This is a genomic window from Bradyrhizobium sp. Rc2d (assembly GCF_900099855.1).
Classification (GTDB): Bacteria; Pseudomonadota; Alphaproteobacteria; order Rhizobiales; family Xanthobacteraceae; genus Bradyrhizobium.
Window position 1 is genome coordinate 1 of record NZ_FNCU01000037.1, and the last position, 81,609, is coordinate 81,609.

An 81,609-nucleotide genomic window follows, 5' to 3' on the forward strand; every position below is an offset into this window, starting at 1 on the left:
TTCTTGTTGCGCTTGACGTAGGGCTTCACATAGGCCGGCGGCATCAACCGCACCTCGTGGCCATACCGGCCGATCACGCGCGCCCAATGATGAGCGCTGCCGCAAGCCTCCATGCCCACCAGGCACGGCGGCAACTGTGCGAAAAACTTCTCGACCGAGGCTCGCTTGAGCTGGCGCCTCACCACCACAGCTCCCGACGCGTCAATCCCGTGGACTTGAAAAACGTTCTTCGCCAGATCAACCCCAATCGTGCTAATCTTCGTCATGGACGGCTCCCTTTGTCTGGTTCGACTCAACATCACCAGTCTGGCACACCGATGCCGTTCGGGGGCCGTCCATCCCATCATTGCGAGCCGACGGGTCCGCGCGAAGCGCGGCCCGATGACAGGCTCCGCGAAGGAATCCAGACTGGCTCTGCGGCGGGACTCTGGATTGCTTCGCTTCGCTCGCAATGACGAAGAATGCGGCGACAGCAGCGCATCACAACGCACCGGCGAGCGTGCGGAGACAACCCCTCACCCGAGCGAGCTTGTGTCTCCTGGCGGTGCTGCCCTCTCCCGCAAGGGGAGAGGGCACTGCAATGCGCAGTCGCTCGCTATTAATGCGTGCCCGACCATATCTGAAAGCATCCGATCGCGATCTCGATCACGATCAGCACCACAATCGCGATTTCGAGGCGGAGCGAGCGCTGGGTGTCGATGATGTCGGTCAAGGCGTTAGCGGTCTCCGACACCGCTGTGAGCTTGCGCTCGAGCGTGTCGAGGCGCTCCTTCAGCTCATACTCGTCCTCGAGACGGGCGTAGAGCCGGTCGAGCTCGGGCTTCTCCCAGAGCACGTCGGGTTTCTCGGCGACAGCAACACGGCCCGCGACACGCTGTTGGACGAGAAGCGCATTGCCGATCAGCTGCAAAATACCCTTGCGCCGGCGCGGCGTACGGCCGCGCTCGGCGAGCTCCCGCGCAAACGGCTCGATCACGTCGAAGACCGCCGCGACGCGCCGCTCGTCGCGCGCCAGCGACGTGCTCTTGGCGAGCGCATCCGCGATCAGGAGCAGCCGGTCGTCGGAGAATTTGGCGAGGCAGATCGGCCCGCCCGGCTGGATCGCCTCGAGGTTCTCGTCCTTGCAGAGCTGCGCCTGCGCGGTCTCTTCCTCATGAGGACTGAACTCGCCGATCACCCGCGGCTTCAAGCTGTCGATCAGCACCTTCTCCTCCGAGGGCAGAAGTCCGATCAGCACCACGACGCCGTAGCGGAAAATCACGACAAGTCCGGCGTGGACGCGGAAGGCAGCCGGCGTCGAGGACACCAGCGTGCCGATCTCGAGGCCGGAGGCATTGATGCGGTCGCCCAGCATCAGCGCGCGAACCCGCAGGGTCGGCGCGGCGTCCTGCTTCGGCGTTGCTGCCGTCGCGTTGACGGCGAGTTGATCGGCATTCATGCAGAGCCTCCGTCAGCACCAATCAGCACCCAAGTCAGCACCCAAGTCGCACATCGTTCCCGTTCGACGGTTGGTTGCAGCCCATCCTCTCCTTGGACGGTTGCCCTGCGCTGCGCAATATCGTCGTCGGACTCCGGGTTAATACGGACCGGACGAGCTTGTGCCGAAATATTCGACCAAAATACCATCCCGCACGCGACACATTTGGCTGCGAGTTTACCATTGCATGCCGAAGCCCCGCCGAAAAGTTGCACTCGGCAACGCCACGTGTTTATGACAACATCATGAAAAGCTACGCTTCTTCCGAAGTGCAGATATTGAAGCTTCAATCATGCTGAGCGTCATCATTCCGACCGAAGGCGTCGAGCAGACGGCAGTCGCAACGCTGGCCGCGCTCGTCCCCGGCGCCGCGGCCGGCATCATCCGGGAAGTGCTCCTGGTCGACGGCACCCGCAATGGCGTCATCGAGCGCGTCGCCGACGTCGCAGGCTGCCGCTTCATCGGCTTCGAGGGCTCTTCGCAAGGGGCCGCGCGCGCCGCCGGCGCGCTTCAGGCCCGTTCGCCGTGGCTGATGTTCCTCCCCGCCGGCGCGGTGCTGGAAACCGGCTGGATCGAGGAGACCACTCAGTTCATCCAGGCCGTCTCAAGCAGCGGCCGCGATCGAGCGGCAGTGTTTCGCTATGCGCGCTCACCCTACGCCGACACCGGGCTCGGCGACATCTTCCGCGCCGTGGCGCGCAAGCTCGTCGGTCCCCTCGGCGATCAGGGGCTTTTGATCGCGCGTGATCATTACGATCGGATCGGCGGCTACCCGCCGCAGGCCCGCCGTTCCGAGGCAAAGCTGCTCCGGCGGCTCGGCCGCTCGTCCCGGACCATGCTGCGCAGCCGGATCGTCATGGTCGGCTGAAGCCACCAAATACTTGCCAAAGTCAAGTAATTGTTTGACAATGGCAAGTATCGAGGTGACCCATGTCCTTTGAAGCTACCGACGACCACATCGCAGCGGTCCGCGCCTTCAACCGCTTCTATACCCGCAAGCTTGGTGTGCTCGACCAGCACCTTGGAAAAAGCCCGTTTTCGCTCAGCGAGGCCCGGGTCCTCTATGAACTCGCGCATCGCGACGACCTGGCAGCCAAAGAGATCGGAAACGAGCTTGGTCTCGACCCCGGCTATCTCAGCCGCATCGTGCAAAGCTTCGACGAAAAGGGGCTGATCACGCGAAGACCCCTGCCCGCAGATCGCAGGCAATACCAGCTCAGCCTCACCGCCAAGGGCCGCCAGGCCTTCGCCAAGCTGAACCTAGGCTCGCAAAACGACGTTGCCGCCATGCTCGCTCAGCTCTCGGCCAGCGATGCAACGCGGCTCACGCAGGCGATGGCGACCATCGAGGCTGTGCTGGAGCAACGTCGAAGCCCGCCCGCGGCTTTCATGCTGCGCAGCCATCGCGTCGGCGACATGGGCTGGGTCATCTCCCGACAGGGCGCCGCCTACGCCGCGGATTACAACTGGGATATCAGCTACGAGGCGCTGGTCGCCGAGATCTGTGCACAGTTCATCAGGAACTACGACGCCGCGCGCGAGCACTGCTGGATCGCGGAAGTAGGTGGCGAGCCGGTCGGCTCGATCTTTCTGGTCAAGGCCACGGATGAGATCGCCAAGCTGCGCCTCTTGCAGGTGGAGAAGAAAGCGCGGGGGCTCGGTATCGGCCGCGCGCTGGTCGAGCAATGCATCCAAGGCGCACGCGAAAGGGGCTACAGCAAGATGACGCTGTGGACGCAGAGCATCCTCGTCGCCGCGCGCGGCATCTATCAAAGTGCAGGCTTCAAGCTCGTGACGGAAGAGAAACACCACAGCTTCGGTGTCGATCTGGTCGGCGAGACCTGGGAGCGGGATCTCTGACGAGCTTGCTGCGGAAGAAATGCACGTTGCGGCGAGATGCACGTTGATGTGCCCTCTCCCCTTGCGGGAGAGGGCGGCGACGCTGGCAGACACAGACTCGCTTGGGTGAGGGGTATGTCTCCGAACTCTCCGTGCCGATAGAGACCCCTCACCCGTCTCGCCGCTACCGCGGCGATCCACCCTCTCCCGCAAGGGGAGAGGGGAAGAGGTCCGCGCCTAGCTCAGCGGAGAGAGCGTCAAAGCAACCGCAATCACACCGTCGCGCCTTGCGCCTTCGGTCTCCGCAGATGCTCATCCAGCCTTGGCATGATCTCGACGAAATTGCAGGGCCGCGTGCGGTAGTCGAGCTGGGCAGCCAAGATGCCGTCCCAGCCGTCGCGGCAGGCGCCGGGCGAACCTGGCAGGCAGAAGATGTAGGTTGCGCCCGCGACGCCCGCAGTGGCGCGGCTCTGGATCGTCGACGCGCCGATCTTGGCGTGGCTCAGCATATGGAACGCGATCGAGAAACCATCCATGCGCTTCTCGAACAGCGGCTCGATCGCCTCCGGCGTGACGTCGCGCCCGGTGAAGCCGGTGCCGCCGGTGGTGATGACGACGTCGATGCCGGCATCCGCGATCCAGCGGCGGATCACGTTGCGGATCGCCTCGACGTCGTCGGTGACGATCTCACGCGCGGCGAGCTTATGGCCGGCAGCCAGGAGACGGTCGGCCAGCGTCTGGCCCGACTTGTCGTCGGCGAGGACTCGCGTGTCTGATACGGTGAGCACCGCGATGTTGAGCGGGATGAATTGCTTTGTCTCGTCGATGGAGGCCATTGTATCGCACCTTCTATCCCGCCCAGCGCCGTCCTGAGAAGGATGGACCACGGGCTCCGCCATCCTTCGAGGCTCGCCGAAGCGGCGAGCACCTCAGGATGACGCCACTACTTCTGAATCCTCAGAAGCGCAACCGCGCAACATAATTCGTGCCGCGCTGCGTCCGGGGCACGAAGCCTTCGTTACAACGCCCCGGCGCCGAACGTGTTGCAGGCCTGCACCGAGCCCTGCTGGTAGCCGGTCATGAACCACTGCTTGCGTTGCGCCGCCGAGCCATGGGTGAAGGAATCGGGCACGACGCGGCCCGTCGCCTGGCGCTGGAGCGTATCGTCGCCGATCGCGCTCGCCGTGGTCAGCGCGGCGTCGATGTCGCCGGGCTCCAGGAAGTTCGGGCGCTTCTTGGCCTCGCGGTTGACCCAGACGCCGGACAGGCAGTCGGCCTGCAATTCCACCTTCACCTGAAGCGCATTCGCCTCGGCCTTGCTGCCGGCCTGCTGCTGCAGCCGCGTCACGCGCGGAATGATGCCGAGCAGGTTCTGGATGTGATGGCCGGCCTCATGCGCAATGATGTAGGCGGTGGTGAAGTTACAGGCGGACTTGCCGGAGCAGCCGCGGAAGCGCGTCTCAACCTCTCGGAAGAAGCCGGTGTCGAGGAAGATGGTGCGATCCGGCGGACAATAGAACGGCCCCATCGCCGATTGCGCCATGCCGCAGCGACCGCCATTGGTGGCGTTGCGGAACAGTACGATCTTCGGACCGGTATAGGACTGGCCGCTGGCCTGGAAGATCTCGCTCCAGCGATCGTCGATCTCGCCGAGAATGCCGGAGATCATGCTGCCCATCTCGTCGGTCGGTGCGCCGCGCTTACCGGAGGAGGCCTGGCGGTCGGTCTGGTAGGTCGGCGCATGGCCGCCGCCGGTGAGGATCTCGGCACCGCCGATCAGGATGCGCGGGTCGATGCCGAAGGCGTAGCCGACCAGGCCGAGGATGATGATGGTGCCGATGCCGAGCCCGCCGCCGCCCATCGGCAGCCCGAACCCGCCTCCTCCGCCGCCGCCAAACCCACCACCTTCGTCGCGACGATCCTCGATGTCGTCGCTGCGGCGGAAGTCATCGTAACGCATGGCGGCCTTTCCCCTGGGGGTCCCTGGTATCGTCGGCTTCGTCGGGCGCATGAGCGCCAAGCTCAACGCGCCACACAGGTAAAATTTCCGTTGCGTTTATCAATATCGTGGTCGGCAAAAATTGCCTAGTGCGACACCATGCCGATGCCAGCAATTTTTTCCGAGGGTCGAGCAATTTTTTCCGAGAGAAATTTGGATCTTTTCTGAAGCCTCGACTGCTCGCGTGAGGCGAAGAAGCACGAAATGCACTGTAAAACGCGGCGAATGCGCGCAACGTCCCGCACACGAGGCGCGATGCGGAGGCTGCTCACGAAAGCGGCGGGTTAAGTCGATTTTTACTTTGCCGCTTCAATGTAACGGTCAGTCGGTTGTTTGGTCCCGCGTCGCCGACAGCGTCGCCTGAGTCAGAGTTCTTGAGTCATGGTAGAGTCGCGTCGCGGGGCGTCTGCAAGGGCGCCCCGCACAAATTTTGAGTCCCCTTCGCATCGCATCATCCTCGGCGATTGCGTCGCCGAGATGTCGAAGCTTCAGGCCGGTTCGGTCGACCTCGTGTTCGCCGATCCGCCCTACAATCTTCAGCTCAAGGGCGATCTCAAGCGTCCCGACGAATCCCATGTCGATGCCGTCGACGACGAATGGGACAAGTTCGATTCGTTCTCAGCCTATGACGATTTCACCCGCGCCTGGCTGCTTGCCGCCCGCCGCGCGATGAAGCCGTCGGCGACGATCTGGGTGATCGGCTCCTATCACAACATCTTCCGCGTCGGCGCCATCATGCAGGACCTCGGCTTCTGGCTCCTGAACGACATCGTCTGGCGCAAGACCAACCCGATGCCGAATTTCCGCGGCCGCCGTTTCACCAACGCGCACGAGACCATGATCTGGGCCGCGCGCGACGAGAAGGCCAGGGGCTACACGTTCAACTACGAGGCCCTGAAAGCCGCGAACGAGGACGTGCAGGCGCGTTCCGACTGGCTGATCCCGCTCTGTACCGGCGAGGAGCGCCTCAAGGGTGCCGACGGCAAGAAAGTTCATCCGACGCAGAAGCCGGAGGGCCTGCTCGCGCGTGTGCTGCTGTCCTCATCCAAGCCCGGCGATCTCGTGATCGATCCTTTCAACGGCACCGGTACCACCGGCGCGGTCGCAAAGCGTCTCGGCCGCTCCTATATCGGCTTCGAGCGTGACAAGACCTATGCGAAGGCAGCCGAAGCCCGCATCGCGGCGGTCGAGCCGCTGCCGGAACAGAGCCTCGCCCCATTTATGACCGCGCGCGAGGCGCCGCGGGTCGCGTTCTCCGAGCTGATCGAGCGCGGCATGATCATGCCCGGCACGAAACTGTTCGACTCTAAGAAGAAGCTCGGCGCTCTCGTGCGCGCCGACGGCGCCATCATGTTCGGCGACAAGGTCGGCTCGATCCACCGCATCGGCGCCGTGGCGCAAGGCTCGGCCGCCTGCAACGGCTGGACCTTCTGGCACGTCGAGACCAAGAAAGGTCTCAAGCTGATCGACGAGCTGCGCGCGGAGATCCGCGCCGGCATGGCGGCGGAGTAATCCGATCGTGATCTCGTAGGGTGGGCAAAGCGAAGCGTGCCCACCATCTTGAATGCCGTCTAGGACCCGGTGGGCACGGCGCTTCGCGCCTTTGCCCACCCTACGGCTTCTTGAAAGCCGCCCCCGCCAGGACTAGATTCGCCCGATCAGTCTCGTCCCGACCGGTCCTCCCATGCGACGACAGTCCGAGACATTGCTGCTGGTGCCGCTGCTGCCGATCTTCCTGCTCGGCATGTTTCCGATGTTCCTGATCGCGCTCTTGGGATTTTTCGGCCTCGCCTTGTTCGGCGTGCTTGTGGTCTGCGTCGGGCTCGCCAGCAGCAACGAGGCCCACGACAATTTCAATCACGACGTCATCGTGCACGGTTACGCGCGCGGAACGGAGCGCAAGGCGCGGGCGTCCGATATGCATCTCGCCACGCGACTCGGCCTGCGCCTGGAAGCGGTCGGCGCGGCGATGATCATTACGGCGGCGATCGGTCTTTGTTACGCCGCCTGATCTGCGCTGCGCGCAGATACCGCCCGGCAAACTCGCCGGTTGCGCTTCCGAAAGGTTCGGGCAAGACAAGCGGCCTCGCTGCAATGATGCTGCGCTCGCTCTCGGCAACAACCCCCTGGGGAGATGATCGATGCTCAAGTTCTATTTCAACGGATCGCCGAACCCGACCAAGGTCGCGCTTTATCTCGAAGAGTCCGGCCTGCCCTTCGAGCCGGTCGCGGTCGACACCCGCAAGGGCGAGCAGTTCTCGTCGGAGTTCCTCAAGATCAATCCGAACGGCAAGGTGCCGGCGATCGATGACAATGGCACCATCGTGTTCGACTCGAACGCCATCCTGCTCTATCTCGCCGAGAAGACCGGAAAATTCCTGCCTGCCGCCAGCGTGCGCGGCGAGACGCTGTCGTGGCTGATGTTCATCGCGACCGGCGTCGGGCCCTATTCGGGTCAGGCCGTGCACTTCAAGCATTTTGCGCCGAAGGACCAGAACCACGACTACGCCCATAACCGCTACCAGTACGAGACCGATCGCCACTACAGGGTTCTCGACGGTCACCTCAAAGGCCGCCGCTACATGGTCGGCGACGACTATTCGATCGTCGACATGGCGCTGTGGGGCTGGGCGCGGATGGTGCCGTTCAAGCTCGGCGACGACGCCTTCGCGCGATACCCGAACGTGAAGCGACTGGTGGACGAGATCTCGGCGCGGCCCGCGGCGGCGCGCGCGATCGCCTTGAAGGACAAGTTCACCTTCAAGGCCGAGATGGATGAGGAGGCGAGAGCCAACATGTTCAAGCACATGAAAACGAAAGCGGCCTGATCGCGCCACGCCGCTCTTGGAGGCCACGCGCATGCGCGTGGCCTCTTGCTTTTAAAGCTCAGGCGGCGTGAACCGTCTCCAGGAACCTGGCGACTTCGACCTTCAAGCGGTTGCTGTCGGCTGACAGCGAGCGCGCCGCCGAGAGCACCTGCGATGAGGCCGAGCCGGTCTCGGAGGCCCCGCGCTGCACGTCGCCGATATTGGTCGAGACGCGCTGGGTCCCGTGAGCGGCCTGCTGCACGTTGCGCGAGATTTCCTGCGTGGCGGCGCCCTGCTCTTCCACGGCGGCGGCGACCGCTGAGGAAATCTCCGACAGCCGCTCGATGGTGCCGCTGATCTCCCTGATGGCGCCAACCGATTGCTCGGTGGCGGCCTGGATGTTGGCGATCTGCTGGCCGATCTCGCCGGTCGCCCTCGCCGTCTGCTCCGCGAGCGCCTTGACCTCGGAGGCGACCACGGCAAAGCCGCGGCCGGCTTCGCCCGCGCGCGCGGCCTCAATAGTGGCATTGAGCGCGAGGAGATTGGTCTGGCCGGCGATGGTGCTGATCAGCTCGACCACGTCGCCGATCCGGGCGGCCGCCTTGGAGAGTTCGCCGACGCGGTCATTGGTCCTGCTGGCCTGCCCGACGGCCTCGCCCGCAATCCGCGCGGATTCCTGCACCTGGCGGGCGATCTCGCTCACCGAGGAGGACAGCTCCTCGGTGGCCGAGGCGACCGCCTGCACGTTGGCGGTGGCTTCCTGCGACGCGGATGCCACTTCGGTCGACAGATCCTGGGCCCGCGAGGCGGTCGTGGTCAGCGTGCCGGCGGAGGCTTCCAGCTCGTTCGACGCCGACGACACGGTGTTGACGATCTCGCCGACAGCCTGCTCGAATTGGTCGGCGAGCCTGACCATGTCTTTCTTGCGGCTCTCGGCCTGCCGCGCCTCGAGCTCGGCCTGCTCGGCGCGCATGCGCTCGGTGTCGATCATGTTGTCCTTGAACACCTGGATCGCCTTGGCCATGTCGCCGGTCTCGTCGGCCTTCCCGCGCCCGGGAATCTCGATCTCTAGATCACCGCCGGCAAGCCGCCCCATCGCACGCGTCATCGAGGTCAGGGGACCGACGATGCTACGGGCGATCAGGAAGGCGACGATGCCGCCGAACAGGATGGCGAGACCGCCGGCGATCTCCTGAACGGTCGTCGTGCCGGCGATCACGGCTGCGGCATGGTTGCGCGATTCCTGATAGTCCTTCTTCAGCGTCGTTTCTGCGGCCTTGAGTTTGCCGATGCTCTCGACGATGAGGGGCGCGAGGTTCTTGTGATAGATCTCATCGGCCTGAAGCATCGCGGCCGATGTGGTCTCGAACGCGGATTTGTAGATTCCAAGTGAGGTCTTCACCGGCGCGAGCGTGGCGCGCAAGTCCGCGGCCTGCGGGCTTTTCTCGATCGCTGCGAGCCGTTGCGCAGCCCTGTCCACACTCGCCCTGAAATTCGCCGGTCCCTGCGCGTCGCGCAGGGCCAGGAAACGCCAGTTTGCGACCCGGACAAGGAGGATCCTGGATTCGAGGTCGGCGACCAGGGCCGCGGTGTCTTCATCGGCGGCGGCGCGCGCCGCATCGACCAGCTTGCCCATCTTGACGGCCAGCTCCTCCCCGCTCGGCAGCAGCGTCGCCTTGCCCGTTCTCGCCTCGTTGACGGCATCCCCGAGATTGTCACGCAGGCGTCGCATCTTGGCGATGTCGCCGATGAGGCCGTTGTAGAGCGCTCGCCGCTCCTCCGAGAGCGTGCCCTTCGCCCCGACCTGCAACAGCTCGGTCGCCGCGGTCTCCCGCTCTTGCGCCTCTTTCATCGCGGGTTCGTTGGCGTCGTAGACGTAACGCAGATTGGCGCGCTGGATCGCCTGAAGATGGGTCGATATCTCCAGCACCCGCGCCGTGCTGTCCGAGAGCGCGGATTGTCTTGCGACCTGATCCTGCACCGCCCGCAAATTCCAGACGGCGACCACCGCCATCACCAGACCGACCGCCACGAGGGCCATGAAGCCTGCGTACAGGCGTCCCCTGATCCGCAAACGAAACTTCGGCATTCCCACTGTCCACCCAGATGCATTTCACTTCGAGCGGCCGAACGATTCCGGCGATCGTCACCGGCCACCCCGGCAGCCGCGTGTCGCGTCTTTGCGACTCACGCTGCACCGCGACACAATGGGGGACACTCGTTAATTGAACCTTCCAATTGTTCGCGCAGTGCCGCGGCAGCGCCGACAAAACCTGCTGATTTTGTCGGCAGTTGCTCCCGCTCCCTACTTCCGCCGGACAGGCTTCTCCAACTCGTACGCAATCTCCGCCCGGGTCATCCCACAGTCCTGCAGCTCCCGTTCGGTCATGGCGGCGAGCTGACACCGTGCCCGAGACCGCTCGCGTCTGATCCGGATCATCTCGACCAGCGCCTGCCAGGCCCGCACGATCATCACGGGCTCTGACGGACGAGATCGGCCGACGGACGTGACGCGGCTCAAGTTCGTCAGCTCGCAGCCCCCGCGCCCGCTTGCGGAAAAGGACCGAGCGCCCTCTCGGTCAGGACCGAGTCGCAATATTCCCGGATCTCCTTGATCTTGCCGTCCTCCAGGCGAAACACGAGACAATAGTCGTTGTCGTAACGGACGCCTTCGGGCGTGACGTTGTCGCCCTTGGCTTCCACCACGACGATGTCGCCATCGGCAATGAAGCGGTGGGCGACCGTACGCGTGCGGTCACGCAGGCGGGTGCGGACATAGCCGTGCAGATCGTTGAGGATCGCCTCCTTGCCCGCAAAGGTGCGCGACCAGGAATACTGGCCGGTCACGACCCATTTGGCATCGTCGGCAAGGCTCGCGGCGAACAGCGCACGATCGCGCGCGGCGGGATCAGGGTTGGCGGCAGCGGCAAAGATATCCTGCATCAGTTTCTTGTTGGCGCTCGCGCTCATGGCGGCATCTCCGTTTGGTGGCAACACAGAGAACATCGCCGCTCAACGAGAATTCTTCAAATCGATAGCGGATATGATATCTATTCATCTCATGAATTTGAATTCGCTTGACCTCAACCTGCTGACCGCCCTCGACGCACTGCTGCGCGAGGCCAATGTCAGCCGCGCCGCACTTCGGATCGGCCTGTCGCAGCCGGCGGCGAGCCATGCGCTCCAGCGCCTGCGCGACATCTTTGGCGATCCGCTCCTGGTGCGCACCGGCGCGCGGATGGAGCTGACGCCCCGGGCCGAGGCGCTCCGCGCCCCGCTGGCCCACGCGCTCGACCAGGTGCGCGGGTTGTTCGTGCCGGAGGATTTCGACGCGGCGCGCAGCGAACGGCAATTTCGCCTGATGATGCCGGATCTGGCGGTCGAGCTGTTGATGCCGCCGTTGATGGAGAAGGTGACGCGCCTTGCGCCCAACGTCCGCATCGAAATCGTGCCGTGGCGGGGATCTGCGATCTTCCACGCCGAGTTCGCCCGCACCATCGACCTCGTGATCTCGATCGGCAACGCCTTCAAGGGCTTTCACCGCCAGCTGCTTTACACCGACAGCGACGCGCTGGCGGTGCGGCGCGGCCATCCGATGGCTGCGAAGCTGACGCGGCGCGAAACGTTCCTGGCCGCGCGCCATGTCGGCGTCATCATCCGCGGCAGCGCTGAGGACCTGATCGACACCTGGCTGCGCAGCAAGGGCATCGAGCGGCACATCTCATTGGTGGTGGCAGGCTATCTCGAAGCGCTGCACGTCGCCGCCCGCACCGACCTCGTCGCCTTCGTGCCACGCCGGCTGATCGCGGCGCTGTCGAAGCAGCTCGGCCTCGTCACTGTGACGCCGCCGCTCGACCCCGGGATCGACGAGCAGTTCATGTTCCATCCGACGCGCGCGCAGATGGACCCCGGCTCGATCTGGCTGCGGCGGCTGATGCTGGCGACGGGACGGGAGTTGGAGCAAGCCAAGCGCAAGCTCTCGTAGGGTGGGCAAAGCAAAGAGTGCCCACCGCTCTATATTGCAATCGTGGGAAGATGGTGGGCACGGCACTTCGCGCCTTTGCCCACCCTACAAGCGCTCTTACGCCTTCTGCGCGTCCATCACCTTGCGGACCGCGGGCCGATCCGACATGCGCTTGAAATGATCTGCGATCTTCGGCGTCGCATTGATGTCGACGCTGTCGCCTTCGAGCCAGGTCGAAAGCGTATAGAGATAGGGATCGCAGATCGTGAACTGCTCACCCATCACCCAGGGTCCCTTGAACATCTTCTGCTCGATCAGGGAGAAGCAGGCGCCCATTGTCTTCGGGACCATCGCCTTCATGTCGGCGAACGAGCTCTCCTGCGTCGCCCAGCGCGCGCCGCGCATCTTGTGGGCATGGTTGATGTGCACGGTCGAGCAGAGATAGGAGTTGAACGACTGCACCTGGGCGAAATCGAAGGGATCGTCGAGCGGCGCGAGCTTCGCTTTGGGAAAGGTCTGCGCGATATAAGCCAGCATCGCCGGCGTCTCGGTCAGGATCCCGCGATCGGTCACCAGGGCCGGCACGCGGCCCTTCGGGTTGATCGCGAGATAGTCCGGACTGTTCTGCTGGTTGTCCTTGAAGCTCAGCCGCTCGGCCGTGTAGTCGGCGCCAACCTCCTCCAGGGTGATGTAGGTGGCGAGCGCGCAGGTGCCGGTGGCGTAATAGAGCTTGAGCATGTCGGACCTCCTAGGAAAGCTGGAAATTAGCGGCTGTCGGCCGTCAGGTCCATAGCACGAGCCCCTCTTCGCAGTTGCCCATCGCCGCCCGCCTATGCCAAGACGCCCGCAGTCGGAGGGGTTTTGTCATGACGGTACTCATCGCCGGTGGCGGCATCGGCGGGCTGACGCTTGCGCTCAGCCTGCACGGAATCGGCGTTCCCGTAAAAGTGTTCGAGAGCGTCGCGGAATTAAAGCCGCTTGGCGTCGGCATCAACGTGCTGCCGCATGCGGTGCGCGAGCTGATCGAGCTCGGACTGATGGACAAGCTGGATGCCAGCGGCGTGCGCACCCGCGAGCTCGCCTATTTCTCCAAGCACGGCAAGCCGATCTGGAGCGAGCCGCGCGGGCTGGAGGCCGGCTACAAATGGCCGCAATTCTCGATCCATCGCGGCACGCTCCAGCAGCTCCTGCTCGACACTGCGGTCGAGCGGCTCGGCCGCGAGAACATTCTCACCAGCCATCATCTGACCGGCTGGACCGAGACGGCGGGAGGCGTGCGCGCCGATTTCATCGACAAGGCGACCGGCAGGGCTGCGGGGACGTACGACGGCGCGATCCTGATCGCCGCCGACGGCATCCATTCCGCCGCGCGCGAAAAGCTGTACCCGGGCGAAGGCGCGCCGATCTGGAACGGCCGCATCCTCTGGCGCGGCGTCACGCCTGCGAAGGCCTTCCTCAGCGGCCGCACCATGATCATGGCCGGTCACGAGATCCTGAAATTCGTCTGCTACCCGATCTCGAAAGAGCCGGATGCGGCGGGCAATCACCTCATCAATTGGGTGGCCGAGCGCCACATGCCGCCAACCTATCAATGGCGCCGCGAGGACTATAACCGCACCGCGCGGCTGGAGGAGTTTCTGCCCTGGTTCGAGAGCTGGCAGTTCGACTGGCTCGACGTGCCCGGCCTGATCAAGAACTGCCCGCACGCCTATGAATATCCGCTGGTCGACCGCGATCCGGTGTCGCAATGGACGTTTGGCCGCATCACGCTGATGGGCGATGCCGCACATCCGATGTACCCGATCGGATCGAACGGCGCCTCGCAGGCGATTCTCGATGCCCGTGTCATCACGCGCGAAATCCTGGCGCATGGACCGACGGAAGCCGCGCTGCTCGCCTATGAGGCCGAGCGGCGGCCCGCGACCACCGACCTCGTCCTGCTCAACCGCAAGAACGGCCCCGAGCAGGTGATGCAGCTGGTCGAGGAGCGCGCACCCGATGGCTTTGAGGTCGTCACCGACGTGCTGTCGCAGCAGGAGCTGGAAGACATCGCCGCCAACTACAAGCGCGTCGCGGGCTTCCAGGTGGAAGCGCTGAATGCGAAGCCAGCGATCGTGGGTAAGGATGCGAGGCGAGTGAGTTAGCCCATCATTTCGCTGCGGGCTCCTCTTCACCTCGCCCCGCTTGCGGGGAGAGGTCGGATTGCATCGAAGATGCAATCCGGGTGAGGGGGTACAGGTCTCTCGACAATCTCCCGTGTGGAGAGAAGCCCCTCACCCCAACCCTCTCCCCGTAAGAACGGGGCGAGGGAGTGAGAGAGCGGTGCACACCTCACTTCACCACCCTCGCCGCCTCCAGCAGCCGCTCGCTGGCGCTCGCCGTCGCCAGCACGGTGCCGTCCTCCGCCATCAGCTTGCCCTCGACGAACGCAATGGTCTTGCCGAGCTGCGTCACCCTGGCCTCGCCGATGATCGGGCCGGGCTTTGCGGGGCTGAGGAAATTCACGGTCATGCTGATAGTGGTGGTGTAGAGCCGGCCCTCGCTCATCACCAGCACGGCCGGGCCCATCGTGTCGTCGAGCATGGCCGAGAGCATGCCGCCCTGGATGAAGCCTGCTGGATTGCAGAACTCCGGCTTGCCCTCGAAGCCGAGCTTGATCCAGCCCTCCTGCGGGCGGGCATCGAGCAGGCGCCAGCCCAATAGCTCGGCACAGGGCGGCTTTCGAAAGTTGTCCAGCGCAGTCTTGACCATACGAACCTCCGTTGCCGTCGAAGGGGATAACGCAGGCCTGCTGCCAGCATGATGTCAGCAGGGTGGGCGCTAGAGATCCAATCCATGCGCGATCACCTTGCGCATGAGGTTGGGGAGCGCTTCGCCGGCAAGCGTGGCGATCGGCACCCAGCGCATGCCCTCGGGCGCGCGGGTGCGGACCTCCGCCTTCGCCGTGTAGACGATCAGCTCCAGCGGAAAATGCGTGAAGACGTGGGTGACGACGCCCACCTTGCGCTGCCAGCGCGTCAGCCCCTTCAGCTCCGGCGCCTGCAGCTTCGCCGCCGCATCGTCCTGGCCGGCGAGCCAATCCGAGCCGGGGACTTCGGTCATGCCGCCGAGCAGGCCCTTTTCCGGTCTTGAGCGGACGAGCAGCTCATCGCCGCGCGTGACGACGAAGGCAGCGCCGCGGCGGAGCGTTCCGCTCTTCTTCGGCGCCTTGCGCGGAAATGTTTCCTGCGTGCCCTGCGCACGCGCGATGCAATCCTCGCTCAGCGGACACAGCGAGCAGGCCGGCTTCTTCGGCGTGCAGATCGAGGCGCCGAGGTCCATCAGCGCCTGCGCGCTGTCGCCGGCCCGGGAGTCCGCCAGCAGCGTCGCGGCCAGCTGCTGGATCAGCGGCTTTGCTTGCGGCAGCTCTTCCTCGACCGCGAACAGGCGCGAGACCATCCGTTCGATATTGCCGTCGACCGGCATGGTGCGGCGGTCGAACGCGATCGCCGCAATCGCAGCCGCGGTGTACGGCCCGATGCCCGGCAGCGCGCGCAGGCCTTCCTCGGTGTCGGGAAAGAGGCCGCCATGCTCGCGCGTCACCGCGACCGCGCAGGCGTGGAGGTTGCGTGCCCGCGAGTAGTAGCCGAGCCCGGCCCACATCCGCAGCACGTCGTCGAGCGAGGCCCGGCCCAGCGCCGTGACGTCAGGCCAGCGCGCGACGAATTTTTCGAAGTAAGGCCCGACCGCCTTCACCGTCGTTTGCTGGAGCATGATCTCCGACAGCCAGACGCGGTAAGGGTCCGATGCCTCGCCGGGCGCAGCCCGCCAGGGCAGTCGGCGGCGGTGGCGGTCGTACCAGGCGAGCAGCAATGCAGGACGAACCGAGGTGTTCGCCGTCGTGCCTCGTTCCTTCTTGCGCGCGGTCGTGGAGGACATTCGCCTTTACTAAATGAGGATTCCGCGTGTGGCCAGCGCGACCGGACCGTTGCGCGCTATAACGCCTTGCGTTATACACAAGCATGATCCAGAGCTTCGCCGACTCCGAGACAGAGTTGATCTGGTCCGGGCGACGAAGCAGGAAACTGCCGCCCGACATTCAAAATGCAGCCTTGAGAAAACTGCGTTTGTTGAATCAAGCGCGGGTGTTGGCGGACCTCAGGGTTCCCCCGGGCAACCGGCTCGAAGCCCTGAAGGCCGACCGGCAAGGTCAGCATTCGATCCGGATCAATGATCAGTGGCGCATCTGCTTTGTTTGGGAGGACGGAGGACCAAGAGATGTCGAAATCGTCGACTACCACGGCTAGGAACGGGCTCCTCCGCAATCCTCATCCGGGCGAAATCCTGCTTGAGGAGTTCTTGAAACCGATGGATATCAGCCAGAACGCGTTGGCGCGCGCCGTTCATGTGCCGCCACGGCGGATCAACGAGATCGTCCTGGGCAAACGTGACATCACGGCTGACACCGACCTGCGGCTCGCCCGCTATTTTGGTTTGTCGGAGGGCTTTTTCCTGGGACTCCAGATGGATTACGATCTGATGCAGCGGCGGCGCGAGATCGACCGCGACCTCAAGGCCATCCGTCCCCGCGCGGCAGCGTAGTTCTGGCCCGATGTCCAAATTCCCTCCCAAGCCCGGTCCCATCAGCGCCAAGCCGCTGTCGCTCCTGCTCAACGACGTCTTTGCCGAGGCCTATGCCAAGCAGGGTTTTGCGGCGCGCGAGCTGGTGACGCGGTGGGCGGAGATCGCCGGGCCGGAGTTCGCGGCCCATGCCGAGCCCTTGAAGATGCAATGGCCGCGGCCGGTGGAGGGCCAGCCGCAGGAGCCGGCGACGCTGGTGCTGCGGGTCGAAGGGCCGATGGCGCTGGAGATCCAGCATTCGGCCGATGTGATCCTGGAACGGGTCAACCGCTTCTTCGGCTGGAGCGCGGTCGGCAAGCTGGCCTTCCGCCAGGCCCCCCTGTCGCGCGCCCGGCGGCGGGTGCGGCCCGGCCCGCCGGATCCCAAAGCGGTGGCCACGGTGGCGGAGAGCCTGGGCGATATCGAAGATGAACAACTCAAGACCGCGCTGGCGCGGCTCGGGGCCGCCATCAAGCGAAATTGAGCCTTATTCCGCCGCTAATCTGGACCCTGACTTGCCGCTCGCCATTGCCTCAAACGACGTTTCAAGCTAGCGACAGGCCGCCCGAGCGGGAACTCGATAGACCCCTGGGGCGACACCTTGCCAATCCGGGAGCCGACCTTGATCATCACCCGCCGCGCCTTCACCACGATGCTGTCGCTGACCGGGCTTGCCGCGCTCGCCGGGCTCTCGCCGCTGCGGTTCATCTCCGAGGCCATGATCCCTGAAGCAATGGCGCAATCCGCCGCGGATGTGGCCAAGCCGGTGTCGTTGCCCGACATGGCGCTCGGCCCGAAGGATGCCGCCGTCACCATCACCGAATACGCCTCGATGACCTGCCCGCACTGCGCGGCCTTCAACGAGCAGGTGTTCCCCAAGATCAAGAAGGAATACATCGACACCGGCAAGGTGCGTTACATCTTCCGCGAGTTCCCGCTCGACATCAAAGCCGCCGCCGGCTCGATGCTGTCGCGCTGCATCGCCAAGGACGACGCGCCGAAATATTTCGCCGTCACCGACATGCTGTTCCGCCAGCAGAGCGACTGGGTGATGAAGAACACCACCGAGACCCTGACGCGGATCGGCAAGCAGGCCGGCCTCACCCAGCAGCAGGTCGAGGCCTGCCTGAAGGACCAGTCGCTGCTCGACAAGATCGCCGCGGACCAGAAATACGCCAGCGACGTTCTGAAGGTGGATTCGACGCCGACCTTCTTCATCAACGGCGAGAAGATCAAGGGCGAGGCCTCGTTCGAGGAGTTCGCCAAGAAGATCAATCCGCTGCTGAAGAGCTGATTCGCAACGCCACAATCCTGATTCGCGCATCTAAAGCCGTATCATTCCCGGCATAAATCCCTTGGGAAAAACGGCTTTCGCCGGTTGCCCTCGCGGCGCACCGCGGCCATTGTCCGCCGCACGAGCCGCCTCGCGCGACTCGCCCAGACAGCGACAACGCCTTCCATGGTATTGTCCCGGCAGGGGATTTGCGCCTGCCAACAGAGATGCGTGCTTATGAAAATCACCCGCCTGCGCCTTCACGGTTTCAAGTCCTTCGTTGAGCCCACGGACTTCGTTATCGAGCCCGGCCTGACCGGCGTGGTCGGACCCAATGGCTGCGGCAAGTCGAATCTCGTCGAGGCGCTGCGCTGGGCGATGGGTGAGACCTCGTACAAGTCGCTGCGCGCCGCCGACATGGACGCGGTGATCTTCGCCGGCTCCGGCAACCGTCCCGCACGCAACCACGCCGAAGTGACGATGACGATCGACAATGCCGATCGCACCGCGCCGGCGGCGATGAACGACAGCCAGCTTCTGGAAATCTCCCGCCGCATCGAGCGTGAGGCCGGCTCGGTCTATCGCATCAACGGCCGCGACGTGCGTGCCCGCGACGTGCAGATCCTGTTCGCCGACGCCGCCACCGGCGCGCGCTCGCCGGCGCTCGTCCACCAGGGCAAGATCGGCGAAATCATCCAGGCCAAGCCCGAGCAGCGCCGCCGCGTGCTGGAAGACGCCGCCGGTGTCGCCGGCCTGCACGCCCGCCGTCACGAGGCCGAGCTGCGGCTGAAGGCGGCCGAAACCAACCTCACCCGCGTCGAGGACGTGATCGGCCAGCTCTCCGGCCAGATGGAAGGCCTGAAGAAGCAGGCCCGCCAGGCCGTGCGCTACCGCGAGGTCGCGGCCAAGGTGCGCAAGGCCGAAGCCACGCTGTTCCACCTGCGCTGGATCGGCGCCCACGTCGACGTCAACGAGTCCGGCCAGACGCATGATCTCGCGGTCCGCGAGATGGCCGAGCGCACCCAGCACCAGGCCGAAGCCGCCCGCATCCAAGCCATTCGCGCCGCCGAGATGCCGGCGCTGCGCGATGCCGAAGCGCGCGCCGCGGCCGGGCTGCAGCGCCTCACCAATGCCCGCGAGCAGCTCGACCGCGAGGAAGAGCGCGCCAAGGAGCGCGTCGCCGAGCTCGAGCGCCGTCTCGCCCAGTTCGAGGGCGACATCTCGCGCGCCCAGCAGCAGACCATGGACGCCGATGTCGCGCTGCAGCGCCTTGACACTGAGGACGCCGAGCTGAAGGAAGAGATCAAGTCGCGCGTCGAGAAGCGCTCCGGCGTCGACGAGCGCGTCGCGGAAGCCGAGGCGGTGCTGACCGAAACCGAGCAGCGCTTCGCCGAGCTCACCACCGCGCTCGCCGACCTCACCGCCAAGCGCAACCAGCTTGAAGCCAATGTCCGCACCCATCGCGACAAGCTCGCCCGGCTCGACCAGGAGATCGCGAGTGTCGCGGCGGAAGAGCAGAAGCTTGCGCAGGAGACCGGCGGCTTCGGCGATCTCGACGAGCTGACCGCCCTGGTCGAGACCGCGGAGCAGACGCTGGCAGCTTCCGAAGCCGCAGCGCAGGCGAGCGAAGCCGCCCATGTCGCCGCGCGGCAGACGCTGGAATCCTCGCGCTCGCCGCTGGTCGAAGCCGACAAGCGCGTGCAGCGGCTCGAGACCGAGGCGCGCACGATCTCCAAGATCGTCAACGGCGAGACCAAGAATCTGTGGCCGCCGATCATCGACGGCATCACCGTCGACAAGGGTTTTGAGAAGGCCATCGGCGCTGCGCTCGGCGACGACCTCGACGCGCCGGTCGATCCGTCGGCGCCGATGCGCTGGACCAATGCCGGCGTCACCGACGGCGATCCGGAGCTGCCCGAAGGCGTCGTGCCGCTCGCCAACCACGTGCAGGCGCCCGCCGAGCTGGCGCGACGCCTGGCGCAGATCGGCGTGGTGCCGCGCGAGCGCGGCGCCGAGCTGGTCTCGCAGCTCAAGACCGGCCAACGGCTGGTCTCGCCCGAGGGCGACGTCTGGCGCTGGGACGGCTTTGTCGCTGCGGCCCACGCACCGACCGGCGCCGCGCGGCGGCTTGCCGAACGCGCCCGCCTCGTCGACATCGAGAACGAGCTGGAGCAGGCCCGCATCGACGCGCAGATCAAGCGCCAGGCGCTGGAGAACGCCGAGTCCGAACTGCAGATGGCGGCCAGCACCGAAGGCGCCAGCCGCGAAGCCTGGCGTGCCGCGCAGCGCGAGCTCAACGTCGCCCGCGAGCGCCACGCTGGTGCCGAGCGCGAGATCAGCCGCCACGCCGCACGCAAGGCGACGCTGTCGGAAGCGCACAGCCGCCTCGCCGCCGACCGCGCCGAGGCCGAGGCCGCCTACGAATACGCCGAGGCCGGCATCTCCGAGCTGCCGTCGAGCGAGGACACCGAGACCCGTCTCGCCGCCGTCCGCAGCGACATCGAAGCCCATCGCCGCATCGCCGCCCAGGTCCGCGCCGAGGCGCAGGCGCTGGCCCGCGAGGCGGAGCTCGCCGACCGCCGCGTGCAGGCGATCCTGGCCGAGCGCACCGAGTGGCAGAACCGCAAGGAGAGCGCGGCCTCCCACATCGATACCATCCAGGCCCGCATCGCCGAACTGACGATCGAGCGCAGCGAGCTCGAAAACGCACCGGCCGTGTTCGCCGAGAAGCGCAGCGCGCTGATCACCGAGATCGAATACGCCGAGAACGATCGCCGCATGGCCGCCGACGCGCTCGCCACCGCGGAATCCGCGATGGCCGAGACCGACCGCGTCGCGAAGCTGACGTTAGAGGCGCTCTCCAGCGCCCGCGAGGCCACCGCCCGCGCCGAGGAGCGCATGGAAAGCGCGCGGCGCCGGCTCGAGGACATCGAGCGCGAGATCCGCGACATGCTCGAAGTCGAGCCGCAGGCCGTCGCCGGCCTTGCCGAGATCGAGCCGGGCGCCGAGCTGCCGCCGCTGCACGACATCGAAGAAGACCTCGAAAAGATGCGCCGCGACCGCGAGCGCCTGGGCGCAGTCAACCTGCGCGCCGAGGAAGAGCTGCGCGAGGTCGAGACCCAGCACACCGGCCTCGTCACCGAGCGCGACGACTTGGTCGAGGCCATCAAGCGGCTGCGCCAAGGCATCCAGAGCCTCAACAAGGAAGCGCGCGAGCGGCTCCTGACCTCGTTCGAGATCGTCAACAACCACTTCAAGCGCCTGTTCGTCGAGCTGTTCGGCGGCGGCGAGGCCGCGCTGCACCTGATCGAGAGCGACGACCCGCTGGAAGCCGGTCTCGAAATCATCGCCAAGCCGCCGGGCAAGAAGCCGCAGACGCTGTCCCTGCTCTCGGGCGGCGAGCAGGCGCTGACCGCGATGGCGCTGATCTTTGCGGTGTTCCTCACCAACCCCTCGCCGATCTGCGTGCTGGACGAAGTCGACGCACCGCTCGACGACCACAACGTCGAACGGTACTGCAACCTGCTGCACGAGATGACCGGCTCGACCGACACGCGCTTCATCATCATCACGCACAATCCGATCACGATGGCACGGATGAACCGGCTGTTCGGCGTCACCATGGCCGAGCGCGGCGTCTCGCAGCTGGTGTCGGTGAGCCTCGCAGAGGCCGTGGACATTCTCGACCAGAACGTGGCGTGATATCTCTGCCGTCATTCCGGGGCTCGCAAAGCAAGAACCCGGAATCTCGCGCCACAACCATTGACGTCATCATCCGCCTTGTGTGCAAATTGCGCACTGGAGCGGATGATCCAGTACGCCGCGGCATCTCGGTCGAACGGCACTGTCTCGGAGTACTGGATGCCCCGCCTGCGCCGGGCATGACCGCGGAAGATGATCGCACCCACCCTCCCCGCCGAACTCAAAGCCGCCCTCGACGCCAAGCTCCAGGGCTTCTCGCGCACCGACGCCGCACAACGATCGCAGAAAATCTCGACCACCTATCGCGCCGGCGGCGGCTCCGGCACGATCAAGTCGGAGGCCGATGCCCTCGCCTACGCGCTGGCGCGCATGCCGGCGACCTACGCGGCCGTCGCCGCAAGCCTGAATGCGCTGACCGAGATCGCGCCGGGCTTCGCACCGGAAACATTACTGGACGTCGGCGCTGGTCCGGGCACCGCCAGCTGGGCCGCTGCCGAGGCGTTTCCTTCGCTGCAAGACTTCACCCTACTCGACGCCAACGCCTCCCTGAGCCGGCTGGCGCTCGAACTGGCACGGGACAGCACGCGGCTGGCGGAGTGCCGCTATCTGCCAGGGGATGCCGGCGGTAACCTCGCCGAGGCCTCGCAAGCCGATCTCGTCGTTGCCAGCTACATCATCGGCGAGCTCAACGAAGGCGACCAGCGCAAGCTCGCGGACGCGATGTGGGCGAAAGCGCGCCACGCGCTGGTGGTGATCGAGCCCGGTACGCCAGCCGGCTACGCGCGCATCCTCGCCCTGCGCCAGCAGCTGATCGCGGCAGGCGCCTACGTCGCCGCACCCTGCCCACACGAAAAACCGTGCCCGCTCATCGCGCCCGACTGGTGCCATTTCAGCCAACGCCTGCCGCGCTCGCAGGCGCACCGGCAGATCAAGGGCGCCGAGGTGCCATTCGAGGACGAGCGCTTCATCTACGTCGCCCTGACCCGCACGCCGCCTAGAAGCCGCGCCGCGCGCGTGCTGGCGCCGCCTGATGTCGGCAAGGCCGAGATCAATGCAAAGCTCTGTACCGAGGCTGGGGTCGCGCTGGCGAAAGTCCCACGACGCGACAAGCCCGCCTATGCGGACGCCCGGCGCTGGCGCTGGGGCGATGCGATCATGTCCGAAAGTTAACCTCGTCCGGCACTTTGGCCTTGAACTTGGGTGGTTCCTGATCCGACCAAGCCTTACCTCCCCTCTGCGCCGGGCTCTCGCTTCGCGCCAATTTGGTCTACCCTAGCGCCCGCCTTCTTCCCCCTTCAGGAGTTCTCCATGTCGACCGGCTGGATCGTTCTCGGCGTCATCGTCGTCCTCGTGCTGTTCGCCTTCAGCGCCTACAACCGCCTGGTGGCGCTGAGCCAGCGCGTCGGCCAGGCCTTTGCCGACATCGACGTGCAGCTCAAGCAGCGCCACGACCTGATCCCGAACCTGGTCGAGACCGTGAAGGGCTATGCCTCGCATGAGCGCGGCACGCTCGACGACGTCATCAAGGCGCGCAATTCGGCAATGTCGGCGCAGGGACCGGCGCAGGTATCCGCGGCCGAGAACCAGCTGTCCGGCGCGCTCGGCCGGCTGATCGCGCTGTCGGAAGCCTATCCCGACCTCAAGGCCAACGCCAATTTCCAGCAGCTGGCATCCGAACTCTCCGACCTCGAGAACAAGATCGCGGCGAGCCGCCGCTTCTTCAACAATGCGGTCCAGGAATATAACACCGGCATCCAGCAGATGCCCGCCGCGCTGTTCGCCGGCATGTTCGGCTTCACGAGGAAGGAGTTCTTCGATCTCGGCACCAGCCGCACCGAGGTCGAGGCGGCGCCGCAGGTGAAGTTCTGATTTGAGCCGATAGGTCGGCAGGGCACCCGCGTCATGGCCGCGTATGGTCTCTACACGCACATCGCCTCGAACAAGTTTCGTTCGATGCTGCTGCTCGCCGGCCTGTTCATGCTGGTCTACGTGCTGGTCTATGCCGGCGCGCTGGTGGCCGAAGTCGTCATCAACGGCAATGGCACGGTGGCCTACTATCTGAGCCGCGCCTTCGCCGACCTGCTCAAGGCCGCACCGTTCGCGACCATGGCGGCGATCGCCTGGATCGCGATCGCTTATTTCTTCCACCAGTCGATGATCGACGCCGTGACCGGCGGCCACGACGTCACGCGGCAGGAGGAGCCGCGGCTCTACAACCTGCTCGAAAACCTCTGCATCTCGCGCGGCATCACCATGCCGAAGCTGAAGATCATGGAGAGCCCGGCGCTGAACGCGTTCGCGACCGGCCTCAATCCGCGGCAATATTCCATCACCGTCACCACCGGTCTCCTCGATGCGCTGAACGACAAGGAGATCGAGGCAGTGCTGGGCCACGAGCTGACCCACATCAAGAATGGCGACGTGCAGCTCATGGTGGTCGCCGTCATCATCGCCGGCGTGGTCGGCTTCTTCGGCGAATTGTTCTTCCGCCTGTTCACGAGCTTTGACTGGAGCCCCAGCTCCGGCGGCTCGTGGTCCTCAGGCTCCTCCTCGTCGTCGCGGTCGTCCTCGTCGTCGAGCGACAGCAAGAGCTCCGGCGGCGGCGCAATCATCGTGATCATCATCGCGGTCGTGCTGATCGTGCTGGCCTGGCTGCTGTCGCAGGTGGTCAAGCTCGCGCTGTCGCGGTCGCGCGAATATCTCGCCGACGCCGGCTCGGTCGAGCTGACGAAAGACCCCGACGCCATGATCTCGGCGCTGCGCAAGATCGAGGGCCGCGGCGAGCTGCCGGGCGCGACCTCGGCGGTGATGGAGCTCTGCGTCGACAACCCGCGCGAGGGCTTTGCCGATCTGTTCGCGACCCATCCCTCGGTGCAGTCCCGGGTCGACGCGCTGGTCAAGTTTGGCGGCGGCCGCGACCCAGGTCCCCTGCCGACGCTCGCGGAGGAGACGGAAGAGCCGGGGGCGCAAGCCGACCGGCAGGACGCCCCGCCGCCGCTGCGCCATGGCCCGTGGGATGACGCCGACGGATCGGCCCGCCCGCCGCCCGTATCCGCACCCGCACCCAGTCCCTCCGGAACCGCCCCCAGCACCCCGGCGGGCAATCCAATGGGTAATTCTATGGGTAACTCCACCGGTCCTTGGGGCCGCCATTGAGCACCTGATTCCCGCCACACGCGGCGAGTTTCACCGTGATTGGGAAAAACCTCGGGAATTGCCGTAACTGGGGTCTACGGAATTGAATTCTCCCTTGTTTCTGCCATGTTCGCGCCCAACAGCAGACTTGGGACATCGATTTGGGGCCCGGCCGATTGCAACCTCGCGATCGGGGGCGCGCGTTAGGGGACAGCAATGGCAAAGCCGGCAGTGGTTGTGGTGGGCGCGGACAAGGGCGGGGTCGGCAAGACCACGGTGTCGCGTACCTTGCTCGATTATTTTTCCGCCAACAACGTGCCGACGCGTGCGTTCGACACGGAGTCGCCGCGCGGAACGCTGAAGCGCTTCCACCCCGACATCACCGAGATCGTCGACATGATGACGACGGCCGACCAGATGAAGATCTTCGACACGCTCAACGCGGCGAGCCCGTCGGTGACCGTGATCGACGTCCGCGCCGGCCTGCTCTCGCCGGCACTGGCGTCACTGCGCGACATCGGTTTCCTCGACGCCGCCAAGGCCGGCCAGATCACCTTCGCGGTGTTCCACATCCTAGGACCCTCGATCGCCTCGCTGGACGAGATCGCCGAGACCGCGGGTTTCATGGCCGGCGCAAAATACTTCCTGGTCAAGAACTTCATCAACGACACCCAGTTCTTCCAATGGGACCAGTCGACCTACAATTCCTACTTCCACCGCATCAAGGACGCGACCGAGCTGACGATCCCCAAGCTCAACGAAATGGCCTATGAGCAGGTCGAGGTCTCCTCCGTCCCGTTCCTGAAATTCGTCGCCAACAAGGGCATGAACGACGACGCCGCGAACTATTCGTTCGTGCTGCGCGGCTATGTCCGGCATTGGCTCGCGAACGTCTGGAGCGAGTTCGACCGGATCCGGCTGACCGACATCGTCGGTTCGAAACCCGTCACCCGCAACAGCGAAAAATAGTTGCGCAAGCAGGGCTGATACGGCTGGATTGGGCGACAAGTTCGCTCAGATAATGCGTGATGCCCGCGACACCCGTCTACATCATCTGCTCGCCCCGCCCGCAGGTCGGCAAGACCCTGCTGGCGCGGCTATTGAGCGAATTCCTGCTGCTCAAGAACGGCAACGTCGCGGCCTTCGACGTCAACCTGAAGGAGCCGTCGCTGCTGGATTACTTGCCGAAGATCACCGAGACCGCCGACGTGATCGACACCTACGGCAAGATGCAGCTGATGGACCGTGTCATCGTCGATGACGGCCTTGCCAAGGTGATCGACCTCGGCTTCCACGCCTTCGACGAGTTCTTCAAGATGACCGACGAGATCGGCCTGCTCAAGGAGGCGGCCCGCCGTCACGTCGCGCCTCAGATCCTGTTCGTCGCCGACACCGACCGCGTCTCGGCCCGCGCCCATGAGATGCTGCGCGGGCAGATCCCGCGCATGAACCTGATCACGGTCGACAACGAATATGTCGTGCGCGGCGAGCTGCCGCCCGCAATGGCCGGCGGCCGGCTGTTCCGCCTGCCCGCGCTCCCCGGCTTTCTCAAGACCTATATCGACCGGCTGACCTTCTCCTTCACCGGCTATCTGCGCCAGGAGAAGGACGCCTCGACCGAGCTGCACCAATGGACCCGGCGGAACTACATCGCCTTCCGGGAGCTCGAGCTGAACCTGATCCTGCAACGGTCCTAGAGCGGGATGAGCATCAGGCGTCTCGGTGCCACCTCTCCCCGTCGGGGAGAGGTCGGAATGCGCCTGGCGATGCGAAGCATCGTCAGTGCAATCCGGGTGAGGGGCCGCGGCAACCAGTGAGACCGGATCCCCTCACCCGGATCGCATCTTGCGATGCGATCCGACCTCTCCCTACGGGAGAGGTGAACCAAGGCCACAGCAGCCGGCGGCGATACATCTAAAATCGGGACGATATTCTTCGCCCGCTCAGTGCCCCTCGAACGTCATCAGCGTGCGCACCGGCACGTCCATGGCGCGCAGCTTGGCCGCGCCGCCGAGTTCGGGCAGGTCGATGATGAAGCAGGCCGCGACGACATTGGCGCCGATCTGGCGCAACAGCTTCACCGCGCCCTCCGCGGTGCCGCCGGTGGCGATGAGATCGTCGACCAGGATCACGCGCTCACCGGGCAGGATAGCGTCGACATGCATCTCCATCTCGTCGATGCCGTATTCGAGGGAGTAAGCGATGCGCACGGTGGTGTGCGGCAGCTTGCCTTTCTTGCGGATCGGCACGAAGCCGGCCGAGAGCTGATGCGCCACCGCGCCGCCGATGATGAAGCCGCGCGCCTCCATGCCGGCGACCTTGTCGATCTTGTTGCCGGCCCAGGGATTGACGAGCTCATCGACCGCGCGGCGGAAGGCGCGCGCATCCGCAAGCAAGGTCGTGATGTCGCGGAACATGATTCCCGGCTTGGGATAGTCGGGAATGGTGCGGACGCTCGCCTTCAGATCGTGGTCAAAGGTCATTGGTGCCTCTCAATCAACGCGCGCATCCAGCCGGAACGCGTTTTCAACAATACGCAGCCCCACCTCGCCGCCAAGCGACATCAGCGATTCCGGGTGGAATTGTACGCCGGCAACCGGCAGGGTCTTATGCTCCAGCGCCATGGCGACGCCGTCCTCGGTGCTGGCGGTGACGCTCAGAACTTCGGGCATGCTGTCGCGCTCGACAAAGAGCGAGTGATAGCGGCCGATGACGATCTCGTTCGGCAGATTGCGCATCAGGCGTCCGCCGCGCACCTGCACCCGCGAGGGCCGGCCGTGGGCGGGATGGGTGAGCTGGCCGAGCTCGCCGCCAAAATATTCGCCGATCGCCTGCACGCCGAGGCAGACCCCGAACACCGGCAGCTTCTTCTCCAGCGCCGCATCGATGGTCTTCTTGATCGCGAAATCCTCGGGACGCCCGGGGCCGGGCGACAACACCAGCAAATCCCACCTCTTCTGCTTGAGCATGTCGAGGGCATGCACGTAGCGGACCACGGTGACGCTGGCACCGACCTGGCGGAAATAGTCGGCAAGCATATGGACGAAGCTGTCGTCGTGATCGATCAGCAGCACCTGCTTGCCGCTTCCGGTCGCATCCGGCGCGAAGGTCGACAGCGGCTTTGGCGGATCGCCGCGCAGCGCCTGGAACAGGGCAGCGGCCTTGACCTGGCATTCGCGGTCTTCCGCGGCGGGGTCTGAATCGAACAGGCAGGTCGCGCCGACACGCACTTCAGCCAAGCCATCTTTCATGCGGATGGTGCGAATGGTGAGGCCAGTGTTGATGCTGCCGTCGAAATTCACCGCGCCGATCGCGCCGGCATACCAGCGCCGCGGCGAGCGCTCGTGATCCTCGACGAACTGCATCGCCCAGAGCTTTGGCGCGCCTGTTACCGTCACCGCCCAGGCATGGGTAAGGAAAGCGTCGAGCGCGTCGAAGCCGGGCCTCAGCATGCCTTCGACATGATCGACGGTGTGGAACAGCTTTGAGTAAGTCTCGATCTGCCGCCGCGCCAGCACCTTGATGGTGCCGGGAACGCAGACGCGCGCCTTGTCGTTGCGGTCGACGTCGGTGCACATGTTGAGCTCGAACTCGTCCTTCTCCGAGTTCAGGAGCTGGCGGATCTGCTCGGCATCGCCGATCGCATCGGTGCCGCGCGCGATGGTGCCTGATATCGGGCAGGTCTCGACGCGGCGTCCGTCCGAGCGCACGAACATCTCCGGCGAGGCCGACACCAGGAATTCGCCCTCGCCGAGATTCATCAGCGCGCCGTAGGGCGACGGGTTGATGACGCAAAGGCGCTGGAACACTTCGGCCGGCGAGCGGTCGCAGGGCTCGGCGAAGAGCTGGCCCGGGACCGCCTCGAACAGATCGCCGCGCGCGAAGGCTGCGCGCGCCGTCTCGACGGTGGCCTGGTATTCGCCGGGGGCGTGATCGGCAAAGCCCTGGCGCGGCGTCTTCAGATATGGGCTGTCGGCAGTCTCGCGCGGCAGGCCTTCGGTCGACTTGCCCTTCCAGGCGAAATCGTAAGTGAGCACCACGCCGCGGCCGGTGGCGCGGTCATAGGCCAGCAGGCGATCGGGCACGTAGAGCACGATGTCGCGCTGGTCCTGTTCGCGCGGCCGCTTCTGCACGAGGTCCTCGATCTGGAACACGAGGTCGTAGGCGAAGGCGCCGAACAGGCCGAGCAGACCGTCGTCATTGGCGGAGAAGGCGGCGACGAGATCGCGCACCAGCGACATCACGCTGGCACGCCGGGTGCGCTGGTCCTCCTCGACAGGCGCATCGCCGCGGATGATGTGACCTGCAAGCCGCGTGGCCGTCGTCTCGGAGATCACCACGCAAGGCTCGCGCAGGACCTCAGTGAGAAAGGCGATCAGCACCTGCCCGCGTTCGTTCAGCGCTTCCAGCTTGAAATTGACGCCTGATGTCTCGAGCTTGAGCGGCGGGTCGGAGAAGCCGAGATCGAAGCTCTCATAGCGGCCGGGCACGGTCGTGCCCGAGGACAGCACCACGCCGCGGCGGCGGTCGAGCAGGCTGACGAGATCGTCGAGCCGGCTCGCGCCGCCGGTGAACTGCTCGGCCACGCGCGTGATCGCAAGACCTGCACGGGTCACATAGTCGCTTCTGGCAGGGAGGGCAAAGACTGTCCTGTTCATGTCGTCCTCTTACGAAACTTGCCGAGGGAACGCCACACAGGACAAACGATCAGGCCGCCGCACTGCGTTGGCGACCTCAGACGATTTGGGAAAGGAAAATCGCACCGGCCACCTCGTTAGGAGGTGCGCCACCAAAGACGGGCTGGGCGGACGGCGGTGCTCATGGGGCGGATACTCACCATGGCGCGGGGGCGGCGTCAAGGGCGAGGCAAGGCGTAGCCCGGATGGAGCGTAAGCGTAATCCGGGGTTCGCGCCACAATTGGAAAGTCCCCGGATTACGCTGCGCTCCATCCAGGCTACGAGCGATTACCCCAGATGTTTTCGGAAAAACTCCGTGGCCCTGCCCCAGGCGAGCTCGGCGGCCTCGCGGTCGTGCACGGTCTGGCGCTGCTCGTTGACGAAGGCGTGCTCGGCGTCATAGCGGAACAGCTCCAGGGACTTGCCGGCGGCCTTCATGGCCTTTTCGAAGCCACTGACCAGCTCCGGCGTGCACCAATCGTCCTTGTTGGCGAAGTGAGCCTGGAGCGGGATCTTGACGTCGGCGGGCTTGGCCGCCTGCTCCGGCGGGATGCCGTAGAACACGACGCCGGCCGAGAGCTCCGGGATCTTGGTCGCGCCGATGATGGTGACGGCGCCGCCTAGGCAGAAGCCTGTTAGCCCGACCTTGGCGCCGTTGCGCGACAGATATTGCGTGGCGCCGCGCACCGTCTGCGTGGTGGCGTCCATGAAGTCGAGCGAGTTCATCTCCTTGTTGGCACTGTCCGTATCGTGATAGGGCACCACCTTGCCCTTGTAGAGATCCGGCGCCAGCGCATCGAAGCCCGCGAGCGCAAAGCGATCGCACAGGCCCTTGATCTGGTCCGACAGGCCCCACCATTCCTGGATCACAACCACGCCCGGCGCGTTGCCGCGCCCGGCATTGGCGAGATAGCCCGAGGCGTCCTTGCCGTCCGGGCGCTTGAAGGTGATGGTGGTTCCCATGGTGTCCTCCGACGAGTTTTGGGGAGCGGTTGTGGGTATTCTGGCGGGTGCAAGAGGATGACGCAATCCACACTCACGTCTTTCCGGGGCGCCCGAAGGGGCGAACCCGGAATCCATCAGGCTACAGCATTGGTGGAGGAATGGATTCCGGGCTCGATGCTACGCATCGCCCCGGAATGACCGCCCAACAAAAAAGCCCTCTCGCGGGGGCTTCTTCATTTTCGTCTCGTCTTACGCCACTCAGTGCGAGCCGGCCCAGACCTTCTTCTTGGTGAAGTACATCAGGCCCGCGAAGATGATCAGGAACACGAACACCTGGAAGCCGAGGCGCTTGCGCGCTTCCATGTGCGGCTCCGCGGTCCACATCAGGAACGTGGTGACGTCCTTGGCGTACTGCGCGACCGTGGTCGGCGAGCCGTCATCGTAGGTCACCTGGCCGTCGCTGAGCGGCTTCGGCATCTTGATGGCGTGACCCGGGAAGTACTTGTTGTAATAGGAGCCTTCGGGGATGGTGACGCCCTCGGGCACCTTCTCTTCAAAGCCCTGAAGCACGGCCGTGACGTAATCCGGACCCTGCTCCTGGTACTGGGTGAAGAAGTCGAAGATGAACCAGGGGAAGCCGCGCTTATACGAGCGCGCCTTGGTGATCAGGGACAGGTCCGGCGGCGCCGCCCCGCCGTTCGCCGCACGCGCGGCCTGCTCGTTCGGGAATGGCGAGGGGAAATAGTCCGCCGGCCGGCCCGGACGCTCGAACATGTCGCCGGCATCGTTCGGGCCGTCCTTGACCTTGTACTCGGAGGCAAACGCCGAGGCCTGCGCCACCGAATAGCCGGGGCCGCCGGCTTCCGCGAGGTTGCGGAAGGCGATGTAGGACAGGCCGTGGCAGCTGGCGCAGACTTCCTTGTAGACCTTCAGGCCGCGCTGGAGCGCGCCGCGGTCGAACTTACCGAAAGGGCCAGAGAACGACCATTTGTTGGCCGGCGGCTGGTCGTTGCCTTCAGACGCTTTCGCGCTGTCGATCGAGCCCGCGAACAACGAACCGGCGAGCGCAAGCATGATCGCGGTCGACACCATCGGCGTCGATCTGCTCCCGGTTTTGGCCAGCACCGCATCCGAGATCGAGTTCGGAACCGGTCGCGGCTTCTCGATGCGCGCGAGCAGCGGCAGCACGATCAGGAAGTAGGCGAAGTAGCAGACCGTCAGCACCCGGCCGGCAATCACGTAGATGCCTTCCGGCGGCTGCGCGCCGAGATAGCCGAGCAGGATGCAGACCACGACGAAGATCCAGAAGAACTGCTTGGCCAGCGGACGGTACTTCGACGACCTCGTCCTGGCGCTGTCGAGCCAGGGCAGGAAGGCAAGGATGATGATCGCCCCGAACATCGCGATGACGCCCGCGAGCTTGTTCGGGATCGAGCGCAGGATCGCGTAGAACGGCAGGTAATACCATTCGGGCACGATGTGCGGCGGCGTCACGCCCGGGTTCGCCGGGATGTAGTTGTCGGCGTCGCCGAGATAGTTCGGCATGTAGAAGATGAACCAGGCGTAGAGCAGCATGAAGCAGGCGACGCCGAACATGTCCTTGATGGTCGCGTGCGGCGTGAACGGCACCGTGTCCTTTTCCGTCTTCGGCTCGACGCCGTCAGGATTGTTCTGACCTGCGACATGCAGCGCCCAGACGTGGAGCACGACGACGCCCGCGATCAGGAACGGCAGCAGATAGTGCAGCGAGAAGAAGCGGTTCAGCGTCGGGTTACCGACCGAATAGCCCCCCCACAACAGTGTCACGATGCTCTCGCCGACATAGGGAATGGCGGAGAACAGATTGGTGATGACCGTGGCGCCCCAGAAGCTCATCTGGCCCCAGGGCAGCACGTAGCCCATGAAGCCAGTCGCCATCATCAGCAGGTAGATGATCACGCCGAGGATCCACAGCACCTCGCGCGGCTCCTTGTACGACCCGTAATAGAGGCCGCGGAACATGTGGACGTAGACGGCGACAAAGAACATCGACGCACCGACCGCGTGCATGTTGCGCAGCAGCCAGCCGTAATTGACGTCACGGACGATCAGTTCGACCGACTTGAAAGCGAGATCGGCATTTGGCGTGTAGTGCATCGCCAAGATCACGCCGGTCAGGATCTGCATCGCCAGCATGAAGGAGAGGATGGCGCCGAAGGTCCACCAATAGTTCAGATTGCGCGGGGTGGGATAGGCGACGAAGGAGGAATGGATGAGACCAAAGATCGGCAGACGCCGCTCGATCCATTGCAGGGCCGGATTGCTCGGCTGGTAGTCGGATGGTCCGCTCATGATGCGATCCTGAGGAAATAATACGACGAGACGGCGCGAAGCTTCGGACGCGGGTCCGAAGCTCAGCCGATCTGGATTTTGGTGTCGGAAACGAACTGGTACGGCGGCACTGGCAGGTTCGCGGGCGCGGGCCCCTGGCGGATGCGGCCGGACGAATCGTACTGCGACCCATGGCAGGGGCAGAAGAACCCGTCGTAATTGCCCTCATGAGCGATCGGGATGCAGCCGAGATGGGTGCAGATGCCGATCACGACCAGCCACTGCTCGTGGCCGGACTTGACCCGGGCTTCGTCGGACTGCGGATCGGGCAGGCTCGCCACGTTGACGGCGCGCGCTTCGTCGATCTGCTTCTTGGTGCGGTGGCTGATGTAGATCGGCTTGCCGCGCCAGAACACCTTGATGTCCTGACCCTCGGCGATCGGGCTGAGATCGACCTCGATCGGCGCACCGGCGGCGATGGTCGAGGCATCCGGATTCATTTGCGAGATGAAGGGCCAGAGCGCGGCCGCGCTCCCTACTGCTGCGGCTGCCCCCGTTGCAACGAATAAGAAATCACGGCGTGTCGGATGGTCCGCCGAAGACGCTGTCGTCACGATTCCAACCCTTTCTTCTTATGCGACCGGTCGAACCGCTCCGGGGGGCGCCCATGAGGTCCCCGGAAGGCTGCCGGCGCCCGCGGCCCCCCGCGGCGGCAGAACTTTGCTTGCTCACGCCCAAAGCGGGGAAAACAGCAGTCCAGAATCGTTCTATTGGCACCCTTGCCGGGCGAGCGCAAGCCCGCTATCGGCGCGGGAGCGTGCAATGCACGAATTCCCGGGGATGCGATGTTTTATTGAGACATTTTGCGCCCGCAACCAGCCCGCCACAGCCCATGCAGATAGCGCTTTTCCAACCCGACATTCCCCAGAACACCGGCACGATTCTCAGGCTCTGCGCCTGTCTGGGCATGGCCGCTCACATCATCGAACCGGCAGGGTTCCCCGTCTCGGACCGCTCGTTCCGCCGGGCGGGAATGGACTACCTTGACCAGGTTAGCATCACCCGCCACGACTCCTGGGCGAGATTCGAGGACTGGCGTGCGGCACAAGGCTACCGCCTGCTGCTATTCACCACCAAAGGTGCCACCGACTACCGCGATTTCCGTTACCAGACGTCGGACATCCTGCTATTCGGACGCGAGAGCGCCGGCGTCACGGATGCGGTGCTCGAGGCTGCGGATGCGCGGCTGGTGATACCGATCAGGGCCGGCCTGCGGTCGCTCAATGTGGCCATGACCGCGGCGATGGCCGCCGGCGAGGCGCTGCGCCAGATCCGGAACCCCGAAGGTCCAAAGGTTTGAGGAGAGAGACGTGAGTTACGCGGTCAAGGAAATCTTCCTGACCCTGCAAGGCGAAGGCGCCCATGCCGGGCGCGCGTCGGTGTTTTGCCGTTTTGCCGGCTGCAACCTCTGGAGCGGCCGCGAGGCGGACCGCAGCGAGGCGACCTGCAAGTTCTGCGACACGGATTTCGTCGGCACCGACGGCACGCTCGGCGGCCGCTATGCCTCAGCCACGGAACTCGCCGACACCATCGCCGCGCAATGGGCCGCATCCACCGCCAATCGCTACGTGGTGCTGACCGGCGGCGAGCCGCTGCTCCAGGTCGATGCCGCCTTGATCGATGCGCTGCACGCGAGAGGCTTCGAGATCGGCGTCGAGACCAACGGCACGATTGCAGCCCCGGCGGGGCTCGACTGGATCTGTGTCAGCCCCAAGGGCGGCAGCGAACTCGTGCTACGCCGCGGCCACGAGCTGAAGCTGGTCTATCCGCAGGCGCTGGCGGCGCCCGAGACCTTCGAAGGCCTCGCCTTCGAGCGCTTCTCGCTGCAGCCGATGGACGGACCTGAGATCGCCCAAAACACCGCGCGCGCGATCGATTATTGCCTGCGCCATCCGCAATGGCGGTTGAGCGTGCAGACACATAAATCGCTCGGCATCAGATAGGATTGTTGACGGACAGATGTGGGAATTGACGAAATCGTTCCGCTTCGAGGCGGCGCACTCTTTGTCGGGCACGACGTTCGGTGCGGCGAGCGAAGAGATCCACGGCCACTCCTTCCGCGCCGAGGTAACGGTCCGCGGCACGCCGGATCCCAACACTGGCATGGTCGTCGACCTCGGGCTCCTTGAGCGCGCCATCGAGGACGTGCGCCTGATGCTGGACCACAAGTACCTCAACAAGATCGAGGCGCTGGGCACCCCGACGCTGGAAAACCTCTCGCGCTTCGTCTGGGAGCGGCTGGCCCATATCGACAAGCTCACCCGCGTCAGCATCCACCGCGACAGTTGCAACGAGAGCTGCACCTATTACGGTCCGCAAGGTTAGACTTCGTAGGGTGGGCAAAGCGAAAGCGTGCCCACCAATCAGGATCACGACAAGAAATGGTGGGCACGGCGCAAGGGCGCCTTTGCCCACCCTACGGCAGGTTCGCTTCGGGAATTGAGTATGGACGCCTCGACAATCGAAGACCGCAAGGGCCGCGCCCGCGCCTGGTTCGAAGCCTTGCGCGACGACATCTGCGCGAGCTTCGAGCGGCTGGAGGACGACGCGCCGCAAAGCCTGTATCCGGGCGAAGCCGGCCGTTTCAAGCGCACGCCCTGGCAGCGCACCGATCATACCGGCGCGGCCGGAGGTGGCGGCGTGATGTCGATGATGCATGGCCGCCTGTTCGAGAAGGTCGGCGTGCACTGCTCGACCGTTCACGGTGAGTTCGCCCCCGAGTTTCGTGCCCAAATTCCCGGCGCCGCGGAGGATCCAAAATTCTGGGCCTCCGGCATCTCGCTGATCGCGCATCTGCGCAATCCGCATGTGCCCGCGGTGCATATGAACACACGCTTCGTCGTCACCACAAAAGCCTGGTTCGGCGGCGGCGCCGACCTCACGCCGGTGCTGGAGCGGCGACGCACGCAGGATGATGCCGACAGCATCGCCTTCCACGCTGCTATGAGGGAGGCCTGCGCGCAGCCGAGCGGTGTCGCCGACTACGACAAGTACAGGAAGTGGTGCGACGAATATTTCTATCTGCCACACCGCAAAGAGGCGCGCGGCATCGGCGGTATCTTCTACGACTGGCATGACAGCGGCGACTGGGACGCAGATCTTGCCTTCACCCAGGACGTCGGCCGCGCCTTCCTGAAGATCTATCCTGAGATCGTGCGGCGCAATTTCGCGACAAGCTGGACCGCTGCGGACCGCGAGGAGCAATTGATCCGGCGCGGGCGCTATGTCGAGTTCAACCTGCTCTACGACCGCGGCACCATCTTCGGGCTCAAGACCGGCGGCAATGTGGATTCGATCCTGTCGTCGCTGCCGCCGGAAGTGAAATGGCCATGAGCCTCGCCATGCCGCCGCTCCCTCGCGCCATGCTGATCGACATGGACGACACCATCCTGTCGGCCTATGGCCGGCCCGAGATCGCCTGGAATACGATCACGGCCGAGTTCGCCGAAGAACTCGCGCCGCTGCCGCCAGCGCTGGTCGCAACCGCGGTGCTGGCGTTCGCGCGCAACTTCTGGGCCAATGCGGAAGCCGCATGGCGGCTGAAGCTCGCCGAAGCCCGCCACCTCACGGTCAAGGGCGGCTTTGCCGCGCTCGCGGCCGCCGGCCATCGCGCCCTGCCCGACGATCTCGCCATCCGCCTCGCCGACCGTTTCACCGCCTATCGCGAAGAGGAGATGTTCGTCTTCCCCGGCGCGCATGAGGCCATCGACCAGTTGAAGGCACTCGGCATCAAGCTCGCGCTGGTGACGAACGGCGCCGCCGATACCCAGCGCGCCAAAGTCGAGCGCTTCGAGCTCGCGCACCGCTTCCACCACATCCAGATCGAGGGCGAGCACGGCTTCGGCAAGCCCGAGGAGCGCGCCTATCTGCACGCGATGGAGGCGCTCGGCGTCACCGCTGATGACACCTGGATGATCGGCGACAATCTGGAATGGGAAGTCGTGACGCCGCAGCGCCTCGGCATCTATTCGATCTGGATCGACGTGCATGGCGACGGCCTGCCCGAAGGCTCGATCGTCAAGCCCGACCGCATCATCCGCTCGCTGACCGAACTGCTGCCGGGGTAAACAAAGCCCGCGACAACAAATTATCGAAAAACAACCCCATGCACAGTAGGGCGTTGCTGCAAATTCAAGGGCTTACGGCAACGCAATCTCGATTTTCGATTTTACGAAATTCCTTTGACACGTCGGGCAAAACAGGGGCATGATGGCATCGTCGCGGGCTTTGCGATGAAGGCCCCCTTCGCCAGCGGCCACGGCACTTGAGCGTTCCGTGCAAGGGAATGCGCGGTCTCATCCACCGCCCCCGTTTTCCGGATGTCATGACAAATTGCTAGCTTCGCGTCCGGTCGATCAACGCGAAAGGACAATCCATGGAAGTGAAAGCCGGTGATGTCGTGATGCTGAAATCCGGCGGCCAGCCGCTGACGGTCGCGGAAGTGAAGGAGAACGACGTGATCTGCCTCTGGATGGGCATGGAAGGCGATTTGTTCCGCGAGACGCTGCCGCTGGCCACGCTCGCGCGCGTGGAAGAGGACGAGAGCGACGAAGACGACGAGGATGAAGACGAGGACGAAGACGACGAGGAGTAGGTACACCTAGGACCGCACCCCGGTCAGATCGGAGTGCTCGGCTCCGGCGCGTCCGATGTCCGCTTCTCTGCCACTAGCGCGCAATGGCGGACATCGCTGAACGTCGCAGAAGGGATAGCCACGCGCTGCCCTCCCTCTTCGAAATCTAAAGAATGATGACCTGTGCTGCCGCTCGTACATCGCGCGTCTCGAAGCCCTAGACCAATTTTTTCGGCCAACCTCTGAGTTGGGGCAAGATTGGAGATGCCGGGGCCTACGCATTCCCGATTTTCAAGCAACAAAGCGTGCCGCAATCGGCAGACATTTAAATTGCAACGCCGGGTAGAGGCGCGTGCTGGATATTTAAATTTCGTATCCAATTTGTTTGGAGTTGGCCAATCCGAATACCGTCACCAGCGCGGCTCCCCCCCGGAGCGGCACGATGGATTTATGATCATGCGGCCGTGATCGCTATTCTAACTTGCCATCCTGAGGTTATACAATTAACATGCAAACAATATAATGCATTTAAATGATGCGGGACGGCGAGATCCCGAGCCCGCTTAATTAGGGAGGGCTGATCATGGCCATTAAAAAGAATGTCGTTTTGAGAGGCGCGGCGGCTCCGACAGAGGTAACGGTTCCAACCTTCTCCTTCAGCCCCAACGATTCCCTCGCGCAGTTGATCGTCGACGCGTGGGTCGAAGACGATTTCCGAAATTCGCTGCTGGAACGTGAGGCGGACAACACTACCGTGACGGCCGCCGCCGCGAACCGAGCCAAAGTCGCGCTCGCGGCGCGAGGTATCTATCTGAACCGCGCGGTCATCATCACGGAAGAAGAGCACGATAGTCACTACATCATGCAAGACCCCGATGAAGTCGTCTTTGTGTTGCCGAACAGAGGCCGCGTGACACCTCGACCCGGCCAGTCTCTTCTGGAAACGGCTCGCTTGCTGATGTCTTGTACGCCCAACGGAATCTAGCGCTGTTACCGCTCGGTTCGAGGGGAGGCGCGATCCGTCTCCAGTTTGAAGCGTGTGTCCGAAGTGGCAACGGCAGACAGACGGTCCGCGCTGAGCACTGCAGGTTGGGAGGTTTCTAATGGAGCGGTTGAGGACGGAGTGGGTCAACGTCACAGGTGATATTTCGATCATTGCTCGCGACTCCGGACAGGTCTGGTTCCACACCACGGGTGGGACGAAAGGGAAGGTAGATCCATTCGCGACGCCGATGACGGGCGTGGGTACTGCGGGCAGCGCGATCGGGCTGCTCGACGGCGCGATCAATCTCGGATTTGCCGCGATTGAAGAACGCCTCGCGCGTCCGGACCAGACGCTCGCGGGCTATGTTGTGGCCCTGGTCGGCGCCTATCACACGTCTGTCGATACGCCTCGAAATCTGCGGCGCGCGGCCAGCCGCTTCGAGGAACTGGGCAGACCCGAGGTCGCGGCCTACCTTGAAGAACGGGCGCGCGAGGAGTCTGGTCACGATCGCCTCGCGCTCAAGGACCTGCGCGCGCTGGGTTTGCCCGCCGAGCGACTCGTCACCAATTTCATCCCGCAGGGGATCAAGCCGCTCTGCAAGCGCTTCGATGATCTTTGCTCGCAGGACTACCCGATCGGCTGCATAGGGTACTCCTACTGCCTGGAGCGCATCGCCGCGCTCAAGCAGAGGGCCGACGTCGAGAAGGTCCAGGCGCTGTGTCCGGATGGCGTCGACGCGACCCGCTTTCTCAGAAGCCATAGCTCTCTCGGAAGTGAGGCCACGCACGTCAAAGACACCATCGACTTCGTCGCGTCTCTTCCTGCGAGTGACCGTATCACAGTCGTTCAGGAGACGTATGAATCGGCACTGATCATGGCGGAAGGCTATAATCACGAACTCCATAAATCCGAAGCCGAGATGGTCGACGAGCTTCGACAGGCGATCGGAGAAGCGCTCCCATACTGTCTCAGTTCAGGGCCTTCAAAAGACGAGGATTGCAGCGCTCGACCCGCGGCTTGAGCGGAACAGCGCGACGTCATCGCGGTTTGCTCGGCCTGAGCGCAAGCACGCACTGTTCCGGCGTCCCCGTCGTGAGATAGTATAAGGGGTCCTACGGCGGTAAGAGGAGGGCCTCTTCGATGACGAGGACAAACACCGACTTAGCCGAGTGGCTGGTCAGACACGGTCTAGGCCAGTACGCCCAAGCCTTCGCGGAAAACAACATCGAATATTCCCTCCTTCCGGATTTGACGGAAAACGATCTCAAGCAAATTGGAGTTTCTTCCTTAGGTCACCGCAAGAAGCTGCTTAGGGCGATTGAAGCATTGACCGCTTCGCGCCAGCCCGGCGGCGAGACGCTTGCGGGTTCAAGAGTCGCTGTGGCGCCGCCCTCCATTGCGCAGCATCGCGAACCTGAGTTCCGTCAGATTACGGTACTGTTCAGCGACCTTGTGGCTTCTACACAGCTCTCCGAGAAGCTGGACCCTGAGGATCTCCAAAAAATTATCGACGCATACCGGGAGGAATGCAGCACCGCGATCGGGCGGTATGGCGGCGAGGTGGCCCGGTATTTCGGCGATGGCGTAATGGCATTTTTCGGCTGGCCCTCCGCTCATGAGGATGACGCCATTCGTGCCGTTCACGCCGCACTGGAGATCGCGTCCGGGGTCACGAAGATTTCAGGTCCGGTTACTCTGTCTTGTCGAGTGGGTGTTTGTTCTGGACCGGTTGTTGTCGGTGACATTGGAGATAGCGGCCGCTGGTCGATGGACGCGGTGGGAGAGACGCCGAACATTGCGGCGCGCCTGCAGGCCCTTGCCGCTCCAGATACGGTACTCATCTCAGAGACGACGAGGCGTCTCATATCGGCCGCCTTTGATTTTCAGGACCTCGGCATCCAGGAACTCAAGGGTGTGACTCAACCCCTTCATTTGTATCGCGTGCTGGCGGCGAAAAGCACGGTTAGCCGCTTCGAGGCTGCGCATACGGGCTCTCTTACTCCGCTCATTGGACGCTCAAGCGAGCTGAGCCTGCTGCTCGACAGATGGCAGAAAGTCAAGGAGCGTGATGGCCAAGTCATACTTCTTTCGGGTATTCCGGGAGTCGGGAAGTCGAGGCTGCTCCACGAGTTGAAATCGCATATTCAGCAGGAACCGCATATTCTGCTGCATCATCAATGCTCGCCCTACCACAATCAGAGCGCGTTCTTCCCCGTCATCGAGCAGATCCAACATTCGGCCCAAATAACACCGCGCGAGCCCGATGCAGACAAGCTCGCCAAGCTTAGGGCTTACCTTCCCGACAATTCCGCCGAACCGGTCCTGCTGGTCGCCAGGCTGTTATCCATCCCGGTGCATGATCACCTCCAATTGTCCCGCCTGACCCCGCAGCAAATAAAGAACAGAACCATAAGCACGCTTGTCGATATGCTGTTGGCGTTCTCCGTCCAAGGGCCCACGCTCTGCATCTTTGAGGATGCACACTGGCTGGATCCGTCGACGGTCGAGCTGCTTGACCTGATTATCAGCCGGATCGACCACGCCCGCGTGCTGCTTATCGTGTCGTGCCGGCCGGAGTTCCGCCCTGCATGGATCACTCATGCGAATATCACCGTGCACTCGCTGACTCGATTATCGCACACGGAAGTGAAGGCGATGATTGGAGGTCTGTTGAGGGGCGGGAGGATGCCTCAGCCGCTGCTGGACCAAATTATCGAAAAGGCCGATGGCGTCCCGCTATACATCGAGGAACTGACAAACAGTATGTTGAGCGCACCTGTACTCGGTCGAGGTGCGTCCGAGCGTACGGCACAAGCAGCATTGCTCAGGGTTCCGGACACGCTGAGTGACGCATTGATGGAGCGGCTCGACCGCGTTGCACCGAGTCGCAAACTTGCAATGATTGCGGCGGTGATCGGGCGCGAGTTCTCCTATGATCTGTTGTCGGCCGTATCGCAACTCGACGAAGATAATATCCTGTCAGCACTCTCGCTGCTCGAACAGGCTGACATCATATATCGAGTCGACATTTCGCCCTCCCTCCGCTTCGCGTTCAAACACGTGTTGCTGCGTGATGCGATCTACGATTCTTTGCTCAGGAGCAAAAGACAGCAGATCCACGCCGAGATCGCCACGGTCCTGGAGCATGACTTTCCGGAGCTTGCGGAAAATCAGACCGAAGTCGTGGCGTATCATCATCAGGAGGCAGGCAATCACAATTCGGCTATCCGTTATTGGCTCAAGTCCGGGCAGCGCGCGCTCGCGCACTCCGCCAACATCGAAGCGATTGCCAATTTTCGAAGTGCGCTTCAGCTTCTGAAAACGATGCCCGAAACGCCCGAGCGGACCAAACAAGAGGTCGAGGTTCAGCTGGCGCTGGGAATACCGCTTATCGCCGTCAAAGGGTATGCCTCCACGGAAACCCGCGAAGCGTTTTCCAGAGCTCGCTCCTTATGCCTGCGTCTCGGCGACATCCCTGAATATTTCCAAGCCCTGTTTGGGTTGTGGGGACACTCATGGATGGGTGGAAGGAATGATGAGGCGCTCAGCATGGCCGATGAGTTTCTGCTGCGGTCACGAGGCTTGTCTAGCCCCGTGCTGTCGATGGTGGCTCATAGAGTGATGGGCAGCACGTTGTTGACCATCGGGGACTTCCAATCCTCAGCGAACCATTTCGAAGAGACGATCAGGCTTTCGATCAGCGAAGGAAGACAGCCCCTTTATCACCTTTACATGGTGGAGCCTCAAGCGGCTTCACTGCTGCTTCAGTCCTGGGACTTGTGGTTCCTCGGCTATCCCGATCGATCCCTTTCGCGCGTGTCGGAAGCGTTGGCCCTGGCTCAGGATCTTGCTCACCCGTACACAGTGGCGTTCGCTCATTACATGACCTCTGTCGTGCACCTTCTGCGCGGGGACGCCGCTCGCGCTCTCGAGAGCGCCCAGAACAGCTTCGAAATGTCACAAGAACAGCGGTTTTCGCTGTACGTAATTCTATCGCGAATTTCGCGAGGCCGGGCCGTCGGCGAGATGGGCCGAATTGAGGAGGCCCGATCCGAGATCGCACTGGGAATCGACGAGGCGCGGCGCAACGGTGTCGGTTTCATGCTGCCAATGATGAATAGCTGGCTGGCGGAAATTGACGCCAAGGCCGGCGAGAATGAACGCGCACTATCGTTGGTCGAAAGGCTCCTGGCCGGCATAGGTGATGTGACGGGCAGGGCATGGGAGTCGGAATTACACCGGCAAAAGGCCCAAATTCTCCTATCGCTCGACCCATCGAAAGTCGGCGGCGCCGAGTCTCATCTTAGGAAATCCATTGAAGTGGCGCGTGGCCAAAGCGCCAAGTCCTTGGAGTTGCGCGCTGCCACAAGCCTCGCAGAACTCTGGCGGAGGCAAGGAAGGATTGATGAGGCGCGCGCGCTGCTAGAACCGATCTGCGATTGGTTTGACGAAGGAGCCGAAACGGCTGACCTCATGCGCGCGCGCGATTCTCAATGCGCGCTGCATTAATCCTGCCTCTCGCAGAAGTGACAGCCAATCGGACCCTTTCCCGTCGACCCGCCATGAGCGGACATGATGGCGCTGGTCCGCCAGGTTAGCTCGGAGCCGCCCTCCGGCGGCCAGCCGCTGACGGTCGCGGAGGTGAAGGAGAACGACGTGCTCTGCCTCTGGATGGGCATGGAAGGCGATTTGTTCCGCGAGACGCTGCCGCTGGCCACGCTCGCGCGCGTCGAAGAGGACGAGAGCGACGAAGACGAGGATGAAGACGACGAGGAGTAGGCAGACCGAAGACCGCCCCCTGGTCAGTCAGATCGGAGTGCCGGCTCCGGCGCGTCCGATGTCCGCTTCTCTGCCACTAGCGCGCAATGGCGGACATCGCTGAACGTCGCAGAAGGGCCAGAAGGGGACCTACCGATCAGTTCTGGCCGATCGTTTCCTCGCGATCGAACTGCTGAAATGACAGCTCGGGTCGCCATTTCGTCAGACCGGATCGGTGCTTCATCTTCGCAGCAGCGCGAACCCGATATTTGGTCCGAGCTGCTGCGTGTAAGCGAGGTTGATCCACAGCATTGCCAAAGGCTCGAGGTAGCGACTCATGGCCAGCGGGCCGGTGTCGATCGGGTCGAAACCGAGGTCTGCGACAAGCGCGATGACGATCTGCTTGGCGGGCGTATCGTCGCCGGCAAGTGCCATCATCAGCTTTCCACCGGGATAGTCGCTGTCCGCCATGTTGCGGGAGCCCGTGGTGCTGAACGCTTTGACGACGCGCGCGCTCGGCGCAAGCCGCGCTACGGTCTCGCCGCCTGAATCGCCAAATCCGATCGCAAGCTCCCTTTCGGATTTGAGAGGATCGGTCGTGTCGATCAACACTTTGCCGGCGAAGTCACCCAGCGATCTTATCGTCGCCTCGACGGCGGCCCAGGGGACCGCGAGCACAATCACATCGGTACTGGTTGCAGCATCGTTCAGGGGGACAACGCCAAAACCCTGCTCTCTCAGCTCTCCGGCTTTGTCGCCGGCCACATCGCGCGTCGCGAACGTCACGCGATGGCCCCTCTTGAGCCATCCGCCCGCTAGCGCACGGCCTACATTGCCCGAACCGGCAATCGTGATCTGCATGGCATGCTCCCGTGCGATTCTGCCGAACATATACTGTCGTGCGCGGGCAAGAGCTACATCGGCTCTGGGTCAATCGCGTCGGTTGCGCCGCGCTGCTAGGGCTTCCGCTCGGCGCTGCTTAGCTGACGTAGTTGGGAAAGCCAAGGTCCCGGTAGACCTCATCCAGCAGGGTGATGAAGCGCGCGACTTCGCTCTCCACGTCCTGCTCGCGGCAGAACACATGGGCGTCGTCCTGCTCGAAGGCACGCGTCCGCATGATGCCGTGGAGCGAGCCTGAAGGCTCATTGCGGTGGCAGGCACCGAACTCGGCATAGCGGAGCGGAAGCTCCCGCCACGAGCGTAGCCTATTGGTTTCCTGATGAGCGGACCCGGCAATCGCTTTGGAATATCGCTTATGGGCCTAACAAACCTCCGCTCATCGAAGGGAGTCGGTTCCAAGATTTCCTTTCTGGCGTCTCTCCGGACTTACGTTCTCCAAGACGGCGACGTTGACGGCCGCTAACCCGACTACAGCATCGACCTTGCAGCGCAGCTACGGAACAATATTACATCTGAGAGATTCGCGGAACGAAACCGGTCGTCAGCCTTGGGAGGGTGGCAATGAACTCTCAAACCATAGAAGGTGCGTGTGCGTTCGCTTGGCGGAACTACTTGCTGTTCCACAGCGGCATCAGCGAGAACGATAACAGGCGTTCTGCCCTCTATCGCTACGTCGCCAATGCTCGTGATACCGGTGGAGATGATTTCGATCTCTTGCAAATAGCGGCCGTCGCTTACCTAAAAAAACTGGACGAACTGCACGACGACCGACGTGCGAGGCTCGCGGCAGATCAAGTCTTGGCTGAGTGCTTAGAGTCACGCAGGGCACAACCCACCACATAGCTTACGGCCAGAACACCAAAACGAGGGAGAGAACCGCATGGCAGACAAGACCGCTAACGAAAACCGTTTCGCGCGCGACCCACAAGGTCCCATCAGCGCAGCGACTGCAATCGGTATGAATGCCTTGAAGCCAATTATGCACTTTCAAGTCTCAATGCTGAGGATGTGGGCCGACAGTATTGAGAGGTTGGCGGGCAATTACGAAAAAGGGTTGGAAGAAACCGCGACCGCCGTAGAGGAACAGTCAAACAGGGAACGCGCCGCGTAAATCAACGCAATGGAGTCCGCTCAGGGTCACTCGCGTCGTTTTGGCCGGACGTCAGCCGTTTCTCGTCTTCCCCTAGCAGCCGACATGTGCGCGAGTGCTGGATGTCGTCGGTATGGGCCAACAGGTGACATTCGCGAAATGAAGGAGACCGCCAACTCCATCACCCGGTTCACCGCCGAATACTTGCGGTCTTCACCTTGATCTAATGCTCGCAGGGCGATCTTCTAGAAATTGACCACTCGCGAGTCCGGCTGCTTGGCTGCGGCGTGGAACTCGTTCATCCCAGCAAGCTTCACCCGTTTGTCGAGCGCTGATGCCGCTAGACCGCGCGCCTCTACGCAAGGCTTGCACACCATCAACGTCACATTGGGATGCGCTGCGATCTCCTCGTACCGGTTCGGTGGCCCGACCGGGACGAGCTTCGCGCCCACGCCCTCGATTGCTGTGAATACGGCATCGGCGAATAGCATCAGCGTGACGCTGTCGCCGCTCTGCACCGCGGACGTAGCAAAGATAAACGGCAGCATTGCCCGAGTTGGATCAGTCGGACCATATGTGGCGGAGATAGCAAAATGCATCTTTGTCTCCTATCCTAGTTCCCGCGCTCCGGCGGTCTGCACGACTGGAGTTAAGCAATTTGAGGCGGATTGGGCTTGATCAGCGTCAACGGACGTTCTTCGGGATTTCTATCCGAACGACTCCATCACTCTTGCCATCGCCGGATGCTTGCGGTTCTTCACCTGGAACCAGTGCTTCGACCGGCCAGCGTGACAGGGCCGGTCGGAGCAGCCTCTCGCAGGCGCCTGCCGACAGTTGCACGGGTGAATTTCCCGCCGCCACTTTCGACAGGCTCCATCGGGCTATCAGCCTAGCACATTGTCGAGGGCTGCTAAAACTGTTGTCAATTTTTGCTATGGGTGATGAGCGGCGGTCACCGCAACCATCGTGCAGCGTCCGGTCGCCGACATTGCGGCGGCTCGTTCGTTGTTCAGTTCAGGGCCACGAGTGGGCGTGACACGCTGCCGCAGCGTTGCCAGTGGTGCTTAAAGCCGTAGGTCCGTATCGGTCATGTTGGCACGTAAATTTTCGAGCAACTGTGCAACTTGTTCTCGGCTCTCCAGCCGCAACTTGGTCCCGGAGAAATCGTTGAACATCCTCGAATGGCCAGCAAAGGACGATGGTGTCTGCCGAGTCCAATAGGCTTCCGCCCACTTCATCAGTTCCGCGGCGTCATGACTTGTTGCTCCCCGCCGCAGGCCGCGGGCTACTAGCCCGGCGCGGCAAACGCTCCACGGAAAATCTAGCCAAATGAGAGTGGTAGCTTTGGGAAGGGCCACTTCTGCCAGCCATCCGAATACGCCTTCGATAATCCAGCGCGGCTGGTCGGAAATATCCAAAACCATCTTTCGCGCGACGTCTTCATTTCGCTTTAGGCCATAGCTGCCTTCTTCCCAGTGCAGCAGGTCAAGATCGATCACAGGGATATGGGCTAAATTGGCGACGGCTTCGGCCAACGTGCTCTTACCAGAGCCACTGTTTCCAATAACCACCGTGCGTTCGGTCAGAGGTTCCGTCATTCAAGCCGCCGATGGTTGGTTCTCGTTTCGATGGCGCATAACGGGTCAAAGGCTGCCCTGGGCAGTCCGCATGACGCTGTTCTGCTCACCTCTCGGAAGCGGGCAGTGCGACGCCCAGAGCGGAGGTCAGCCACGGCCATTTCCGGACTTATGTGGCGCAATAAATCGCGTTAGGTTCAGAAGCCTGGTCAGTGGTGCCGTGTGCAAGTTATTGCCTCTCTGTTCGGTAGATGGACAGCCATAATTGTTTTCAGGCGAGTCTCTCGTCAGATCGCCCGTACAGTGCCTCATTACGCAGCGAAGACAAGCCGTCCGAAGAAGGATCGGGATGATGGAGTCATTGCCCAGCCGCACCGCGTTGGCGACGTCGCTTATGAGAGCGCTGCATTCGCGGTCCGATCCTTTTCCTCTCTTGGAGGACCGCTGGGGCGATCGACTCGTTCCCGAAGCCGAACGCGAAAGAATGACTGAACGGATATTGGCCCGCATGGATCGGGACGTGCGTGCCCGTGCCCTACGGACAACCGCTTCAGTATTGGACGAGTTCCTGCTGACCAACACCGCCCTCCCTGGAGTGGTGATCCGCTCTCGCTATGCTGAGGATGCACTGCGCGAGGCGACAATCAAGGGCATAAGTCAGTATGTCCTTATCGGCGCCGGATTGGACAGCTTCGTGCTTCGCCGTCCCGCTTTTTCCCACGCCCTGACGATCTTCGAGATAGACCATCCGGCGACGCAAACGATGAAGATCCAACGCATTAAAGAATGCGGCATGTCGCTTCCACCGTCGGTGCAGTTCATCGCAGCCGACCTCGCAAACGAGGATTTGGCCTCGGTTTTGGCTCGCTCTCACTTCCGGACAGGCGAGAAAGCATTCTTCTCGTGGCTCGGCGTTTCGGTGTACCTGACACGTCCCGCCAATCTGGCAACCTTGCGTGCGGTGGCAACCTGCGGTGCTCCGGGGAGCGAACTTGTATTCACCTATGTCGACCAAGCCGAGTTCGCCCCGGACACATCGCGATCACCCCACAACGAGAATGCCAAAGCGGTAGCGCAAATCGGCGAACCTTGGATCTCAGGGTTTGATCCCGACGAAATTGTCAACGATCTCGCCTCTGTTCGGCTTGAGCTCGTTGAAGATCTGGATGGAAGGGCAATGCGGGAACGCTACCGGGGAGCAAACACCACACTCGGGCAACCGCCTGCCAGCTTGCACATAGCCCTGGCACGGGTTGCGTAAGGGACAGCGCATTGGCGAACACTGTTGAGCGCGGCACTGGTGTCGGTTTCGGGTCATGAGCGCCGGTCGGTGGCTCCGCCGGTTTCTTTCGGTCTACCTTGATGAGCCGACAACAGGGACACCGGCCGCACCTGCGCCTTCGGGCCAGAAGCCGACGATGGTTACAGCCAAATCCCGCTCAAGGACCACGGCTCAAGTTTTGCGTGCAATCAGTTCGCAAGGGGCAATGGAGCCTTTCGAGATACACGTAATCATGTTGCGTATCTGATCTTGCCGTCTCTCGCCCATCAACGTGTGCAAGCCCAGCGGTCCAGCAACGCCAGCGGCAAGCGAACGGGCCAGCTCTCAAGTGCCGAGTTGAAGTTGGTGCAGCGGTGCGACGAGGTACGTGGCGTCAACCGAGAGGTCGGGCTTGTCTGAACTGGAAAGTGCTCGGCGTGAACCTCCTGGCCACGGCGCGCGCCTTGCCCTCGCATGTTTCCAACGCAATCTTCTGGGCAAGCATGACATCTCCGATCGGCAGCGCGCCGATCGGCATGAAGCACAGCCCCTCCCGCATGCGGCCTCTTTCGTCAATCTCGCACACGTTCACCGACGTCCCGGCGTGGATCCGGTACCGCTTCCCACTTTCGCTTCCGACAACCTCGAAGTAGCCCCTCCTTGCGAACTGCTCCCGCTGCGCGGGCGATAGCCAACGCCGCAAAAGCAGCAGCGACCGCCCCTCTGGTGTGCGCTCGGCGCCGTGCCTGATGAAGAGCATTCGCGCCGCTCTCGTGCGGGAGCGGACGCCCGACGCCGACGGCCGAAAGCCGAACATGAGCGGCTAGCCGCCGATCAATCTGGGGAAAAAGAGGGTTTCATCCGCACTGGGGTCGAACGATCGGATCTGCGAGATCTGACCGGGACCCGTCCGGACCGCGGCGGTGAAGCCGGCATTCGTCAGCTCATAGAACCGCTGCTCCGCCTGCGCCACTTCCTGCAGGTCGCGGGGGTTGAAAGTGTGATGGCTGTCGCCGGTGCGGTCCATCACGATCTGAATCGCCATGATCGTCCTCCTCGGATTGACAATGGCCCAAGGGATCCTATCCAGTATCCGACTAACCTGACGAACTTTCAAGACAAGACCACTTCAATCCGAAGAGCGATCTGCTGCTGACCGCAGAAGACAACCGAGTTCTGGAAGCGTGCCGTCAACGACGCGGTCAGCGCGAATGCTGTCGTCGGCCCGCCATCGGGCCGCGACGGCCGGCTTCCTTCCGGCTGAAGCTGATAAGACAGGTCGAAGAGTATCCCGCAGGGCCCGCGCGCGGCTCGTTCAGCCCTTCGAACGCATGCGGATCATGAATGTTTCATACGAATACTCCGCGATCTGCCACCAGAGATTCTCGTCGTTTCGAAAGTCCACTTGCGAATCGTAGATCTTCTTGAAATCAGGGTTGGACGCGGAGGTTTCCGCATTGACCTCGTTCGAAGCCTTTAGGCACGCTTCCATCACCGCCTGGCTGAACGGACGCAGAAGCGTCCCGTTGGCGACGAGCCGTTTGATGGCCGCCGGATTGCGCGCATCATAGCGCGCCTGAACGTCCATGTTGGCATAGCCGCAGGCCAGAGCGAGGAGCGACTTGTAAGCCTTTGGCAGGGCGTTCCACTTGTCCAGGTTGATGAAGAAGTGCAGCGCCGTGCCGCCTTCCCACCAGCCCGGATAATAGTAGTACCTCGCGACCTTGTAGAAGCCGAGCTTCTCGTCGTCATAGGGACCGACCCATTCGGTTGCGTCGATCGTGCCTTTTTCCAATGCGGGATAGATGTCGCCGCCTGCGATCTGCTGCGGAACCACGCCGAGCTTTGAAAGGGTCTTGCCCGCCCAACCGCCGATCCGCATCTTCAATCCGCTGAGATCTTCGACGCTGTTGATCTCCTTACGGAACCAGCCGCCCATCTGAGTGCCGGTATTGCCGCCCGCAATACCGTATATGTTGTACTTCTTGCCGAACTCGTTGAGCATGTCCTGACCGCCGTGATCCTGAAACCATGCATTCTGCTGGCGCGAGTTCAGGCCGAACGGTACCGAGCAATAGAGGGCGAAGGTCGGATCCTTGCCGATGAAATAATAGGCGGCGGTGTGGCACAATTCGACCGTTGCATTGCTTACTGCATCGACAGCCTGCAAGGCAGGCACGATCTCGCCGCCTGCGAAGGGCTGAATTTGAAACCTGTTGTCGGTAGCTTCCGCAACATATTTCGCGATCGTCTCTGATGCACTGAAAGGCACATCCAGCGACTTCGGCCAACTCGTGGTGCAGCGCCACTTTAGTTCAGGCATCGACTGGGCGATGGCTGGCGCAACAACGGCGGCAGACGCGGCGAAGCCGGCGCCTGCCGTACTTAGAAATTGACGACGTTTCATGGCGTTTCCCCTGTGGATGATTGCGCATTGAATAAAACCGCCGGCCCGCGGCCATTTCGACGGCAGTACTCCTCCGGGGATCAATTTTTCATGCGGGCCTTTCTTGGATGAACCCGGCAGATATCAATTATATCAGACATAGGGATGCGCAGGAGATGCGGACAGCCACCACCAGCAAGTCAAATAGGACCGGATGGATTGGGAAGCGGCCACGCTGCATTGCGGCAATCTTGCGCCGACGAACCCCGCCTGAACCACTGACGGCGCGAAGCGACGCAATAAATGACATCACTTCGGCTTGCGTCGTCAGGCGAGATGGCGAGCGAAGATCCAGAACCGCTTCGGGTCAAAACCGGCGGTCTGGACCGGTGCAAGCCGCTTCCTGTCTACTCGACGGCCGCCGCTTGGACGCGCATCGAGCTAGGCTGCTTCGGGCCAATAAGCGAAGTCGGTGTAGAGCTCGATGACCGAAATCAAATTGCCTCTGATGCCCGAGTGAACAGATTGGGCCGCCAGCTTACAGCCCATTCGTTGGGGAGTTGAAGGCGCCTTTGACCGCCCGTCGCTGGATTGTCGGGTGCCGGTGACTCCAGGTCGAAGAGGGAGTAGCTTGGCGTATAGGAAGCCCCAATGCCGGCGGAACAAGACCGGATCGGGACGCATCCGGCGGACAGCCCCATGGGATAGTGTTCAAAAGTGCGCTGAGTGGTGCCGACCGCGAGCAGACGGTGCGGGTTCAGAACCGTCTGCTGGGCGGTCTTGCGCCGGCGTCCTTTGAGCAGCTTCGTCCCTTCCTGCAGCCCGTTGCGCTCAAGCGCCGGGCAATTCTTCAGGACTACCACCATCCCATCGAGCATATCTACTTCATCGAACGCGGCGTCGCCTCGCTGCTGGTGCGAACGCAGCGTGATGGTCCAGTCGGAATCGCCATGGTTGGACGGCTCGGTTTTGTCGGAGTGGCGGCGGCGCTCGGTATGCAGCGCTCACCCAATCGCTGCCTGATGTCGGTCCCCGGTTATGCATTGCGCATCGCGGTGCCGGACCTAAGCAGGGCCGCGCACAGATCCCCGGACATCCAGCAGCAGCTGTTCAGCTATATCCACGCGCTGTTGGTCCAGAATGCCCAGACAACGCTTTGCAGCGCCCGCCACAGCCTGGAGGAACGGCTGAGCCGCTGGCTGCTGCTCGCAGCCGACCGTCTGGACGACCGGATCATCCCCGTGACGCACGATATGCTGTCGGTCATCCTCGGCGTGCGACGCGCCAGCATCACGACAACGCTTGCGGAACTGGAACAGTCCGGCGGGCTCATCAGGCAGCGAGGTGGCATCGACGTGTGCGATCACGCGGCCCTCGAGCTTAGAACATGCGAATGCTATCAGATCATAGCGTCGGAATACCGGTACCTAAATCGCAGCGGCCTGCACGAGCACCGCATTTCCGCGAACGCCGACCTTATCCGCGCCTGCCTTTGCTGCGTCTGACGCAGCCGTCCAAACAGCTTGCTTCCAGCCAGCGCCGCGCGACTTCGTCCGCTGTCAATCTTTGTACGGCAGCGTACCGAGTGACCGGCTTTAGTAGAAAGGCCGGTCCGGGCCTCAAAGCTATAGTGACGCCAGCGATAACAAGATCCAGGGCCGAGCTAGACTGATCCCTCATCTGGATGAGCCTTTCTCCAACTGGCGATATCCACAGGAGGAGTCCAGATGAGCACGGGCAACTTTTTGCGCGTCACGCGACGTCGTTTGCTGACACAAACTGGTCTTATCCTTGCCGCCGCTTCGGTGCCGTCCCTTGCTGCCCCATTCGTCTCCCGTGCGCTTGCCGACACCAAATCCGTCTCCATCGTACAGTGGAGCCATTTCGTTCCGGAATACGACAAATGGTTCGATCAGTTCGCAAAGGATTGGGGCACGAAAAATAACCTCGACGTCACCGTCGACCACATCCCGGTCGGCAACGTCGCCGCGCGCGCGGCCGCCGAAGCCTCGGCTCAGTCAGGTCACGATCTGTTCGGATGGAACGGCGCAGGCGGAGCGCACCTCTACCGCAAATTCCTCGTCGACGTGACAAGCCTCGTCGAGGCAACCGAGAAGAAGTACGGCAAGGTCAGCAGGATCGGCCGCCAGATCGGATACAACCAGGACGACAAGACCTGGTCTGCATTCCCCGATTTCTACATCAATTTCCCGGCCATGTATCGCAAGAGCATGTGGGACGAGATCGGGATGCAGCCGGACACGTGGGACAACGTGCGTATCGGCGGCGCCAAGCTGAAAGCCAAGGGCCATCCGGTCGGCATTTCGCTCGGACACAGCAACGACCCGAACACGACCTGGCGCGGCCTGTTGTGGAGCTTTGGCGGTGCACTTCAGGACACCGAAGGCAAGAACGTCGTGCTCAACAGCAAGGAGACGATCGAAGCCGTCAAGTTCGTCACCGCGCTGTACAAGGAGGCGATGACGTCCGAAGTGCTGTCGTGGGACGACTCCAGCAACAATCGCTATCTTGTTTCGGGCATCGGCTCGATGATCGTCAACCCGATCTCGGCCTATCGGACGTTCCAGAAGGCGAACAAGAAGGGCGCCGACGACACGTTCGTGATGGCTCCTCCAAGGGGGCCGGTACGCCAGATCATGGGCGGCGCTTCCGAATTCTACGGCATCTGGAAGTTCGCCAAGAACAAGGAAGGCGCAATCGAGTTCCTCAAATACTACGCCGATCATTGGCCGGAGGCGTTCAAGGCGAGCGAAGGCTACAATAACCCCTGCTTCGCCAATCTGGTGCCGAAGCCGATGCCGATCCTCTCGAACGATCCGACTTCGACGCCATCAGACAAATTAGCGGTGCTACAGGAGTCCGAGCAGTGGTCGGCCTCCCCGGGATATCCCGGCCCGTCCTGGCCCGCCGTCGACGAGGTCTATAACGACTTCGTTATCTGCGACATGATGGCAAAGGCAGCGAGCGGTCAGATGTCCGCCGAGGACTCGGTCAAATGGGCGCATCAACAGGCTGATGCCATTTTCAAGAAGTGGCACGAGAAAGCCTGAAGCCGTGTCCGGACGCAGCCCTCCTTTGCGCCCCACGTTGCAGCTCATTGGCAAACACGATTGGCGCCCTGCCCAGCGATTGGCAGCAGAGCGCCACATGAGCTCCGGGAGGATCGATGGCAGCCGTATTGACCAGGGATATCGTCAAGAAGTTCGGCGAGATTAACGCCGTCAACGGCATCTCGCTGAGGGTGCCGGATGGCGAGTTCATGGTGCTGCTCGGCCCCTCGGGCTGCGGCAAGACGACGTTCCTCCGCATCATCTGCGGCCTCGAGCAACAGACCAGCGGCGACCTCCTGATCGGCGGCAATGTCGTCAACGACATCCCGCCCCGCGCCCGCGGCATTGCGATGATGTTCCAGAGCTACGGCCTTTATCCGCACTACACGGTACGTAATAACATTGCCTTTCCGCTGCGCACGCAGCGCATGCCCTCCCAGGACATCCAAAACAAGGTCGAGTGGGCCTCGCAGTTGCTCGGCATCGGCCATCTTCTCGACCGGCGGCCACGCCAGCTCTCAGGCGGCGAGCGCCAGCGTGTGGCGCTTGCGCGCGCGCTCGTTCGCGAACCAACCGCGCTTCTGCTCGACGAGCCGTTGTCCAATCTGGATGCCAAACTCCGTACCTCGGCCCGCCAGGAGATCAAGAACTTTCAGCAACGGGTTGGCCTCACCACCATTTACGTGACCCACGACCAGATCGAAGCGATGGGCATGGGCGACCGTATCGCGGTCATCGATCATGGAAGGGTTCGGCAAGTGGGAACGCCAACCGATATCTATGAAGATCCTGCCGACCTTTTTGTCGCAACCTTTGTCGGCGCGCCGCCGATGAACATCGTCACCCGCAATGGCGGCGGCTATCTCGGATTCCGGCCGGAGAATTTCTTGCCCAGGGACATGATTGAAGACGGAGGCGCGACCGAATTTTTGTTTCGCGTCGACCGTTCGGAATATCTCGGGTCCGAGCGCATTGTTTACGGCGTGATGGATGGCTTTGACTCGAAGCAGCCGATCACGGCGAAGTTGCCGCCAGCCCACGTCGCCGAAGGAAGCATTCGGCCCGGAGAGTGGCATCCGTTCGCCGTGAAGAATAGCGCGTTGCGCCATTTCGACGCCAACGGCAATCGTCGCACTCGCCACTGAACCGGGGATTCGCCGATGGCTGTCATCGCGGAGCCTGTTGCAAAGCCAATTTCACGCTTTCGCTTCGTCCTGGACCGGCGCGAGGTGCTTGAAGCGGTCATGGTCGCGCCGGCGATCCTCTACGTTTTGCTATTGGTCGGCCTGCCGCTCCTGCTCGCGGTCTATTACTCGCTCAGCGCCTATACCATCTACAACCCAACCTGGAAGTTCGTCGGCCTGGCGAATTTCGAGCAGATCCTGCAAAATCCGAATTTCCTCGACACGTTGCGCAACACCTTCATCTTTACATTCGGGTCGCAATTGCTCGGCCTCGTGCTCGGAAAGTTCGGCGCCTTCCTGCTGTTGCAGCCCTTCCCCGGCCGCAAGATCGTGCGAGCGCTAATCATCCTGCCTTTTGCGGTACCGGTCGCGCTCGCCACGATCGCCTGGCAGTGGATGTTCGACTCGCTCTACAGCGTGATCAACTGGACCCTGATTGCGGCTGGCATCCTTACTCGCGAAGAGGCGCCGAACTGGCTCGGCAATCCGTACCTTGCGATGCTGTGCATTGTCATTATCAACGCTTGGCGCTTCTTTCCATTTGCCATCGTGATTTTCCTCGCCGGCATCACTGCGGTTCCGCAGGACGTGATCGACGCCGCGACGGTCGATGGTGCAGGCTTTTGGCGCCGCAACTACCAGATCATCCTGCCGATGATCCTGCCGATCATGGCCATCGGCCTGATCTTCGGCATCGTGTTCACGTTCACTGATCTTTCCATCGTCTTCCTGCTGACCCAGGGCGGCCCCGGTGGCGCAACTTCGGTGCTGGGCTTTGAAGGCTTTCAGACCGGTATTGTATCCGGCGACGTGGCGCACGGCGCCGCGATCTCGCTGTTCATGCTGCCGGTGCTGCTAGTCGTGGTGATCTTCATGCTTCGCTTTATTCGTCGCCGGGAGATTTGACATGTCGGAGCCTCTTGCTCGCTCGCTCCGCGGAACCGGGTTTTTCCTCGGCGTCGCATTCTTCGTTATCCTGGCCGCGTTTCCGTTCTATTGGATGGTGATCACGGCGTTCAAGCAGAACAGTGACCTTTACAACGTCACCAACATCCCGTTCTGGTTCAACGAGCCGCCGACGCTGGAGCACATCAAGTACCTGTTCGATGAAACCCTGTTCGCGCGCTGGCTGTTGAACTCGCTGATCGTCGGCGTCTCCGTTACCGCGATCACCCTGGTCACCGCGGTTCCGGCCGGTTACAGCCTGGCCCGCATGACCAGTCGCAAGGGCGAAGCGCTCGGAATCATGATCTTCCTGACCTACCTGGTGCCGCCGACTTTGTTGTTCCTGCCGCTGTCCCGGATCATCGCCGAACTCGGACTGCAAAACTCGATGTGGTCGCTGGTGCTGGTCTACCCGACCTTCACGATCCCGTTCTGCTCCTGGCTGCTGATGGGGTTCTTCAAGGCGCTCCCGGTCGAGATCGAGGAAGCCGCAATCGTCGACGGCTGCAGCCTGTTTGGCGCCTTCATCAAGATGGCGATCCCGCTGTCGGTGCCGGCGATCCTGACGGTGGTGATCTTTACGTTCACCCTGACCTTGCAGGAATTCGTCTACGCGCTGACCTTCATCTCGTCGTCCGACCAAAAGCCGATCACGCTGGGCGTCTCGACCGACCTGATCCGGGGCGACGTGTTCTTCTGGGGCGAAATCATGGCGGGCGCTTTGATTGCCGCCATCCCCGTAGCCATCGCCTACAATATCTTCCTCGATCGCTTCATCGCCGGCATCACCGGGGGCGCTGTCAAATAGCCATCGTGCTGCTTCTGGCAAGGGAGTGAACCAGGCTCCTGTACGCCGCCTTCTTGGACCCGCGCCTCGGCCGCCGTAGCCGGACGCCGCGAGAACAGAGAGTCGCATCCACTGTTCGGACATCATCCGACGTTGGCGATGCGTCGGCTCAAACCAGAATAGGCGTTCGGACAGTCTGGCTGCCAAATTAGATCGCTTGCGCCTGTGCTACTTTGAGCGTTGAATTCATCGTGATGCTACGGCGCTGCTGAACGAATACATTCGGCCGCAGCGATCACCGTCTGGCGTCTGCACCCCTCGCCGAGGTCAGGAGACGAGCTGCACGGATGAGGCAGCTTCTGCAAGAGGCCGCAGCAGACTGCATGTTGGATGTGGTTCCCGCGATACAATAAGGGAGGCAGAACAATGACAGTCAGTACAAGGCACCTTACCTATGTTGCCGCACTGGCCGCTATGCTTGCACCATCAGCTTGGGCGATCGCGCCGTCGGAGATCAATTCCGCTCGCATCGAGGCGGCCGAGCAGAACCCAGGTGATTGGCTGACCTATCACGGCGGCTATAAATCGTATCACTACAGCGGGCTCGATCAAATCAATGCGAGCAATGTAAAGAATCTCGAAGTCGCCTGGATCCATATGCCCGGACGTTCCACGCGGGGTCTGCAGTCGATGCCGCTCGTTGCTGACGGCGTGCTCTACTATTCGGGCTCCTATAGCCGCGTCTATGCGCTCGACGGGGCGACCGGCAAGATGATCTGGTCGCACTTTCCGGTGCTCGACGAGGAACTCGTCGCGATGCAGACGCACTCACCGTACAACCGCGGTGTCGCGCTCGGCGATGGCAAGGTCTTCGTTGGCACCGTCGACGGGCATCTCATCGCGCTCGACATAAAAACCGGCAAGGAGGTGTGGAATACGCAGCTGGTCGACTCCAAGAAGCTCACGGTCGGCTTCACGGGTGCGCCGCTGGTGGTGAAGGACACCGTCATCATCGGCAGCCAGGGCGGCGAATGGACCTCGCGCGGTCCGCTGTTCGGAGTCGATATCAAGACGGGCAAGAAGAAATGGGAATTCTTCACCGTCGCCGGCACCGAGGAAGCCAAGGCCACCTGGGGTAGTGATTCCTGGCGCACCGGCGGGGGTGGCGCATGGATGCCCGGCACCTACGATCCTGAAACCAACACCATCTGGTGGGGAACGGCCAATCCTGCACCGCTTTACGACTGGTCCGGCGCGGACTGGAAGAACAGCGGACCGCGGCCAGGCACCAACCTCTACACAACTTCGGTCATCGCGCTCGATCCCGACACCGGCAAGCTGAAATTCTATCATCAGGAGCTGCCCCATGATGCATGGGATTTCGACTCGGCAGTCGGTGAGTTCGTGATGATCGACCGCGACGGCCGCAAACTCGTCGTGCATCCGAACAAGGGTGGTTTTGTATTCGTCTACGACCGCGCCGATGGGAAGGTGCAGAACGTGTGGCGGATCGCGAAGAATATCAATTTCGTCAAGGATATCGATCCGAAAACCGGCGAACTGATCGGCCGGCGCGACTTGACTCTCGGGAAAGCGAGCGAGCCGCTTTGTCCGGCGATTGCCGGCGGCGTCAGCTGGAACTCGGGCGCCTACAGCCCGAAGACAGGCCTGTGGTATAAGCTCGCCCAGGAATGGTGCATGGATGTGGACGTGATAAAGACCACGCCAATCACCGAGCCGATGGCGCAGCTCAATATCGGCGCGAATTTCAAGCTCGTTCCGCCGCCGGACGGAGCGGCGCGCGGTCATCTTGATGCACGTGATCCCGTGACTGGTGCGAAGAAATGGGAGGTCAATTTCGACGAGCCTCCGCTGGCGAGCGTGCTTGCGACAGCCGGCAATCTGGTGTTCGTGCCTGACTCGCGTGGTGTGCTGCGCGCTTACAATGCGGAGACCGGACAGGAACTGTGGTCGCATTTCAATGGCGTCGGTCACAATGGCGGCATCATCAGCTACAGTGCCGGCGACAAGCAATACATCGCTGTGCCGGCCGGTTGGGGCGGCATGGTGGCGGACGAGTACCCGGCCCTTTTCGGCGAACCCTTTACGAGCATGCCGAAGGACGCTGGTGCGCTCGTTGTCTTCACGCTGAAGCAATAAGAATGGTGAGGAGAGCCAGGGTGCAGTCGCCCCCTGTCTCTCCGGTCCAGATGCCAATGTTGAAGTCGATTCTTTTCATCGCCGGCATTGCGTTGTCATTGCCCTTCGGCCTCTCCGCGCAGCAGAGCCAGGCTCCCAAGCAGGATCCATCCGCCCGCGAAACCGATATCGAGGGCGGGACGATGTTCGCGACCTCGTGTGGCTTCTGTCACGAGAACGGCGGCCGCGCCGCCGGCAAGGGGCCGAAGCTCGCGGGTACGGCGCGAAGCGACGATTTTATCGTGGAGCGGATCAAGAAGGGTAAGCCCGGAGCCATGCCCGCCTTCGGAGGCGCCTTTTCGGAGAGCCAGATCATGGCGATCCTGGCCTACATCCGAAGTCTGGAAGAATGAGGCCGGAGATGCGCCAAGCCGTTTTCGTAAGCCTTTTGATCCTGCTCGGAGCCACCGGTGCCAGCGCGCGCTCGCTGGAGGCGATTCGTACACGCGGGGCGCTCACGCTTTGCGCACACCCCAATGCGTTGCCGTTTGCCAGCAAGCGCGATGTCGCCCCCGGATTCCAGGTCGAGATCGCCCGTGAACTGGCGAAGCAGTTGAAGGTCGCGCTGGAGCAGCACTGGGTCGTCAACAGCTTTCAGTACCGCCGCGCGGACTGCGACATCATCATGGATGCGATCGCGAACCCCGCGGCGCTGGCGGAGGTGGGATTGCGCATATCGCGGCCCTATCAGCGCAGCGGGGTCGCGTTGGCCGTCCGGGCCGACTCTGGCGCGGCGTCACTGGCGGATTTGAGGCCTGGTCAGCGCGTCGGGGTGCAGGTCGGCTCGATCGCCTCCATGACACTCAGCAAGCGAGGCGTCCAAACCTCGCCGTTTGTCTTCGAAGATGAAATCATGGACGCGCTTGCCAAGAACGAGATCGACGCCGCGGCGGTTACACCCGCCGCAATTGGTTGGTTCAGCCAAGTTCATCCCGATGCGCACGTGCGCCGCATTCCTGCTTTCGAAGACGATCCCGACTTGAACTGGAATGTCGCTGTTGGGATGCTCAGCCCAGACGAGAAGCTCAGGCAAGGACTCGACGCAGCCCTTGAAGCATTGCTCGCCGACGGCACCCTCGCGCGGATCTACGCGCATTACAATGTCGAATTGCGGTCGCCAAAATGAGCAGGGCTCCCGGCGCAAGAACTGGCGGAGCAGCCGGAATTCTCATTTGGACGATGTTCACCGATATCTTGACGTTCAACTTCGTCTCAAACAGCGCGCCCAAAGGCGTGCCAGCCTGCGGCATCGCACCCCCGGGGATTTTGTTGGCCGATTGCTCTGGCCTCGGCAGGTCGTCTCTGGGGCATTCGCGTCGGTTTGGCCGGGTGCCGATGACTTTCGCGCTATCCCTATAAACAGAACATCGTTACCGCGCGTCGGCATGGTCCAAACGGCCATATTGCACGTGCCATTCCGAAGGATGGAAATTCACTGGCTTTCCGCTATTTTGTGTTGAGCCGCAGTTCTGTAGCGGCGATCTCGAAACGAGGTTCGCGATGACCTCCAGGTCCTCGATCAGGCGGCTCGGCGCGCCGCTTGTCGCTTTTTTTCTGACCATCTGGCCGCTGGTCCCTCCGGTACATGCGATTGAGGACACTGGAAAGGTTGGCGTGGTGTCCTTTGGTCTGTACGGGGATCAAGGCGTGTTTAGATCCGAGGCGACCGGCGCGGCTGAGGTCGTGGCCGGCCGTTTCGAGACTGGACCGATCAACGTGGAGTACAATTCCAAGAAAGGGGGACGTGCAACGATCGAAGCTCTGACCAAGTCGTTGCAGACGGCAGCCAACCGCTTGGATCCCGAGAAAGACGTTCTCTTTTTGATTCTCACCTCGCATGGCTCTCCTGATGGCCTTGCAATCAAGGCGGGGCGGCTCACAGAAACGCTTACACCATCTCGTCTCCGCGACATGCTCGCGAAGACAGGCGTGCGACACAAGGTGGTGGTCATCTCGGCTTGTTATTCCGGAGTTTTTATCCCGCGCCTGGCGAGTCCCGATGTGCTGGTCATCACAGCGGCCGATGACAAGCATCCGTCGTTCGGCTGCCAGGACAAGGCCAAGTGGACCTATTTTGGCGACGCTTTTTTCAATGTCGCGCTCCGGAAAGCCGTCAGCCTGAAGGATGCGTTTCTCGATGCGCGCTCACTCGTCCGGAAGCGAGAATTGCGGGAACATTTCGAGCCGTCGAATCCGCTCATGGCGGGCGGTGCAGACGTGCTGCCATTGCTTGTCGGACGCCCTTGAACAACCGGCCGCGAGCGCAGAGGCTGTTGCTCGCGGGCGCATCGCCGTTTCCGGTCACCCCCGATAAGCAGACTGTTTGGCAGCCCCCTTAGACTTCGCATTCGGGCCCAATAACGGACTCCGTACCGCCGCATCAAATGGCATCATCAATAACCCTCGTCAGCACGTAGCAAGAAGGGCTCGGGAATAGTTAGGCCAGCAGCCCTCGCACTCGCCGGGCGTCATCGAAGCTGGTGACAGGGAGGTCACCAGTCCTGAGCGAACCGCCGGAATTGGCCAACTGCCGGCGTTAGATGGCCGCCTCGGTCTGCGCGTCGAAAACGTGAAGCCTGGAAGGCCGCATGGCAACGCGCAGCTTATCGCCCACCCTCACCCTCGCGGTCGGCTCGATGCTCGCCACCATGATGCTCTCACCGACCTTCATATCGAGCAGGATTTCCGAGCCGAGTTGCTCGACCACCTCAATCACAGCATCGAAGCATGGGTGGCCGAGATCAACGCTACCGGCCACGGTGAGGTCCTCCGGACGCACGCCGAGCAAGACCTCGCGTCCGATATGGCCGCGCAGCCGCTGCGCGGCCTCGTCCGGCAGCCTGATGCGCAGACCGGAGTTCTCGGCGATCAGCGATCCGTTCGCCTCGGTGACAGTAACGGCGGCGAAATTCATGGCCGGGGAGCCGATGAAGCCAGCGACGAACTTGTTGGCGGGCCGATTGTACAGCTCTAGCGGCTCCCCCACCTGCTGCACCACGCCGTCTTTCATGACCACGACCCGGTCACCCAGCGTCATGGCTTCGACTTGATCATGAGTAACGTAAATGGCTGTAGTGCCGAGTCGCAGATGCAACTTCTTCAGCTCAACGCGCATCTGCACCCGCAGCTTGGCATCGAGGTTCGACAGCGGCTCGTCGAACAGGAACACGCGAGGGTGGCGCACGATAGCACGGCCTAACGCCACGCGCTGGCGCTGGCCGCCTGAGAGCTGGCGTGGCCTGCGCCTTAGCAGTTCGCCGATGCCGAGGATGTCAGCCGCCTCCAGCACGCGCTTGTCTATCTCGGACTTTTCAAATTTGCGCATTTTCAGGCCGAACGCCATGTTGTCGTACACGCTCATGTGCGGGTACAGCGCGTAGTTCTGGAACACCATGGCGATGTCGCGGTCCATGGGCGCCAATTCATTGACCACGTTGCCGTCGATGGAAATGTCGCCGGAACTGATCGCTTCAAGCCCGGCGATCATCCTGAGCGTCGTTGTCTTGCCACAGCCGGAGGGGCCGACGAACACCACGAACTCCTTATCGCGGATCTGCAGATTGACGTCTTTGACAGCGTGCACGCTGTCAAAGAACTTGTTGATCCCCTTGAGGACGACCTGGCCCATTCGCTTTCACCTGCCTCCCAACGACCTATGCGCAATCTGGATTCGCGCCTTCGAATCCCTATGATCCGTCGTGCTGTCAGCCCTTCACCGATCCGGTCAATCCTGCGACGTAGTGCTCGACGAAAAACGAATAGGCGATAGCAACCGGTATCGATCCAAGCAGGGCCCCAGCCATCAGCGGTCCCCAGTAGAATACATCGCCACGGATCAGCTCCGATGTGACGCCGACCGGCACAGTCTTCTGCTCAGGCGAGGACAGGAAGACAAGCGCATAGATGAACTCGTTCCACGACAGCGTGAAAGCGAAGATGCCGGCCGAGAGGATGCCCGGGATCGCCACCGGGATGACGATGTAGAGCATAGCCTGCCAGCGCGAGGCGCCATCAATGCGCGCGCATTCCTCGAGCTCCTTGGGTACCGCCTTGAAGTAGCCCATCATGAGCCAGGTGCAGAACGGAATAAGAAAGGTCGGATAGGTCAGAATCAATGACCAAGGCGTGTCACCCAGCCGATAGTTGCGTATGATCTCTGCCAGCGGAATGAACAGCAGCGTTTGCGGTACCAGATAAGTAATGAAGATGCCGGTGCCCAGGCTGCCGGCAAATGGAAAGTTCAGCCGCGACAGAGCATAGCCGGCGAACACCCCGCACACGAGCGAGATAGCGGTTGACGCGAGCGCGATGAACGTCGTGTTCCACAGCCACGATGCGAACAGCGTTTCCTCGAACAAGTACCTGACATGGTCCCAGGTCGGTTTCCAAGTCCAGAACGGATTGTAGTTGATCGAATTCCAAGGCCGGTAAAGCTCGCCGTCCGGCCGCACCGAAGTGATCACCATCCAGTAGAACGGGAACAGCAGGAAAAGCAGGAACAGCGCCATGGGGACGTAGAAGAACATCCACTTTCGCCACCTTGCGCCTTCGATCATGGCTCAGCGGACCTCCACGCGGCGGATGTAGAGAAGTTGGATGATGACGACCAGAAACAGGACCGGAAACATTGCGAGCGATATTGCGGCGCCCTCGCTCAAGAGGCCGGTGCCGATACCAATCTGATAGGCGTAGGTGGCAAATAGGTGCGTTGCGTTGGCTGGTCCGCCGCCCGTCATCACATAGACGATCTGGAAGTCGGCGAACGTCTGAATCACCGAGAACAGCACCACGACCATGGTCACGGGCAGCAGCAGCGGCCAGGTGATGTGCCAGAACCGCTGCCACGGCTTGGCGCCGTCGATGGCAGCGGCCTCGCTGAGTTCGGGACTGATAGTCTGCAAGCCTGCGAGCAGGCTGATGGCAAAGAACGGCACCCCGCGCCAGATGTTGACGATGATAATCGAGATCATGGCGAGGTCCGGATCGCCCAGCCAATTGATCCGACCGGTGATCAAGCCGAAATGGTAGAGGAGCCAATTGAGAACGCTGAACGTCGGGTCGAACATCCACTTCCAGGCGAAGGTCGAGAGCACGGTCGGGATAATGAAAGGCAGCAGGATGAAAGCACGGGTAAAGGCCTTGCCGCGGAAATTACGGTTGAGCAGCATGGCCAGCCACAGCCCGAGTGCCAGCTTGAAGACGGTGGTCACGCCCGTATAGAGGAAGGTGTTGTAAACGGAGGTGCGAAAGATTCCGTCATTGAAGATCTTGTAGAAGTTAGCGAGGCCGACGAAGTCGCCGGGCATACCGACGCGCGAGTTGGTGACCGACAGCAATATCCCTCGAATGAAGGGATAGGCAATGAACATGCCGAGCAGCGCGATGGTCGGCACCAGCAGCACGAATGCCAACCAGCGCTCGTCCTCGAGCAACCGCTGTCGCCGCGGAGGGGGCGCCTCGCGGAGCGTGGTGGCGGAAACCGCGCTTATCGCCATGTTCGATCCTCGTCGGCCGGAAGATTCCCTTCCCCCACGAAAATGGGAGAGGGAAGGCTTAACCTCAGACGTAGACCTTCTTGAGCTCAGCCTCTGCCCACTTCACGGCATCCTCGGCGGGCATGCCTTGGACGGCCTTTGCGTACATATCAATGATGATGTACTTGGTAACGACCTCGGCTGCCTTGCGCGTAGAGGGGCCTTGGTAGCCAGCGAAGCGCCCTGTGCGCGCCGCTTGCTTGTAGGGCAGCATGATCGGGTCGTCGCCCCACAGCTTGTGCTTTTCCCAATCCGTGGTCGGGCCGACTGAGAAGCCCTTCTGGGAGACGAACCACTTGTCGTAGACGTCCTTGGAGTGAATCCAGCCAAGGAATTTCTTCGCCGCATCCTGGTTCTTCGAATAACCCATCAGGAGGTTCGAGAACGGGACGTGATAGCTGAACTGCCCGCCGGGGCCCTTGGGCAGCGCGGCGTGCAGGATGTCGTCCTTCAATTGCCCGCCTGCCTCCGTCTTGTAGGTATCCGGCTTACGCAGAGCCTCGATGTAGATCGAGGCGCCATTGAGCGTGGCGCTGCACGTCCCGGACAGAAAAGCGCGGTTGTTGTTGGAATCGTCCCAGGCGAGCCCGCCTTCATCGTGGGCGTCCTTCCAGAAGGCCACCATGAACTTTACCGACTCGACTGTCGCTGGGCTATTCAGCACAACCGTCTTGCCGTCTGCTTCGACCTCTTTGCCGCCCCAGGACCACAGATAGGGGTAAGCGAAGGCGGGCGCATCGCCGAACGTGTGACCCAGCGTTTGGCCGATCGGCCGTCCCTTTGCCTTCAGCTTCTTGCCGGCCTCGCGATACTCTTCCCAAATCTGGGGAAATTTTCCATCCGTGTAGCCGATCTCGGCAAACCAGGACTTTCGGTATGCGATCTGCAGGCCGACGATGCACCACGGCACTGCGATCCATTTTTTTCCGTCATTGGCGACCGCGCGGGATGTTTCGTAGAAGCCGCCCTGGCTCTTGCCGAGTGCCTCAGCGAGATCGCTGACATCCACGACGCTCTCGCCGTAAAGTTGCCCCCAATTGTTGAGGACACAGACGACGTCCGGGCCTGACCCCGACTGGATAGCCGAGGTGACGCGGGCCTGGATATCGTTGGCATTGATGGTCTCGATATTGAGCTTTATGCCGAGCGCCTTCTCGCCCTCCTTGGCGATCTCGTTGCGCAGAAGCTGATCTGACGCCGGAACGAAGTCGGTCCAGCGCAGCCAGTGCACCGTGGTGGCTTGCGCATAGGCGGGCGCCCTGCCGGTCGCCAAGATGCCGGCCATGCCGCCCACAACCGCGGCACCGCCCTTGAGGACGTTACGTCGGGTTACCGTCGTCATGCATCCCTCCCTCGGTGTGTCTGAGCTGATGCCCTTCGGCCGGTCTTACGCCGGCTTGGACTCCCTTTCAGCCTATCGCGCCTCCGTGGCTCAACGCATGCCCACGCTGTCGCCTGCGCAATACGTTGGCTCGATGATCTTTTGTAGGTGTTCCACTTGCAGCGCCCTTGTGGGGCGAGTTCGCCGCGAAACATGGTGAATTCTTCGCAGAGCAGCGGCGCGACCACGTCGTTCCCAATCGTCGCGGCGATACGCCCGGCGGCCCGGATCGTGTCGGCGCTGCAACATGAACCGCACCGTCATAACGGTCCCTCCCGCGCAGCGACGGTATTGCCGTGGCCAAGCGGGTTTTCCCCGTCTTATATGAAGTTCAGTACCGGAAGCTGGCGTGACGTCATTGTCGCCCGTCGCAGCAGGAAATCAAGTGCTAGCTTTGACGCGCCGGCCATGGTCTCACTTCGGCTCTCTTTGCGGGTTCGTGGCCAATTGACGAGTCTCCTTTGGGGCAATCGCGCCAGGTCGCCGGCGGGTCGAAAAGGCCGCTTCGCACCCTTCATTCCTTTCTTCTGGAGATCTGGTCCTTCACCAAGAGCAAGCCGACGGCAAAGAGCCTGCTTGCGCACCTGTTCGCAGCCGAAGGCAATCGAAAGGATGGTGGCCGCGAGCGGAGGCCACGACCTTCCGGCCTTCGACAACCTGACGACGCTCAAGACCTGGGCCGAGGAAGGACCGCCGAAGGGCACGCTCTACCACTACCCGAATCCCTACAACCACCAGATCCTATCGATTGCCGCGCAGCCAACACCGCTCAAGATCGCAGTGCAGATCTATTCCTAGGGCCTCATGACCCAGATGACAGTCCGCCACATGCAGGGCGAGCCGCTGGAGAAGACGCTCGCCTGGGCTGAGGGCGAGGTTGAAGGCTACTTGCGCATGTGAAGTCGCAGGTCACGTCGTTGTCCAACGAGCAGACGTTTGTCGGCCTCGCTTGCAGGTCCCTTCGGTGCAGATAGTGCGTCAATCGAATCGGGCGGTTATCGATGGCCACGGTCGAGGGTCCTGCCGACGTCTCATATGGGGTCAAAATCGGCAGTCTACACCGTTGCGAGCCCCTTCCGGTCTACACCCAACAGCCGACGCTTGGACCGGCATCGAGCTAGGCAGGATCGGACCACGAGCGGACATCATTCAATGACCTCGTCGGCGCCGGCGAGGAGTGTCGGGGTCATTTCGAGGCTGAGCGCCTTGGCAGCCTTCAGATTGATGACCAACTGGAATTTGTTGGGCCGATAGATCGGGATGTCGCCGGGCTGGGTCCCGTTCAGGATCTGATGCACGTCGATGGCAAGGCGTTGGGCAAGTTCGCCCAGATCCGGCGCATAGCTCATCAGCCCACCTGAATCCACATAGTCGCGAAAGGGATAGATGATCGGAAGATGAAGTTTCCCGGCGAGCTCGGCAATGGAGGCGCGTCGTAAAGGGCCACCCCGCGGTGGCCCTTTTGATCATTTTTGAAGGTTTGCGGCAAAGAACTTGGCTGCTTCCGCCTTCGCTTCCTGATCAGCTTTGGCGTCGTATCTGAGCGGCAAATTGAACTTCTTGCCGAGTTCGGTCGCTTCGGGGTTCGTGAACGCGTGCACAGCGCCGGGATACTCGATGATCCGATAATCGGCCTTCGCTGCGTCGAAATCCTTCTTAAGCGCATCGTACTGCTCGCGCTTCACGAACGGGTCGTCCGCGCCATTCAGAATGAGGATTTTAGCTTTGACGGTTCCCGGCGCCGGTGCAGGAGTGTTGAGACCAAGTGATGCGTGAAAGCCCGCAACGGCGGCGAGATCAGCGCCGGCGCGTGCCATGTTCAGCACCACCGCGCCGCCGAAGCAGTAACCGACTGCGCCGATCCGCTGGGGATTGACCGAGCTCTGCTTGGCGAGTTGCTCCCGCGCGGCGTTGAAGCGCGCCTCCATCACCTTCGGATCCTTCATCACGGATCCCGAGAGCGCGCCGGCGTCCTTCGGGTTGTCGGCGGTCTTGCCGTCGCCGTACATATCCGCAATGAACGCGGTGTAGCCCTGCTCCGCGAATTTCCGTGCCTCGTTATGGATATGCTTGGTGATGCCCCACCATTCGGGCACCATGACGATGCCGGGCCGCTTGGCCTGGGTCGCGTCGTCGTAGACAACGAAGCCCTTCATCGTGGTCTGGCCATCCGTATAGGTGACCGGTTCTTCCCTGACCGCTGCGTGTGCGCTCGCGACCATTGCGATGGCGCAAAGTGCTCCCACTATGTTCGTTCGCATGCTGACCTCCCGCGGGTTTGGCACAAGACTAACATTGGCATACCAGCGACTCCTGCGCTAGGCTTTGAAACCCGCGCAGGTGCCCACGGTGGCTGCGCCTAAACTTCAAGTTTCCGGACCTCCAGCTTGAGGCGGAGCGTGCCGACATTGCGGTTGGTCGCTGGATGACGCAAAGGCGCGTTGCGCGGTCCGCCCAATCGGGCGCTGTGGCCCATCTCGGAAGTAGGCTCTGGTCCGACCGGGAGCGATATGCTTTGATGGGTCGGGGCGAGTGGCGCGTGGTGGCCTCATGTACATGGTCATTCGCAAGTACACCAAGGTTCGTTCGGTCGCGGATGCCGCCCGCCGCGCCAAGAGCGGCGTCGGCGAGATCCTCAGGCAATCGCACGGCTTCAGATCTTACCATGTGCTGGATGCCGGCGACGGTGTCGGGATCGCCGTGATGATATTTGACGACCGTGAAAGCGCCAATGCAGCGAACGCCAAGATACTGGCGTTTGTTCAAGCCAGTCTGCATGACCTCGATCTTGGAGTTCCCGAAATCGCTGCCGGTGAGGTTTTGGTGAACATCGAGCCCAATGGGCCCTCGGGCATCAAGTAGCCGCAAACCGCACCAGTTGCGTGGCGGGTGCCGTCCTTGCTCATGTCGTCGACCTGATGTCCCCGTCGCGTTTGCGGTGATAACGCCCTGGGCATCTGCATGTCGTCGGCCAGGAATATGCGACTGCACGTGCTTGGGGAGTACAACGACATGAAGCTACACACCTCCGAAACATTTCTCACCACAGCGATCGGCTGGACACCGCTCGTGCTTATGGGCACCGCGATGCCGCCACGAGATCCCGATGAAGACGAGGAGGAGGAAGACGACGAAGAGGACGATGACGGTGACGAACCGGCGGTCGTGCGCGAGCCGGACGAAGACTAGGCTAGCGCGTGCTCGACAGTCGGCGCTATAATATCTGCCATGGGCTGGGATGCGAAAGACATAGCGCTTCTCACTAGGCTCTGGTCCGCAGGACAGAGCGCAGCGCAGATCGCGCGCCGTCTCGGGTGCAGTCGTAACGCGGTCTGCGGCATGCTGACTCGTCAGGGCCTGAAGCGCGGCCACAAGCCGCCCACGGCAAGACCCAAGATAAGGCCGCCCCCGAAGCTGAGGCCGACGTCGTCGGCAGCTTGCGTCCGTCCGGTCGCAAAGAAGGTGTCGCGGAACACAGCGGAGAGGCAGCAGCAGCCCAAGGAATTCAGCAAGCAGCAGCTTTACGCCATGCTGGCTGAGGCGGTCAGAAACACCGGCTAAGAGCTCACCACGAACGTCGTTGCGCTTTCGTCACTGCCTGGCTCAGCTCGACGGGTTCTTCCGTCGTGTAGCTTCCCAAGCCTTCGTCTGCTTTCAACTCAGATGGCAGCTCCGGCCAGCAAGAAAGCGCCGCCAAGCGCGACCATCACGAGCCCAGGCCAGTTCGATTTGATGCCGAAGCCGCTACCTGGCCTTTCAGGTTCCAGCGTGTCACGCCCGGAGCGAAGCCACTTTCCACCGCTGAATCGGCCTCGCCAGATGGGCTGAAACGCCATTTGGAGTACGCCGACGAAAACAAGGAGCACACCAAGCCATATGAGAGTCATGCTCACCTCCTCTACCTGCGAACGCCGATAGGTTGCTGCGCCGAGAACCGTGGTCCATTCAGCGCCTGCCCGCTGCTCTCGGAATCAGACCGACCTTGGAAGCCGCCGGACGCACCAGCGCGCCGCACGCACGCTGGGGATCGCACTCGCCGAAACTCAGGCGACGTCTAAGCGTCCTGCTTAGTCCTCGTCCGGCTCGCGCACGACCGGCGGTTCGTCGGTTTGGTTCTCTTCATCGTCTTGCTCTTCCTCTTCCTCCTCATCCTCTTCGTCGTCATCAGGATCTCGGGGCGGCATCGTGTCGGGCATGATCGCGAAGACGTGCCGGTCGATCTCGGCCGGAACCAGCTCGGGGAGTAGGGTCATGGCGTTGCTCCTCAGATGTGACCCTGGGGCACTCTACCCCTTTTCGACGGGGCAGGCACGAAATTGGCGGCCGGCGCGGACGGTTGCGGAAGTGAAGGAGGAGGACGTGCTTTGCCTCTGGATGGCATGGGGGGCGATCTGTTCCGCGAGACCTGCGCAAGGTGCTGCGCCGGTCGAGTGCAGCCAGATGCAGGGCGGCTGTTCAGCCCGGCGACCCGGTCCTCCGGGTTTGATCCAGCGCAAGATTCTAAATCGCTTTCAGGATAGCTTTGATTATTCAATGGTTCGTTGGAGGCAACAATGATCATTGAACGTCTATCCCAAGAACACCGCAATATTGAGACGCTGCTCGCCGTGCTTGAGCACGAGCTTGAGATTTTCGATCGCGGCGACCACCCCGACTATGAGGTCATTCGCGCAATCATCAGCTACTTCGAACTCTATCCCGAGATTTACCATCATCCCCTGGAGGAGCTGGTCCTTGCCAAGCTAGAGCTTCGGGATCCGGCTGCGGCGGCAAGCGTCGGCAACCTGAAACTTGAGCACCAAAAGGGGACCGATCGATTGCGCCGCGTTGCTCGGGCGATCGACGGTGTCCTGTCGGATCGGGAAATCCTTCGGCAAAACGTGGACAATATCGTTCGCGACTTCATAGAGAGCGAGCGGCGTCACATCATGATTGAAGACCGCGATTTCTTTCCTGCCGCTCTCAAGGCTCTAAAGCCTGCAGATTGGAGCGAAATCGCTTCGACCTCAATCGATCATGAGGATCCGCTGTTTAGCGAGGCTGCCGAAGAGACCTTCGGCGCGCTGCGACAGCGCATCTTGCAGATGGAGCACGAGTCTGAAGTCGGACGACGTTAGAAGCGCTCCACTGGCAGCGCCGTCAATGCCTCGACCGTGTATCAGGTCAGCTGCCTCGCCGCCGCCGAGATCATCACCAGCCCGCCGGTGATCACCGCGACGTCCAAGATCGCGGTGTGGATGTGCACCGGCATCCGCTCGACGAAGGCTTTTGCGAGGAACGCACCGGGGATCGCAATCGCGCCGATCAGCAGCGCGAAGGCGAGCACCTGCGCGGTCACAGCACCGGCAAGGCCGAACACCGAGATCTTGATCAGGCCGGTGCCGAGCGAGATCATCGCATCGGTTGCGATCACCGCCGCGCCTTCGAGGCCGGCGGCCATCAGCAGCGACAGCAGGATCACGCCGGAGCCCGAGGTACCGCCGACCAGCACGCCATAACCGATCGAACCGGCGGCAAGGCCGGTGTCGCCGATCCTGACCTCGCGGCGGCGCAGCACGCGGCGCAGCGGCACGCTCAGGATCAGCATGGAGCCGATCACGAGCGCCGCGCCCGCATTGGTCAGCCGCGTATAGCCATAGGCGCCGAGCGCGGTCGTCAGCGCCGCACAGAGAAGCACGATCAGCGCGCGGCGGCGGTCGGCATGGCGCAGATAGGCGATGGCGCGGCTGCAATTGGTGAAGATGGCGGAGATCGCGATGATCGGCACCACGGGCTCGGCGCCGACCAGCGGCACCAGCACCAGCGGCATCAAGGCGCCGGTGCCGTAACCGGCGAGACCACCGATGATCGAAGCCAACAACGCCATCAACGCGACCAGCAGGAGCTGAAAAATCGAGATGTCGGCGAAGCCTGAGACGATGGTCACGTTCTCTCATCGCGGCTGACGCGTGCCGCAGCTTGATCGGCGATGGAAGCGAGCGCGGCTTGCTCTAGTGGAAAATCCGCCGCAAGCCAAGCGTCCTCGGCGAGCGTCAACACATGTCCGAGCGAAGGCCCTTCCGCCATGCCGCGCGCGATGAAGTCGGCGGCCTTCAGCGGAAATTTCGGCGCAGTCCAGCGCTGCGGCAGCTCGGCGAGCGCACGCCATCGCGACGATCCGACGTCGCCGCCGGCCCGCGCCCAGGCCAGCAACACGCGATCGTGATAGCGCTCGGCGCCGAGCCGATAGAGCAGCCGGCGTGCATCGGCCTCATCCTTGGTGACCAAGCGCCACCAGCGGTGTCCCATCGAATCCAGCGCCTTGGTCTCGGTATTGGAGAGCCGCAGCCGCGCGGCGACGCGCTTGGCATCTTCGGTCACGGCGACCGCCAGCGCGGCCAGGCGCCGCGTGGCATTCGCCGGCAGGCTGAGCTCGCACTCGATCGCGATCATCGCCGACAGCGGACCCGTATAGACGACGCCCCCGGTCAGCGCTTGCAGCAATCCGCCCTCGGCCATGGCCAGCACGGCCGCGGACGCACCGCCGGCCACCAGCAGCTTGAGCATCTCCATGCGCACCCGCTCGGCCGAGAGGCTAGCCAGGCCCGCGCGTCCCCGGATGCAGGCGAGATAGCCGTCGCGGTCTGGCTCGCCGGCGCCGAAGGCGGCGTGGATGCGGAAGAAGCGCAGGATGCGCAAATAATCCTCGGCGATGCGCTGGCCGGGATCGCCGATAAAGCGCACGCGACGCGCTCTGGCATCCGCGATCCCGCCGACATAGTCGTGCACGACACCATCAGCATCGACCGACAGGCCGTTCATGGTGAAATCGCGCCGCTCGGCGTCCTTCACCCAGTCGCGGCCGAACGCGACCTTGGCCTTGCGGCCGAAGGTTTCGGTGTCCTCGCGCAGCGTGGTCACTTCATAGGGATGCCCGTCGATCACGAGCGTGACGGTGCCATGATCGATGCCGGTCGGCACGCTCTTGATGCCGGCGGCCTTGGCGCGCCGCATCACTTCGTCCGGCAACGCGGTGGTCGCGATGTCGATGTCACCGGGCTTAAGACCGAGCAGCGCGTTGCGCACCGCGCCGCCGACCACCCGCGCCTCTTCGCCGTCCGCGCCCAGCAATTGCAGGACGCGCGCGGTCCCGCCTGCGGTCAGCCAGGGCGCATGGACAAGTAAAGGCTCCGCGATCATCCGTCGGCCCCTATTTTTCCACGCCCGGCACGAGCTTGCCGTTCTCGATATGGGCGGGAACGTAGGTCGAATCCGGCGCCGCGCCGGAGAAATGCGCGAGGCCGATCAACCCCGCGATCACCAGCACAAGCGCCACCAGGACGAGGCGAGCGACGACATAGACCGGCCAGGACGATTGCACGAACAGGCCGGAACGGCTGGCGGCCAGGAACAGCGCATAGACGGCAAAGGGGATGAGGAAGATTCCGATCTCGGTCAGAACCGTCCGGATCATGATGAATAGATCCGCTCATAAAGCACACGCAGCATACCCGCCGTCGCACCCCAGATGTAGCGTTCCGCGAACGGCATCGCGTAGTAGAACCGCTCCATGCCGCGGAATTCCTTGCTGTGCACCTGGTGGTTCACCGGGTTCATCAGGAAGGATAGCGGCACTTCGAACGCGTCATCAACCTCGGAATGGTTGATGGTGAGCGCAAAGCCCGGCCTGACCCTCGCGACCGTCGGCAGGATGCGGAAGCCGAAGGCGGTGCCGTAGAGATCGAGATAGCCGATCGGCTCGACGAAGTCGCGCGACAGCCCGACCTCTTCCTCGGCCTCGCGCAGCGCCGCATCGAGCGGGGAGGAGTCGGTCGCGTCGATCTTGCCGCCGGGAAAGGCGATCTGGCCGGCATGGTCGTTGAGATGCGCCGAGCGCTGCGTCAGCAGGATGGTCGGCTCGGGATGGTCGACCACCGCGATCAGGACCGCCGCCGGCCGCACCGGCTGCTCGCGCGCGATGATCTCCAGCATCTTGTCGGTGCCTGGATCGCCCGAGGCGGGAATGATGTTCGGATCATAGAGGCCAGGCGGGACGTCGAAGCCGAGCCTGGCCCTGGAGCGGGCGAAGAAATCCGCCGCGCTGAGCGCGACCGGATCGTTCTTCAGGATAGTTTTGTTCAAAGCGCGGCCCTCACCTGCTCCGCGTCGGCCATGGCGAAGAATTCGCCGGCCGTCTCGACGCCGAACATCGGCTGGCCATCGACCATCCGCTCCTCACCCATGTCAACCAGATCGTAATAGAGCGCGCGGGTGACCTTAGCCCAGAGATCGGCGCGGACATGCAGATAGGGCGTCAGCCCGCCGTCCTTCGCCTGCTCGAAGCGCAGCCGGTGCGCGGCGTCGCAGGTGACCCAATCGTCGACATTGGTGCGGAAGCTCAGCACGCGGTGGCTGCCCTCGCCGTGCTTCAGCATCTCGACCGCCATGAACGGTGCGTCGTCGACGCGAATGCCGACCTTCTCCACCGGCGTGACCAGGAAATGCTTGTCGCCCTCGCGCTTGAGGATGGTCGAGAACAGGCGGACCAGCGCGTGACGGCCGATTGGCGTTCCCATGTAGAACCAAGTACCATCAGAGGCGATTCGGATATCGAGATCCCCGCAAAACGGCGGATTCCACAGATGCACCGGAGGCAGGCCCTTTTTGGCGCCTTCGGCATTGGCAGCGCTCTTGGCGGCGGCAGTCAGCCCCTCGAGACCGCGATCGGCACTCTGCCCTTGGTTCGCCATGGTTTGCCCTGACTTTGTCATTTGGCACGATTGGTGCAGGTCTACGTTGTACCTCGGTGAGCGGTTCCACTCCGGACGAGTCCGGTGCGCGAGGTCGCCACTTCGTGATGCCGTACATAACCCGAAGCCGATAAGGTGGGGATAGGTTAATTCAACGAATACATGGCCTTCCTGCAAGTCTAGCATAGGGCCCATGATCCGACGGATGACCTCACGTGATCTGCTGAGGTGGAGTGCTGACGTGACGACGCAGGCAAGCCGCGTGGCAGGCTGAAGGAGCGAGCGAATGGCGGAAAGTATCGAGAAACTCGAGGACGGCATCGTCCGTTCGGCCGAGCAGGTGTCGGGCCAGATTCGCGCCGCGAAAGAGGCGATCGCGTCCGTCATCTTCGGCCAGGATCGCGTGATCGAGAACACGCTCGTCACCATCCTCTCCGGCGGTCATGCGCTGCTGATCGGCGTCCCGGGCCTCGCCAAGACCAAGCTGGTCGAGACGCTCGGCGTCACGCTCGGCTTAGACGCCAAGCGCATCCAGTTCACGCCCGATTTGATGCCGTCGGACATTCTCGGCGCCGAGGTGCTGGATGAGAGCACCGCGGGCAGGCGCGCCTTCCGCTTCATTGCAGGTCCGGTGTTCGCGCAGCTCCTGATGGCCGACGAGATCAACCGCGCCAGCCCGCGCACGCAGTCGGCGCTGCTGCAGGCGATGCAGGAGCAGCACATCACGGTTGCGGGTGCGCGCCATGACCTGCCGAAGCCGTTCCACGTGCTCGCCACGCAAAACCCGCTGGAGCAGGAAGGCACCTATCCGCTGCCCGAGGCGCAGCTCGACCGCTTCCTGATGGAGATCGACGTCGATTATCCCGATCGCGACGCCGAGCGCCGCATCCTGTTCGAGACCACCGGCGCCGAGGAGACGCTGGCCAGGGGATCGATGACCGCCGATGCGCTGATCGCCGCGCAGCGGCTGATCCGCCGCCTGCCGGTCGGCGATTCCGTGGTGGAGGCGATCCTGTCGCTGGTGCGCTCGGCCCGTCCGGGTCCCGACGCCGGCGAAGCCGGCAAGTTCATCGCCTGGGGACCCGGCCCACGCGCCAGCCAATCGCTGATGCTGGCTGTGCGCGCGCGTGCGCTGATCGACGGCCGTCTCGCGCCCTCTGTCGACGACGTGCTCGACCTCGCCGAGCCCGTGCTGAAGCACCGCATGGCGCTGACGTTCCAGGCGCGCGCCGAAGGACGCACGATTCCGGACGTGATCCGGCAATTGAAGACACGGATCGGTTGATGGCGGCAGAGAACGGGCACACAGCAAAGGAGATCATAGCGATCCGACGTGCCGATGGCGAAAGCCGCACGCTCGCCGCTTCGCTGCCGCGCCTGGTGCTCGAGGCCCGCCGTATCGCCGCCAACGTCATTCACGGCCTGCACGGAAGGCGCCGCGCAGGCTCCGGCGAAAGTTTCTGGCAGTATCGTCGCTTCGTCTCGGGCGAGCCGTCGCAGAACGTCGACTGGCGGCGTTCGGCGCGTGACGACCATCTTTACGTCCGCGAGCAGGAGTGGGAAGCCGCGCACACGGTCTGGATCTGGCCCGACCGCTCGCCCTCGATGGCCTTCGCCTCCAAGACCGCGCGCGAATCCAAGCTCGAACGCACACTGATCGTCGCCTTCGCGCTGGCCGAGCTGCTGGTGTCCGGCGGCGAACGCGTCGGCATTCCCGGGCTGGTGGCGCCGACCGCGAGCCGCAGCGTGATCGACAAGATGGCGCAGGCGATGCTCCATGACGACGCCGAACGCCTCAGCCTGCCGCCGTCCTTCGTGCCCTCGGCGCTTGCCGAGACGATCGTGCTGTCGGATTTCTGGTCGCCGATCTCCGAGATCAGGACAACGCTCGCAGGGCTATCCGGCTCGGGCGCGCATGGCACCATGGTGCAGATCGTCGATCCCGCCGAAGAGTCGTTTCCGTACTCCGGCCGCATCGAGTTCGTCGAGCCGGAAGGATTCGGCGTGATCACCGCCGGCCGGGCCGAGAGCTGGGTGCAGGATTACACGACGCGGCTCACGCTGCACCGCGACCAGATCCGCGCCGAGACCAACAAGCTCGACTGGCTGTTCACGACGCATGCGACCGACCGCTCGGCCGCCGAACTGCTGTTGTTCCTGCATGCCGGCCTGCAGGTGAGCAAGTCGGGCGCCCGCACCACCACGATCAAGGCGGGGCCGGCCGCATGATGGGATTGCCGCTCGCCTTCACCGAACCGCTGCTCCTGATCGGCCTCGTCAGCCTGCCCGTGCTGTGGTGGCTGCTGCGGGTGATGCCGCCGCGGCCGCGCCGGATCGAGTTTCCGCCGACACGGCTGTTGTTCGATATCGCGCCGCGCGAAGAGACGCCCTCGCGGACGCCGTGGTGGCTGACCGCGTTGCGCCTGCTCGCGGCGGCGCTGGTGATCTTCGCCGCCGCCGGCCCGATCTGGAATCCGCAAACGGGTCTTGCCGGCAGCAAGGCGCCGCTGATGATCGTATTCGACGACGGCTGGAGCGCGGCATCGCATTGGGACGTCAGGATCAGGGCCGCCGACGAGCTGATCGCCAACGCCGACAATGACCGCCGCGCCATCGCGCTGGTGCCGCTGTCCGAGCCGAACCGCGACATCACCCTGATGCCGGCGGGTGCAGCGCGCGTCGCGCTGCGGCAGCTCGCGCCAAAGCCCTATTCGATCGACCGCGTCGACACCCTGCCCGCAATCGATCGTTTCCTCAAAGCCACCGGCGACTGCGAGATCGCCTGGCTGTCCGACGGCGTCGACACCGGCCGCGGCGAGGAATTCGTAGCTGGCCTCGGCAAGACCATCGGCGATCGCAGCCTGACCGTGTTCGAAGGCGGTACCTCCGCGCCGCTGGCGCTGGTCGCGGCCGAGAACGCCGCCGCCAGGATGACGGTGAAGGTGCTGCGCACCGACAGCGGCATCGCCGTCGGCACCGTGCGCGCGCTGGACCAGAAGGCCTCGCCGATCGGCGAAGCCCGCTATTCGTTCGGCCCGCAGGACAAGGAGACCGACGCGGCGTTCGATCTGCCGGTCGAGCTGCGCAACGACATCACCCGGCTCGAGATCTCGGGCGAGCGCTCCGCCGGCGCGGTGCAGCTGCTGGACAAGCGCTGGCGCCGTCGCGCCATCGGCATCGTCTCGGGCTCGACCAGCGAGACCGCGCAGCCGCTGCTGGCGCCGACCTTCTATCTCACCCGCGCGCTGGCGCCGTTCGCCGACGTGCGGCTCGCCGACAAGGGCTCGCCGCAGCAGGGCATCACCCAGTTCCTCGACCAGAAGCTGCCGATGATCATCCTCGCCGATGTCGGCACCATCGCGCCTGAGCTGCGCGAGCGCCTCAATGCCTGGATCGACCAGGGCGGCGTGCTGGTGCGGTTCGCTGGGCCCCGCCTGGCGCAGGCCGAAGACGATCTCGTGCCGGTCAAGCTGCGCAAGGGCGGCCGCACGCTCGGCGGCAGCCTGACCTGGGAGAAGCCGCAGCATCTCGCCTCCTTCGCCGCCGACGGTCCGTTTGCCGGCGTCGTGGCCCCCAAGGACGTCACCGTGAGCCGCCAGGTGCTGGCCGAGCCCGACGCGGTGCTCGCCACCAAAAGCTGGGCCTCGCTGGAAGACGGCACACCGCTGGTGACCGGCGAGCATCGCGGCAAGGGCCTGGTCAGCCTGTTCCACGTCAGCGCCGACATGCGCTGGTCGGATCTGCCGATGTCAGGCACCTTCGTCGAAATGCTGCGGCGGGTGGTCGACATGTCAGGCTACACCGCCAAGCCCGGCGCCGGGGTCGCGGCCGAGATGACCGCCGAGACGGTGGCGCCGCTGCACATCCTCGACGGCTTCGGCGCCTTCGGCCCGCCGCCGGCCACCGCAAAACCGCTGCCCGCGGATTATCGCGACCGCGCCACACCCGATCATCCGCCGGGCTTCTATGGTCCGGCCGAAGGACCGCTCGCCGTGAACACGCTTGCCGCCGCCGACCGCATCGCGGCCCTGAACACCGCGAGCCTGCGCGCCCGGCACGCCACCTACACCAACGCCGAGCCGCGCGATTTGCGCGGCTGGCTGCTGTCGACGGCGCTGGCATTGTTCCTGATCGACGCCATTATCGTCGCGCTGCTCGGCGGCGGGATTGCCGCGCTGCTGCGCCGCCGCGCCGCGCCGGCGATGATCGTCCTCGGGCTCGCGCTCGCAGGCGTCGCGTCGCTCTCGCCGACGCCGGCGCGCGCCGACGGCGCCGCCGACGAGTTCGCGATGAAGGCGGTGTCGCAGACCCGCCTCGCCTATGTCGTGACGGGCAATGCCGACGTCGATTCCATCGTCAAGGCCGGGATGAACGGGCTGACGCTGTTCCTGGCGCAGCGCACTGCGCTCGAGGCCGGCGATCCCGTCGGCGTCAATCCCGCGCGCGACGAGCTCGCCTTCTTCCCGCTGATCTACTGGCCGATCGTGCCCGGCGCGCCCAAGCCGCCGCAAGATGCCATCAACAAGATCGACGCCTATATGAAGCAGGGCGGCACCGTGCTGTTCGACACGCGCGATGCGATCGAAGCACCGCCCGGCGCGAACGGCGCGGCGCAGACCCCGGCCATGCAGACGCTGCGCGAGATCCTGTCCTCGCTCGACGTGCCCGAGCTCGAGCCGGTGCCGCGCGAGCACGTGCTGACCAAGACCTTCTACCTGCTGCGCGACTTCCCCGGCCGCTTCGTCACCGGCCAGACCTGGGTCGAGACCCTGCCGCGCGACGAGGACGAGGACAGCGCGCAGCGGCCGGCGCGCGGCGGCGACGGCGTCTCGCCGATCATCATCACTTCGAACGACCTAGCCGGCGCCTGGGCGGTGCGGCCCGACGGCCAGGCCATGCTGCCGGTGACCGGCGGCGACACCCGCCAGCGCGAATTCGCCTACCGCGCCGGCGCCAACATCGTGATGTATACGCTGACCGGCAACTACAAGGCGGACCAGGTGCACGCACCCGCCCTGATCGAACGGCTCGGGCAATAGGATAGATATGAATTACGGCATCGCGTTCACGCCGCTTGTTCCCGCGATCGTCCTGTGGCTCGCGCTGGCCGCGATCGTTGTCGTCGCGCTGGTGCTGCTGCTGGCGCGCGCACGCGGCGCCGCCGTGCGCGTCGCCGCGCTGGCGCTGTTCCTGCTGGCGCTCGCCAATCCCTCCTTCACGCGCGAGGATCGCGATCCCCTCACCTCGGTCGCCGCCGTCGTCGTCGACAAGAGCCCGAGCCAGAATTTCGGCAACCGCAATCGCGAGGCCGCGCAGGCGCAGGAAGCGCTGGTCGACAGCCTGAAGAAGATCAAGGGCCTCGAAGTCCGCGTCGTCGATGCCGGACAGGCCGACGGCGAGACCGACGGCACGAAACTGTTCGGCGCCCTCGCCTCGGCCTTGTCGGACGTGCCGGTCGACCGCGTCGCCGGCGCGTTCCTGATCACCGACGGCCGCGTCCACGACATTCCGGCGAACGCCGCCGCGCTCGGCTTCCAGGCGCCGGTGCAAGCGCTGGTCACCGGGCAGAAGGACGAGCGCGACCGCCGCATCGCGATCACGGCGGCGCCGCGCTTCGGCATCGTCGGGCAGACCCAGACCATCAGCTACCGCCTCGACGACCAGGGCGTGTCCGGCGAGCGCGCCAAAGTCACGGTCCGCAGGGACGGCGAAGTCATCAACGAACGCACGCTATCCAGCGGTCAGGCCGCGAGCGTCGACGTCGACATCAAGCATGCCGGCCCGAACATCGTCGAGATCGAGGCCTCGCCGCTCGAACGCGAATTGACACCGGTGAACAACCGCGCGGTCGTCGCCATCGACGGCGTGCGTGACAAGCTGCGCGTGCTGCTGGTCTCGGGCGAGCCGCATTCGGGCGAGCGCACCTGGCGCAATCTGCTCAAATCCGACGCCAGCGTCGATCTCGTGCATTTCACCATTCTGCGTCCGCCGGAGAAGCAGGACGGCACGCCGATCAACGAATTGTCGCTGATCGCGTTTCCGACCCGCGAATTGTTCCAGCAGAAGATCAACGAATTCCAGCTGATCATCTTCGACCGCTACGCCCGCCAGGGCGTGCTGCCGATCGCCTATTTCGACAACATCGCACGCTATGTGCGCTCGGGCGGCGCGGTGCTGGTCTCGGCCGGCCCCGACTACGCCTCCAACACCAGCATCTGGCGCACGCCGCTGGATTCGGTGTTGCCGGCCGAGCCCGTCGGCGTGACGGAAAAGCCGTTCTATGCGCATCTGTCCGACATCGGCAAACGCCATCCGGTCACGCGCGGGCTGGAGGGCTCGGCAAGCGAGCCGCCGCACTGGAGCCGGTTCTTCCGCACCGTCGACACCCGCAATGCGGTCAACCCGCCTGTGATGACCGGCGTCGACGGCAAGCCGCTGCTGTTCCTGTCGCGCTTCGGCGAGGGCCGCGTCGCGCTGCTGCTGTCCGATCACATCTGGCTGTGGGCGCGCGGCTATGAGGGCGGCGGGCCGCATCTCGACCTGCTCAGGCGGATGTCGCACTGGCTGATGAAGCAGCCGGATCTCGATGAAGAAGCGCTGCGCCTCCAGGTGCAGGGCAAGGATCTCGTGGTGGTGCGCCAGACCATGTCGGACAGCGTCCAGCCGGTGAACGTGACCTCGCCATCGGGCGTGTCGCACGACCTGACGCTCAGCCCCGGCGATCCCGGCGAGTGGCGCGCCAGCCTGCCGGCGAACGAGCTCGGCCTGTGGCAGGCCACAGACGGCACGCTGAAGGCGCTGATCAATGTCGGCCCGACCAATCCGAAGGAGTTTTCGGAAGTCACCTCCACCACCGAGACATTGAGGCCGCTGACGCAGGCAACCGGCGGCAATGCCGTGCGCGTCGTCGACGGCAACAGCGTCGAGCTGCCACGCATCCTGCCAGTGCGCTCCACCAGTGTCTTCCATGGCGACGGCTGGATGGGCGTGCGGATGCGCGACGCCAGCGTGGTGAAGGGCGTCGGCGTGCTGCCGATCTTCGCCGGGCTGATCGGCCTGTTGCTGCTGCTCGGCGCCTTCGCCGCGACCTGGGTCCGCGAAGGGCGCTGATCTCTCGGTCGGGGGCTCGTTCAACCTCTCCCGCTTGCGAGAACTTTGCATAATCGGCGAATCTGCGATTCCCTGGACCGGTTGGAGGGGACGGGAATGGCATATCGGCAGGTGGGGCAACCGAGCTTTGCGGACGCGCTGGTGTCGCGGCAGGGGAAAGCCAATCCGGTACTAAGGCGGATTGGCGAACTGGTCGATTGGGCAGCAGTGGAGCGCGTGCTGCGCGGCCTGCCGGAACCGGAGCGCGGGGCGCCGGCTTATCCGCGGCTGCTGATGTTCAAGGCGCTGCTGCTGCAGCAATGGTATGGACTGTCCGATCCGGAGCTTGAAGAGGCGCTGGATGACCGTGCTT

At 63.2% G+C, this 81,609-nt stretch carries 82 protein-coding genes and 2 pseudogenes; 49 read left to right on the plus strand and 35 right to left on the minus strand.

Annotation, left to right across the window (positions count from 1 at the left end):
- Window positions 1–266, minus strand: a pseudogene (locus BLV07_RS32675) (IS110 family transposase); the annotation flags it as partial.
- 332 nt (window positions 267–598) lie between these two features.
- Window positions 599–1,438 (minus strand): RMD1 family protein, encoded by an 840-nt coding sequence (locus BLV07_RS32680; protein WP_091894177.1) that lies wholly within the window; start codon window positions 1,436–1,438, stop codon window positions 599–601.
- Window positions 1,439–1,769: 331 nt separating this feature from the next.
- Here BLV07_RS32680 and BLV07_RS32685 point away from each other — a divergent pair, with 331 nt between their 5' ends.
- A complete protein-coding gene (locus tag BLV07_RS32685) occupies window positions 1,770–2,345 on the plus strand; it encodes a glycosyltransferase family protein (RefSeq protein ID WP_091894180.1) in 576 nt (191 codons plus the stop codon).
- 62 nt (window positions 2,346–2,407) lie between these two features.
- Window positions 2,408–3,337, plus strand: a complete 930-nt coding sequence (locus BLV07_RS32690) for a bifunctional helix-turn-helix transcriptional regulator/GNAT family N-acetyltransferase (RefSeq protein WP_091894182.1) — start codon at window positions 2,408–2,410, stop codon at window positions 3,335–3,337.
- 251 nt (window positions 3,338–3,588) lie between these two features.
- Here BLV07_RS32690 and moaB read toward each other — a convergent pair whose 3' ends face one another.
- Both moaB and ypfJ read right to left on the minus strand, forming a co-directional pair.
- Window positions 3,589–4,152 carry a molybdenum cofactor biosynthesis protein B gene (gene moaB, locus BLV07_RS32695; protein ID WP_091894184.1) on the minus strand — a complete coding sequence of 188 codons (564 nt, stop codon included), beginning with the start codon at window positions 4,150–4,152 and terminating at the stop codon, window positions 3,589–3,591.
- Window positions 4,153–4,334: 182 nt separating this feature from the next.
- Window positions 4,335–5,276, minus strand: coding sequence for a KPN_02809 family neutral zinc metallopeptidase (gene ypfJ, locus BLV07_RS32700; RefSeq protein WP_091894186.1), 942 nt, complete (start codon window positions 5,274–5,276; stop codon window positions 4,335–4,337).
- A 420-nt stretch (window positions 5,277–5,696) separates the two neighbouring features.
- Here ypfJ and BLV07_RS32705 point away from each other — a divergent pair, with 420 nt between their 5' ends.
- From BLV07_RS32705 to BLV07_RS32715, 3 genes are all read left to right on the plus strand, one after another.
- Window positions 5,697–6,827, plus strand: coding sequence for a site-specific DNA-methyltransferase (locus tag BLV07_RS32705; protein WP_091894188.1), 1,131 nt, complete (start codon window positions 5,697–5,699; stop codon window positions 6,825–6,827).
- A gap of 172 nt (window positions 6,828–6,999) precedes the next feature.
- The gene (locus BLV07_RS32710; protein ID WP_091894190.1) at window positions 7,000–7,326 is read left to right on the plus strand and encodes a hypothetical protein; all 327 of its coding nucleotides are present in this window, start codon (window positions 7,000–7,002) and stop codon (window positions 7,324–7,326) included.
- A gap of 130 nt (window positions 7,327–7,456) precedes the next feature.
- Window positions 7,457–8,143, plus strand: coding sequence for a glutathione S-transferase family protein (locus tag BLV07_RS32715; RefSeq protein WP_091894192.1), 687 nt, complete (start codon window positions 7,457–7,459; stop codon window positions 8,141–8,143).
- A gap of 58 nt (window positions 8,144–8,201) precedes the next feature.
- On the opposite strand, the gene BLV07_RS32720 is transcribed toward BLV07_RS32715, so the two are convergent.
- From BLV07_RS32720 to BLV07_RS32730, 3 genes are all read right to left on the minus strand, one after another.
- Window positions 8,202–10,211, minus strand: a complete 2,010-nt coding sequence (locus BLV07_RS32720) for a HAMP domain-containing methyl-accepting chemotaxis protein (RefSeq protein ID WP_176945910.1) — start codon at window positions 10,209–10,211, stop codon at window positions 8,202–8,204.
- A gap of 216 nt (window positions 10,212–10,427) precedes the next feature.
- Window positions 10,428–10,595 (minus strand): YjiS-like domain-containing protein, encoded by a 168-nt coding sequence (locus BLV07_RS49805; RefSeq protein WP_091894196.1) that lies wholly within the window; start codon window positions 10,593–10,595, stop codon window positions 10,428–10,430.
- Window positions 10,596–10,648: 53 nt separating this feature from the next.
- Window positions 10,649–11,092, minus strand: a complete 444-nt coding sequence (locus BLV07_RS32730) for a nuclear transport factor 2 family protein (protein WP_176945911.1) — start codon at window positions 11,090–11,092, stop codon at window positions 10,649–10,651.
- Between the two features lie 91 nt (window positions 11,093–11,183).
- Here BLV07_RS32730 and BLV07_RS32735 point away from each other — a divergent pair, with 91 nt between their 5' ends.
- Window positions 11,184–12,107: a LysR family transcriptional regulator gene (locus BLV07_RS32735; RefSeq protein ID WP_091894200.1), complete on the plus strand. Its 924-nt coding sequence runs from the start codon at window positions 11,184–11,186 to the stop codon at window positions 12,105–12,107.
- A 96-nt stretch (window positions 12,108–12,203) separates the two neighbouring features.
- On the opposite strand, the gene BLV07_RS32740 is transcribed toward BLV07_RS32735, so the two are convergent.
- Window positions 12,204–12,824 carry a glutathione S-transferase family protein gene (locus BLV07_RS32740; protein ID WP_091894202.1) on the minus strand — a complete coding sequence of 207 codons (621 nt, stop codon included), beginning with the start codon at window positions 12,822–12,824 and terminating at the stop codon, window positions 12,204–12,206.
- Between the two features lie 128 nt (window positions 12,825–12,952).
- Between BLV07_RS32740 and BLV07_RS32745 the strand changes: the two genes are divergently transcribed.
- The gene (locus BLV07_RS32745) at window positions 12,953–14,230 is read left to right on the plus strand and encodes a flavin-dependent oxidoreductase (RefSeq protein ID WP_091894205.1); all 1,278 of its coding nucleotides are present in this window, start codon (window positions 12,953–12,955) and stop codon (window positions 14,228–14,230) included.
- Between the two features lie 187 nt (window positions 14,231–14,417).
- Here the strand turns inward: BLV07_RS32745 and BLV07_RS32750 are convergent, their stop codons facing one another.
- On the minus strand, window positions 14,418–14,837 hold the full coding sequence (locus tag BLV07_RS32750) for a PaaI family thioesterase (RefSeq protein WP_091894207.1): 420 nt from the start codon (window positions 14,835–14,837) through the stop codon (window positions 14,418–14,420).
- 69 nt (window positions 14,838–14,906) lie between these two features.
- Window positions 14,907–16,004: an A/G-specific adenine glycosylase gene (gene mutY, locus BLV07_RS32755; RefSeq protein WP_091894210.1), complete on the minus strand. Its 1,098-nt coding sequence runs from the start codon at window positions 16,002–16,004 to the stop codon at window positions 14,907–14,909.
- 83 nt (window positions 16,005–16,087) lie between these two features.
- Between mutY and BLV07_RS32760 the strand changes: the two genes are divergently transcribed.
- The 10 genes from BLV07_RS32760 (at window position 16,088) to BLV07_RS32805 (ending at window position 26,492) form a co-directional block, all read left to right on the plus strand.
- Window positions 16,088–16,372, plus strand: a complete 285-nt coding sequence (locus tag BLV07_RS32760) for a type II toxin-antitoxin system RelE/ParE family toxin (RefSeq protein WP_091894212.1) — start codon at window positions 16,088–16,090, stop codon at window positions 16,370–16,372.
- Window positions 16,344–16,667 (plus strand): HigA family addiction module antitoxin, encoded by a 324-nt coding sequence (locus tag BLV07_RS32765; protein ID WP_091894214.1) that lies wholly within the window; start codon window positions 16,344–16,346, stop codon window positions 16,665–16,667. Before BLV07_RS32760 ends, BLV07_RS32765 begins: the two co-directional genes overlap by 29 nt.
- Window positions 16,668–16,677: 10 nt before the next feature.
- Window positions 16,678–17,169 (plus strand): DUF721 domain-containing protein, encoded by a 492-nt coding sequence (locus BLV07_RS32770; RefSeq protein WP_091894216.1) that lies wholly within the window; start codon window positions 16,678–16,680, stop codon window positions 17,167–17,169.
- A 138-nt stretch (window positions 17,170–17,307) separates the two neighbouring features.
- Window positions 17,308–17,979, plus strand: coding sequence for a DsbA family protein (locus BLV07_RS32775; RefSeq protein WP_091894218.1), 672 nt, complete (start codon window positions 17,308–17,310; stop codon window positions 17,977–17,979).
- Window positions 17,980–18,195: 216 nt separating this feature from the next.
- Complete coding sequence (gene smc, locus BLV07_RS32780; protein WP_091894220.1) at window positions 18,196–21,660, plus strand: chromosome segregation protein SMC; 3,465 nt, start codon at window positions 18,196–18,198, stop codon at window positions 21,658–21,660.
- A 192-nt stretch (window positions 21,661–21,852) separates the two neighbouring features.
- Window positions 21,853–22,830 (plus strand): small ribosomal subunit Rsm22 family protein, encoded by a 978-nt coding sequence (locus BLV07_RS32785; protein WP_091894222.1) that lies wholly within the window; start codon window positions 21,853–21,855, stop codon window positions 22,828–22,830.
- Between the two features lie 138 nt (window positions 22,831–22,968).
- On the plus strand, window positions 22,969–23,529 hold the full coding sequence (locus BLV07_RS32790) for a LemA family protein (protein ID WP_091894224.1): 561 nt from the start codon (window positions 22,969–22,971) through the stop codon (window positions 23,527–23,529).
- Between the two features lie 33 nt (window positions 23,530–23,562).
- Window positions 23,563–24,816 carry a M48 family metallopeptidase gene (locus tag BLV07_RS32795; protein WP_091894226.1) on the plus strand — a complete coding sequence of 418 codons (1,254 nt, stop codon included), beginning with the start codon at window positions 23,563–23,565 and terminating at the stop codon, window positions 24,814–24,816.
- A gap of 195 nt (window positions 24,817–25,011) precedes the next feature.
- Window positions 25,012–25,764 (plus strand): P-loop NTPase family protein, encoded by a 753-nt coding sequence (locus BLV07_RS32800; protein WP_091894228.1) that lies wholly within the window; start codon window positions 25,012–25,014, stop codon window positions 25,762–25,764.
- 59 nt (window positions 25,765–25,823) lie between these two features.
- Complete coding sequence (locus tag BLV07_RS32805; RefSeq protein WP_165405494.1) at window positions 25,824–26,492, plus strand: hypothetical protein; 669 nt, start codon at window positions 25,824–25,826, stop codon at window positions 26,490–26,492.
- Window positions 26,493–26,738: 246 nt separating this feature from the next.
- Here the strand turns inward: BLV07_RS32805 and BLV07_RS32810 are convergent, their stop codons facing one another.
- The 5 genes from BLV07_RS32810 to petA all read right to left on the minus strand — a co-directional run bounded on the left by BLV07_RS32810 (window position 26,739) and on the right by petA (window position 33,341).
- The gene (locus tag BLV07_RS32810) at window positions 26,739–27,278 is read right to left on the minus strand and encodes an adenine phosphoribosyltransferase (RefSeq protein WP_091894232.1); all 540 of its coding nucleotides are present in this window, start codon (window positions 27,276–27,278) and stop codon (window positions 26,739–26,741) included.
- Window positions 27,279–27,287: 9 nt separating this feature from the next.
- Complete coding sequence (locus tag BLV07_RS32815) at window positions 27,288–29,453, minus strand: anthranilate synthase component I (RefSeq protein WP_091894234.1); 2,166 nt, start codon at window positions 29,451–29,453, stop codon at window positions 27,288–27,290.
- 307 nt (window positions 29,454–29,760) lie between these two features.
- Complete coding sequence (locus tag BLV07_RS32820; protein WP_091894236.1) at window positions 29,761–30,435, minus strand: dienelactone hydrolase family protein; 675 nt, start codon at window positions 30,433–30,435, stop codon at window positions 29,761–29,763.
- A gap of 240 nt (window positions 30,436–30,675) precedes the next feature.
- Entirely contained in the window at window positions 30,676–32,748 is a 2,073-nt protein-coding gene (gene fbcH / locus BLV07_RS32825) for a cytochrome b/c1 (RefSeq protein WP_091894238.1), read from the minus strand.
- Between the two features lie 62 nt (window positions 32,749–32,810).
- Window positions 32,811–33,341, minus strand: a complete 531-nt coding sequence (gene petA, locus BLV07_RS32830) for a ubiquinol-cytochrome c reductase iron-sulfur subunit (protein ID WP_091894240.1) — start codon at window positions 33,339–33,341, stop codon at window positions 32,811–32,813.
- A 278-nt stretch (window positions 33,342–33,619) separates the two neighbouring features.
- Between petA and BLV07_RS32835 the strand changes: the two genes are divergently transcribed.
- From BLV07_RS32835 to BLV07_RS32880, 10 genes are all read left to right on the plus strand, one after another.
- Window positions 33,620–34,087, plus strand: a complete 468-nt coding sequence (locus tag BLV07_RS32835; RefSeq protein ID WP_091894242.1) for a tRNA (cytidine(34)-2'-O)-methyltransferase — start codon at window positions 33,620–33,622, stop codon at window positions 34,085–34,087.
- A gap of 10 nt (window positions 34,088–34,097) precedes the next feature.
- Window positions 34,098–34,730, plus strand: coding sequence for a 7-carboxy-7-deazaguanine synthase (gene queE, locus BLV07_RS32840; RefSeq protein WP_091894244.1), 633 nt, complete (start codon window positions 34,098–34,100; stop codon window positions 34,728–34,730).
- Between the two features lie 16 nt (window positions 34,731–34,746).
- Window positions 34,747–35,112, plus strand: coding sequence for a 6-pyruvoyl trahydropterin synthase family protein (locus tag BLV07_RS32845; protein ID WP_091894246.1), 366 nt, complete (start codon window positions 34,747–34,749; stop codon window positions 35,110–35,112).
- Window positions 35,113–35,232: 120 nt separating this feature from the next.
- On the plus strand, window positions 35,233–36,120 hold the full coding sequence (hemF, locus tag BLV07_RS32850) for an oxygen-dependent coproporphyrinogen oxidase (RefSeq protein ID WP_091894249.1): 888 nt from the start codon (window positions 35,233–35,235) through the stop codon (window positions 36,118–36,120).
- Entirely contained in the window at window positions 36,111–36,854 is a 744-nt protein-coding gene (locus BLV07_RS32855; RefSeq protein ID WP_091894251.1) for an HAD family hydrolase, read from the plus strand. The genes hemF and BLV07_RS32855 overlap by 10 nt, the downstream gene beginning before the upstream one ends.
- Window positions 36,855–37,162: 308 nt before the next feature.
- On the plus strand, window positions 37,163–37,381 hold the full coding sequence (locus tag BLV07_RS32860; protein ID WP_091894253.1) for a YodC family protein: 219 nt from the start codon (window positions 37,163–37,165) through the stop codon (window positions 37,379–37,381).
- Window positions 37,382–37,943: 562 nt separating this feature from the next.
- Entirely contained in the window at window positions 37,944–38,345 is a 402-nt protein-coding gene (locus BLV07_RS32865) for a hypothetical protein (protein ID WP_091894255.1), read from the plus strand.
- A gap of 118 nt (window positions 38,346–38,463) precedes the next feature.
- Window positions 38,464–39,366, plus strand: coding sequence for a hypothetical protein (locus BLV07_RS32870; RefSeq protein ID WP_091894257.1), 903 nt, complete (start codon window positions 38,464–38,466; stop codon window positions 39,364–39,366).
- 119 nt (window positions 39,367–39,485) lie between these two features.
- Window positions 39,486–42,854 carry an adenylate/guanylate cyclase domain-containing protein gene (locus BLV07_RS32875; protein ID WP_091894259.1) on the plus strand — a complete coding sequence of 1,123 codons (3,369 nt, stop codon included), beginning with the start codon at window positions 39,486–39,488 and terminating at the stop codon, window positions 42,852–42,854.
- A 66-nt stretch (window positions 42,855–42,920) separates the two neighbouring features.
- Window positions 42,921–43,124, plus strand: coding sequence for a DUF2158 domain-containing protein (locus BLV07_RS32880; RefSeq protein WP_091894331.1), 204 nt, complete (start codon window positions 42,921–42,923; stop codon window positions 43,122–43,124).
- Window positions 43,125–43,343: 219 nt separating this feature from the next.
- On the opposite strand, the gene BLV07_RS32885 is transcribed toward BLV07_RS32880, so the two are convergent.
- Complete coding sequence (locus BLV07_RS32885) at window positions 43,344–43,964, minus strand: NADPH-dependent F420 reductase (protein WP_176945912.1); 621 nt, start codon at window positions 43,962–43,964, stop codon at window positions 43,344–43,346.
- Window positions 43,965–44,082: 118 nt separating this feature from the next.
- Window positions 44,083–44,340 (minus strand): aminoacyl--tRNA ligase-related protein, encoded by a 258-nt coding sequence (locus tag BLV07_RS32890; protein ID WP_244551279.1) that lies wholly within the window; start codon window positions 44,338–44,340, stop codon window positions 44,083–44,085.
- A gap of 224 nt (window positions 44,341–44,564) precedes the next feature.
- On the opposite strand from BLV07_RS32890, the gene BLV07_RS32895 reads away from it, so the two are divergent.
- Window positions 44,565–44,846 carry a hypothetical protein gene (locus BLV07_RS32895; RefSeq protein WP_091894333.1) on the plus strand — a complete coding sequence of 94 codons (282 nt, stop codon included), beginning with the start codon at window positions 44,565–44,567 and terminating at the stop codon, window positions 44,844–44,846.
- 37 nt (window positions 44,847–44,883) lie between these two features.
- On the plus strand, window positions 44,884–45,114 hold the full coding sequence (locus BLV07_RS32900) for a hypothetical protein (RefSeq protein WP_091894263.1): 231 nt from the start codon (window positions 44,884–44,886) through the stop codon (window positions 45,112–45,114).
- 224 nt (window positions 45,115–45,338) lie between these two features.
- Here BLV07_RS32900 and BLV07_RS32905 read toward each other — a convergent pair whose 3' ends face one another.
- On the minus strand, window positions 45,339–45,692 hold the full coding sequence (locus BLV07_RS32905; protein ID WP_074120546.1) for a DsrE family protein: 354 nt from the start codon (window positions 45,690–45,692) through the stop codon (window positions 45,339–45,341).
- A 465-nt stretch (window positions 45,693–46,157) separates the two neighbouring features.
- Window positions 46,158–46,691, minus strand: coding sequence for a P-loop NTPase family protein (locus tag BLV07_RS32910; protein WP_091894265.1), 534 nt, complete (start codon window positions 46,689–46,691; stop codon window positions 46,158–46,160).
- A 328-nt stretch (window positions 46,692–47,019) separates the two neighbouring features.
- On the opposite strand from BLV07_RS32910, the gene BLV07_RS32915 reads away from it, so the two are divergent.
- A complete protein-coding gene (locus tag BLV07_RS32915) occupies window positions 47,020–47,931 on the plus strand; it encodes a class I SAM-dependent methyltransferase (protein ID WP_091894267.1) in 912 nt (303 codons plus the stop codon).
- A gap of 394 nt (window positions 47,932–48,325) precedes the next feature.
- Here the strand turns inward: BLV07_RS32915 and BLV07_RS32920 are convergent, their stop codons facing one another.
- From BLV07_RS32920 to BLV07_RS32930, 3 genes are all read right to left on the minus strand, one after another.
- Window positions 48,326–48,748 carry a hypothetical protein gene (locus BLV07_RS32920; RefSeq protein WP_091894269.1) on the minus strand — a complete coding sequence of 141 codons (423 nt, stop codon included), beginning with the start codon at window positions 48,746–48,748 and terminating at the stop codon, window positions 48,326–48,328.
- A 6-nt stretch (window positions 48,749–48,754) separates the two neighbouring features.
- Entirely contained in the window at window positions 48,755–48,976 is a 222-nt protein-coding gene (locus BLV07_RS32925) for a hypothetical protein (protein ID WP_091894271.1), read from the minus strand.
- Window positions 48,977–49,246: 270 nt separating this feature from the next.
- Complete coding sequence (locus BLV07_RS32930; RefSeq protein WP_091894273.1) at window positions 49,247–50,338, minus strand: TRAP transporter substrate-binding protein; 1,092 nt, start codon at window positions 50,336–50,338, stop codon at window positions 49,247–49,249.
- 686 nt (window positions 50,339–51,024) lie between these two features.
- Here BLV07_RS32930 and BLV07_RS32935 point away from each other — a divergent pair.
- The 9 genes from BLV07_RS32935 (at window position 51,025) to BLV07_RS32975 (ending at window position 60,750) form a co-directional block, all read left to right on the plus strand.
- The gene (locus BLV07_RS32935) at window positions 51,025–51,822 is read left to right on the plus strand and encodes a Crp/Fnr family transcriptional regulator (RefSeq protein ID WP_091894275.1); all 798 of its coding nucleotides are present in this window, start codon (window positions 51,025–51,027) and stop codon (window positions 51,820–51,822) included.
- A 222-nt stretch (window positions 51,823–52,044) separates the two neighbouring features.
- The gene (locus BLV07_RS32940) at window positions 52,045–53,388 is read left to right on the plus strand and encodes an ABC transporter substrate-binding protein (protein WP_091894277.1); all 1,344 of its coding nucleotides are present in this window, start codon (window positions 52,045–52,047) and stop codon (window positions 53,386–53,388) included.
- Between the two features lie 116 nt (window positions 53,389–53,504).
- On the plus strand, window positions 53,505–54,533 hold the full coding sequence (locus BLV07_RS32945; protein ID WP_091894279.1) for an ABC transporter ATP-binding protein: 1,029 nt from the start codon (window positions 53,505–53,507) through the stop codon (window positions 54,531–54,533).
- Between the two features lie 15 nt (window positions 54,534–54,548).
- Window positions 54,549–55,478, plus strand: a complete 930-nt coding sequence (locus BLV07_RS32950) for a carbohydrate ABC transporter permease (protein ID WP_091894281.1) — start codon at window positions 54,549–54,551, stop codon at window positions 55,476–55,478.
- Window position 55,479: 1 nt separating this feature from the next.
- Complete coding sequence (locus tag BLV07_RS32955) at window positions 55,480–56,325, plus strand: carbohydrate ABC transporter permease (protein ID WP_091894282.1); 846 nt, start codon at window positions 55,480–55,482, stop codon at window positions 56,323–56,325.
- A 453-nt stretch (window positions 56,326–56,778) separates the two neighbouring features.
- Entirely contained in the window at window positions 56,779–58,464 is a 1,686-nt protein-coding gene (locus BLV07_RS32960) for a pyrroloquinoline quinone-dependent dehydrogenase (protein WP_244551280.1), read from the plus strand.
- A 56-nt stretch (window positions 58,465–58,520) separates the two neighbouring features.
- Window positions 58,521–58,856, plus strand: a complete 336-nt coding sequence (locus BLV07_RS46690; protein ID WP_143035553.1) for a c-type cytochrome — start codon at window positions 58,521–58,523, stop codon at window positions 58,854–58,856.
- 8 nt (window positions 58,857–58,864) lie between these two features.
- Window positions 58,865–59,629, plus strand: a complete 765-nt coding sequence (locus BLV07_RS32970; RefSeq protein ID WP_176945913.1) for a substrate-binding periplasmic protein — start codon at window positions 58,865–58,867, stop codon at window positions 59,627–59,629.
- Window positions 59,630–60,003: 374 nt separating this feature from the next.
- Complete coding sequence (locus BLV07_RS32975; RefSeq protein WP_244551275.1) at window positions 60,004–60,750, plus strand: C13 family peptidase; 747 nt, start codon at window positions 60,004–60,006, stop codon at window positions 60,748–60,750.
- A 289-nt stretch (window positions 60,751–61,039) separates the two neighbouring features.
- On the opposite strand, the gene BLV07_RS32980 is transcribed toward BLV07_RS32975, so the two are convergent.
- The 4 genes from BLV07_RS32980 to BLV07_RS32995 form a co-directional block, all read right to left on the minus strand.
- On the minus strand, window positions 61,040–62,131 hold the full coding sequence (locus BLV07_RS32980; RefSeq protein WP_091894288.1) for an ABC transporter ATP-binding protein: 1,092 nt from the start codon (window positions 62,129–62,131) through the stop codon (window positions 61,040–61,042).
- A 76-nt stretch (window positions 62,132–62,207) separates the two neighbouring features.
- Window positions 62,208–63,029 (minus strand): carbohydrate ABC transporter permease, encoded by an 822-nt coding sequence (locus BLV07_RS32985; RefSeq protein WP_244551276.1) that lies wholly within the window; start codon window positions 63,027–63,029, stop codon window positions 62,208–62,210.
- A 33-nt stretch (window positions 63,030–63,062) separates the two neighbouring features.
- A complete protein-coding gene (locus BLV07_RS32990) occupies window positions 63,063–63,998 on the minus strand; it encodes a carbohydrate ABC transporter permease (protein WP_091894292.1) in 936 nt (311 codons plus the stop codon).
- A 64-nt stretch (window positions 63,999–64,062) separates the two neighbouring features.
- Complete coding sequence (locus tag BLV07_RS32995) at window positions 64,063–65,379, minus strand: ABC transporter substrate-binding protein (RefSeq protein ID WP_091894295.1); 1,317 nt, start codon at window positions 65,377–65,379, stop codon at window positions 64,063–64,065.
- 522 nt (window positions 65,380–65,901) lie between these two features.
- Here BLV07_RS32995 and BLV07_RS49065 point away from each other — a divergent pair.
- Window positions 65,902–66,318, plus strand: a pseudogene (locus BLV07_RS49065) (ABC transporter substrate-binding protein); the annotation flags it as partial.
- Between the two features lie 245 nt (window positions 66,319–66,563).
- Here BLV07_RS49065 and BLV07_RS33005 read toward each other — a convergent pair.
- Together BLV07_RS33005 and BLV07_RS33010 are read right to left on the minus strand one after the other, a co-directional pair.
- Window positions 66,564–66,842, minus strand: coding sequence for an ABC transporter substrate binding protein (locus tag BLV07_RS33005; RefSeq protein WP_091894297.1), 279 nt, complete (start codon window positions 66,840–66,842; stop codon window positions 66,564–66,566).
- A gap of 42 nt (window positions 66,843–66,884) precedes the next feature.
- Complete coding sequence (locus tag BLV07_RS33010; RefSeq protein ID WP_244551278.1) at window positions 66,885–67,679, minus strand: dienelactone hydrolase family protein; 795 nt, start codon at window positions 67,677–67,679, stop codon at window positions 66,885–66,887.
- Window positions 67,680–67,968: 289 nt separating this feature from the next.
- Between BLV07_RS33010 and BLV07_RS33015 the strand changes: the two genes are divergently transcribed.
- From BLV07_RS33015 to BLV07_RS33025, 3 genes are all read left to right on the plus strand, one after another.
- Window positions 67,969–68,280, plus strand: a complete 312-nt coding sequence (locus tag BLV07_RS33015; RefSeq protein WP_091894301.1) for a hypothetical protein — start codon at window positions 67,969–67,971, stop codon at window positions 68,278–68,280.
- 150 nt (window positions 68,281–68,430) lie between these two features.
- Complete coding sequence (locus BLV07_RS47880) at window positions 68,431–68,607, plus strand: hypothetical protein (protein WP_176945915.1); 177 nt, start codon at window positions 68,431–68,433, stop codon at window positions 68,605–68,607.
- Between the two features lie 39 nt (window positions 68,608–68,646).
- The gene (locus BLV07_RS33025) at window positions 68,647–68,979 is read left to right on the plus strand and encodes a GcrA family cell cycle regulator (protein WP_091894305.1); all 333 of its coding nucleotides are present in this window, start codon (window positions 68,647–68,649) and stop codon (window positions 68,977–68,979) included.
- 98 nt (window positions 68,980–69,077) lie between these two features.
- Here BLV07_RS33025 and BLV07_RS33030 read toward each other — a convergent pair whose 3' ends face one another.
- Together BLV07_RS33030 and BLV07_RS33035 are read right to left on the minus strand one after the other, a co-directional pair.
- Window positions 69,078–69,305: a hypothetical protein gene (locus BLV07_RS33030; RefSeq protein WP_091894307.1), complete on the minus strand. Its 228-nt coding sequence runs from the start codon at window positions 69,303–69,305 to the stop codon at window positions 69,078–69,080.
- Window positions 69,306–69,485: 180 nt separating this feature from the next.
- A complete protein-coding gene (locus tag BLV07_RS33035; RefSeq protein WP_091894309.1) occupies window positions 69,486–69,671 on the minus strand; it encodes a hypothetical protein in 186 nt (61 codons plus the stop codon).
- 300 nt (window positions 69,672–69,971) lie between these two features.
- Here BLV07_RS33035 and BLV07_RS33040 point away from each other — a divergent pair, with 300 nt between their 5' ends.
- Complete coding sequence (locus BLV07_RS33040) at window positions 69,972–70,535, plus strand: hemerythrin domain-containing protein (protein ID WP_091894311.1); 564 nt, start codon at window positions 69,972–69,974, stop codon at window positions 70,533–70,535.
- A 41-nt stretch (window positions 70,536–70,576) separates the two neighbouring features.
- Here the strand turns inward: BLV07_RS33040 and BLV07_RS33045 are convergent, their stop codons facing one another.
- From BLV07_RS33045 to BLV07_RS33065, 5 genes are read right to left on the minus strand one after another with little or no spacing between them, the layout of a single operon-like run.
- Window positions 70,577–71,344, minus strand: a complete 768-nt coding sequence (locus tag BLV07_RS33045; protein ID WP_091894313.1) for a sulfite exporter TauE/SafE family protein — start codon at window positions 71,342–71,344, stop codon at window positions 70,577–70,579.
- On the minus strand, window positions 71,341–72,597 hold the full coding sequence (locus tag BLV07_RS33050; protein ID WP_091894315.1) for a CCA tRNA nucleotidyltransferase: 1,257 nt from the start codon (window positions 72,595–72,597) through the stop codon (window positions 71,341–71,343). Before BLV07_RS33050 ends, BLV07_RS33045 begins: the two co-directional genes overlap by 4 nt.
- 10 nt (window positions 72,598–72,607) lie before the next feature.
- Window positions 72,608–72,871: a DUF6111 family protein gene (locus tag BLV07_RS33055; RefSeq protein ID WP_091894317.1), complete on the minus strand. Its 264-nt coding sequence runs from the start codon at window positions 72,869–72,871 to the stop codon at window positions 72,608–72,610.
- Window positions 72,868–73,539 (minus strand): CoA pyrophosphatase, encoded by a 672-nt coding sequence (locus tag BLV07_RS33060; RefSeq protein ID WP_091894319.1) that lies wholly within the window; start codon window positions 73,537–73,539, stop codon window positions 72,868–72,870. The genes BLV07_RS33055 and BLV07_RS33060 overlap by 4 nt, the downstream gene beginning before the upstream one ends.
- Window positions 73,536–74,147 (minus strand): DUF1285 domain-containing protein, encoded by a 612-nt coding sequence (locus BLV07_RS33065; protein ID WP_091894321.1) that lies wholly within the window; start codon window positions 74,145–74,147, stop codon window positions 73,536–73,538. Before BLV07_RS33065 ends, BLV07_RS33060 begins: the two co-directional genes overlap by 4 nt.
- Before the next feature lie 286 nt (window positions 74,148–74,433).
- Between BLV07_RS33065 and BLV07_RS33070 the strand changes: the two genes are divergently transcribed.
- From BLV07_RS33070 to BLV07_RS50150, 5 genes are all read left to right on the plus strand, one after another.
- Window positions 74,434–75,432 carry an AAA family ATPase gene (locus BLV07_RS33070; RefSeq protein WP_091894323.1) on the plus strand — a complete coding sequence of 333 codons (999 nt, stop codon included), beginning with the start codon at window positions 74,434–74,436 and terminating at the stop codon, window positions 75,430–75,432.
- A complete protein-coding gene (locus BLV07_RS33075; protein ID WP_091894325.1) occupies window positions 75,432–76,376 on the plus strand; it encodes a DUF58 domain-containing protein in 945 nt (314 codons plus the stop codon). The genes BLV07_RS33070 and BLV07_RS33075 overlap by 1 nt, the downstream gene beginning before the upstream one ends.
- Window positions 76,373–79,186: a DUF4159 domain-containing protein gene (locus BLV07_RS33080; protein ID WP_091894327.1), complete on the plus strand. Its 2,814-nt coding sequence runs from the start codon at window positions 76,373–76,375 to the stop codon at window positions 79,184–79,186. The genes BLV07_RS33075 and BLV07_RS33080 overlap by 4 nt, the downstream gene beginning before the upstream one ends.
- A gap of 7 nt (window positions 79,187–79,193) precedes the next feature.
- Window positions 79,194–81,257, plus strand: coding sequence for a hypothetical protein (locus BLV07_RS33085; protein ID WP_091894329.1), 2,064 nt, complete (start codon window positions 79,194–79,196; stop codon window positions 81,255–81,257).
- 96 nt (window positions 81,258–81,353) lie between these two features.
- The coding region (locus BLV07_RS50150; RefSeq protein WP_143035537.1) for a transposase at window positions 81,354–81,609 on the plus strand (256 nt) is incomplete at its 3' end.

Bases quoted from the DNA above. Each gene is read 5' to 3' on its own strand.
- BLV07_RS32680 (WP_091894177.1), bottom strand. From the start codon at position 1,438: ATGAATGCCGATCAACTCGCCGTCAACGCGACGGCAGCAACGCCGAAG.
- BLV07_RS32885 (WP_176945912.1), bottom strand. From the start codon at position 43,964: ATGCAGATCACGATTGCCGGTTCGGGCAATGTAGGCCGTGCGCTAGCG.
- BLV07_RS33070 (WP_091894323.1), top strand. From the start codon at position 74,434: ATGGCGGAAAGTATCGAGAAACTCGAGGACGGCATCGTCCGTTCGGCC.
- BLV07_RS32920 (WP_091894269.1), bottom strand. From the start codon at position 48,748: ATGTTCGGCTTTCGGCCGTCGGCGTCGGGCGTCCGCTCCCGCACGAGA.
- BLV07_RS32925 (WP_091894271.1), bottom strand. From the start codon at position 48,976: ATGGCGATTCAGATCGTGATGGACCGCACCGGCGACAGCCATCACACT.
- BLV07_RS32765 (WP_091894214.1), top strand. From the start codon at position 16,344: ATGTCGAAATCGTCGACTACCACGGCTAGGAACGGGCTCCTCCGCAAT.
- BLV07_RS32685 (WP_091894180.1), top strand. From the start codon at position 1,770: ATGCTGAGCGTCATCATTCCGACCGAAGGCGTCGAGCAGACGGCAGTC.
- BLV07_RS32820 (WP_091894236.1), bottom strand. From the start codon at position 30,435: ATGGGAACCACCATCACCTTCAAGCGCCCGGACGGCAAGGACGCCTCG.
- BLV07_RS32735 (WP_091894200.1), top strand. From the start codon at position 11,184: ATGAATTTGAATTCGCTTGACCTCAACCTGCTGACCGCCCTCGACGCA.
- BLV07_RS32760 (WP_091894212.1), top strand. From the start codon at position 16,088: ATGATCCAGAGCTTCGCCGACTCCGAGACAGAGTTGATCTGGTCCGGG.
- BLV07_RS32900 (WP_091894263.1), top strand. From the start codon at position 44,884: ATGGCAGACAAGACCGCTAACGAAAACCGTTTCGCGCGCGACCCACAA.
- BLV07_RS46690 (WP_143035553.1), top strand. From the start codon at position 58,521: ATGTTGAAGTCGATTCTTTTCATCGCCGGCATTGCGTTGTCATTGCCC.
- BLV07_RS47880 (WP_176945915.1), top strand. From the start codon at position 68,431: ATGAAGCTACACACCTCCGAAACATTTCTCACCACAGCGATCGGCTGG.
- BLV07_RS33030 (WP_091894307.1), bottom strand. From the start codon at position 69,305: ATGACTCTCATATGGCTTGGTGTGCTCCTTGTTTTCGTCGGCGTACTC.
- BLV07_RS32815 (WP_091894234.1), bottom strand. From the start codon at position 29,453: ATGAACAGGACAGTCTTTGCCCTCCCTGCCAGAAGCGACTATGTGACC.
- BLV07_RS33065 (WP_091894321.1), bottom strand. From the start codon at position 74,147: ATGGCGAACCAAGGGCAGAGTGCCGATCGCGGTCTCGAGGGGCTGACT.
- BLV07_RS32985 (WP_244551276.1), bottom strand. From the start codon at position 63,029: ATGTTCTTCTACGTCCCCATGGCGCTGTTCCTGCTTTTCCTGCTGTTC.
- BLV07_RS32960 (WP_244551280.1), top strand. From the start codon at position 56,779: ATGCTTGCACCATCAGCTTGGGCGATCGCGCCGTCGGAGATCAATTCC.
- BLV07_RS32910 (WP_091894265.1), bottom strand. From the start codon at position 46,691: ATGACGGAACCTCTGACCGAACGCACGGTGGTTATTGGAAACAGTGGC.
- BLV07_RS33075 (WP_091894325.1), top strand. From the start codon at position 75,432: ATGGCGGCAGAGAACGGGCACACAGCAAAGGAGATCATAGCGATCCGA.
- BLV07_RS32740 (WP_091894202.1), bottom strand. From the start codon at position 12,824: ATGCTCAAGCTCTATTACGCCACCGGCACCTGCGCGCTCGCCACCTAC.
- BLV07_RS32690 (WP_091894182.1), top strand. From the start codon at position 2,408: ATGTCCTTTGAAGCTACCGACGACCACATCGCAGCGGTCCGCGCCTTC.
- BLV07_RS32950 (WP_091894281.1), top strand. From the start codon at position 54,549: ATGGCTGTCATCGCGGAGCCTGTTGCAAAGCCAATTTCACGCTTTCGC.
- BLV07_RS32860 (WP_091894253.1), top strand. From the start codon at position 37,163: ATGGAAGTGAAAGCCGGTGATGTCGTGATGCTGAAATCCGGCGGCCAG.
- BLV07_RS32805 (WP_165405494.1), top strand. From the start codon at position 25,824: ATGCCCGCGACACCCGTCTACATCATCTGCTCGCCCCGCCCGCAGGTC.
- BLV07_RS32705 (WP_091894188.1), top strand. From the start codon at position 5,697: ATGGTAGAGTCGCGTCGCGGGGCGTCTGCAAGGGCGCCCCGCACAAAT.
- moaB (WP_091894184.1), bottom strand. From the start codon at position 4,152: ATGGCCTCCATCGACGAGACAAAGCAATTCATCCCGCTCAACATCGCG.
- BLV07_RS32915 (WP_091894267.1), top strand. From the start codon at position 47,020: ATGATGGAGTCATTGCCCAGCCGCACCGCGTTGGCGACGTCGCTTATG.
- BLV07_RS32845 (WP_091894246.1), top strand. From the start codon at position 34,747: ATGTGGGAATTGACGAAATCGTTCCGCTTCGAGGCGGCGCACTCTTTG.
- BLV07_RS32975 (WP_244551275.1), top strand. From the start codon at position 60,004: ATGACCTCCAGGTCCTCGATCAGGCGGCTCGGCGCGCCGCTTGTCGCT.
- BLV07_RS32970 (WP_176945913.1), top strand. From the start codon at position 58,865: ATGCGCCAAGCCGTTTTCGTAAGCCTTTTGATCCTGCTCGGAGCCACC.
- BLV07_RS33010 (WP_244551278.1), bottom strand. From the start codon at position 67,679: ATGCGAACGAACATAGTGGGAGCACTTTGCGCCATCGCAATGGTCGCG.
- BLV07_RS32800 (WP_091894228.1), top strand. From the start codon at position 25,012: ATGGCAAAGCCGGCAGTGGTTGTGGTGGGCGCGGACAAGGGCGGGGTC.
- BLV07_RS32835 (WP_091894242.1), top strand. From the start codon at position 33,620: ATGCAGATAGCGCTTTTCCAACCCGACATTCCCCAGAACACCGGCACG.
- BLV07_RS32855 (WP_091894251.1), top strand. From the start codon at position 36,111: ATGGCCATGAGCCTCGCCATGCCGCCGCTCCCTCGCGCCATGCTGATC.
- BLV07_RS49805 (WP_091894196.1), bottom strand. From the start codon at position 10,595: ATGATCGTGCGGGCCTGGCAGGCGCTGGTCGAGATGATCCGGATCAGA.
- BLV07_RS32865 (WP_091894255.1), top strand. From the start codon at position 37,944: ATGGCCATTAAAAAGAATGTCGTTTTGAGAGGCGCGGCGGCTCCGACA.
- BLV07_RS32770 (WP_091894216.1), top strand. From the start codon at position 16,678: ATGTCCAAATTCCCTCCCAAGCCCGGTCCCATCAGCGCCAAGCCGCTG.
- mutY (WP_091894210.1), bottom strand. From the start codon at position 16,004: ATGTCCTCCACGACCGCGCGCAAGAAGGAACGAGGCACGACGGCGAAC.
- BLV07_RS33080 (WP_091894327.1), top strand. From the start codon at position 76,373: ATGATGGGATTGCCGCTCGCCTTCACCGAACCGCTGCTCCTGATCGGC.
- BLV07_RS32715 (WP_091894192.1), top strand. From the start codon at position 7,457: ATGCTCAAGTTCTATTTCAACGGATCGCCGAACCCGACCAAGGTCGCG.
- fbcH (WP_091894238.1), bottom strand. From the start codon at position 32,748: ATGAGCGGACCATCCGACTACCAGCCGAGCAATCCGGCCCTGCAATGG.
- BLV07_RS32750 (WP_091894207.1), bottom strand. From the start codon at position 14,837: ATGGTCAAGACTGCGCTGGACAACTTTCGAAAGCCGCCCTGTGCCGAG.
- BLV07_RS32785 (WP_091894222.1), top strand. From the start codon at position 21,853: ATGATCGCACCCACCCTCCCCGCCGAACTCAAAGCCGCCCTCGACGCC.
- BLV07_RS33035 (WP_091894309.1), bottom strand. From the start codon at position 69,671: ATGACCCTACTCCCCGAGCTGGTTCCGGCCGAGATCGACCGGCACGTC.
- BLV07_RS32980 (WP_091894288.1), bottom strand. From the start codon at position 62,131: ATGGGCCAGGTCGTCCTCAAGGGGATCAACAAGTTCTTTGACAGCGTG.
- BLV07_RS32870 (WP_091894257.1), top strand. From the start codon at position 38,464: ATGGAGCGGTTGAGGACGGAGTGGGTCAACGTCACAGGTGATATTTCG.
- BLV07_RS32940 (WP_091894277.1), top strand. From the start codon at position 52,045: ATGAGCACGGGCAACTTTTTGCGCGTCACGCGACGTCGTTTGCTGACA.
- BLV07_RS32895 (WP_091894333.1), top strand. From the start codon at position 44,565: ATGAACTCTCAAACCATAGAAGGTGCGTGTGCGTTCGCTTGGCGGAAC.
- BLV07_RS33015 (WP_091894301.1), top strand. From the start codon at position 67,969: ATGTACATGGTCATTCGCAAGTACACCAAGGTTCGTTCGGTCGCGGAT.
- BLV07_RS32810 (WP_091894232.1), bottom strand. From the start codon at position 27,278: ATGACCTTTGACCACGATCTGAAGGCGAGCGTCCGCACCATTCCCGAC.
- BLV07_RS32875 (WP_091894259.1), top strand. From the start codon at position 39,486: ATGACGAGGACAAACACCGACTTAGCCGAGTGGCTGGTCAGACACGGT.
- ypfJ (WP_091894186.1), bottom strand. From the start codon at position 5,276: ATGCGTTACGATGACTTCCGCCGCAGCGACGACATCGAGGATCGTCGC.
- BLV07_RS33050 (WP_091894315.1), bottom strand. From the start codon at position 72,597: ATGATCGCGGAGCCTTTACTTGTCCATGCGCCCTGGCTGACCGCAGGC.
- BLV07_RS33085 (WP_091894329.1), top strand. From the start codon at position 79,194: ATGAATTACGGCATCGCGTTCACGCCGCTTGTTCCCGCGATCGTCCTG.
- smc (WP_091894220.1), top strand. From the start codon at position 18,196: ATGAAAATCACCCGCCTGCGCCTTCACGGTTTCAAGTCCTTCGTTGAG.
- BLV07_RS32995 (WP_091894295.1), bottom strand. From the start codon at position 65,379: ATGACGACGGTAACCCGACGTAACGTCCTCAAGGGCGGTGCCGCGGTT.
- BLV07_RS32880 (WP_091894331.1), top strand. From the start codon at position 42,921: ATGGCGCTGGTCCGCCAGGTTAGCTCGGAGCCGCCCTCCGGCGGCCAG.
- BLV07_RS32720 (WP_176945910.1), bottom strand. From the start codon at position 10,211: ATGCCGAAGTTTCGTTTGCGGATCAGGGGACGCCTGTACGCAGGCTTC.
- BLV07_RS32930 (WP_091894273.1), bottom strand. From the start codon at position 50,338: ATGAAACGTCGTCAATTTCTAAGTACGGCAGGCGCCGGCTTCGCCGCG.
- BLV07_RS32795 (WP_091894226.1), top strand. From the start codon at position 23,563: ATGGCCGCGTATGGTCTCTACACGCACATCGCCTCGAACAAGTTTCGT.
- BLV07_RS32745 (WP_091894205.1), top strand. From the start codon at position 12,953: ATGACGGTACTCATCGCCGGTGGCGGCATCGGCGGGCTGACGCTTGCG.
- BLV07_RS33040 (WP_091894311.1), top strand. From the start codon at position 69,972: ATGATCATTGAACGTCTATCCCAAGAACACCGCAATATTGAGACGCTG.
- BLV07_RS33025 (WP_091894305.1), top strand. From the start codon at position 68,647: ATGGGCTGGGATGCGAAAGACATAGCGCTTCTCACTAGGCTCTGGTCC.
- BLV07_RS32945 (WP_091894279.1), top strand. From the start codon at position 53,505: ATGGCAGCCGTATTGACCAGGGATATCGTCAAGAAGTTCGGCGAGATT.
- BLV07_RS32905 (WP_074120546.1), bottom strand. From the start codon at position 45,692: ATGCATTTTGCTATCTCCGCCACATATGGTCCGACTGATCCAACTCGG.
- BLV07_RS32790 (WP_091894224.1), top strand. From the start codon at position 22,969: ATGTCGACCGGCTGGATCGTTCTCGGCGTCATCGTCGTCCTCGTGCTG.
- hemF (WP_091894249.1), top strand. From the start codon at position 35,233: ATGGACGCCTCGACAATCGAAGACCGCAAGGGCCGCGCCCGCGCCTGG.
- BLV07_RS32990 (WP_091894292.1), bottom strand. From the start codon at position 63,998: ATGGCGATAAGCGCGGTTTCCGCCACCACGCTCCGCGAGGCGCCCCCT.
- BLV07_RS32710 (WP_091894190.1), top strand. From the start codon at position 7,000: ATGCGACGACAGTCCGAGACATTGCTGCTGGTGCCGCTGCTGCCGATC.
- BLV07_RS32730 (WP_176945911.1), bottom strand. From the start codon at position 11,092: ATGAGCGCGAGCGCCAACAAGAAACTGATGCAGGATATCTTTGCCGCT.
- BLV07_RS33055 (WP_091894317.1), bottom strand. From the start codon at position 72,871: ATGATCCGGACGGTTCTGACCGAGATCGGAATCTTCCTCATCCCCTTT.
- BLV07_RS32955 (WP_091894282.1), top strand. From the start codon at position 55,480: ATGTCGGAGCCTCTTGCTCGCTCGCTCCGCGGAACCGGGTTTTTCCTC.